91 protein-coding genes and 4 pseudogenes (1 of these 95 running past the window's edge) are annotated in these 115343 nt (G+C 70.1%); 44 read left to right on the forward strand and 51 right to left on the reverse strand.

The window, feature by feature from the left end:
* Positions 1–164: 164 nt before the first annotated feature.
* On the reverse strand, positions 165–707 hold the full coding sequence (locus Q664_RS52920) for an OsmC family protein (RefSeq protein WP_052518916.1): 543 nt from the start codon (positions 705–707) through the stop codon (positions 165–167).
* A 76-nt stretch (positions 708–783) separates the two neighbouring features.
* A complete protein-coding gene (locus tag Q664_RS59445; protein ID WP_043403973.1) occupies positions 784–1179 on the reverse strand; it encodes a hypothetical protein in 396 nt (131 codons plus the stop codon).
* 230 nt (positions 1180–1409) lie between these two features.
* On the opposite strand from Q664_RS59445, the gene Q664_RS31700 reads away from it, so the two are divergent.
* On the forward strand, positions 1410–2006 hold the full coding sequence (locus tag Q664_RS31700) for an adenylate/guanylate cyclase domain-containing protein (RefSeq protein WP_152622455.1): 597 nt from the start codon (positions 1410–1412) through the stop codon (positions 2004–2006).
* A gap of 38 nt (positions 2007–2044) precedes the next feature.
* The gene (locus Q664_RS31705; protein ID WP_043403975.1) at positions 2045–2725 is read left to right on the forward strand and encodes a glutathione S-transferase family protein; all 681 of its coding nucleotides are present in this window, start codon (positions 2045–2047) and stop codon (positions 2723–2725) included.
* Here Q664_RS31705 and Q664_RS31710 read toward each other — a convergent pair.
* The 3 genes from Q664_RS31710 to Q664_RS31720 form a co-directional block, all read right to left on the reverse strand.
* A complete protein-coding gene (locus tag Q664_RS31710; RefSeq protein WP_043403977.1) occupies positions 2706–3308 on the reverse strand; it encodes an HAD family hydrolase in 603 nt (200 codons plus the stop codon). The genes Q664_RS31705 and Q664_RS31710 overlap by 20 nt on opposite strands.
* 10 nt (positions 3309–3318) lie before the next feature.
* Complete coding sequence (locus tag Q664_RS31715; protein ID WP_043403979.1) at positions 3319–5214, reverse strand: methyl-accepting chemotaxis protein; 1896 nt, start codon at positions 5212–5214, stop codon at positions 3319–3321.
* A 195-nt stretch (positions 5215–5409) separates the two neighbouring features.
* Complete coding sequence (locus tag Q664_RS31720; RefSeq protein ID WP_043403981.1) at positions 5410–5844, reverse strand: host attachment protein; 435 nt, start codon at positions 5842–5844, stop codon at positions 5410–5412.
* Positions 5845–6041: 197 nt separating this feature from the next.
* Here Q664_RS31720 and Q664_RS31725 point away from each other — a divergent pair, with 197 nt between their 5' ends.
* Positions 6042–7205: a M20 family metallopeptidase gene (locus tag Q664_RS31725; RefSeq protein ID WP_043403984.1), complete on the forward strand. Its 1164-nt coding sequence runs from the start codon at positions 6042–6044 to the stop codon at positions 7203–7205.
* A gap of 55 nt (positions 7206–7260) precedes the next feature.
* Here the strand turns inward: Q664_RS31725 and Q664_RS31730 are convergent, their stop codons facing one another.
* The 3 genes from Q664_RS31730 to Q664_RS31740 form a co-directional block, all read right to left on the reverse strand.
* Entirely contained in the window at positions 7261–7731 is a 471-nt protein-coding gene (locus Q664_RS31730; protein WP_043403986.1) for a hypothetical protein, read from the reverse strand.
* The gene (locus Q664_RS31735) at positions 7728–8795 is read right to left on the reverse strand and encodes a DUF2380 domain-containing protein (protein WP_043403988.1); all 1068 of its coding nucleotides are present in this window, start codon (positions 8793–8795) and stop codon (positions 7728–7730) included. Before Q664_RS31735 ends, Q664_RS31730 begins: the two co-directional genes overlap by 4 nt.
* A 149-nt stretch (positions 8796–8944) precedes the next feature.
* The gene (locus Q664_RS31740; protein WP_052518917.1) at positions 8945–9463 is read right to left on the reverse strand and encodes a hypothetical protein; all 519 of its coding nucleotides are present in this window, start codon (positions 9461–9463) and stop codon (positions 8945–8947) included.
* Between the two features lie 261 nt (positions 9464–9724).
* Here Q664_RS31740 and Q664_RS31745 point away from each other — a divergent pair, with 261 nt between their 5' ends.
* The 4 genes from Q664_RS31745 to Q664_RS31760 all read left to right on the forward strand — a co-directional run bounded on the left by Q664_RS31745 (position 9725) and on the right by Q664_RS31760 (position 14581).
* Positions 9725–10990, forward strand: a complete 1266-nt coding sequence (locus Q664_RS31745) for a PEGA domain-containing protein (protein WP_043403990.1) — start codon at positions 9725–9727, stop codon at positions 10988–10990.
* Between the two features lie 2 nt (positions 10991–10992).
* Positions 10993–12417, forward strand: coding sequence for a hypothetical protein (locus tag Q664_RS60195; protein WP_052518918.1), 1425 nt, complete (start codon positions 10993–10995; stop codon positions 12415–12417).
* A gap of 177 nt (positions 12418–12594) precedes the next feature.
* Positions 12595–13920: a serine/threonine-protein kinase gene (locus Q664_RS31755; protein WP_084610492.1), complete on the forward strand. Its 1326-nt coding sequence runs from the start codon at positions 12595–12597 to the stop codon at positions 13918–13920.
* The gene (locus tag Q664_RS31760) at positions 13892–14581 is read left to right on the forward strand and encodes a tetratricopeptide repeat protein (protein ID WP_052518919.1); all 690 of its coding nucleotides are present in this window, start codon (positions 13892–13894) and stop codon (positions 14579–14581) included. The genes Q664_RS31755 and Q664_RS31760 overlap by 29 nt, the downstream gene beginning before the upstream one ends.
* Before the next feature lie 24 nt (positions 14582–14605).
* Here the strand turns inward: Q664_RS31760 and Q664_RS31765 are convergent, their stop codons facing one another.
* On the reverse strand, positions 14606–15157 hold the full coding sequence (locus Q664_RS31765; protein WP_043403991.1) for an FHA domain-containing protein: 552 nt from the start codon (positions 15155–15157) through the stop codon (positions 14606–14608).
* Between the two features lie 283 nt (positions 15158–15440).
* On the opposite strand from Q664_RS31765, the gene Q664_RS31770 reads away from it, so the two are divergent.
* Entirely contained in the window at positions 15441–20051 is a 4611-nt protein-coding gene (locus Q664_RS31770) for an amidohydrolase family protein (RefSeq protein ID WP_160174542.1), read from the forward strand.
* A gap of 117 nt (positions 20052–20168) precedes the next feature.
* On the opposite strand, the gene Q664_RS31775 is transcribed toward Q664_RS31770, so the two are convergent.
* From Q664_RS31775 to Q664_RS31790, 4 genes are all read right to left on the reverse strand, one after another.
* Positions 20169–20804 carry a TetR/AcrR family transcriptional regulator gene (locus tag Q664_RS31775; RefSeq protein ID WP_043403995.1) on the reverse strand — a complete coding sequence of 212 codons (636 nt, stop codon included), beginning with the start codon at positions 20802–20804 and terminating at the stop codon, positions 20169–20171.
* Between the two features lie 46 nt (positions 20805–20850).
* Positions 20851–22059: a metallophosphoesterase gene (locus tag Q664_RS31780; protein ID WP_084610494.1), complete on the reverse strand. Its 1209-nt coding sequence runs from the start codon at positions 22057–22059 to the stop codon at positions 20851–20853.
* A 73-nt stretch (positions 22060–22132) separates the two neighbouring features.
* Positions 22133–23035, reverse strand: coding sequence for a TIGR01777 family oxidoreductase (locus Q664_RS31785; RefSeq protein ID WP_043403996.1), 903 nt, complete (start codon positions 23033–23035; stop codon positions 22133–22135).
* Complete coding sequence (locus Q664_RS31790; protein WP_235216954.1) at positions 23032–23502, reverse strand: peroxiredoxin family protein; 471 nt, start codon at positions 23500–23502, stop codon at positions 23032–23034. The genes Q664_RS31785 and Q664_RS31790 overlap by 4 nt, the downstream gene beginning before the upstream one ends.
* A gap of 230 nt (positions 23503–23732) precedes the next feature.
* On the opposite strand from Q664_RS31790, the gene Q664_RS31795 reads away from it, so the two are divergent.
* From Q664_RS31795 to Q664_RS31855, 13 genes and pseudogenes are all read left to right on the forward strand, one after another.
* Complete coding sequence (locus tag Q664_RS31795; protein WP_043404374.1) at positions 23733–24785, forward strand: polyprenyl synthetase family protein; 1053 nt, start codon at positions 23733–23735, stop codon at positions 24783–24785.
* Positions 24786–24798: 13 nt separating this feature from the next.
* A complete protein-coding gene (locus tag Q664_RS31800) occupies positions 24799–26343 on the forward strand; it encodes a phytoene desaturase family protein (RefSeq protein WP_043404001.1) in 1545 nt (514 codons plus the stop codon).
* Positions 26340–27365, forward strand: a complete 1026-nt coding sequence (locus Q664_RS31805) for a phytoene/squalene synthase family protein (RefSeq protein WP_043404003.1) — start codon at positions 26340–26342, stop codon at positions 27363–27365. The genes Q664_RS31800 and Q664_RS31805 overlap by 4 nt, the downstream gene beginning before the upstream one ends.
* Positions 27362–28684: a hydroxymethylglutaryl-CoA reductase, degradative gene (locus tag Q664_RS31810; protein WP_052518922.1), complete on the forward strand. Its 1323-nt coding sequence runs from the start codon at positions 27362–27364 to the stop codon at positions 28682–28684. Before Q664_RS31805 ends, Q664_RS31810 begins: the two co-directional genes overlap by 4 nt.
* Positions 28681–30138 carry a phytoene desaturase family protein gene (locus Q664_RS31815; protein WP_043404007.1) on the forward strand — a complete coding sequence of 486 codons (1458 nt, stop codon included), beginning with the start codon at positions 28681–28683 and terminating at the stop codon, positions 30136–30138. The genes Q664_RS31810 and Q664_RS31815 overlap by 4 nt, the downstream gene beginning before the upstream one ends.
* Positions 30139–30143: 5 nt before the next feature.
* Positions 30144–31110, forward strand: a pseudogene (locus Q664_RS31820) (carotenoid 1,2-hydratase).
* Positions 31107–32252, forward strand: a complete 1146-nt coding sequence (locus Q664_RS31825) for a glycosyltransferase family 2 protein (protein WP_043404009.1) — start codon at positions 31107–31109, stop codon at positions 32250–32252. The pseudogene Q664_RS31820 and the gene Q664_RS31825 overlap by 4 nt, the downstream one beginning before the upstream one ends.
* Entirely contained in the window at positions 32249–32632 is a 384-nt protein-coding gene (locus tag Q664_RS31830; RefSeq protein ID WP_043404010.1) for a lycopene cyclase domain-containing protein, read from the forward strand. The genes Q664_RS31825 and Q664_RS31830 overlap by 4 nt, the downstream gene beginning before the upstream one ends.
* Entirely contained in the window at positions 32629–32976 is a 348-nt protein-coding gene (locus tag Q664_RS31835) for a lycopene cyclase domain-containing protein (RefSeq protein ID WP_043404012.1), read from the forward strand. The genes Q664_RS31830 and Q664_RS31835 overlap by 4 nt, the downstream gene beginning before the upstream one ends.
* A complete protein-coding gene (locus Q664_RS31840) occupies positions 32973–33656 on the forward strand; it encodes a lysophospholipid acyltransferase family protein (protein ID WP_043404014.1) in 684 nt (227 codons plus the stop codon). Before Q664_RS31835 ends, Q664_RS31840 begins: the two co-directional genes overlap by 4 nt.
* Positions 33653–34513, forward strand: coding sequence for a MerR family transcriptional regulator (locus tag Q664_RS31845; RefSeq protein ID WP_043404016.1), 861 nt, complete (start codon positions 33653–33655; stop codon positions 34511–34513). Before Q664_RS31840 ends, Q664_RS31845 begins: the two co-directional genes overlap by 4 nt.
* 27 nt (positions 34514–34540) lie before the next feature.
* Entirely contained in the window at positions 34541–35443 is a 903-nt protein-coding gene (locus tag Q664_RS31850) for a MerR family transcriptional regulator (protein ID WP_043404018.1), read from the forward strand.
* Positions 35444–35716: 273 nt separating this feature from the next.
* Positions 35717–36319, forward strand: coding sequence for a hypothetical protein (locus Q664_RS31855; protein ID WP_160174543.1), 603 nt, complete (start codon positions 35717–35719; stop codon positions 36317–36319).
* A gap of 13 nt (positions 36320–36332) precedes the next feature.
* Here Q664_RS31855 and Q664_RS31860 read toward each other — a convergent pair whose 3' ends face one another.
* Both Q664_RS31860 and Q664_RS31865 read right to left on the reverse strand, forming a co-directional pair.
* Complete coding sequence (locus tag Q664_RS31860; RefSeq protein WP_043404022.1) at positions 36333–37883, reverse strand: peptide MFS transporter; 1551 nt, start codon at positions 37881–37883, stop codon at positions 36333–36335.
* Between the two features lie 46 nt (positions 37884–37929).
* On the reverse strand, positions 37930–39873 hold the full coding sequence (locus Q664_RS31865; RefSeq protein WP_043404024.1) for a thiamine pyrophosphate-binding protein: 1944 nt from the start codon (positions 39871–39873) through the stop codon (positions 37930–37932).
* A 343-nt stretch (positions 39874–40216) separates the two neighbouring features.
* Here Q664_RS31865 and Q664_RS31870 point away from each other — a divergent pair, with 343 nt between their 5' ends.
* The 4 genes from Q664_RS31870 to Q664_RS31885 are packed head-to-tail and all read left to right on the forward strand — an operon-like array spanning position 40217 to position 43782.
* On the forward strand, positions 40217–40645 hold the full coding sequence (locus tag Q664_RS31870) for a hypothetical protein (protein ID WP_043404026.1): 429 nt from the start codon (positions 40217–40219) through the stop codon (positions 40643–40645).
* A gap of 18 nt (positions 40646–40663) precedes the next feature.
* Complete coding sequence (locus Q664_RS31875) at positions 40664–41803, forward strand: DegT/DnrJ/EryC1/StrS family aminotransferase (protein WP_043404034.1); 1140 nt, start codon at positions 40664–40666, stop codon at positions 41801–41803.
* Complete coding sequence (locus Q664_RS52930; RefSeq protein WP_052518923.1) at positions 41800–43152, forward strand: coproporphyrinogen-III oxidase family protein; 1353 nt, start codon at positions 41800–41802, stop codon at positions 43150–43152. Before Q664_RS31875 ends, Q664_RS52930 begins: the two co-directional genes overlap by 4 nt.
* 21 nt (positions 43153–43173) lie before the next feature.
* Complete coding sequence (locus Q664_RS31885) at positions 43174–43782, forward strand: MBL fold metallo-hydrolase (RefSeq protein WP_043404036.1); 609 nt, start codon at positions 43174–43176, stop codon at positions 43780–43782.
* Here the strand turns inward: Q664_RS31885 and Q664_RS31890 are convergent.
* The 3 genes from Q664_RS31890 to Q664_RS52935 form a co-directional block, all read right to left on the reverse strand.
* The gene (locus Q664_RS31890; RefSeq protein ID WP_043404038.1) at positions 43771–43998 is read right to left on the reverse strand and encodes a hypothetical protein; all 228 of its coding nucleotides are present in this window, start codon (positions 43996–43998) and stop codon (positions 43771–43773) included. The genes Q664_RS31885 and Q664_RS31890 overlap by 12 nt on opposite strands.
* Before the next feature lie 107 nt (positions 43999–44105).
* Entirely contained in the window at positions 44106–45419 is a 1314-nt protein-coding gene (locus Q664_RS31895; protein WP_043404040.1) for an MFS transporter, read from the reverse strand.
* Positions 45420–45585: 166 nt separating this feature from the next.
* On the reverse strand, positions 45586–46275 hold the full coding sequence (locus tag Q664_RS52935; RefSeq protein ID WP_052518924.1) for a CBS domain-containing protein: 690 nt from the start codon (positions 46273–46275) through the stop codon (positions 45586–45588).
* A gap of 129 nt (positions 46276–46404) precedes the next feature.
* On the opposite strand from Q664_RS52935, the gene Q664_RS31905 reads away from it, so the two are divergent.
* Entirely contained in the window at positions 46405–47748 is a 1344-nt protein-coding gene (locus Q664_RS31905; RefSeq protein WP_043404042.1) for a M24 family metallopeptidase, read from the forward strand.
* Positions 47749–47769: 21 nt separating this feature from the next.
* Here the strand turns inward: Q664_RS31905 and Q664_RS31910 are convergent, their stop codons facing one another.
* Positions 47770–48960, reverse strand: a complete 1191-nt coding sequence (locus Q664_RS31910; RefSeq protein WP_043404044.1) for a hydroxymethylglutaryl-CoA synthase — start codon at positions 48958–48960, stop codon at positions 47770–47772.
* Between the two features lie 211 nt (positions 48961–49171).
* Here Q664_RS31910 and Q664_RS31915 point away from each other — a divergent pair, with 211 nt between their 5' ends.
* Both Q664_RS31915 and Q664_RS31920 read left to right on the forward strand, forming a co-directional pair.
* Positions 49172–50782: a Na+/H+ antiporter gene (locus Q664_RS31915; protein ID WP_043404046.1), complete on the forward strand. Its 1611-nt coding sequence runs from the start codon at positions 49172–49174 to the stop codon at positions 50780–50782.
* A 42-nt stretch (positions 50783–50824) separates the two neighbouring features.
* A complete protein-coding gene (locus Q664_RS31920; protein WP_235216955.1) occupies positions 50825–51568 on the forward strand; it encodes a YqjF family protein in 744 nt (247 codons plus the stop codon).
* A gap of 69 nt (positions 51569–51637) precedes the next feature.
* Here the strand turns inward: Q664_RS31920 and Q664_RS31925 are convergent, their stop codons facing one another.
* The 5 genes from Q664_RS31925 to Q664_RS31940 all read right to left on the reverse strand — a co-directional run bounded on the left by Q664_RS31925 (position 51638) and on the right by Q664_RS31940 (position 56280).
* Entirely contained in the window at positions 51638–52108 is a 471-nt protein-coding gene (locus Q664_RS31925) for a hypothetical protein (protein ID WP_043404050.1), read from the reverse strand.
* Between the two features lie 3 nt (positions 52109–52111).
* Positions 52112–53290 carry a hypothetical protein gene (locus Q664_RS31930; protein WP_052518925.1) on the reverse strand — a complete coding sequence of 393 codons (1179 nt, stop codon included), beginning with the start codon at positions 53288–53290 and terminating at the stop codon, positions 52112–52114.
* Positions 53280–53504 (reverse strand): hypothetical protein, encoded by a 225-nt coding sequence (locus tag Q664_RS58175; protein ID WP_152622456.1) that lies wholly within the window; start codon positions 53502–53504, stop codon positions 53280–53282. The genes Q664_RS31930 and Q664_RS58175 overlap by 11 nt, the downstream gene beginning before the upstream one ends.
* A gap of 114 nt (positions 53505–53618) precedes the next feature.
* Positions 53619–54551, reverse strand: coding sequence for a hypothetical protein (locus Q664_RS31935; protein ID WP_043404054.1), 933 nt, complete (start codon positions 54549–54551; stop codon positions 53619–53621).
* 337 nt (positions 54552–54888) lie between these two features.
* Positions 54889–56280 carry a serine/threonine-protein kinase gene (locus tag Q664_RS31940; protein WP_043404056.1) on the reverse strand — a complete coding sequence of 464 codons (1392 nt, stop codon included), beginning with the start codon at positions 56278–56280 and terminating at the stop codon, positions 54889–54891.
* A gap of 207 nt (positions 56281–56487) precedes the next feature.
* Between Q664_RS31940 and Q664_RS31945 the strand changes: the two genes are divergently transcribed.
* Both Q664_RS31945 and Q664_RS31950 read left to right on the forward strand, forming a co-directional pair.
* Positions 56488–58797 carry a serine histidine kinase EspA gene (locus tag Q664_RS31945; RefSeq protein ID WP_043404058.1) on the forward strand — a complete coding sequence of 770 codons (2310 nt, stop codon included), beginning with the start codon at positions 56488–56490 and terminating at the stop codon, positions 58795–58797.
* Positions 58794–60608 (forward strand): OPT/YSL family transporter, encoded by a 1815-nt coding sequence (locus tag Q664_RS31950; protein ID WP_052518926.1) that lies wholly within the window; start codon positions 58794–58796, stop codon positions 60606–60608. The genes Q664_RS31945 and Q664_RS31950 overlap by 4 nt, the downstream gene beginning before the upstream one ends.
* Before the next feature lie 7 nt (positions 60609–60615).
* Here the strand turns inward: Q664_RS31950 and Q664_RS31955 are convergent, their stop codons facing one another.
* The 3 genes from Q664_RS31955 to Q664_RS59450 form a co-directional block, all read right to left on the reverse strand.
* A complete protein-coding gene (locus Q664_RS31955) occupies positions 60616–62253 on the reverse strand; it encodes a hypothetical protein (protein ID WP_152622457.1) in 1638 nt (545 codons plus the stop codon).
* A gap of 87 nt (positions 62254–62340) precedes the next feature.
* Entirely contained in the window at positions 62341–66363 is a 4023-nt protein-coding gene (locus tag Q664_RS31960; RefSeq protein ID WP_043404063.1) for a serine/threonine-protein kinase, read from the reverse strand.
* Between the two features lie 213 nt (positions 66364–66576).
* Positions 66577–66753 carry a hypothetical protein gene (locus Q664_RS59450; RefSeq protein WP_160174544.1) on the reverse strand — a complete coding sequence of 59 codons (177 nt, stop codon included), beginning with the start codon at positions 66751–66753 and terminating at the stop codon, positions 66577–66579.
* 562 nt (positions 66754–67315) lie between these two features.
* Between Q664_RS59450 and Q664_RS31970 the strand changes: the two genes are divergently transcribed.
* The 6 genes and pseudogenes from Q664_RS31970 to Q664_RS32000 all read left to right on the forward strand — a co-directional run bounded on the left by Q664_RS31970 (position 67316) and on the right by Q664_RS32000 (position 72379).
* Positions 67316–67669: a hypothetical protein gene (locus Q664_RS31970; protein WP_043404067.1), complete on the forward strand. Its 354-nt coding sequence runs from the start codon at positions 67316–67318 to the stop codon at positions 67667–67669.
* 319 nt (positions 67670–67988) lie between these two features.
* Positions 67989–68321 (forward strand): hypothetical protein, encoded by a 333-nt coding sequence (locus Q664_RS60200; protein ID WP_043404072.1) that lies wholly within the window; start codon positions 67989–67991, stop codon positions 68319–68321.
* Between the two features lie 8 nt (positions 68322–68329).
* Positions 68330–69151, forward strand: coding sequence for a helix-turn-helix transcriptional regulator (locus Q664_RS62730; protein ID WP_326938758.1), 822 nt, complete (start codon positions 68330–68332; stop codon positions 69149–69151).
* Positions 69152–69159: 8 nt separating this feature from the next.
* Positions 69160–69357, forward strand: a pseudogene (locus tag Q664_RS61370) (helix-turn-helix domain-containing protein); the annotation flags it as partial.
* A gap of 181 nt (positions 69358–69538) precedes the next feature.
* Positions 69539–71326 carry a protein kinase domain-containing protein gene (locus tag Q664_RS61375; RefSeq protein WP_235216957.1) on the forward strand — a complete coding sequence of 596 codons (1788 nt, stop codon included), beginning with the start codon at positions 69539–69541 and terminating at the stop codon, positions 71324–71326.
* A 111-nt stretch (positions 71327–71437) separates the two neighbouring features.
* On the forward strand, positions 71438–72379 hold the full coding sequence (locus tag Q664_RS32000; RefSeq protein WP_052518927.1) for a DUF2381 family protein: 942 nt from the start codon (positions 71438–71440) through the stop codon (positions 72377–72379).
* A gap of 59 nt (positions 72380–72438) precedes the next feature.
* Here the strand turns inward: Q664_RS32000 and Q664_RS32005 are convergent, their stop codons facing one another.
* The 8 genes and pseudogenes from Q664_RS32005 to Q664_RS63210 all read right to left on the reverse strand — a co-directional run.
* Positions 72439–72909 carry a hypothetical protein gene (locus tag Q664_RS32005; protein ID WP_043404076.1) on the reverse strand — a complete coding sequence of 157 codons (471 nt, stop codon included), beginning with the start codon at positions 72907–72909 and terminating at the stop codon, positions 72439–72441.
* Positions 72910–72931: 22 nt separating this feature from the next.
* The gene (locus tag Q664_RS32010) at positions 72932–73402 is read right to left on the reverse strand and encodes a hypothetical protein (protein WP_043404078.1); all 471 of its coding nucleotides are present in this window, start codon (positions 73400–73402) and stop codon (positions 72932–72934) included.
* A 22-nt stretch (positions 73403–73424) separates the two neighbouring features.
* Positions 73425–73895 carry a hypothetical protein gene (locus tag Q664_RS32015; RefSeq protein WP_043404080.1) on the reverse strand — a complete coding sequence of 157 codons (471 nt, stop codon included), beginning with the start codon at positions 73893–73895 and terminating at the stop codon, positions 73425–73427.
* Positions 73892–75394 (reverse strand): DUF2380 domain-containing protein, encoded by a 1503-nt coding sequence (locus Q664_RS32020; RefSeq protein WP_043404082.1) that lies wholly within the window; start codon positions 75392–75394, stop codon positions 73892–73894. Before Q664_RS32020 ends, Q664_RS32015 begins: the two co-directional genes overlap by 4 nt.
* Positions 75384–75575 (reverse strand): hypothetical protein, encoded by a 192-nt coding sequence (locus tag Q664_RS32025; protein WP_043404085.1) that lies wholly within the window; start codon positions 75573–75575, stop codon positions 75384–75386. Before Q664_RS32025 ends, Q664_RS32020 begins: the two co-directional genes overlap by 11 nt.
* 262 nt (positions 75576–75837) lie before the next feature.
* A complete protein-coding gene (locus Q664_RS32030; RefSeq protein WP_043404087.1) occupies positions 75838–76239 on the reverse strand; it encodes a hypothetical protein in 402 nt (133 codons plus the stop codon).
* Between the two features lie 119 nt (positions 76240–76358).
* Positions 76359–77054 carry a hypothetical protein gene (locus tag Q664_RS60205; RefSeq protein WP_043404089.1) on the reverse strand — a complete coding sequence of 232 codons (696 nt, stop codon included), beginning with the start codon at positions 77052–77054 and terminating at the stop codon, positions 76359–76361.
* Positions 77044–77325: pseudogene (locus tag Q664_RS63210) on the reverse strand (AHH domain-containing protein); the annotation flags it as partial. The gene Q664_RS60205 and the pseudogene Q664_RS63210, both read right to left, overlap by 11 nt.
* 476 nt (positions 77326–77801) lie before the next feature.
* Here Q664_RS63210 and Q664_RS32045 point away from each other — a divergent pair.
* Entirely contained in the window at positions 77802–78101 is a 300-nt protein-coding gene (locus Q664_RS32045; protein WP_052518928.1) for a hypothetical protein, read from the forward strand.
* Here the strand turns inward: Q664_RS32045 and Q664_RS60210 are convergent.
* The 5 genes from Q664_RS60210 to Q664_RS32075 all read right to left on the reverse strand — a co-directional run bounded on the left by Q664_RS60210 (position 78038) and on the right by Q664_RS32075 (position 87626).
* Entirely contained in the window at positions 78038–82510 is a 4473-nt protein-coding gene (locus Q664_RS60210; RefSeq protein WP_200883792.1) for an AMP-binding protein, read from the reverse strand. The genes Q664_RS32045 and Q664_RS60210 overlap by 64 nt on opposite strands.
* Positions 82511–82683: 173 nt before the next feature.
* Positions 82684–83727 carry a polysaccharide lyase family 20 protein gene (locus tag Q664_RS32055; RefSeq protein ID WP_043404094.1) on the reverse strand — a complete coding sequence of 348 codons (1044 nt, stop codon included), beginning with the start codon at positions 83725–83727 and terminating at the stop codon, positions 82684–82686.
* Between the two features lie 193 nt (positions 83728–83920).
* On the reverse strand, positions 83921–84772 hold the full coding sequence (gene fghA, locus Q664_RS32060) for an S-formylglutathione hydrolase (RefSeq protein WP_043404096.1): 852 nt from the start codon (positions 84770–84772) through the stop codon (positions 83921–83923).
* A complete protein-coding gene (locus tag Q664_RS32065; RefSeq protein WP_043404098.1) occupies positions 84772–85881 on the reverse strand; it encodes an S-(hydroxymethyl)glutathione dehydrogenase/class III alcohol dehydrogenase in 1110 nt (369 codons plus the stop codon). The genes fghA and Q664_RS32065 overlap by 1 nt, the downstream gene beginning before the upstream one ends.
* A gap of 1109 nt (positions 85882–86990) precedes the next feature.
* Positions 86991–87626: a CHRD domain-containing protein gene (locus Q664_RS32075; RefSeq protein ID WP_043404102.1), complete on the reverse strand. Its 636-nt coding sequence runs from the start codon at positions 87624–87626 to the stop codon at positions 86991–86993.
* Between the two features lie 133 nt (positions 87627–87759).
* On the opposite strand from Q664_RS32075, the gene Q664_RS32080 reads away from it, so the two are divergent.
* Positions 87760–88644 carry a LysR family transcriptional regulator gene (locus Q664_RS32080; RefSeq protein ID WP_043404104.1) on the forward strand — a complete coding sequence of 295 codons (885 nt, stop codon included), beginning with the start codon at positions 87760–87762 and terminating at the stop codon, positions 88642–88644.
* A 109-nt stretch (positions 88645–88753) separates the two neighbouring features.
* Entirely contained in the window at positions 88754–94060 is a 5307-nt protein-coding gene (locus tag Q664_RS32085) for a trifunctional serine/threonine-protein kinase/ATP-binding protein/sensor histidine kinase (RefSeq protein ID WP_043404107.1), read from the forward strand.
* Here Q664_RS32085 and Q664_RS32090 read toward each other — a convergent pair.
* Positions 94050–94601, reverse strand: coding sequence for a metal-dependent hydrolase (locus tag Q664_RS32090; protein WP_043404109.1), 552 nt, complete (start codon positions 94599–94601; stop codon positions 94050–94052). The two genes, Q664_RS32085 and Q664_RS32090, sit on opposite strands and share 11 nt — an antisense overlap.
* 84 nt (positions 94602–94685) lie before the next feature.
* Between Q664_RS32090 and Q664_RS32095 the strand changes: the two genes are divergently transcribed.
* Complete coding sequence (locus Q664_RS32095) at positions 94686–96338, forward strand: acetate--CoA ligase (protein WP_200883793.1); 1653 nt, start codon at positions 94686–94688, stop codon at positions 96336–96338.
* Positions 96339–96508: 170 nt separating this feature from the next.
* On the opposite strand, the gene Q664_RS32100 is transcribed toward Q664_RS32095, so the two are convergent.
* The 6 genes from Q664_RS32100 to Q664_RS32125 form a co-directional block, all read right to left on the reverse strand.
* On the reverse strand, positions 96509–97249 hold the full coding sequence (locus tag Q664_RS32100) for a YoaK family protein (RefSeq protein WP_160174545.1): 741 nt from the start codon (positions 97247–97249) through the stop codon (positions 96509–96511).
* A 156-nt stretch (positions 97250–97405) separates the two neighbouring features.
* Positions 97406–98296 carry a hypothetical protein gene (locus tag Q664_RS32105; protein ID WP_043404110.1) on the reverse strand — a complete coding sequence of 297 codons (891 nt, stop codon included), beginning with the start codon at positions 98294–98296 and terminating at the stop codon, positions 97406–97408.
* A gap of 256 nt (positions 98297–98552) precedes the next feature.
* Positions 98553–100082, reverse strand: a complete 1530-nt coding sequence (locus Q664_RS32110) for a complex I subunit 4 family protein (RefSeq protein WP_075207565.1) — start codon at positions 100080–100082, stop codon at positions 98553–98555.
* A gap of 1 nt (position 100083) precedes the next feature.
* Positions 100084–101502 carry a proton-conducting transporter transmembrane domain-containing protein gene (locus Q664_RS32115; protein ID WP_052518932.1) on the reverse strand — a complete coding sequence of 473 codons (1419 nt, stop codon included), beginning with the start codon at positions 101500–101502 and terminating at the stop codon, positions 100084–100086.
* The gene (locus Q664_RS32120) at positions 101489–104698 is read right to left on the reverse strand and encodes a YbcC family protein (protein WP_063934789.1); all 3210 of its coding nucleotides are present in this window, start codon (positions 104696–104698) and stop codon (positions 101489–101491) included. The genes Q664_RS32115 and Q664_RS32120 overlap by 14 nt, the downstream gene beginning before the upstream one ends.
* Positions 104699–104735: 37 nt before the next feature.
* Positions 104736–106385 carry a SulP family inorganic anion transporter gene (locus Q664_RS32125; protein WP_043404112.1) on the reverse strand — a complete coding sequence of 550 codons (1650 nt, stop codon included), beginning with the start codon at positions 106383–106385 and terminating at the stop codon, positions 104736–104738.
* A gap of 230 nt (positions 106386–106615) precedes the next feature.
* Here Q664_RS32125 and Q664_RS32130 point away from each other — a divergent pair, with 230 nt between their 5' ends.
* The 4 genes from Q664_RS32130 to Q664_RS32145 all read left to right on the forward strand — a co-directional run bounded on the left by Q664_RS32130 (position 106616) and on the right by Q664_RS32145 (position 110855).
* Entirely contained in the window at positions 106616–107251 is a 636-nt protein-coding gene (locus tag Q664_RS32130) for an RNA polymerase sigma factor (protein WP_084610501.1), read from the forward strand.
* The gene (locus tag Q664_RS32135; protein ID WP_043404114.1) at positions 107248–107889 is read left to right on the forward strand and encodes a hypothetical protein; all 642 of its coding nucleotides are present in this window, start codon (positions 107248–107250) and stop codon (positions 107887–107889) included. The genes Q664_RS32130 and Q664_RS32135 overlap by 4 nt, the downstream gene beginning before the upstream one ends.
* A gap of 117 nt (positions 107890–108006) precedes the next feature.
* Entirely contained in the window at positions 108007–109470 is a 1464-nt protein-coding gene (locus Q664_RS32140) for a sensor histidine kinase (protein ID WP_043404116.1), read from the forward strand.
* Positions 109467–110855, forward strand: a complete 1389-nt coding sequence (locus tag Q664_RS32145; RefSeq protein ID WP_043404118.1) for a sigma-54-dependent transcriptional regulator — start codon at positions 109467–109469, stop codon at positions 110853–110855. Before Q664_RS32140 ends, Q664_RS32145 begins: the two co-directional genes overlap by 4 nt.
* Positions 110856–110871: 16 nt before the next feature.
* Here the strand turns inward: Q664_RS32145 and Q664_RS32150 are convergent, their stop codons facing one another.
* From Q664_RS32150 to Q664_RS32165, 4 genes and pseudogenes are all read right to left on the reverse strand, one after another.
* A complete protein-coding gene (locus Q664_RS32150) occupies positions 110872–111582 on the reverse strand; it encodes a DUF4276 family protein (protein WP_052518933.1) in 711 nt (236 codons plus the stop codon).
* Positions 111579–112682: an AAA family ATPase gene (locus Q664_RS32155; RefSeq protein ID WP_200883794.1), complete on the reverse strand. Its 1104-nt coding sequence runs from the start codon at positions 112680–112682 to the stop codon at positions 111579–111581. Before Q664_RS32155 ends, Q664_RS32150 begins: the two co-directional genes overlap by 4 nt.
* Positions 112683–112736: 54 nt before the next feature.
* Positions 112737–113216, reverse strand: a pseudogene (locus Q664_RS32160) (solute carrier family 23 protein); the annotation flags it as partial.
* 85 nt (positions 113217–113301) lie between these two features.
* On the reverse strand, positions 113302–115343 hold the 3' portion of the coding sequence (locus Q664_RS32165) for a xanthine dehydrogenase family protein molybdopterin-binding subunit (protein WP_043404122.1). 121 nt of this gene lie beyond the right edge of the window; 2042 of the gene's 2163 nt are visible here — the last part of the coding sequence; its start codon lies off the right edge, out of view; the stop codon is at positions 113302–113304.

Here is a 115343-nt window from a genome sequence, read left to right on the forward strand (position 1 = left end):
CCCACGGGTTGAACCCGTGTGGATGCGAACCCGGGTCCACGAGATACCCTCACCCCGTCCCTCTCCCGGAGGGAGAGGGGAAATGTCCTCCGCTTGGGGAAGAGTCCTCCGCTTGGGGAAGAGTCCTCCGCTTGGGGAAGAGTCCTCCGCTTGGGGACGTATGCTCAGGCCGCCACGGTGCCGCTGGTCTTCGTCACCCGGCCCGAGATGGCCGTCGGGTTGAGGATGTTGTCGAACATCGGGCTCGTCTTCTCCGCCGCCTTGCGGATCTCCTCCAGCGTGGCCGCGTCCGCGTCCGTGTCCACCTCGACCGTGTACTGCAACTCGGAGAAGCCCGCGCGCACCTTCGGGTCCAGGTTCAGGTAGCCCCTCAGGTCGAACGGCGCGCTCACCTTGATGCGCAGGTCGCGGTAGTCCAGCCCCCTCATCCTCGCCTGCGTCACCCAGCCGATCGTCAGGCACGTGCCCAGCGAGGCCAACAGCAACTCCATCGGATCGATGTGCTGATCCTTGCCGCCCAGCGCCGTGGGCTCATCCGTCTCCAGCGTGAAGGAGCGCGCCTTCGTCACCGCCTGCGCCCCATCGCGCCACTCCGTCACCGTCTCGAATCGGCCCTTGCCCGCCTCGGGGTTGGCCGATACGTGCGCCTTCGTCTTCTGGAACGTGTCGAGATCGAGCGTGCAGCAGCTGCCGGTGATGTTCTCCATGGCTGTCTCCAGATGTTCGAGGGGCATCGACGGTAGGTCGGTGCCATTCGGGGCCGCAAGCCGCCCGCACCCGGCGTCACAGTGCGCGGCGACCCCCACTCGGCGTGGCCCACGCCCAGTAGAGAAGGGTGCCCAGCACTCCCGCCCAGGGCACGTACGGGACTCCCGCGAGCACTCCATCCATGCACAGGCGGATGCGGCACTCGGGCCGTTCCAACGTGGAGCAGGCCCCGAGCAGCAGCGGCGCATGGCAGGCGAGGTAACCCATGGCCAACCCTCGCAGCACGTCCCCTCGCACCCACCGGCGTGTCACCACCCGCCACAGCGTGGGCAGCGCCACCAGTGTGGCCAGCGCGCTGAGCACCAGCTTCTGCTCCCGCACCTGCGTGGCCACCCACAGCACCCCCAGCGTCGCCAGCAGCGGCGGCCAGAGTGGGGCGTGTGGGTCTTGTTCATCCTCGGGTGCGGACATGGGGAGAGGCTCACCCACGACAGTAACAGGGCGACACTCCCCTGACGCCCTGTGTCGTCTCGTGGACCCTCGTGCTCCCCGTGCATTGCGCATTGCGTCAGCAATGAATTACTTTCATCCGGGCCAGCAGGTGGGATTAGGCGCGGCTGCCGGGCGGCCCCCGTGCAGACCAGGCGAGTGTCCCTCAGGTAACATTCGCTGCCGTGGGTGGGGGGGAAGGAGACGCGTTGATGATGGCGGAAGTGCCGCAACCGGAACCCAGGAAGGTAGCGGCCATCATGTTCACGGACATGGTGGAGCTCAGCCCCGAGGCTCGGCGGGACGAGGCGCTCAACCACGAGCTGCGCCAGGAGCATGGCCGGCTGGTACGCGGTCTGCTCTCCGGTCACGGAGGCCGGGAGATCAAACAGCTGGAGGATGGATTCCTCGTCGAGTTCGACGAGGCCCTGCCCGCGGTGGCCTGCGCGCTGGAGCTGCAGTCGGCGCTGTGCGCGCGCAACGAATGTGTCCCGCAGACGCGCCGGGTGGAGCTGCGCATCGGCATCCACCTGGGCTCGGTGGTGCACCGGGACGGTGACATCTTCGGCGAGGGCGTCAACGTGGCCGCCCGCCTGGAGTCGCTCGCCCGGCCCGGGAGCCTCTACGTGAGCGAGCCGGTGGTGCGGCAGGTGCAGAGCCAGGTCCAGGCTCCCGTGGTGCGCCTGAGCCGGGGAGACCTGAAGAACATCCGCCTGCCGGTGCCCGTCTACCGCATCGATCCGCCCGTGCGCCGCCGCCGCGGCACGTGGATGTCGCGCCTGCGCGGCCTGCTGCGTCCCGGCAGCTGAGCACTCGCGTGGACCGGGGCGCTATATGGTGCGCCCCCATGAAAGAGCTCACCCTCGTCGTCGCCTCGAAGAACTACTCCTCCTGGTCGCTGCGGCCCTACCTCGCGCTCGCCCACACCGGACAGCCCTTCCGCGAGGTGGTGGTGCCGCTGGGCCAGGCGGACACCGCCGCGAGCATCGCGAAGTACTCGCCCAGTGGCCGGGTGCCGGCGCTGCTGTACGGGGACCTCGCCATCTGGGACTCGCTGGCCATCTGCGAGTACCTGGCCGAGCAGTTCCCCCAGGCGAAGCTGTGGCCCCAGGACAGCGCCGCCCGCGCCATGGCCCGCTCCGTCACCGCGGAGATGCACTCGGGCTTCTCCCACCTGCGCAACCACATGCCCATGAACCTCCACGCCCGCAGGCCCGGCGAGGGCCGCGCCCCTGGCGTCGCCGAGGACATCTCCCGCATCACCTCGCTGTGGACGGAGTGCCGGCGGCGTTTCGGGCAGGGCGGGCCGTTCCTCTTCGGCGCCTTCTCCATCGCGGATGCCTTCTACGCGCCCGTCGTCACGCGCTTCGTCACCTATGACGTGGAGCTGGACGCGGAGGGCGCCGCCTGGCGGGACGCGGTGCTCGCCCTGCCGGCGATGAAGGCCTGGACCGAGGCCGCCCGCCACGAGCCGCCCGTGGCGCGTTACGAGAAGAACCAGGCGCCTGCTACAGCCCCAGCGCCTTGAGGTGTGTGTCGAAGGCCTGGGCGGTGGTGAAGAGGTGGCCGCGGATGCCCAGCGCGCTCGCGGCCTGGACGAACTCGGGGATGTCGTCGAAGAAGGCGGCCTCGTGCGGCTCGCAGCCCGCGTGCTTCAGGGCCTCCTGGTAGATGGCGGGCTCGGGCTTCACCAGGCCCACCTCGCAGCTGAGCACCAGGTGATCGAAGCGCTTCAGCACCGGCAGCCTCGGCCGCAGCCATTCCATGTGCAGCACGTTGGTGTTGGACAGCAGCACCAGCTTCACCCGCCCCACCAGCCCCTCCACCCGCGGCAGCACCGCCTCGTGCACGGTGAAGTGGCTGCTCCACAGGGCGTTGAACTCCTCGGCCGGCAGGTCCACCCCCAGCGCGCCACACACGTCGCGCCGGATGCCCTCGGCGCCGACGAGGCCCCGGTTGGCCGCCGTCCAGCCCGCGCCCGCCAACCGGCGCTCGGCCTCCGCGGGCGCTAGCCCCGCCCTCGTCCCCAGCCTGCGGAACAGCAGGGCATTGTCGTGGAAGACGAGGACGTTGCCGAGGTCCAGGATGAGGGCGCGAAGAGGGGGGCTCATGGACCGGGTTTTATACCCGGTAGCTGCGCGCCACGTGCTGCATCTGCTCGGCCACCTCGCGCAACGCCTGCGTGACGCGCTGGGTGGCCTGCAGCCCCACCATGGTGTCGTGCATCAGGCTGGAGAGGTCCGTCAGGGCGCTGAAGATTTCGTTGATGCCCGCGTTCTGCTGGCTCACCGCGCCGGAGATCTGCCGCACCGCGTTCATGTTGTCCTGCACGATTTCAGTGAGGGCGTGGATGCTCTCGCCGCTGGTGCGCACCTGGTCCATGCCCGCCTCCATGCGCGCATGGCCCTGCTCGTTGAGCTCCACCGTCTTGATGATGGCCTGGGTGATGTCCTCGAGCAGCCCGCCCACCTGGGCGGTGGACTGGATGGACTGGTTGGCCAGGGTGCGGATCTCCTTGGCCACGATGCCAAAGCCCTTGCCATGCTCGCCGGAGCGCACCGCCTCGATGGCCGCGTTGAGCGCCAGCATGTTGGAGCGGTCCGCCAGCCCCTTCACCGTCTGGGTGATGCCGCCGATGCGCTGGGCGCGCTCGTTGAGCCCGCTGATCTGCTCGGACATCTCGTTCACCTGGTCGCGCAGCGCCTGGAAGCCGCCCATGCTCTCGGCGAGGGCGCGGGCGCTCCCGTGGCCGAGCTCCTCGGCGCGCGTGGCCACCGTCAGCACCGCGGCGGCCCGCTCGGCCGCCACCTCCGACGTCTGTTTGATTTCCTGCGCTGTCACTTGCGTCTGTTGGAGCGCCGCGGCCTGGCGGGTGAGGTTGCTCTCCTCCTGCTCGGCGGCGCGCGTCAGCTCGGCCACGGTGTCGGTGAGCACCTGCGTGCCGCGCTGCAGGCTCTCGGTCGTCTCGCGCAGGTGGTCCACCAGCTGCACGAAGGAGCGGGCCAGCTCGCCCACCTCGTCGTCGGAGCGCACGTCGGGCTTCTGGGTGAGGTCTCCCTCCTGGACGATGCGGTGCACGACCTGGCTCAGCCGGGTGATGGGCGCGGTGATGCCGCGCGACAGCAGCAGGGCGGCCAGGGCGGCCAGCACCACCACGGCCATCACCGCCACCGCGGTGCCGACGCGCAGCTGGTTCATCGTGGCGTAGACCTCCTCGGGGTCCGAGAGGGCCACGAAGCGCCAGCCATCGCCCACGTCCGGAATCTCCGGCCCGTTGATGGCCTGCTCGGCCACGGCGTCGGGAATGTTCCAGGCGTCCTTGCCCCGCGAGTCGAAGAGCACCGTGCCCGAGGCGGTGCGCACCTCCAGGGCGAAGCTCTCGTTCTTGCGCGAGCGGGCGCGGGCCAGCGCGGCCTTCACCACCTCGCCCACCTGGCCCCAGTCATACGCCGCCAGCAGCACGCCCATCCGCCGCCCGCCCCGTGACTCCATCACCGGCGCCGCCAGGTGCAGCACCTGCATGCCGAAGACGGGGTCCTCGTGCGTGAGCGTCGCGCTGGTGAAGCGCCCCTCCTGGGCCGCCTTGAACCAGGCCGAGTCGCGCACCACCGCCTCCTGCCCCGCGAAGGAGTCGCGCAGCGCCGGCGTACTGGCGGACACGGCCCGGCCGTCGTCGGTGAAGAGCACCAGTCCGGTGAAGGTGGTGTAGCGCAACTGCAGCCGCGACAGCACCCCGTCGCTCAGCGCATGGCTGTCGCGCTGCAGGGACTCGCGCAGCAGCGTGTCCTCGGCCCAGCTGCGCACGCTCGTCTCGCGCTCCGCCAGCGAGGCCTCCACCAGATCCTTCAGGCCCTCCGCCTCGATGCGGAGCATCTCGTGCACCTGCGCCTGCATCATCTGTTGGGTGGTGGTGACCCCCGCCAGGGTGGAGAGCAGCAGCGGCGTGACGGCCAGCAGGGTGACGTACAGCGTCAGGCGGCCGCGCAGCTTGAGGGTGCCGATCAGGGGAAGTTTCATGAATCTCGTGACGTCCGCTGGGAGGCGCCGAGAGGGACTCCAATGTCCTCACGGCCGACGCCCCCCTCCTGTACCACGGAGCGCGTCCTGGCGGAGGGGGCACGTTCCAGGTTGTGGGTCCAGGTGGGAGGCCCAGACGGACGAGGCCCGGAGCACGCAGGGAGCTCCGGGCCGCCTGTCTGTCCACTTGCCTACCTAGGAGAGCGGGATGCGCTCGGGCAGCTCGCGGTCCGGCACGTTCACGTAGTCCGCCCGGAAGTCGAGCATCAGCCGCTGGTGCACGCGGGGGCTGATGAGCTTGCGCAGCATGCCGAGCAGCCCGGGTGGGGCGGCGATCACCAGCCGGTCATAGGCGTGGTCGTTGAAGCCGCGCTCCAGGCGGGCGGCGAGCTCGCGGGCGAAGCGGTCGACTTCCAGCTGCTGACGAGCATCGGGCTGGTTCTCGGGTTGGGGTTTGTTCAGGGAGCCGGCGTTGGGGTTGTCCGGCTGGTTGAGCAGCCGTCCGGACAAGGACCGGCTCTCCTCGTGGTGGAACTCCTCCTTGAGGTTCCAGACCTCCGCGCGCTCGTCCGTCGCGAAGAGCTTGGCCCGGCTCCCATTGGCCACCAATATCCACAGCGCGTCCGCCATCGTTCATCCTCCTGCTCCTTGAGGTGCGGACCCCCACCGTCCCCGGCAAGCTTCCTCCCTCCGGGGGACGCGTGCCGGGGCGCCGGGCGGGCGGGCGCCGGGGCACCTTCCCTGGAGCCGGGGGCCTGGCATATGCCCGGGGGACGACCGGGGATGCACCCCGGGGAGTGACGCTTTTCGGCGGGAGGCCGAGGACGATGCGCGAGATGGGTGAAGCGGCGGCCAGCTGGCTGGTGGGCAGGCTGGGGGAGATGGAGGAAGCGCTCGCCGCGCTGGTGGAGGTGAACTCGTGGACGGAGAACGCGGAGGGTGGCCGCGAGGTGGGCGCCCTGCTGCGTGAGCAGTTCACGATGCCGGGGCTGGTGGGCGAGGTGGTCCCCAGCACGCGGTACGCGGACCACCTGGTGTTCCGCTCGGAGGGCCGGGCGGGGCTCCAGCCGGTGGCGCTGGTGGGCCACCTGGACACGGTGTTCCCCCCGGGCAGGTTCGAGGGCTACCGGAAGGACGGGGCGCTGCGGCGCGGGCCGGGCGTGCTGGACATGAAGGGTGGGCTCGTCGTCATCGCCTGGGCCCTCAAGGCGCTCGCGGCGTCGGGGGGCCTGGACAAGCTGCCGCCGCTGCGGCTGGTGGTGGTGTCGGACGAGGAGGTGGGCTCGCCCGAGGGCACTGGCGTCATCCGCGAGGCCATCGCCGGGGCGGGGGCGTGTCTCGTCTTCGAGTCGGGCCGGGCGGCGGACGCCATCATCACCCGGCGCAAGGGCACCGGCATGGCCACGGCGGTGGCGCACGGCAAGGCGGCCCACGCGGGCAACGCGCACCAGGAGGGGGCCAATGCGTTGTGGGCGCTCGCCCGTTTCGTGGACCGGGTGCAGCAGCTCACCGACTACCCGCGTGGCATCACCGTCAACGTGGGCAAGGTGACGGGCGGCCAGGGGAAGAACACGGTGCCGGACCACGCGGTGGCGGAGGTGGACCTGCGCTTCTGCACGCGCGCGGATGGAGAGGACCTGGTGCTGCGCTTCCAGCGGGCGGCCGAGGAGTCCGCGGCCAGTGTTCCCGGCACGCGCATCGAGGTGAAGGGTGGGGTGGCTCGCGAGCCGCTGGAGCGCACCGAGGCCTCCGCGGCGCTGATGGCGGCGTATGGCGCGTGTGCCCACGCCTCCGGGTTGGGCCATGGCGAGGCGCCGCTGGTGGGTGGTGGCTCGGACGCGAGCACCTCGTCCTCCATGGGAATTCCGTCCATCGACGGGCTGGGCCCCCGGGGCAAGGGCTTCCACACGGTGGATGAGTTCATCGAGGTGGATACCCTGATTCCCAAGGCCCAGGCGCTGGTGCGCTACCTCGCGTCGCGCGCGGGGTAGGACTCTGGTTGGAGGTGGGCGGGGCCGGTGATGGCTCCGCTCCCAGGAGGAGACGTCAGACTTCCTCGTCGGGCAGCAGGGTGACGAGCAGTTCGTCGTCAGGGCCGAGAGGGCGCCAGCCGGGCGGCGGTGGCGTGGCGCGGAGCGCTGCCCGGGCCTGCTTGACACGTACCTTGTGCGTTTCCGGGGTGTATGCGGTCCACGTGCCGAGCGCCAGGGCTATCTCTCCACGGGTTGCGTCGTCCATGACGGACGGCCAGCCTTCAGGGATGCTCTCGAACAACATGCGTACGAGCATACTGCGCACCAGACGAGTGACCTGCTTGTGCTGCTCCGCCTCGCCGAGCAACCCGCTGAATACCTGCACCCCGGCGATATCGTCTGGACCAAGCTCCTCGGCCAGCTTCACCAACGAGGCCGTAGGGCGAGCCTCGGCGAAGGCGGTGAGTGAATCGTAACCACGCTCGCGGACACGCTCGTACAGGCGCGCCTTCACGTTGCCCCGCCACGCACGTCCGTCGCTCATCGCCCTCTCCTGCGGATGAATTTCATCGGGATTCCGTACTCCTTCATGCGCTCCGCGACGTTCTTGAGGATTTCATTTCGTGTCAGCATCCGACCAGCATCAGCTTCGGCTTCGAGCAGCGTCTCCATGATCATGCGGTTCCACTCACCGGGCCATGTGCGCCCCAGCTTCCAGTTCCCCCCACCGTGGATGGCCTGATGGTGTGCTTGCTCCAGCCTGACGCAGAACCGGTCGATGTCCATCTCGCCGGTGAAGCCGCGCTTGTTGAACCACTCGCGGAACTCCTGTGGCATGACGTGGTGCCCCGGTGGCTCGGCCATGCCAGCTCCCGCTCTGTCCGTCACGCGCATGCCCCGCACCTCGGGCCCCTCGCCCAGCGCCTCACGCACGCCGCGCGGCAGCTCGCCGTGCGCCATCATCACCTGACCGGCCTGAATCCGCACCGCCGCGCTCACGGCGGGCAATGAGAGGACGCCCGCCCGCACCAGCCGCCGCATCATCTCCACCCACTCGGCGGAGACGACCATGCGCGTGCCCATCATCACTCCGCCAGAGCCCACCATGAACCCCATGCCCAGCGTGGCGGGAGCCGCCGCACGCAGCGCGGGCAGGGTGAACTTCAGTGCCGACAACAGAGTGAGCGCCTCCACGGACTCCTTGTATTCGAGGTGGCGGACGAAGAGGCCGTTGCCCGCGCCAGCGATGCCCTGGTGGCTGGCCCTGAGTGTGGACATCTCACGGGAGATGCGGTGGGCAGAGGCGGACACCTCGTCCACGGCCCCGAGAAACGCCAGATGTGCCGCCAGGGCGCTCCCAGTGTCTTCCACGCCGCCCGGGTCCACCACCGGCCCTGTCTCTCGCGGGCCCTGGCGGAGGTGCAACCGCTGCGGCCTCTCGGACTCGGGTGCGGACGGCTCATCCGGGCCTCCAACCCAGCCATGCGTGGCCCCCTCGCGCGGCGCGTAGCGCAGGTGCGTCCCCTGTCCAGGCGGTGGAGTCAGCGGCGCACAGCCATTGGACAGCAGGGCCAGGGCGAGCAGCACGGCCAGCGAGCTGGAAGTCATCAGCGCCTCCGTGGAGGACTTCCAGTCTACTCGTGAATGACCCAACAGTGGCGAAGCCGTGGCAGGCGGCGGGAGCAGCCAGGTGCTGGTGGCTGCGTCAGCTGTCGCCATCCCGATGGGCATGGCTGCCGTGCCCGATGCCGCGATGCTTATCGGAGTGACGAGGAGGAGCTCGAGCCGCGAAGTGGCTCGGCCTGCCCACCCGGCTCCGGCGGCGCCGCGGCGGGCCGGCCCAGCCTGGCGATGTCCACCGTCAGCAGCTCGTACAGCAGCACGTCCCACCACCAGAAGAAGAGCGCGCTGAACTTGATGTAGACCAGCGGCGCGTTCGTCCAGATCTGCAGCGGATGGCCCAGCACCCGGTCTGCCACGAAGCCCGCGAGCCACTCGCCCGCGAAGCAGATGGTCCCGGCGATGACCATCCGCTTCACCAGCCCCACGTTCCGGCGCAGGAACCAGAAGAAGTTCAGACACCAGATGATGGTCACCGAGCCCGCCCACAGCCCCACGCTCTCGAAGGAGAACCAGTGGTAGGGCGAGAGCGGATACGTCCACCCGGGCTCCCCGGTGAGCTTCCAGTAGAGCTGGTTCTGCAGCAGCTCCACGAACCAGAAGATGGGCGTCACGTAGCTGACGTGGAACACCAGCGAGCCCAGATACCCGGCCACCCTCCGTTGCCTGCCGTCTCCAGACGGCCCCGTCTCATCCCTTGACACAGCAACCTCCTCCACGGCCCGGCCTGCCCGTGCGCGGCACCTCGTTCCTCTCGCGAGTCTGCCACGGGTGGGTCTCCGAGAGAGTTGGAGGTGTGTCTGGAGGCTACACGGCGGACCCGGGCGTGGCAGTCACCTGCCTGCTCCCAAGGCAGGTGCATGGAGTGACGTGGGCGGTGCTCCGCAGCGGGCGCTGTTCGCGGTACAACAGTACGTATGCGTACCCCCGTCGTGTATGTGGCCGGCCTGCTGGCACTCGCGCTGGCCGCCGGCCCGGCCCGAGCCCAGGGCCTCGGGCTGGACCTGTCCGGTGATTCGAGCACCCAGGGCAACGAGCAGCAGCAGGATTCCGGAGAGGACTCTGGAGAGGGCACTCCACCGGACGGAGATCAGGGCGGGATGGGTCTGGGCCTGGACCTGAGCAGCGGCACGCCGGGAGCGGACCTCCAGCCGCGCTTCGCGCTGGTGGGCCTGGACACGCCCGAGCGCGCTGGCGCCGCGGCGGCGAAGCGGTGGATGGGTTGGTTGCAGGCGGTGGCGTTGCGCACCGGCCGGGTGGCCAGGGCCGCCGAGCCCTCCGAGGTGCGCGAGCAGCTCGCGTCGGACTACGAGGCCGCCCTGCGCTGCCAGGAGGCCTCGTGCTTGAGCGGGCCGGCGGACACGATCGACGCGGACCTGCTCACCACGGCGCGCCTGGCGCTCGAGGACGAGGGCTGGACGCTGCGGCTGTGGACGTATGACCGGGACCGGGGCGTGGTGGAGACGGACGTGGTGACGGGCCGCAAGCCCACCGACAGCAACTTCATCCGCGAGGCGGGTGAGGTGCTGTCCAGGCGCGTGACGGAGCTGGCCCGGCCGCGTTCGATGTTGAAGGTGTCCAGCAACGTGTCGCAGGCGGTGGTGCGCGTGGGCGAGCGCATGCTGGGCGTGGGCACCGTCGAGGCGAAGCTGCCGCCCGGCGAGGTGCAGCTCATCGTGGAGGCCGACGAATACTCCACCTATACGAAGACGCTGACGCTCGTGTCGGGTGAGACGCAGGAGGTGGCGGTGCGGCTGGAGCTCAATGGCCCCGCGCCGGAGGGCCCCCCGTCGGACGCCGTGGCGGGCGTAAAGAAGAAGAAGTCGAGCGGCTCCTCCGGCCCCACCGTCTTCAGCCGTCCCGCCCTCTACACCACGGTGCTGGGCCTGGCGGCGGTGGGCGCGGGCGTGGCCATGGGCATGGGCCTCCAGGGCAAGGTGCAGGACGCCAACGGCGATGGGATCATGGACGTGTCCCGTGCCGAGTACCTGGCCGCCCGGCAGCAGTCGATGATCGCCACGGCGCTCATGGCGGGCGGTGGAGCGGTGGCGGGTGGCAGCCTGCTGTGGCTCTTCATCGTCCCGGCGCGTTCCGAGCCGGTGTCCTCCTCGGTGGCCCCCGTTTCCAACGGGAAGGGCACCAGCGGCACGGCCCTCCACTTCGTGATTGGCGGGAGCTTCTGAGCATGAAGTCCTTTTCTTCCCTCTTCTGTTGTCTGGTGCTCGCGCTGTCCGCCGCGGGCTGTTTCGTGCCGGAGCTTCCGGACGACACCCTCTTCAGCTGCGACAAGCCCGAGGACTGCGCCGCCGAGGGCGTGGTGTGCGCTCCCCGCGGCGCGGGCCTGCGTGGCTACTGCTGCACGCCCACCGACGAGGTGTGCAACGGCCAGGACGACAACTGCAACGGCCAGCTGGACGACCTGGCCGCCGCCAGTTGCTACACCGGCCCCGAGGGGACGAAGGACGTGGGCGGCTGCAAGTCCGGCCAGGCCGCCTGCGGTACCGACGGCTCCATCATCTGCGCCGGCGAGGTCCTGCCCGCCGCCACCGAGTCGTGCAACGGCACCGATGACGACTGCGACGGCGAGCTGGACGAGGGCTTCAACACCCAGACGGACAACGCCAACTGCGGCCGGTGCGGCAACCGCTGCAATGCCCTGACCGAGCTGTGCGTGGACGGGGCCTGCAAGACGCGCGGTGAGGCGCTCTGCGACGACGACACCGACGACGACGGGGACGGCTCCAAGGACTGCGCGGACGACGACTGCGACAACCAGGAGCGCCTGTGCAAGGCCGGCGACACGGCCAAGAACTGCATCTGCGTCGGCCGGACGATTGGCGAGGCCAACTGCGGCGACGGCATCGACAACGAGCCCACTCCGGACGGGTTCATCGACTGCGTCGAGGAGGAGTGCACCAACAAGTCGTGTGGCACCGGCTGCGTCTGCACCAACTACGTGAAGAAGGAGATCGCCTGCGGCGACGGCATCAACAATGACGGCACCGAGGGCATCGACTGCGCGGATCCCGACTGCGCCAACCAGTCGTGCGGCACCGGCTGCACCTGCACGGGCGGCAAGGCCGTGGAGACCGTGTGCTCCGATGGCATCAACAATGACGGCACCGAGGGCATCGACTGCGCGGACTCCGACTGCAACGGCAAGGATTGCAGCGTTGCCGGGGGCTGTGTGTGCACCGGTGGTACCGCCAAGGAGACCGTGTGCAACGATGGCCTGGACAACGACGGCAAGGGCGACGTGGACTGCGCGGACCCTGACTGCAACTGGACGAACTTCGGTGACGGCACCATCTGCGCGGGAGGCAAGCGCGTGGAGGTCGCCTGCACGGACGGCACGGACAACGATGGGAACGGCGGCAAGCTCGACTGCGCCTCCGGCAACGCCGACCCCAACTGCGTCAGCGGCCTGTGCGGCGTGGGCTGCACCCTGACGAACTGTGCCAGGAAGGAGACCACCTGCAACGACCGCATCGACAACGATGGCGACGGTCAGATCGATTGCGCGGACAGGACGGATTGCCCCTCCGGCACCGCTTGCACCCGCAACAACGGCTCGGCGGGAACGTGCCAGAGCAACGGCTCGTGCAACTGAGCCTGTGCGCTTGATTCACACCTGAGCGCGGGCCCGCCCTCCGGGGCGGGCCTCTTCCAACTGATGGCTCCCAGAAGGATTCCACCGCCCTGGGGGGGACAGAAAAGTCGTCACCCTGACGACAACGTTGGCCGTGTGGGTTGCCGGGGGATGAGAGGATGAAAAGGTTTGCCGCCCATGCGCGGCGACGACCTCATCTCGGGCACGGTGCTCTCAGGCAGCTTCCAAGCCGCAGGCGGCTCGACGGTCGTGGACCGCGAGCTTCAAGAAGGAGACATTCTCGGCAGCTACCAACTGGAGCGCCTGCTGGGCGAGGGCTCCATGGGCCAGGTGTTCCAGGCCCGCCACACGCGGCTGGGGCGCCAGGTGGCCCTCAAGGTGCTGCGCTCGGCCTTCTCCCATGATCGCGGTTTCGTGCAGCGCTTCTTCCAGGAGGCGCGCGCCGTCAATCAGATCAACCACGAGCACATCGTGGAGATCTTCGACTTCATCGAGGACGCGGAGCACGGACGTGTCTACTGCGTGATGGAGTTGCTGCGCGGGCAGAGCCTCTCCGCCCTCCTGAACGAGGAGAAGCTGTCCCTGCTGCGCATCCGCCGCATGCTGGTGCAGGTGTGCGCGGCGCTGGGGGCGGCGCACCAGCTCGGGGTGGTGCACCGGGACATCAAGCCGGACAACCTCTTCGTCACCCACAAGGGCGGGCAGCAGGACTTCGTGAAGGTGCTCGACTTCGGGGTGGCCAAGCTGCTCACCGCCGAGAGCACCAGCGGCACGCTGGACGGCACCATCATCGGCACGCCCACGTACATGTCTCCGGAGCAGGCCGCGGGCCTGCCGGTGGACCATCGCGCGGACATCTACGCGGTGGGGACCGTCCTCTACGAGCTGCTCGGCGGACAGCCGCCCTTCCAGGCGTCCAACTTCGGCCAGCTCATGGTGAAGATCCTCACCGAGCCGCCCCCCGCGCTGCCCTCGCACACGCCAGCGGGAGAGCCGGTGCCGCAGGTGCTGGCCCAGCTCGCCCTGCGCTGTCTGGCCAAGGAGCCCGGGGACCGGCCGCAGCAGCTCTCCGAGGTCATCACCGCGCTGCTGTCGGACACGGGGACGGAACCGCGGGCGGTCTCCCCCGTCCTCTCCGAGGCCGAGCGGCCCACCCAGCCCATGGCGGTGCCCGCGGCGCTGTCCGGTGCGCGGCGCCCCTGGCCGCTGATCGCCTCGGGCGTGGTGGCCCTGGCGCTCGCGGGGCTCGTGCTCTCGTGGGGCGTGCGGCGTGGCGCCGCCTCCGCGGCCGAGGCGCACGAGGTCGCCGCTCAGGCCCCTGTCCCCCTCACCACCGGGCAGGAAGCGCGGCCCGGCTCGCCCGCCATCCTCGAGGCGCCGCTCGTGCCCGAGGCGGAGCCGCGCGCGGGCCGCAAGCAGACTCGGGAGGCGGTCCGCCCCGCTTCCCACCGCAAGCAGAACCCCGGAGTGCGCGATGACATCATCGATCCGTTCGCTCGCTGAGCGCTCCCTGCTGCCGGTGCTGGTGGCGGTGGTGCTCGCCCTGTCGCCCCTGTCCACGCGCGCCGCGAACGGGGAGGCGGGCTCCCGCGTGGAGTCTCAGGCCCGCGCGAAATTCTCCGAGGGCAACATCGCCTATGACCTGGGCGAGTTCCAGAAGGCCCTGGACGCCTACAGCGAGGCGTACCGGTTGATGCCGCTGCCGGGCTTCCTCTTCAACATCGCCCAGTGCCACCGGCAGATGGGCCGTCCCGAGCGCGCCGGCTTCTTCTACCGGCGCTACCTGACGCTCTCCAAGGAGGAGCCCTCCAACGCCGCGCTGGTGCGGGAGCTCCTCGCGGAGATGGACGAGGCGGTGCTCCGGGAGCAGCAGCGGCGCCAGACGCGCGAGGAGACGGCGAGGGAGCAGGCGAAGGCCGCGGCGCTGCGGGCCCAGACGGAGGCGATCGCCGCGCGCCGTGTCCAGCAGGGGGAGGGCAAGCGTGCCCTGGTGCCCCGCGCCAAGGCCTCCGCGCGGAGCGAGGCCCAGGTGAAGGGCGACAACCCGCTGACGAAGTGGTGGGTGTGGGCGGGGGCGGGCGCCGTGGCGGTGCTCGCCGGCGGCATCGTCTACGCGGCCACCGCGCCCCAGCCGCGCCCCACCACCCTGGGCACCGTGCGTTAGCCGGGGCCGAGGGCCCGGGCCCTCTCAGGCCGGGGTCTCCTGGGAGCCGCCCCGCTGCTGGGCCAGCATCAGCGCGGCCGTGTGGCCCATGCGGGTGTGGAAGCTCTCGGCGTCGTGGAAGGTGAGCCGCACGTCGCCCAGCTGCAGCTGCATGCCGGACTCCAGCGGGAGGATCTGCCCGGGCCGCATCCGCTTTCCGCTCAGCATCGCCGGCCCGCCCTGGACCAGCGCCTCCACCGTCCATTGTCCGTCCGGCTGGGCATGGAGCGCCAGGTGCTCGCGGGACACCGTGGCGTCGTTGATGACGAAGACGTTGTGCGAGGCCCGCCCCAGCGTGAGCGTGTCCCGCCCCGGCGCCGCCGCCAGTTCGAAGCACATGGCATCCCCCGACGGCAGACAGTCGCGGAGATCCGAGGTGGGCAGCCGGGTGGTGCCGTGGTTCTGCTCGCTATTCTCCGGAACGTTCCAGACCCCGGCCTCCCACACCAGCCAGCAGTGCGGGTAGCGGGCCCGGAACTTCTCCTTGAGTGCGAGGTGCTGCCGCACGAGCAGCGAGAGCAGCAGGGAGCGCGCCATGAGGGGAGAGAAACACCTCCGGGGCGTGATCGCCACCCCTTCTGGTGTCCGGAGTCGCCGGGTTGTCCAAGAGTGCGCGTTTGAGAGGGGCGATTTCGGGCCGGAGCAGGCGTCCAAACGGGGGGTACGGATTTTCACCCGGTCCACCTCCGGCGTAAGGTGTCGCTTGAATGTTTCAGTGGGCTTCACTCCGTTGTCACGAAGCGGGAGCCCACTGCGCAGGTCCAACCCCAAACCCCCCAGGGACTGCATGCGCAATCACCCCCGCCAACTCCTGGCACTGTTGAGTGCAGGACTTCTCTTGCTCACCGCGTGCCCTTCGCCCGAGGAGTGCGGCAATGGCCGCGTCGAAGGCAAGGAGCAATGTGACGACGGCAACACCGCCAACGGTGACGGCTGTTCCAATACCTGTACCACCGAGAGCGCACAGGCCGTCTGCGGCAACGGCGAGCAGGAAGTTGGCGAGGCGTGCGACGACGGCAACCAGGTAGACGGTGACGGTTGCCAGAACGACTGCAGCATCACCCGGCCGGATCAGGAAGTGCTGGCCGTGTGCGGCAACGGCACCCGGGAAATCTCCGAGGCGTGCGACGACGGCAACAAGACGGACGGGGACGGGTGCGAGAGCACCTGCGTGGCCACCCGGCCGGCGCCGGAGCTGTGCCCCGGAGCGGAGAGCCTGCCGCAGCCCGCGGACGGTGAGACCTGCACGGTGATTACCGGTACCGGCACCGCGCGCCTCTACATGGGCGTGGTGCTGATGGACGGCAAGACGCTCACCGGCGGCCAGGTGCTGGTGGACGACAAGGGCATCATCCAGTGCTCGGCGTGCGACTGCTCAAGCGCGGCGGAGGCGGCCACGGCCACGAAGATCTCCTGCCCGCAGGGTGTCATCTCCCCGGGCCTCATCAACGCGCACGACCACATCTCCTACCAGAAGGCTCCCGAGGCCGGGAAGGCGGAGCGCTACGAGCACCGCCACGACTGGCGCAAGGGCAACAACGGCCACACGTCCCTCAACCAGGGCAGCAGCAGCTCCGCCGATGACCTGCTGCGCTGGGCCGAGCTGCGCCATGTGATCGCCGGCACCACGTCCATGGTGGGCTCGGGCGGCATCTCGGGCCTGCTGCGCGACCTGACCGCCGAGAGCTACAGCACCCGGACCAGCCAGGAAGGCCTGCGCGAGATGCCCGCCTTCTTCCAGACCTTCCCGCTGGATGACTCGAGCGGCAAGGAGCTGGAGAGCGGGTGCTCGTACGGCTCCATCGACAGGCCGGACGCGATTCCGCCCCTCTCGGCCTACATGCCGCACGTGTCCGAGGGCATCGAGTCCTCCGCGCACAACGAGTTCCGCTGTCTGTCCGGCGAGGGCTCCGGCAGCCAGGATCTGATGAAGGCGAATACGGCCCTCATCCACGGCATCGGCCTCACGGCGGCGGAGATCGGCAAGATGGCCGAGCGTGGCACGGGGCTCGTCTGGTCGCCCCGCTCCAACATCTCCCTGTATGGCGAGACGGCCATGGTCACCGCCTACAAGCAGCTGGGCGTGAGCATCGCGCTGGGCACGGACTGGCTGCAGTCGGGCTCCATGAACGTCCTGCGCGAGCTGCAGTGCGCCGACTACCTCAACCAGGTGCACTACTCGAAGAGCTTCACCGACGAGGAGCTGTGGCGGATGGTCACCGCGAACGCGGCGGACGTGACGGAGACCGCGGAGAAGCTGGGCCGCATCGCTCCGGGCAAGGTGGCGGACCTGGCCATCTTCAAGCTGCGCTCCTTCGCCTACTCGCCGCACCGCGCCGTCCTCGAGGCCGGCACGGAGGACGTGGTCCTCACCGTGCGTGGCGGCAAGCCGCTCTACGGCGACAAGAACGTGGTGGACGGGCTCAAGGGCGCGGATGCGTGTGACGAGCTGCCCATGTGCGGCACCACCAAGGCCGTGTGCGTGAAGTCCGAGACTGCAACGGACACGACGCCGGGCAAGGACTTCGCGGCGCTGAAGGAGTTCAACAAGAACGCCTACGAGCTCTTCTTCTGCCGCAGCACGGCGCCGACGAACGAGCCCACCTGCACCCCGCAGCGCACGGCCACCGCGCCCGTGGCGGCCTCGGTGAATGGCTCCACCGTCTACTCCGGCACGCGCCGGCTCGCCGACTCCGACGGTGACGGCATCGCCAACGCCGAGGACAACTGCCCCATCATCTTCAACCCCATCCGCCCGATGGACCACGGCAAGCAGGCGGACTCCGACAACGACGGCATCGGTGATGCGTGCGACCCGTGCCCGCTCGGGACCGTCTGCACGGCGGGCAATCCCGCGGACGAGGATCTCGATGGCAAGCCCAACGCCATCGACAACTGCCCCGGCGTGGCCAACCCGGACCAGGCGGACACGGACGGCGATGGCCGCGGTGACGCGTGCGACGCCTGCCGCACGGAGGATAGGAACGACGATTTCTGCCAGGTCTCCATCTACGACCTCAAGAAGCCGGCCGTCGCTCCCTCCCCGTCGTTGGTGGGCTACACCGTCACCATTCCCAAGGCGCTGGTGACGGCGGTGTCGGGCAACCACTTCTTCCTGCAGGTGCCCGACGAGGATCGGACCGAGGGAGCGGACTGGTCCGGCATCTACGTCTATCCCAGGTCCGCCACGGCTCCCGCGCCGGCCGTCGGCGACGTCATCAAGATCAGCAACGCCGTGCTGAAGAACTTCAACGGGCAGCTCCAGCTCAACAACGCGTTCTTCGAGGCCACGCCCGTGGAGAGCGGCAAGGCGCTGCCGGCGCCCGTGCTCGTCACCCCGGACGAGATCCGCACGGGCGGCTCGCGCGCCGCGGCGCTCGAGGGGGTGCGGGTGCAGCTCACCGACGTCTTCGTGACGAAGGTGGACTCCGGCTTTGGCGAGTTCGTCGTCGATAGCGCGAAGGACTCGGACCCCGCGGCCAGGGGCGTCATCGTGGATGACTTCGTCTACAAGCCCTCGCCCCTGCCGACGGTGGGGACGGAGTACCACGTGGTCCGCGGCATCCTGAACTGGCGCAACAACGCCTCCAAGCTGGAGCCGCTCGGTGCCAATGATCTGCTCGGGCCGCAGCCGGCGCTCGTCTCCTTCGGCATGGGCTCCGGGCAGTTCATCCGCCTGGGTTCCGACTGCACTGCTGGCTGCTCCATCATCGGCTCCACGAAGCTGCGGGTGACCATCGCCAGCACGTATGCCGAGGACGTGGTGGTCCAGGTCACCTCTTCCGACGAGGGCGCGCTGGCGGTGGCGGGTGCCGGCAGGGTGGTCATCCCCGCCGGACAGAGCAGTGCCGAGGTGAAGCTCATTCCGAAGGCCCAGGCCACGGAGGTGACGCTGACCGCTTCGCTGAGCACCGTGAATCTGGAGACCAGGGTGCGCGTGCTGGCCAGTGACGAGGCGGCCAGCCTCGTGGCGCTCTCGCCGGATCCGGTCATCACCCCGCCGGGCTACGACACGACGCTCACCGCCACCCTGGACATCCCCGCGCCCGCGGGCACCACCGTCGACGTCATCGTGACGCCGGCGGAGATCGGCACGGTGACGCCCTCCACGGTGAACGTCACGCAGGACGCTTCCTCGGTCAGCTTCACCTTCGTCGCCAGCGAAACGGCGGCCTTCACGGACACGGGAACCATCACGGTCAAGCTGGGGGCCAGCGAGGTGTCGGTCCCGGTCAACTTCACCGACGACTTCCCGACCGTTACCACCCTCACCCCGTCTCCGGTCACCGTCTTCTACGGCACGACCCAGACGTTCACGGTGACGTTGAACAAGGTGACGGAGGGTGATGTGGCGGTGAAGCTCGCGGTGGAGCCTCCCGCGGAGAGCACGACCTTTGGTACGGCCCCCGCCACGGTGGTGGTGCCCAAGGGCAGCGACTCGGCCACCTTCACCTTCACCGCGAACGCGACGGGTACGGCCATTGGCACGGGTAAGGTGAGGGCCTCGATCGGGACCTCGAGGGCCGAGGCCACGGTGACGGTGCGCCCGACGTTCCCGAAGCTCGCCACTATCACCCCGGCCAACCCGCGGCTGAAGCCGTCGGAGACCCAGGTCTTCACCGTGGCGTTGGACAAGCCGGCGGAGGCCTCGGTCACGATCGACGTCTCGCTGGAGCCTGCCTCCGGGCTGGGCGGTCTCAACGCCTCGACGGTTGTCATCGCCAAGGACGGGATTGATGGCACGGTGACGTTCACCGCCACCGACAACCTCGAAGGGGCGAGCGGTTCCTTCCGCGCCTCCTACGACGGCGTGACGCTCACCACCCCGGTGACGGTGGTGGGCTACCGCAAGGGACTCGTCATCAACGAGGTGGACTACGACCAGTCCGTCAACCCCGACGCGAAGGAGTTCGTGGAAATCTACAACTCCTCGAGCGAGCCCATCTCGCTGGCCGACCTGGCCATCGTCCTCGTCAACGGCAGCAACAACACCGAGTATCTCAAGGCCGATCTCGCCTCGGTCGGGGAGCTGGGGCCGGGTGAGTATCTCGTCATCGGTTCGGCAGCCTTCCTCGAAACGGTGACGGCCTCTGGCGTGAAGAAGCTCGCGATCGTGTCCCAGTCGGGCGCCGCCACGGACATCATCCAGAACGGCTCGCCGGACGCCGTGGCTATCTACGACAAGGCGGCGGACGCGATCGTCGACTCGTTGGCGTACGAGGGGGACATGAAGCAGTGCACGATCAACGGGTCGGCGAAGAAGTTCGACCTGATGGAGGGCACCAAGGTCACCACCAGCCTCATCGACCCTGGTAACAAGGAGGGCTCGCTGTCGCGCATCCCCAACGCCCAGGACTCCGACTCGAACATGGACGACTTCACGTTCACGTCCAAGCCGACGCCGGGCGCCGCGAACGAACTCGTGCCCTGAGTGGTTTCTGGGCTCCTGCCCGCCTCCACCGTGGGGCGGGCGGGGCCGCTGAAGTCCCCTGAAGTCCCTACGCCCTCCGTGTCACGCAGTCCGGGTGACGCGGGGGGCGTTGCCGTTTCAGCGCGCGACGATGCCTTCCACCAGCAGCCGCTCCAGCGTGTTGAGCGTGGCGTCGTACGTCACCGACTCGCGGAACAGGTTCTGGTGCACCACCGCGCCAATGTAGCCGCCGATGATGTTGTGCGCGGCCTGCTTCGTGTCCACGTCCAGCCGGAACTCCTTCGTCTTGTCCTGGCCGTAGCGGATGATGTTCTCCACCGCCGCGACGTAGATGCCCAGCTTCTCCCGGATGGCATCCGCCACCCGGTCGTTGTTCTCCGCCGACTCCGCCGACACCATCCCGAAGAAGATGCCGTACTCGCGGTGGTAGCGCAGGAACTGCTGCGTGCGCTCCATGAAGGTCTTCAGCTGGACGCTCGCCGAATGCTGGCGGTGCTCGTCCAACACCACCTCGAACTCGGCGAGGTAGCGCGCGTGCAGCTCGTCGATGGCCGCCAGCAGCAGGTCCTCCTTCGTGGGGAAGTGCCAGTAGAGCGCCCCCGGTGTCATCCGGATCGCCTTGGCCAGCTGCGCCATCGTCGTCGCGAGGATTCCTCGTCTCGCGAACAGCGTGATGGCCGCCTCCAGGATCTCCACTCGCGTCCGAGCCGCGCGCTCCTGCTTGATCTCCCGCTTCGCCGCTGCCTTACGCATCTACGTCGTTATCCTACGCACGCACGGCGAGTTGCGTCACGTCGAGTCATGCCAGGAGGGTCACCTTGACGATCTCCGGCGGGGCGGCTACGCGCAGGGGGGGTCCCCAGAAGCCCGTGCCGCGGCTCACGTAGATGTGGCTGTCTCCCTCGCGGAACAAGCCGGCGTCATGTTCCCAGATGGCGGAGACCACCAGGTTGAAAGGGAAGAACTGCCCCCCATGGGTGTGCCCGGACAGCTGCAGCCCCATGCCCGCCTTCAGCGCGTGCTCGCGCCAGCCCGCGGGTTGATGCGCCAACAGCACCGAGGCACGTGACGGGTCCCTCCCCGCCGTGGCCGCCGCCAGGTCATAGCTGCGCTCGCGCGGGTAGCCCGAGCGGTGGGCGCCCCAGTCGTCCACGCCCACCAGGTCGAACGAGGCTCCCGGCTCGCCAATGCGCACATGGCGGTTGCGCAGCACCGTCACGCCCATGCGCGTGAGCGCCTCGGCCCACTCCTCGTCACCCGAATAGTACTCGTGGTTGCCGGTGACGAAGTACGTGCCGTGCCGTGAGCGCAGGTTGCTCAGCGCGCCCACCCCGTGCCCCAGCTGCGCCACCCGGCCATCCACCAGGTCTCCCGTGATGCAGACCAGGTCTCCCTTCAGGTCGTTGCACTGCGCCACCACCGCGTCCATGAAGCGGCGCTGGATGAGCGGGCCCACGTGCACGTCGCTGAGCTGGATGATGCGGAAGCCGTCCAGCGCCTTGGGCAGGCCGGGCAGCTTCACCGCCACCTCGTTCACCACCGGCGGGTGGTAGGCGCGCCACACGCCGTAGCCGGCCATGCCTCCCGTGGCCGCCAGCGCCACCCCCGCCGTCGTCCGGGCGAGGAACTGCCGCCGCGCTTCATCCACCACCGGGTCCACCACCGGGTCCACGGGTGCCTCCGCGGCACGGCCGCGCTTCAACCAGCCGGTGAGTCCGCGCAGACCCCCCAGCGACAGCACCGCCAGCAGCAGGTAGGTGGCCACCCCCATCCAGAACCAGTTGAGCCGTGAGAGGACGGACGCCGCCTCCCCGGGCAGCAGGCGCGGCACGAACCACCAGCTCGTCATGAGCGTGGCCAGCAGTCCCATCAGCACCACGCCGGCCCGCCGCCAGTGGGGGTGCTTCGCCGTGTCCCGGAAGAGCCGACGGTACAGGTAGACATGCCCCAGCACCACCACCAGGGACATGGTGCCGAAGAAGATGAGGGATTGAAGCGTGAAGCGCATGTGGGTCCGAATACTCATCGGCGCCCCGTGCGCCGCAACCCAATCGTACGTGAAGAAACGTGAAGCCGCGCCCTCACCCCAGCATCGCGCGGAGGGCGCCGGTCAGCTCGGGGTGCTGGAAGCGGTAGCCGGCCTCGAGCGCGCGCCGGGGCAGTACCCGCTGGCCCCCCAGCACCGCCTCGGACATCTCCCCCATCGCCAGCTTCAGCGCGAAGCCGGGCACCGGCAGCACCGCCGGCCGGTGGAGCACCGCCCCCAGGGCCCGCGCGAAGTCCGCGTTCGTCACCGGCTCCGGCGCCGTCACGTTCAGCGGGCCCTTCAGCTCCGGGTTCTCCAGCGCGAAGAGCAGCAGGCCCAGCGTGTCCTCGCGGTCCACCCAGCTCATGTACTGCCGCCCCGAGCCCATCCTCCCGCCCACGCCCAGGCGGAAGAGGGGCAGCATCTGCTGGAGCGCGCCGCCCTCCGGGTGCACCACCACGCCGATGCGCGCCATCACCGTGCGGATGCCCGCCGTGGCCGCCTGCTGGGCCTCGGCCTCCCAGTCCCGGCACACCCGCGCGAGGAAGTCCTCCCCGGGGGCGCTGCTCTCCGTGACTGGCTCCGCGCCCCTGTCTCCGTAGTAGCCGATGGCCGAGGCCGACACGAAGTGCCGCACCGTGCCCGCCGCCCGCATGGCCTCCACCAGCAACCGCGTCCCCACCACCCGGCTGTCATGGATGCGCTGGCGCGCGCTCTCCGTCCACCGCTGTGCCACCGGCTCGCCCGCCAGGTTCACCACCGCCTCGGCTCCCCCCAGGGCCTCCGGGGACAGGGGCGTGGCCGCGTCGAAGAAGGCGCCGCCCACCCCCTGGGGCAGCTTGCCCAGCGTGCGCTCCACGTTCCTCGCCAGCACGTGAACGGTGTGGCCCCTCTCCATCAACCGCTGGACGAAGAGCGGACCGAGGAAACCACTGGCTCCGGTGACGGCGACCTTCATGGGTGGCTCTCCTCGGGAATCTCCCGGCCGAGCAGGGCGCCGAGTGTCTGGAAGAAGGCCTTCTGGTCCTCCTCCTGCATGCGGCCGGAGTAGCGGTAGACGAGCGCCCCCTGACTGTCCAGCAGCAGCACCGAGGACGTCTTGGTGGGCAGATTCCACGGCGCCGCCCCCAGGGTGCCCTTCAAGTCCACCAGGATGGGGATGCCCCACTTCTTCTCCTCGTCACGCACGTGGGACAACGCGATGCCCCGAGCAGGGAAGAAGTTGAACGACTCCAGGTTGGCCACCGCCACCACGAACGCCGCGTCCAACAGTCCCAGTTCCCGACCCTTCGAGAAGAGGGCCTCCTTCAAGGACGAGTTGAGTGTCGTGGAGTGGCGATCCTCATAAAAAAGAATGACGGGTTTTCCCCGCCAGCGGGAGAGCGCCACTTCCTTTCCATTGGAGCCCCGCAAGGTTGCATCCATTGGTCCAACCTGTGGCTCGGCGGCGAGCGATGGACCCGCGGCCAATAGTGCCGCCGTCAGCATGCCAGCAATCCGTGCAGACATCGGGGCCTCCTGTGAACGAAGCTTGTACGAACCTTGAACATAGCCTTGACAGAGTGTGGACGCAAAGGTTACCTCCCACACAGAGGACACCTTTCCGGAGGGAGGTAGGTTGCATGGGGCCCACGCCCTTCATCTCTGCAGTGCCCATGCCGGCTCCCTCGGTGGAGCAGGCGTGGCTGCAGTTGGTGCGGGCCCGGGTGGATGCGTCGCTGGCGGAGCTGCTGGAGTTGCCGGACGAGGCCAGGTTGGACATTCGCTGGACGGAAGCCCTGGGCCACGTCCGCGAGTACGTGGCACGCCCCACCTGGAGGATGCGCCCGGCGCTGCTGCTGGCGGGCTACTGCCTGGCGCGCGGCTCGGCGTCCGTGCCGGCGGGCTTGTGGCGCTTCGCCGCGGGGCTGGAGCTGCTGCATGCCTTCGCGGCCATCCATGACGACGCGGCGGAGCAATCAGTGGTGCGGCGCGGAGGGTTGACGCTGCACCACCTGCTGGCGCCGGGCGCCACCGGCCAGCACCTGTCCGTGGTGATAGGGGACCACCTCTTCGCTCTCGCCATGGAGACGCTGCTGGGCTCGGAGCTGCCGGGTGCCACGCAGGCCAGCCAGTACTTCCTGAAGCTGGGCCGCTACTCGGCGGTGGGGCGCTACGCGGAGCTGGCGCGAGGCGGCGCGTTGCTGGGCCCTGGCGGCGTGCTCCGGGCCTGGCGCCAGGCGCGCCTGAGGATGGTGCGCGAGGGGCTGGCGTCGGCCCTGGTGTGCGGGGCGATGCTGGCCGGGGCGGACGCGGAGTTGCGCATGCGGCTGGCGCGCGTGGGCTGCCACGTGGGGTTGGCCCACGAGCTGCGCGAGGAGTTGAGGGGCCTCTTCGGAGAGACGCGGGGGGCCGGCCAGGCTCCGCGGTGCGACTTCCTCCAGGGCCGGCGGACCTTCCCGGTGGCGGCGGCCTGGTCCCGGGCGCTGCCCGAGGCGCGCCGGGAGCTGGAGGCGTTGTGGAGCCTGCCCGCCGAGCGGAGGGATGAGCTGGCGCTCGGGCGGGTGCGCCGACTGGTGGAGGAGAGCGGGGGGCGGAGCGCCACCGAGAATCTGGTGACACGGGCCTCGCACGGCGCGGTGCTCGCGCTCGCGGAGCTGCCCAACCCCAACGGCCTGCGCGAGCTGGTGCAGTCCCTCATCGGCCAGCTGGCCCACCGCATCGTCTGAGAGGAGCCGTACCGTGAGGAGTGGCAAGCGACAGGCGGTGGTGGTGGGCGCGGGCATTGGCGGGCTCGCGGCGGCGGCGCGGCTGGCCCACCAGGGCTTCGACGTCCAGCTCTTCGAGAAGACGGACGGCCCCGGCGGGCGCTGCAACCGCCTCCAGGTGGACGGCTTCACCTGGGACATCGGCCCCACCATCGTCCTCATGCCCGAGGTGTTCCAGGAGACGTTCGCCTCGCTCGGCCGGCGCCTGGAGGACTACCTCACGCTCGTGCGGTGCGATCCCAACTACCGCATCCACTACCGCGACGGCTCGGCCATCACCTTCACCTCCGAGCTGTGCGCCATGGGGCGCGAGCTGGAGCGGATTGAACCGGGCAGCTACGCGCGCTACCTCGCCTTCCTGGCCCAGGGCCGCACCCAGTACCGCACCAGCCTGGATCATCTGGTGGGCCGCAACTACGCGGGCATCTCCGACTACTTCGCGCCCTCGGTGCTGAAGAAGATTTTTCAAGTGCGCGCCCACCGCCGCATGTACGCGGACGTCAGCCGCTTCTTCCAGGACGAGCGCCTGCGCGCGGCGATGACCTTCCAGACGATGTACCTGGGCGTGTCGCCCTTCGCCTCGCCGGCGGTGTACGGGCTGCTGCCCTTCACGGAGCTGGGCGTGGGCGTGTGGTTCCCCAAGGGGGGCCTGTATGCGATTCCCCTCGCGCTGGAGAAGGTGGCGCGCGAGGAGGGCGTGCGGCTGCACTACGGCACGCCCGTCAAGCGCATCCTCACCGGGGGCACGCGCGCGGTGGGCGTGGAGCTTGAGGACGGGCAGGTGGTGAAGGCGGACGTGGTGCTGTGTAACGCGGATCTCCCCTACGCGTACGAGAAGTTGTTGGACCCGGGCGTCACCCGGCTCAAGCGCGCGTCGAAGCTTCGCTACACGTCCAGTGGCTACATGCTCTACCTGGGACTCAAACGCCGGTACGAGGGGCTCCACCACCACAACGTGGTGTTCGGCCACGACTACAAGGGCTCGTTCGACGACATCTTCGAGCGCTTCCGCGTGCCCGAGGATCCCAGCTTCTACGTCAACGCACCGGCGCACACGGACCCGAGCCTGGCGCCGCCGGGCAAGGACGCGCTCTACGTCCTGGTGCCGGTGCCGCATCAGCACCCGGGGCTGGACTGGAAGGTGGAGGGCCCGAAGGTGAGGGCCAAGGTGTTCCGGCGCCTGGCCGAGCTGGGCTACCCGGAGCTGGAGCGGGACATCGAGGTGGAGCGCGTCTACACGCCGGATGACTGGGCGGCCACCTTCAACCTGGCCCGGGGCAGTGCCTTCGGGCTGGCGCAGAACTTCTTCCAGATTGGCCCCTTCCGCCCCGCGAACCAGGATGCACGGGTGCGGAACCTGTTCTTCGTGGGGGCCTCCACGCAGCCGGGCACCGGTCTTCCCACGGTGCTCATTTCGGCGCGGCTGGCCGTGGAACGCATCCTGGCGTGGTCGGGAGTGGCGGATGTGGTGACGGAGCCCGGAAGTGATGGACGCGCAGCAATCGAGGAGGCGGCATGAGGAAGCCCGACAACACCCTGGTGACACGTGGTTACGAGATGGCGGAGCGCGTGACGCGTCATCACGCCAAGAGCTTCTTCTTCGCTTCCTTCATGCTCTTCGGGATGCGGCGCAAGGCGGCCTTCGCCCTCTATGCCTACTGCCGGCGCCTGGACGACATGGTGGACGTGGCGGACGGCGCGGACCGGGGCGCGGTGCCCGAGGATCTGGGCGAGCGGCTGATGCGTGCGCGCCGGGCCGTGGCCGAGCTCTTCGTGGACGTGCCGGAGCTGGGAGACCCGCGCATGCCTCCGCCCGCCACGCGCGCCAGCGGGGGTGATGGCCCGTGGGATCCCTCCGAGTTCGCCGCCCTGCAGGACGTCATCCGCCGCTTCCGCGTCCCCGAGCAACCCATGCAGGACCTCATCTCCGGCATGGAGATGGACCTGACGCAGCGCCGCTACGAGAGCTGGGCCGAGCTGGACCTGTATTGCTACCGGGTGGCCGGCGTGGTGGGGCTGATGATGGCGCCCATGCTGGGGTGCTCGGCGGAGTGGGCGCTCGGACCGGCGGCGGACCTGGGCCGCGCCATGCAGCTCACCAACATCCTCCGGGACGTGAAGGAGGACCTGGACCGCGACCGCGTCTACCTGCCGCTGGAGGAGCTGGCGGCCTTCGGCCTCACGGTGGACGACCTGCGCGCGGGCGTGGTGGATGACCGGTGGCGCGGTTTCATGCGCTTCCAGATCGACCGGGCGCGCGCGTACTACTCGCGGGCGGCGGCGGGCATCCCCGCGCTCACCGGCTTCGGCTGCCAGCGCATGGTGAAGCTGATGGGCTCCATCTACGGAGACATTTTGCGCGTCATCGAGGAGAACGACTACGACGTCTTCCAGGGCCGGCTGTCGGTGCCGGGCAAGCGCAAGCTGGCGTTGGCCTCCACCATCCTGGTGCGGCCGGCGGCCGTGCTGCCCGCGCCGCAGACGCCCGAGGTGACGGTGCCCCTGCTGCCCACGGGGGTCACCACGGGAGTGCGGTTATGAGCGACGACAAGGTACAGACGTTGAAGGTGAAGCGCTCCTCGCGCCTGTCGGGTTTCTACCGGCAGACGCCGGAGAGCCGCCGGACACGGCTGGTGGAGTCGCGCTGGTTGGCGCCGGAGGAGGCCGAGGCGTGCGCGGGGCTGGGCGGTTTCGACGAGGCCTGCGCGGACGCCATGGTGGAGAACGTCATCGGCCTGCACGGCCTGCCGCTGGGCCTGGCGCTCAACTTCGTGGTGAACGGGCAGGACCGGCTGGTGCCCATGTCGGTGGAGGAGCCCTCCATCATCGCCGCGGCCAGCTACGCCGCGCGCCTGTGCGCCGAGGGCGGTGGCTTCTCCGTGTCGTGGGACGAGCCCATCACCACCGCCCAGGTGCAGCTGCTGGAGGTGCCCGTGCTGGCCAACGCCGAGGCCGTGCTGCGGGCCAACTCCGCGGAGTTGCTGGCCGAGGCCAACGCGGGCATGGGCGCCATGTGTGCCCGGGGTGGCGGGGCGCGGGAGCTGGAGGTGCGCGTGCTGGACGCCACCACGCTCGTCGTCCACGTGCATGTGGACACCCGGGACGCCATGGGGGCCAACCTCGTCAACGGTCTGGCCGAGCGGATGGCTCCCCGGCTCGCGGCCCTCACGGGCGGCCGGGTGGGACTGAAGATCCTCACCAACCTGGCGGATCGCCGGAAGGTGTACGTGCGCGCGACGGTGCCGGCGGCGGCGCTGGTCTCCGAGGGTTTCATCGATGGCGAGGCGGTGCGCGACGCCATCCTCGAGGCCCAGTCGTTCGCGGAGATGGATCCGTACCGGGCCGTCACCCACAACAAGGGTGTGATGAACGGAGTGGACGCGGTGCTGGTGGCATGCGGCAATGACTGGCGCGCGGTGGAAGCGGGGGCGCACGCGTACGCGGCGCGCTCGGGCGTGTACCGGCCGCTCACCGCGTGGAAGAAGGGCCCGGCGGGCGAGCTGGTGGGACTGCTGGAGATGCCCCTGGCCACGTCCACGGTGGGGGGCGCGGCGCGTACCCATCCGGGCGTGCAGCGGGCACTGAAGCTGGCGCGGGTGACGAGCGCGGTGGACCTGGCCGGAGTGGCCGCGGCGGCGGGACTGGCCACCAACCTGGCGGCGCTCAAGGCGCTGTCCACCGAGGGCATCCAGAAGGGCCACATGGCGCTGCACGCGCGGCGCGTGGCCGCGGAGGTGGGCGCCCAGGGTGAGTTGGTGGAGATCGTCGCCGAGCGGCTGGCGCGTGAGCGCGTCTACCGGCCAGAGCGTGCACGGGAGATCCTCGCCGAGGAGGTCCGGCGCAAGGGGGTCTCGAGATGAAGACGATGCGTGTCGCGGTGGTGGGCGGCGGAATCGGGGGGCTGACGGCCGCCGGGCTCCTGGCGAAGGAGGGCCACGACGTCACGCTCTTCGAGGGAAGCCCCACCCTCGGAGGCAAGGCGCAGTGCGTGCGGGTGGATGGGCTCCGGCTGGACACCGGACCCACGCTGCTCACGCTGCCGGACGTGGTCAAGGGGCTGTTCGAGCGGTTGGGCGGGGCGGACCTGTTGCCGCCCATCGCCGAGCTGGAGCCCCAGTGCACCTACCGCTTCGCGGACGGGTGCGGCTTCGTGGCGTACAGGGACCTCGAGCGCACGGCCCAGAGCGCGGGCGAGTTGCGGTCCAGTGAGCGGCGTGGGGTGTTCGGCTTCTACCAGGAGGCCGAGGCCATCTGGCGCGCCGCGGGCGAGCCGTACCTGGAGGCGCCCTTCGAGGGCATGGCCGGCTTCATGACGCGGGTGGCGCGGCGGGGCGTGATGGCGATGGCCAAGGGGATGAAGCTGGCCACGCTGGACGAGCTGGCGCGGGCCCACTTCAAGACGGATCACCTCCAGCAGTTCGTGGGGCGCTTCGCCACGTACGCGGGGGCCTCGCCGTACGAGGCGAGCGCGGCCTACGCCCTCATTCCCCACATCGAGCGCGCGTATGGCGTGCACCACGTGCGGGGTGGCATTGGCGCGCTGGTGGATGCGCTGGGCGAGGCGGTGCGGCGTCAGGGCGTGAAGGTGCACCTCAACGCGCGGGTGGGTTACACGCGCGACGCGCGGGGGTACCTCGTGGGGCCTCCGGGCGGAGAGGAGCGGTTCGACTCGGTGGTGGTGAACGCGGACCCGCTGGACAAACTGGGGCGGGGAAGCGAGCCGCTGTCGTTGTCGGGCTATGTGCTGCTGCTGGAGGTGGACGGCCGCCCCGCGCTGCCGCACCACACGGTGCTCTTCGGCCGGGACTACCGCCGCGAGTTCGACGAGCTCTTCGGGGGCCAGCTGGCCGATGATCCGACGGTGTACTTCTGCAACCCCTCGGCGTCGGACCCGACGGTGGCGCCGCCGGGCAAGACGGGGCTCTTCGTCATGGTGAATGCCCCGGCGTTGCCGCGCGAGCCGGCCGCGTACGAGCGGGCGGCGGCCGCGTGGGAGCTGCAGGCCGAGCGGGTGAAGACCCAGATGTTCGACAAGTTGCTGGCGTACTACCCGGAGCTGCGCGGGCGCATGCGGGTGGTGGGGCAGCGCACGCCGGTGGACCTGGCGGCCCTGGGCGCGCCGGGTGGCTCCATCTACGGCTTCCTGCCGCACGGGAAGTTCGGTCCCTTCCGCCGTCCGCGCATCCGGGGCGGGACGCCGGGGCTCTTCTTCGCGGGCGGAGGCACGCACCCGGGCGGCGGGGTTCCGCTGGTGATGCTGTCGGGCCGCTTCGCCGCGGAGATGGCGTCCGAGCACCTGCGGAGGAGCGCATGAGGCGGATGGAGCTCGCCATCCCCGTTTCGGCGGAGGGGTACGCCTGGCGGGACGCGCTGCCGGCGCCGCCGGACACCTCGGGGGCGTACCGTTGGTTCTACGCCGACGTGACGGCGGGCGAGTACAGCGCGGTGTGCATCTTCATGATGGGCTCGCTCTTCTCTCCGCGCTACTCGGCGGGGGTGAGGCGGGGCGCGCTGCCGTTGGAGCATTGCGCGGTGAACTTCGCGCTGTACCACCGGAGCACGAGCCGGCGCTGGGTGTTGAGCGAATACCCGCACGCGGCGGTGCGGGTGCAGCGGGATGGCCGGGTGCTGCGCATCGGCCGCTCGCTGCTGGAGTACGGGCTGGACGGGACGGTGCGCATGGAGGTGGACGAGCGGTGCGCGCCCTTGGTGGCCGGTGCGCGCGCGGCTGGAGCTGGAGCCCCAGGTGACGGCGGCGGAGGAGGTGCAGCTGGTGCCGGGGCTGCCTCATTACTGGAGGGCGCTGGCGCCCCGGGCGAAGGCGCGGCTGGAGGTGTCCTCCGAGGGCGTGGTGGCGGAGGGACTCGGCTACCACGACACCAACCATGGCGAGGAGTTGCTGGGCGCGCGGCTGCCGGGGTGGCACTGGGCGCGGGTGCACGGCCCGGAGGAGACGGTGGTGGACTACCACCTGCCGGGCGGAGTGGCGCCGATGCGGGTGACGGCGGGCGCGCTGGGCACGAAGTCCGAGCGCAGGCCGCTGCTGGCGGAGGCGCGGGACACACGCCTGACGGGGTGGGGCCTGCGTGTGCCATCGCGGCTGTACGCGGGCAACGAGGCCGTGGGCGAGCCGAGGCTGCTGGAGTCCTCGCCCTTCTACGCGCGGGTGGAGGCGCGGCGGGACGGGCTGGACGTGATGGGGGAGGTGGCGGACTTCCGCCGGTTCCACTCGCCCTTCATCCGCTGGATGGCGCACTTCCGCACGCGCGTGGAGCGCGGGACATGAATGCGCTGGAGGCCATGGGCCTGGGCTGGGTGGTGCTGGCGGGAGGCTTCAGCGCGGTGGCGCTGGGACGCCTGCTGAGCCAGCGCCGCCGCGCGCCGGGGTCCACGCGGGTGCCGGTGCTGCTGCTGCGGCCGGTGGACGTGCCCACGGAGCGGGAGCTGGAGAACCTGTCGAGGCCCATCGACTACGAGGGGCCGCTGACGCACGTGGTGCTCTCGCCGCAGCGGCCGCGGCTGCCCGAGGACGTGCTGTGGCTGCGGAGCGATCCGGGGGCGCCGAACCGGAAGGTGGGACACCTGCTGTACGCGCTGGAGAAGCTGCCGCGGGACGGGCGGGTGGTGCTGGTGGTGGACGCGGACGTGGCGGTGACGGGGGAGCTGGTGGAAGGCCTGGCGGCGCCGGTAGCGGCGGGGGCGGCGCTGAGCACGGCGGTGCCGACGCCGGTGGGCGAGCGGGCGTTGGCGGACCGGGCGGTGGCGGGGCTGCTGCGCCGCACGCACCACAGCTTCCGGGCGCTGCACGTGATGAGCGCGGGGGCGAGGGCGGTGTGCGGCAAGGCGCTCGGGTTGAGCGATCGGGCGGTGGAGGAGCTGCGGGCGCTGGAGGATCACATCGGCGAGGACCTGGAGCTCTCCAAGCGGTTGCACGCGAAGGGCCTCGAGGTGGAGCTGTGCGAGGTACCCGCGGTGGTGCCGATGGCATCGGGGACGTGGAGCGCGGCGCTGGCGCGCTTCACGAGGTGGATGCAGGTGCTGAGCAGCCACCGTCCAGGGCTGTACCCGACGGTGCCGTTGCTCTTCACGCCGACGTGGCCGCTGTTGGCGCTCAGCCTGTTCACGGGGTCGATGTGGCTGTCGGCGGGAGTAGCGGGTCTCCTGCTCGTGAGGACCCTCCTCTCCTGGCGCCTGAGCATCCTCACCACGCCTATTTCCCCTCTCCCCCCGGGAGAGGGACGGGGTGAGGGTGCCGGGTTCACCTCTCCGGGCCCCATGTTGTGGGACTGGCTGTTGGGCGAGGCGCTGTTGCTCGCCGCGTTCATGACTTCTCTCGTGCGGCCGTCGCGGGTGACGTGGAGGGGCCGCACCTACGCGTTGCATTCCGGTGGCCGCATGTCGCCGGAGCTCGGTGGAGGCCGGGGATGACGTACGCACGCTTCCTGGGATTGTTCGTGGTCCTGCCGATTCTCTTCATGCTGGTGCGCTACCGGCGCACGCTGACGCCGCGGGGGCTGGCGCCCATGGGGCTGCTGCTGGTGGTGGTCTACGCGGCGACGTCGCCGTGGGACAACCTGGCGGTGAAGTGGGGCCTGTGGGGCTTCAAGCCGGAGCTCATCTGGGGCATCAAGCTGGGCTACCTGCCGCTGGAGGAGTACCTCTTCTTCGGGCTGCAGACGCTGCTGGTGGGCCTGTGGGCGCGTGCGCGGCTGCTCCGGGTGCTGGAGGCGCCCGAGCCCCAGCGCCGCCCGGCCGAGGGCACCCCGGTGTCCAAGCAGCCACTGGACGCCGAGGAGGCGGCGTCATGATGGAGTCGCGCTGGGCGTACATGATCCACCTGCTGGCGTGGGCGGTGCCCTTCATCGTGTTGCAGCTGGCGCTGCTGGTGCACCACTTCCGGAGCCGCACGGGGGCGGTGCTGCGCGCGGTGTTGCCGCCGGCGCTGATAGTGGGGACGTACCTGGCGGTGGCGGACCACCTGGCCATCCGCGTGGGCATCTGGAATTTCGGTGAGGGGAAGCACCTGGGCGTGTACGTGGCCGGGGTGCCGTTGGAGGAGATCCTCTTCTTCCTGCTGACGAGCGTGATGGTGTCGCTCGGGCTGACGCTCTTCACGGTGCTTCTCTCGCGGCGGGAGGCGCGGGCGCCGTGATACGCGCGGCGAAGGGAGGGCTCTTCGGGTGGGTGCTCGACGGGTACGTGGGGTGGAAGTTCCGGTCGGCGTTCCGGGGCTTGTGGGTGCGCGGGCAGTTGCCGGGAGGCGAGGGGGCGCGGCTGGTGTACGTGAACCACTGCAACTGGTGGGACGGCTTCGTGCTGCACCAGGTGGGGCGGGCGGCGGGCTGGGACACGTACTGCGTGATGGAGGAGCGGAACCTGGAGCGCTACCGCTTCCTGTCGAGGCTGGGCGCCTTCAGCATCCGCCGGGGCGAGGCGGCCTCGTCGCTGGAGACGCTGCGCTACGCGCGTGAGCTGCTGGGAAGGCCGGGCGCCGCGGTGTGCATCTTCCCGGAGGGCGAGCTGCGCCCCTTCGGGGTGCTGCCGTTGAAGCTGGAGCGCGGGGTGGAGCTGCTGGCGCGGGTGGGGCAGGTGGAGTGCGTGCCGCTGGCCATCCGCTACGCCTTCTTCGAGCACGAGCGGCCGGACGTGTTGGTGGAGGTGGGAACGCCGCACGGGGCGGGAGGGCTGGCGCGCTTCCAGTCGGAGCTGGAGGGCACGGTGCGCCGGCTCTCCGGGGTGACGGGCCTGGAGGGCTTCACGCGGGTGGTGTCGGGAGGCATGGGGGTGGCGGAGCGCTGGGACGCGGTGCGGGGGAGGGCGCCCTCGGCATGACGTTGCGCATCCGGACCATCGCCCGGTTGACGGGCATCCGCGAGGCCACGCTGCGGGCGTGGGAGCGGCGCTATGGCTTTCCGCGCCCGAACCGCACCGAGAGCAACTACCGCGTCTACTCGCGGGAAGAGGTGGAGCACATCCACCGGGTGGCGAAGCTCATCTCCGAGGGCCTGTCGGTGAGCGAGGCCATTGCCCAGGTGCGGTCGGCCCCGGTGGCGGAGCTGCCGGTGCGCGAGCGGCTGGAGGAGCGTTTCTGGTCGGCGGTGATGGTGCTGGACGGGGAAGCGGCGGACCGGGTGCTGGGCGAGGCCCAGGCGGCCATGGCGGTGGAGCCCTACGTGGACACCGTGCTCCTTCCGCTGCTGCGGGAGATGGGTCATCGGCTGGACATCGCACGGGAGCACCTGGCCTCGGCGCTCATCCGCCAGCGGCTGCGGGCGCTGCTGCTGGCCGAGGACTCCCGGCCGGGAGGCCCCCGGGTGCTCCTGGCCTGTCCGGAACGTGACATGCACGAGGGCGGGTTGCTGGCACTGGGCCTGCACCTCAAGCGCAGGGGCTGGCAGGTGACGTTCCTGGGAGCGGACACCCCGGCCGAGGCCCTGCGGGGGGCATGTGTGCAGTTGGATCCGGACGTGGTGGCGCTCTCGTGCGTGAGGAGACGGGAGGCGGACGAGCTGCGGCAGGTGTTGCAGAGCGCGGTGGAGGCGTGTGCTCCGGCGATGGTAGTAGTAGGGGGGCAGGGCGCGCGCGAGCACCTGAAGGTCATCTTCGGCACGGGAGCGCAGTACGCGGAGTCCACGGAGGAACTGGTGGCCCTCTGGCAGCAGGCGCGCGGCGCGTCGAACCGCACCTGAGGAGGTTGGGGGCGGAGGAGGAGTGGGATGGCCGAGCGCAGCTATAGAATCCACGTCGCCGCCGAGCTGTCGGGGGTGAGGGTGGAGCTGATTCGCGCATGGGAGCGGCGCTACGGGGTGTTGGCGCCCCGGCGCACGCCATCGGGCTACCGGGTGTACACGGACCGGGACGTGGCGTTGCTGCGGCGGCTCAAGCAGCTCACCGAGGAGGGCGTATCCATCAGCGAGGCGGCGACGATGCTGCCGCAGCTGCAGGCGGAGCTGGACACGGCCCGGCCGGAGCCCGAGCCCACGCCGGAGCCTGGGGCCACGAGCCTGACGGCCTGGAGGGACGAGGTGCTGGCGGCGGCGGCGGCGCTGGATCAGCGGCGGGTGTCGCGGGTGCTGGACGAGGTGCTGGCGTCGCTGACACCGCTGAAGGCCTACGAGCAGATGCTGGTGCCCTTGCTGCACGAGGTGGGCGAGCGCTGGCATGCGGGGGCGTTCTCGGTGGGGCAGGAGCACCTGGTGACGCAGGAGGTGCGGGCGCGGGTCATCAGCCTGTTGCACGCGGCGCCGGACACGGGGCGCCGGCGCGTGGTGTTGGCGTGTTTCCCGGACGAGCAGCACGAGCTGGGCCTGTTGGGGGCGGCGTTGCGGATGAGGCACGCGGGGCTGTCGGTGACGTTGCTGGGCCAGCGGATGCCGGCGGCGGAGGTGGGCCGGATGGCGCGCGAGCTGAAGGCGGAGTTCGTGGGGTTGTCGGCGGTGACGGACCACGGGGCGCAGGACTTCGAGGAGACGTTGTCTCGCATCGTGGCGGGGGTGCCCAAGGGGACGCCCATCTGGGTGGGCGGGGCGGCGGCCCGGGTACACGAGGACGTCTGCGAGCGGCTGGGCGTGCACCTGTTCGACAGCGCGGAAGACTGGCCACGGCTGCTGGGCGGGTGAGCGTTTCCGCCGGGCTGGTACGGAGGAGTGCCAGTGCTCGGGAGGTCCGGAGGATGAGCACGGCGAGAAGCTGTCCAGGCTCAGCACGGTCCACGGGAGCCGTGTCATCCACGAGGTGGTGGACGAGCTATGAGCCAGGAACAACTCCCCGAGGCGTGGCGCGGACGACGGGTGGGGCTGCTCGATGCGCTGCTTCGGTGCCGCTGGTGGGTGAGGGAGCGGCATGCGCTGTGGTTCGTCACGGGCTTTGAAAGCGTCGATTCTCTCCTTCCCATGAGCCGTGGATGGCTCGCGCATACCCATTTCAATGGAGGGCACGATCTGGCCTGGCAGGAGTTTCTGGAGTGGTACCAGGGCACTCAGGGCGAGCCCTTGCTCCAGGACTGGTACGTCAAGCCTCTGCGCGATTGCGAGGGCGACCACGAGAGCGCCGTGTTGGTGCTCCTCGATCTCGTCGCCACATACGTGGAGCGATTCGGCCCGACTCCAAGAGGCCGCGCCAGTGCCACGGATGAGAGAGTCGCCGCGACTTATGGGCCTCTGCCCAATGCGTGGGGCGGGCGTCAGGTGGAATTGTTGGATGCGCTGCTGTGGTTGCGGCAGCGGATGCGCGAAGGACGGGAGCTGTCGTTCTTGACGGGGCAGGACACCGTGGAATCGCTTCACTCCTTCACCCTGGGTTGGATCCAGAACTCCGTCTTCAACCAGAGCAAGGACCTGACGGTAGCGCCCTTCCAGGACTGGCTCCGGGACGTCAAGAAGGAGGCCCCGGGCGAGGGCTGGCACGTCAAATACCTTCAGGACTGCCAGGGCGACCACCGGAAGGCCGCCCTGAAGTTCCTCGACTTCGCCGCCGAGTTCAGGGCGTCGCGGTGAGTCGTCCGCCGGCTCAGTGCACCCCGCCCATCATCCGCCGGATGGGGCGCACGAAGAGCGACAGCACCAGGCCCGCGGCGATGGCCACGGCGGCCACCGCGCCGAAGAGCTGGGGCAGCGGCATCGCCTCGAACTGTCCCGCCACGCGCCCGGCGATGAGGTTGCCCAGCGACATGGACATGAACCACACCCCCATCATCTGACCCACCGCCCGCTGCGGGGACAGCTTCGTCACCGTGCTCAGTCCCACCGGGCTGAGGCTCAGCTCTCCGAGCGTGTGCAGCAGATAGGTGAGCACCAGCCACAGCGGGCTCACCTGCCTGCCTCCCGCGGCCGCCAGTGACGCCATCACCATCACCCCGAAGCCCGAGCCCAGCAGCACCAGTCCCATCGAGAACTTGGCCGGGCTGGACGGCTCGAGTCCGCGCTTGTTGAGCCACACCCACAGCCAGGCGAACACCGGCGCGAAGCTGATGATGAGCAGCGCGTTCACGGCCTGCAGGTAGCTCGCCGGCATCTGCCAGCCGAAAATCGTCCGGTCCGTGAGCTCGCGGGCGAAGAGGTTGAGCGAGGAGCCCGCCTGCTCGAAGCCCGCCCAGAAGATGGCCGAGCAGATGAAGAGCACGCCGATGACGGCCAGCCGCCGCTTCTCCGTGGCGTCCAGCCCGCCCGCCGTGAACTGGAAGGCGAAGAAGGCGAGCGCCAGCGTCACGATGATGAGGCCGCCCGCGTTGGCCAGTCCCACCGCCGTCGTCAGGTCCACCACCCCGAGCCACTGCAGCACCACCAGCAGCCCCACCAGCACGCCCACCACCGCGAGCCCCATCGTGCGCGAGCCGCCGCGTTCCGCCTGTCCCGGAGCCGGGGGTTCACTCGGGAGCTTCTGCCCCACGTTGCCCAGGTGCTTGCCGCCCAGCAGGTACTGGATGACGCCGAACACCATGCCCACGCCCGCGGCGCCAAAGCCGAGGTGCCAGTTCACCTTCTCCCCCAGGTAGCCCACCAGCAGCGGCGCGATGAAGGCGCCGATGTTGATGCCCATGTAGAAGATGGAGAAGCCCGCGTCCCGCCGCGCGCCACCCTCGGGGTAGAGGCCGCCCACCATGGTGCTGATGTTGGGCTTGAGCAGCCCCGTGCCCATCACGATGAGCAGCAGTCCCAGGAAGAAGAAGAACGTCCCGGGCAGCGCCATGCTGAAGTGACCCAGGGCGATGATGATGCCGCCGTAGAGCACCGCGCGCCGCTGGCCGATGATCCGGTCCGCCAGCCACCCGCCCGGCATGGCGGCGAGGTACACGCCCGAGGTGTACAGGCCGTAGATGGCCCCCGCCTTGTTCGTGTCGAAACCCAGGCCCCCCTTCTCCACCGCCGCCGTCATGAAGAGGAAGAGCAGCGCCCGCATGCCGTAGTAGCTGAAGCGCTCCCACAGCTCGGTGAAGAAGAGCGTGGAGAGTCCGCGCGGGTGACCGAAGAAGCTCCCCTGCTCCGGCCGGGAGGACGGGCCTCCGGGGACGAGGGGGACGGCCGGGTCGTTGGCGGACTGCGGTGCGGGGGTCTGGTTCATTCCGGGCTCCTGGGCCCGGACTCTACCCGCGAAGGCGGGTCCGCGCTCAGTCCTCCTTCGGGGCCGAGGCGACGGCGGCGAAGCGGTCCCCGTACGGCGGCACCTCGCGATGGTCGATGCGGCACACCAGCACCTGCGGCCGGCGCTCCTCGTCCGCGCGCTTGAGCACCTCGGGCAGCAGCTCCGCCAACTGGCCCGGCCGCGTCACCTCGTAGGCCCGCGCGCCCAGCGACTCGGAGAACTTCACCAGGTCCGGATCTCCCAGGCTGAAGTAGGGATCGTCCAGCGCGTACTCGCCCCCGGACTGCGCGTGCTCGCCGTGGTTCACCATCCCCAGGTAGTTGTCGTTGAGGACGATGTAGACGGCCCCCACCCCGTAGCGCACCGCCGTGACGAGCTCCGTGCCATTCATCAGGAACGAGCCGTCCCCGGTGAGCGCGATGGCCGTGTTCTCCGGCCTCCCCACCTTCCCGCCGATCACCGCGCCCATGGACCAGCCCATGGAGGACAGGCCACACGGGTAGAACACACGGGCCGGCGGGGTGATGCGCAGACAGTGCGTGGCCCAGCCGGTGCAGTTGCCCATGTCCACGTACAGGTCCGTGTTCGCGTGCAGGTGCGGATTGAGCTCCTGCATCACGTGCTGCGGCTTGAGCGGACCGTCCTCGGGCAGCACGGGCGTGGCCAGGCGGTGGGCCAGGTTCAGCGTGTTGAGGTGCTGGCGGCGCTCGCGCACGTGCGCCTCGTTGCCCGGCGCGGTGCCGTGGCCGAACTCCACCAGCCCCGCCACCACCGAGCCCACGTCCGCCACGATGGGCAGGTTCACCTGGAGGAACTGGCCGATGACGGACGGCGTGGCGTCCACCTGGATGACGGTGTGCGCCGCCTCGAAGAGCGCGGAGAAGCTCTTGGTGGCCCACTCGCCCAGGCGGCTGCCCAGCACCATCAGCACGTCCACGCCCTCGGCCAGGTACTGCTCCGCGCGCTTGCTGCCGGCGATGCCCAGCACGCCCAGCGAGAGCGGATCCTCCTCGGAGAACAGCCCCTTGCCGCGCAGGCTGGTGGCCACGGGGACGCAATAGCGGCGCACGAACGCGGCGAACTCGGCGCCCCGGCTCTCCAGCGCCTCGCGCGCGCCCGAGCCCAGGTACACCAGCGGCCGCTTCGCGTGACGCAAGAGCTCGAACGCCGTGTACACCTCGGAGGCCGGCGCCGCGGGCAGGGTGCCCTTCCAGCTTCCCGGCGCCGTGGGCACGCTCACCTTCGCCAGCTTCTGCCGGGCGATGTTGGTGGGGATGCTCACGTGCACCGCGCCGTGCGGCAACGCGTGCGCCGTCTTCAGCGCCCGCTCCAGCAGCCGCGGGAAGCTCTTGGCGTCCACGATGGTGGTGCTCGAGGCCGTGCAGTGGCGGAACATCTCGTTGGTGTTGATGCCGCCCTCGTCGGTGCTCTCCTGGATGGCGCCCAGCCCGAAGCGCTCGGTGGACACCTGCCCGCTGATGGTGAGCAGCGGCACCTGATCCAGGTGAGCCGAGGCCACGCCCGTCATGGCGTTGGTGGCTCCGGGGCCGGCCGTCACCGCGCACACGCCCAGCTTGCCCGTGGCGCGCGCGTACCCGTCCGCCATGAAGGCCGAGCCTCCCTCATGGCTGCCGATGATGAAGCGGATGCGCGCCTGCCGCCGCAGCGCCTGCACCAGCGGCGCGATGTTGCCCCCGGGGATGCCGAACACCGCGTCCACCTGCTCCGCCTCCAGGTGCGCCAGCAGCGCCTCGGCCACCGTGAGGTCCTCGTACGTGTGGAAGGAGCGCAGCGCCATCCGCGCCTGCGGCTCCTCCTGCCGCGCGTTCGGCTCCGCTCCGGCCGCCTCCATCCTCCCGTCCCTCAACCCCTCCCTCACGGGGCTCATCCCCTGTGGGAACAGGGCGCTGGTGCTCTCTCCACGGAGTACGGCACTGGTGAGGGACTTGGCGAGGGCGGGCTGGGACACGGGCTCCCCTTTCTTCTTCGACGTCCGGGGTACGCGCTTCCCCAGAACAGCGGGTTTGTGGACCTCGCTTGGATCTCAGGTACTGAGAAGGCGAGGCTCGCGTGCGCGCGACGCGGTGTGTCGGAGGGTGACAGCTTCGCAAATTACCCCAGTTTCTCCAGCGATGAAAACAATTAAATTAAAAGTTTTCAGGCTCGCTGGATTTTGGATGTGGTAGGGGCGCGCGGCCTCCGTCCAACCCCTTGAATTTCCGAGCGGAAGGGAGTTCGGGCTAAGCTCCGCGGTCCCATCGGGGCTGATCGGGGCGCGAGGGGCGTCCCCAGCAGGAACACGAGGCAAAGTGATGCCTGTCCCACAAAACGTCGTCACGGACTACGGCTTCCGGGTGCATGCGCCCGGGTACATCACTCCGGCGGAGGCGCGTGCCTGGTTCGAGGATCTGCGCTCGCGGGTGGTGGCGCTCGAGGGCAAGTCCTTCGGGTTGCTGGTGGACTCGAGATCGCAGAAGGCCAACCCGCCGGACACGCAGGAGCTCATCAAGGAGTCCATGGTGTGGCTGCGCGGCCATGGCATGGAGCGCTCGGTGGTGGTGTTGGACAGCACGGTGGCGCTGATCCAAATCCTCCGGCTGGCGAAGGCCACGGGCGTCTACGCCTACGAGCGCTACCTGGACGCGCTGAAGGATGCGGAGTGGGAGGCGAAGGCGGCGGATTGGATCGTCCGCGGCATCGATCCGGATCTGCCGCAGCCGGCGCAGAAGCAGGCGCGCTGAGCGCGGAGGGCCGCTGCGATGGCGCGTTATCGGTATCCCTGCACCGGCCCGGTGGAGACGGAGGGCTTCGAGCACTTCGTGGCGGGGCAGTTGGGCCCCGCGAGGGCGAACCTGAAGGCCTTCGCGGGGGCGCTGGGCGAGCGTTTTGGTGCGAGGCACCTGGCGCTGGTGAACTCGGGCAGCTCGGCGAACCTGGCGGCGGCGCTCGCGTTGGCGGAGCGCACGGGCCCCGGGGCGCACGCGGTGACGGCGGGCTTCACCTTTCCCACGACGGTGTCGTCGCTGCGCACCGCTGGTTTCGCGGTGACGGTGGTGGACACGGAGCCGGGCGGTTTCTGCATCGATCCGGAGGCGGTGCGGCGCGCGCTGCGGCCGGAGACGCGGGTGGTGTGCGTGACGCACTTCCTGGGCTTCCCGGCGGCGCTGGAGGCGTTGCTGGAGCTGGCGCGGGAGCGCGACCTGCTGGTGCTGCAGGACGCGTGCGAGACGATGGAGCTGCGCATCGGCGGGAAGCCGGCGCACGCGTACGGAACGCTGGCGACGTGGAGCTTCTACCACCCGCATCATCTGTCCTCGTTTGGAGGGGGCGCGGTGGTGTGCCCGGACGCGAGCTGGCAGCGGGTGGTGGAGTCGGTGACGCACTGGGGCCGCGAGTGCACCTGTCACTATGACCCGGGTGCGTGCACGGCGCCGCCGGGCATCCACCACAACTTCCACTACGTGCGCCTGGGGCACAACCTGGAGCTGTCCGAGCTGAATGCCTGCTTCGGGCGCTTCCAGCTGCGCGAATGGGAGGCGCACGAGGCGAAGCGGCACGCGCACTACGCCACGCTGTACGAGGCGCTGCGGGACGAGCGGAGCCTGACGGTGTACGCGGCGCCGAGGGACAATGGCTCGCCCTTCGTGTTCCCGTTCACGGTGAAGACGGGGAGCGCGGCGGGGCTGGCCGAGCGGTTGATGGGGCGCGGGGTGGAGGTGCGCACGTTGATGGGCGGAGCCATCACCCGGCAGCCGGCGTGGAAGGATCTGCCGCACGATGGGCTGGCGAACTGCACGGCGCTGGCGGAGGCGTCGCTCTTCGTGGGCATCCACCAGACACTGATCGCGGAGGACGTGGCGGCGGTGGCGCGCATCATCGCCGAGGAGTCGCGGCGGTGAGCTGGAGGCGGGCGCTGGCGTTGGCCTCGGCGCGGCCGCTGGACTTCACCATTCAGTACCCGCCCTCGCGGGAGTACTTCCGCGAGCGCTTCACGTCACCGCCTGGAGCGGGCGTGTCGCTGGAGGCGCTGAAGCGGGTGTTGCTGTACGTGCACGTGCCCTTCTGCGAGGCGAAGTGCTTCTACTGCAACTTCGCGGTGGACCTGCGGAAGGGCGCGGGGGTGCACACGCGCTACGTGGACGCGCTGTGCGCGCAGCTCGAGCGGCTGGACGCGGCGCTGCCCGCGAGGTGCACGGTGCCGGGCATCGACATTGGCGGGGGGACGCCGACGCTGCTGGCGCCGGAGTTGCTCGGCCGGGTGCTGGAGGCGTTGCGCCCGTGGAGGCGGCGGTGCGAGGGGACGTGGCCGGTGTCCATCGAGACGACGCCGCGGGTGGCGGCGACGGACGGGGAGCGGCTGGCGGTGCTGAAGGCGGGTGGGGTGGATCGGGTGTCGATGGGGTTGCAGAGCACGAATGACGAGACGCTGGCGCAGGTGAACCGGCGTGCGCAGCGCAACCTGGGCGAGCGGGCGGTGGAGGCGCTGGCGGCGGTGGGCTTCCGGCGGGTGAACGTGGACCTGGTGTTCGGGCTGCCGGGGCAGACGCGGGAGCACTGGTGGAGGGACTTGGAGCGGGTGACGGCGTTGCCGGTGGACTCGGTGACGACGTACGACTGCCTGTACCGGGGAGCGGGACGCGCGATGCCGAGGCTGACGGCGGTGCGGCCCACGCCGGAGGACTACGGGGCGCTGTACGACCTGGCGTATGAGCACCTGACGGCGAACGGCTTCCACGCGCCCTATGGCTCGGTGAACTTCTCGCGGCACGCGGGGGAGACGGGGACGTCGCCGTACTTCGAGGGGCGGCTGCTGGACGGACTGCCATACGTGGGCGCGGGCAACTACGCGTCGAGCCTGGTGGGGCCGCGCTGGTGGTTCGCGCCGTACGAGGTGGACGCGTACGTGGAGGCGGTGGAGGGCGGGGCGGTGCTGCCGGAGGAGGACGGGTACACGCTGCCGGACGCGGAGCGGTGCGCGAAGTACGTGCTGCTCTCGTTGAACTTCGGGCGCATCGACCCGGTGCGCTTCCGGGCCTTCGCGGGCGTGGGGCTGGAGACGATGTACGGGCCCCAGTTGGAGCACGCGCGGCGGGTGGGCTGGCTGCGCGAGGAGGGCGGGGTGTACGGAGTGGAGCCAGGCCGGTTCCGCGAGCTGCCGTGGATCCGCGCCCTTTTCTACACGCCGGGAGCGGTGGAGTGGCTGTCCGGACGCACGCCACTGCCGGAAGCATTGCGGACCACGGGTTGAGCCCGCGTAGTCTCGGGCGTCATGAAAGCCCTGCACCGCAAAGACCTCTACGGCTGGTCCGTCTTCAACGAGGCGCGCAACCTGGACTTCCACAGCGTCCTGTGGGTGCGCCCCGAGGGCAACGTCGTCATCGATCCGCTCCCAATGTCCACGCACGATGCCGCGCACCTGCGCTCGCTCGGGGGCGTGGCGTGGGTGGTGGTGACCAACTCGGAGCATGTCCGCAACACCCGCGAGCTGGTCTCCGGGTTTGGCGCGAAGGTGGCCGGCCCCCGCGCCGAGGCGGACACCTTTCCGCTCCAGTGCGACCAATGGCTCGCCACGGGTGATGAGCTCGTCCCCGGGCTGAAGGCGGTGGAGCTGCACGGCTCCAAGACTCCCGGCGAGCTGGCCCTGCTCCTCGAGGACACCACGCTGGTGACGGGGGACCTGATTCGCGGCCACATGGGCGGCCGGCTCAACCTCCTGCCGGAGGCGAAGCTGAAGGACGCCAGCCGGGCCCGCGCTTCGGTGCGTGAGCTGGTTGCCTCATGGCCGCGCATCGACGCGGTGCTGGTGGGGGATGGCTGGCCGGTATTCCGTGGCGGGCGCGCGGCCCTGGAGGAACTCGCGCGGGCGTTACAGGGGTGAGGTGCGCGGAGTCCCGAGCAACTCCAGCGTGCGCACCGCGACATCGACGAGCGTCTGCGCGCACGGGTAGCAGCCTCCACCGCAGCACTGGGGCCACTCGCCCTCGGGGTCGCGCAGGAGGGGATGGACGCAGCCGCGGTAGGTGAGGGGCAGCCCGAGCTCGTCGCACGCCTGCCGCAGCGCTTCCTGGACGCGGGGGTCTCTCACATCGCTCACCCCGAGGGTGTAATCGCCCGCTATCCCACCCGCAAGGAGTCCCGGCCGCCCTCCCAGCGGGAAGGCGTGCCGTGGCCCGCTGTCACGCATCGCGGAGGGGAACGGGGTCAGACCTGCCCTTCGAGGGAGGCCGGTGGCTGCTCGGGCCGAGGCCCCTCCACTTCCCGCACCGCCGGCCACAGGTAGCCTCCCAGGCTCACCAGAGCCATGAGCAGGCCGGAGAGCACGCAGAGCAGCGCCATGCCCGCTCCCGCGCCCGTGCCCACCCAGCCGCCAAACAGCTCCGTCAGGGCTCCGCCCTCCCTCATGCCCGGCTCCAGGACGTGGTCCGCCAGCGGGCCGGCCAGCAGGGGCGCGAGCGGCACGGCCAGCCACGCCACCAGCCTCCTCGCCGCGAACACCCGGCCTTGGATGTCCGGCGCCACCTGCGCCTGCCAGAGCGTCTGGTTGCAGGTGCTGCTCACCGCGGCCACCAGCCCGAGCACGAACATCGCCGTGCCCCATGCCGGCAGGTTCCGCCCCAGCCCCAGCAGCACCTGGCCGAACAGCCCCGCGATGATCCAGCTCATCAGCACCCCGTGCACCCGGCGCCGGGGTCCTCCCCATGCGCTCATGAGCACTCCACCCACCACCCCGCCCAGTGCGCCCATGGACTGCACCGTGCCGAAGACGAGCCCGTTGTTCCCCGTGCGCAACAGCAGCAGCGGCGCCAGCACCGTGAAGCCCATGCCCACCACCATGTTGCCCGCGAACACCACCAGTTGCAGCCCCAGCAGGCCCGGCCGCGCGGCGATGTAGCGGAAGCCGTAGAGCGACTCCTCCAGCATGCTCCCACGGGCCCGCCGTCCCTCGGCGGTGGCTCGCGGTGCTGGCACGTGCACCAGCAGCAGCGTGCCCACCGCCACCAGGAAGGTGAGCACGTCCAGCACCAGCAAGCCCCGCAGGTGGATCAGCGGCAGCAGCGCCCCCGCCAGCAGCGGCGCCAGTACGCCCGGTCCCGCCTCCACCAGCGACATCATCCCGTTGGCCCGTCCGTGCTGCTCCTTCGGCACCATCGTGCTCACCGCCGCGGACCAGGCGGGCCACTGCAGGCTCTGGAAGGCCCCCATCACCGCGTTCACCACGTACAGGTGCCACGTCTCCAGCCATCCCAGGGACTGCAGCACCAGCATCGTCACCGTGCCCAACCCCGCCCCCAGGTCGCTCGCCACCATCAGCCACTTGCGGTCGTAGCGGTCCACCAGCACCCCGGCCAGCGGAGACAGCAGCAGCAGCGGCGCCATGTAGCAGGACTGCGTCAGCCCCAGCGCCGTGGCGCTCCCCGTCCGCTCGTACACCCACAGGGTGACGCCAAACGCCGTCATCTGCGTGGCGAGCACGGACACCACCTGGCCCAGCCACGCCGCCGTGAAGCCCCTCATGCCGCTCAGTCTCGGAGTCCGCTCAGACACGCTGTTGCCTCGCCGCTCGCATGCCACGAGCGCCACCGGGGGCTCACCTGGAGTGCTGGCGCGGCCGTACTCTACAAGTCCGGTGCAACACGAGCCAGCCCACCCAGGTCCCTCGAGGCGTTCGACGGGGTGGGGCTCACACCGCGTAACACGCCTTGCGCGCCACCCAGCGGACCACATCCATCGCGCTGAGCACTCCCACCACCTTGCCTTCGGCGGACACCACCAGCACGCGGTGGACTCTCGCGGCCGCCATCACCGCCGCCGCCTGGGGCACCGTCGTTCCCTCCCGCACCACCACGGGCGAGGCGTTCATCAACTCGGAGGCCGTGGCTCCGGCGCGCTCGGGGTGCAGCCTCGGCGTGTCCTCCTCTCCATCCGCGGTCCGCAGCAGGTCCGCCCGGCTCACCACGCCCACCAGGCGCTCGTCCTCGTCCAGCACCGGCACGCCGCTCACCTTGCGCGTGGCGAACAGCTCCGCCAGCTCCTCGGCGATCACCTCCTCGTCGACGCAGTAGACGTCCTGGGTCATCAGCTCGTCCACGCGGGTGTGCTCGAGCAGCGGGGACAGCAGCGGCTCGTAGGCGTCGCTCGGAGGAGGAGCAGGCGGCCGCACCTGGGGATGGCACTGGAGGCGCTCGGGCCCGGCTGCTCCCCGCTGGATGTGCTCCAGGTGTGGGCAGCCTTCGCACGTGTCCAGCTCCACCACGTGGTGGGAGTCCGGACACTTCACCGTCCAGCGGACCTCCTCCTCGTTCTCGCCGAGCCCGGTCGACACCCGGTGGATGGACAAGCAGGTTTCTTCCGTTTCACGCAGATCCTTCATGGGCAGCCTCCCCCCGGCCATGCCGGGCGCAAGACTTGCGCCTCCGGATGGGCCAGGAAGGAGTTGAGCAAGCCGCGCGCCACCGCCTCGCGGGAGTAACCTGGGGGCCCCTCGTTCCGGAGTCGCTCGATGACGTTGTTGGACCGTCGTGCAGTCCTCACCTGTCTGCTTGCCCTGAACCTGGCGTGTGCCACGGCCCGCACCGCTCCCACCGGCGCGGAGTCTCCCCGGCTGCTCTCCTGGTCCCAGCAGCTCGATGTCCGCGAGGCGTGGCTGAAGAAGCGCCATGAGTTGATCCTGCCGATGATGCGCCAGCACGGCGTGGGCATGTGGATCATCGTGAACGAGGAGTTCCACGATGATCCGCTCACCCAGTACGTGGCGCCGCCGCGGCCCTACGCGGGCATTCGCGATGTCTTCGTCTTCATCGACGCGGGTGAGCAGGGACTGAAGAAGGTCGCCCTCCCGGCCTACGAGGAGGAGAACCTCGCCCGCTTCTTCGAGGTGCCGCCGCAGACGCGGGTCTACAAACAGGTGTTGGGTGAGCTCGAGAAGCAATACCGGCCGGCCACCATCGCGCTGGGAATCGGCGGCAGGCGCGCGGTGACGCACAGCCTGACGCGGGATGCGTACACGTACCTCGTCGAGGCGCTGGGGCCCGAGGCGGAGGCGCGCTTCGTCAGCGCGGCGCCGCTCATCGAGGAGTACCTGGACACGCGCATCCCCGAGGAGCTGGAGCACTACCGCACGCTGGTGGTGCTCACGGAGCGGATGGTGAAGCGGGCCTTCTCGCCGGAGGTGGTGAAGCCGGGCGTCACGACGGTGGGAGACGTGCGCCGCTGGCTCTATGACGAGCTGGGACGGTGGGGCGTGGGCACCTGGTTCCAGCCGGACCTGCGCGTGCAGCGCAAGGGAATGGGCTACGGCTCGTCGCGGGGCTTCCTCGCGGTGGCGAAGGAGGACATGGTCATCCAGCGGGGAGACCTGCTGCACGTGGACTTCGGCATCAGCTACCTGGGCCTCCACAGCGACTGGCAGAAGATGGCCTACGTGCTGCGCGAGGGCGAGAAGGACGCCCCCGAGGGCCTCAAGCGGGCGCTGGCGAACACGAACGCGCTGCAGGACGCGATGGTGAAGGAGTCTCGTCCGGGGCGCCTGGCCGGCGAGGTGTACGAGGCGGTGATGGCCACGATGAAGGAGAAGGGAATCGTGCCCCAGGTGTACTCGCACCCGCTGGGCAACCAGGGGCATGCGCTGGGCGCTTCCATCGACTTCCGCTCGGCCAACCGCAAGGACGAGCCGAGGAAGCTGCGCGAGGGCTCGTACATCTCCATCGAGCTCAACACGCGCACCCCGGTGCCCGAGTGGGACGGCGAGGAGGTGTACGTGATGGAGGAGGACCCCGCGCACCTCACCGCCGAGGGCTGGCGCTTCTTCGTGCCCCGGCAGGAGGCGTACTACCTCATTCCGTAGCCGCCTCGCGCTCGAGCCCCCTCAGCGCGCGTAGATGCGCTTGTGGTCGCGCGTGCCCTGGTAGCGGAAGCCCTCGCCCGGCGTCTCCTCGGCGGGCTTGTCGTCCAGCTTCTCGCGCGCGGCCATGATGGCCTCGTACTCGGGGATGCTCAGCGCGCGCCGCTTCTCCAGCAGATTCTCGAGGCCCAGCGCCTTCACCCGCGCCTGCGCCTCGGGCTGTACCACCGCGCTGAAGAACTCCGCGCACGAGCCGCTGCCGTACGAGAACAGGCCCACCCGCTTGCCCGTCAGCTCCTCGCGCGAGCACGACAGGAGGCTCGCCAGCGCCAGGTACATGGAGCCCGTGTAGATGTTGCCCACCTGCGAGGGCAGCACGAGGCTCGGGCCCACCAGCCGATCGAAGCTCGCGTCCGGCTCCTTGTCCCCATCCAGCGTGCGCACGTGCCGGTGCGCCTTGCGCGACATCTTCCCGTACGGCACGTGGTACACGAGCGCCGCGAAACGGTCGCTGTACGCGCCCTCGCCGCCCGCGTCCTCCGCCGCCTCCTGGTAGGCCCTGTACGCCCCCTCCAGCGCGTCCAGGTAGCACTGCACCGAGTAGTGCCCGTCCACCACCGCGTCCTTCGAGTAGAGCGGCCGCCAGAAGTCCATCACGTCCTTGGCGTACGCCCCCGTCTTCCCGGCCTCGAAGGCCAGCAGCTTCGGCTTGTCGGACACCAGCAGGGCCACCGCGCCCGCGCCCTGCGTGGGCTCACCCGGCGTGCCCACGCCATAGCGCGCGATGTCCGAGCAGATGATGAGCGCCTTCTTCCCCTTGGCGCTTCCCGAGCGCACCCAGTCCATGGCCAGCAGCAGCGCCGCCGTGCCGCCGTAGCAGGCGTGCTTCGTCTCGAAGACGCGGCAGCGCGTGGACAGCCCCAGCAGGCCCTGCACGTACGAGGACACCGGCTTGGAGTGGTCCACCGCCGTCTCGGTGCCCACCACCAGCATGCCCACGTCCTCCGCGGTGCACCCGGCCGCCTCCATCGCCATGCGCGCCGCGCGCGCCGCCAGCGTCACCGTGTCCTCCTCCACCAACGGCACCGCCATCCGCGTCACGCCCAGCCCATCCACGTACTTGCCCGGCGCCACACCGCGCGCCCTGGCCAGCTCCGCCAACTCCACGTACGTGGGCGGTACCGCGATACCAAGGCTCTCCAGTCCTGCCTGCATCCAGCACTCCTTCAATTCTTCAGTGGGGGAACACCGAAGGTTGGGGGGAGAACAGTCTGACCCATCGGCCGGGTGCGTTTCCACCCCCCGCCGGCCCCTTTGTCCTGGTGACAAGGTGGGTGCATGTGGCCTGGATTCGTGGCCCGGGCTGGGAGCCGGGGCCGAGCCTGTGATAAAGTCAACTCTTTTGAGCTCAAACGGAGTCGAGGGAATGCATTTCGAGCTGGCCTTCGTGCTGCTCTTCTCCATCGCGACGGCGGTGGCGATCGCGGCGCGCTACTTCAAGTTCCCGTACACGGTGGCGTTGGTGGTGGCGGGGCTGGTGCTGGGGACGGCGCATGCGTTCGAGCCGCCGCACCTCACCAAGGAGCTGCTCTTCGCCATCATCCTGCCGGGGCTGCTCTTCGAGGCGGCCTTCCACCTGGAGGCGCAGAAGTTCTGGAAGAACAAGCTGGCGGTGCACGCGCTGGCGGTGCCGGGCGTGGTGGCGGCCATCGCGCTGACGGCGGCCATCCTCGCGCCGGTGGTGGACGGGCTGCACTTCGTGCAGGGCTTCACCTTCGTGCACGCGCTGGTGTTCGCCTCCATCATCGTGGCGACGGATCCCATCGCGGTGGTGGGCCTCTTCAAGTCCCTGGGGGCGCCCAAGCGGCTGGCGGTGCTGGTGGAGGGGGAGAGCCTGCTCAATGACGGCACGGGCGTGGTGCTCTTCACCCTCATCCTGGGGGTGGCCATGGGCGGTCAGTTCACCGTGGGCGGCGCGGTGGTGGACTTCGTCCGGGTGGCGGGCATGGGCGCGCTCATCGGCGGCGCGGTGGGCTACGCCGTCGGCCAGGTCATCCGGCGGGTGGATGACGCGATGGTGGAGATAACGCTCACCGTCATCGCCGCGTACGGCTCGTTCGTGGCGGCCGAGCACTTCCACTACTCGGGCGTCATCGCCACGGTGGTGGCGGGCATGCTGTGCGGCAACTGGGCGGCGCACGTGGGGATGAGCCCCACCACGCGCGTGGCGGTGGAGAGCTTCTGGGAGTACCTGGCCTTCGCGCTCAACTCGGTGGTGTTCCTGCTCATCGGCCTGGAGGTGCAGGTGGGCTCGCTGCTGGCCTCGTGGAAGCCCATCCTCGTGGGGTACGTGGCGGTGATGGCCGGGCGCGCGCTGGTGGTGTACGGGGTGTCGGCGCTGCTGCGTCCCACCTCCGAGCGCATCCCCTGGAACTGGAGTGCGGTGCTCACCTGGAGCGGGCTGCGCGGGGCCGTCTCCATGGTGCTGGCGCTGGGTCTGCCGGCGGCCTTCCCGCACCGGGAGCTGCTCGTCAACATGACGTTCGGCGTGGTGGTGCTCTCCATCATCGTCCAGGGGCTCACCATGGCGCCGCTGCTGCGGCGGCTGGGCGTCACCGGGCTCAAGGACGCCTATCAGGAGAAGTACGAGCTGGCGCGGGGCCGGCTGGGCGTGCTCCAGGCCGCGCTGGCCGCGCTGGAGGCCATGCGCCGCGAGCGGGAGATTCCCGCGGACGTGCTGGAGCGGATGCAGCGGGACTACCAGGAGAAGACGGCCACCGCCGAGCAGGAGCTGGCCGCCCTCAAGCAGCAGACGACGCGCTTCCATGAGGAGGAGCACCAGGAGGCGGTGCGGCGGGTGCTCATCGTGGAGAAGGACGCGCTCCTGAAGAGCTATCAGAAGGGCGCCATCGGCAAGGACGCCTTCGAGCACCTGCTGGCGGAGCTGGACGAGCGGCTCGAGAAGGCCAAGGCCGCCGAGGGGCACGTCCCCTCCCCGGAGGAGCCTCCCGCCCGCCCGGACGCGGTGGGGACCTGAGACCGTAGGCTCGCGCCGGGCTCCGGGGTTATGAAGGAGCCCGTGCCCGAGATCGATCGCCTCAGTCCCACGCGCCGGCCGGACGAGCGGCCCGTCATGTACCAGAGCTGGCGCCACCTGCTCTTCCTGCACTGGCCGCTGCCGCCGGAGGTGATGGCGCCGCTGCTGCCGCCGGGCCTGACGCTGGACACCTTCGACGGCCAGGCGTGGGTGGGCCTGGTGCCCTTCACCATGCGCGGCGTGCGGCCCCGGGGCCTGCCCGCGGTGGGTTTCCTGTCGGACTTCCACGAGACCAACGTGCGCACGTACGTGCACTTCCAGGGGAAGGACCCCGGCGTCTGGTTCTTCAGCCTGGAGGCCGCCAATGCCATCGCGGTGCGGCTCGCGCGGGCGTGGTTCAAGCTGCCCTACCAGTACGCGCGCATGGAGCTCACCGTGGGCGGAGCAGGGGAGTCCTTCGCCTACCGCTCCGAGCGCCTCTGGCCCGGGCCCACGCCCGCCACGTGCGCCGTGCGCTGCACGCCCCGGGGTCCGGCCGCGCCTTCGACACCGGGGACGCTCCAGCACTTCCTCGTCGAGCGCTACTTCCTCTACTCCACCGCGAGGGGCTCGCTCTTTCGCGGCCAGGTGCACCACCCGCCCTACCAGGTGCGCGGCGCGGACGCGGAGGGCCTGGACGAGTCGCTCCTGGCGGCCGCTGGCATTCCCCGTCCCGACGAGCCTCCGATGGCGCTCTTCTCGGAAGGCGTCGACGTGGACGTGTTCAGCCTCCGGCGCGTCTATTAGTGCTGCTCGGCGTTTCTCATGGGTCGTTGGGGTTACGTCCGGTGCTCATGGTCCCATCCAGGGTGACGCTCAATCTTCTTCGTCGGGCAGGAGCGCGAGCAGCAACTCGTCGTCGGGCCCGCGCGGGAGCCATCCGGGAGGCGGCGGTGTGGCGAGCAGTGAATCGCCTGCCTTGTCAACGCGCTCCTTATGGGGTTCAGGAGCGCAGGCAAACCATGTGCCGAGCGCCACGGCAACCTTGAGGCGGTTTTCGTCGTCCAGCACGGCCGGCCAGCCATTGGGGAGACGCTGAGACAGTTCACGCACGAGCAGGCTGCGCACCAGACGCGTGACCTGCTTGCGCCGCTTCGCTTCGGCCAGCAGTCCGCCGAATACCTGCACGCCCGCGAGGTCGTCCGGCCCCAGCTCCTCGGCCAGCGCCACCAGCGAAGTGGTGGGGCGCGCCTCGGCGAAGGCGGTGAGCGAGTCGTAGCCCCGCTCGCGGACTCGCTCGTACAAGCGCACCTTCCAGTTACCCTCCCAGGAGCGTCCGTCGGTCATCGCTCATTTCCCACGACAGCGGACGAAGTTCATCGGGATGTCGTAGAACCTCATGCGATCCGCGACGACCTCCAGGATCGTGTTCCGCGTCAACATCCGGCCGGCCTTGGACTCAGCGAGGACGCCCGCGCGCACCAACTGGCGCATCATCTCCACCCACTCGGCGGAGACGACCATCCGCGTCCCCATCATCACCCCGTTGGGGCCCACCATGAGGCCCACGCCGAGCGTGACGGGCGCCGCCGCGCGCAGCGCGGGCAGTGTGAACTTCAGCGCCGACAGGAGGGTGAGCGCCTCCATGGATTCCTTCAACACCAGCGCCGCCTCGAGGACTTTCGCCCCCTTGTTCATGTCCTCGAGGAGCGCGGCGAGCTCGCGCGTGAGGTGGCCCACCAGGGCGGGCATGTCCCGGGCCGCCGCCTCCACCTGCTCTGGCTCCAACGAGGAGAGCGCCGTCATGGCGGGCTCCAGCATCTTCCGCCAGCCGTCCATCCTCATGAAGAGCGCCTCCACGCTATTGAGGCGCCGGGAGAGTGCCGCGTCGGTGAGGGTGAGGAAGTCAACCCATACGGCCAGCAGCATGGAGCCCATCATGGCGGCCTCCAACCGTGGGCAGGCCAGGCGCAGCAGGGCGAGCTGCATGTCCGGGTCCTCCACCTGCGACGCCTCGGCGGCAAGGTCCGTGGCGGCGGCGAGCTCGGCGTCAATCCACCGCAGTTGACGTTCGCCGTAGTCGACGTAGCGGACGAAGATGCCATTGCCCACGCCGGCGATGCCCAGGTCGCTGGCCTCGAGTCTGGAGAGCTCGCCGGAGAGGCGGCGCGAGGAGGCGGACACCTCGCGCAGGGCGCTGAGAGAGGCCAGGTGGGTCGCGAGGGCGCTCTGCCACCCAGTGGCGTCGGAGCCGTCTGGGCCCGCCGCGGCCACCGCTTCCCGGGCGCCTCGGCGGCGGTGCAGCCGCTCCGGAGACTCGGGCTCAGGAGAGGGGGGCTGGGAGTCGCGGGTGGGCGGAGGCTCCTCGCCCGGCCCTCCGGCCACCGCGGGCCCGGTGGCGCCTTGCGGGGAGTAGTGAAGGCTTCGCCCCAGCCCAGGTGGTGGCGTCAGCGACACACAGGCGTTGGACAGGAGTGCCAGGAAGAGCAGCAGCCCCGTCCCCCTCGCCCCTGACGAGTCAGCGCGCATGGTCCACCCCCAGACCCATGGATGCGAAGGCGCCCGGGCGCAGCGCGCCCATGCCTTCCGGAAACAGCAGCGCCGGTCCAGAGGCTTCAAGGTGCGTGAGGTAGCGCCACCTTCCACCCGGGGATGCGGACTGTGGTGGCTCTGTTTTCCCGGCGGGCGGATCTTGCGGCGCTTCCGCCCACGACAGCAGCAGCACCAGCCGTGTCACCGTCATCCGCGCCTCCGATGGATGACGCCCATTCTAGCGACTGCTTCGGCAAATCAGCTTGCAGCAGAGGTGAAAAGGTAGCGTGTGCTTCTGGAGGACGGCTCGCGGGTCTTCGCCCAGCTAGCAGGAGCCGCAGTCGGCCGCGCAGCTCTTGGCGGTGGTGCCGGTGCCGCAGCTCTCCGTGGCCTGGCACACGCCGTCGCCGCAGGTATAGAAGTCCGAGGGCTTCATGCGCGTGGTGATGGGCCGGTAGGTGACACCGTTGTAGGTGCACGAGGTGTAGAAGGTGTTGGTCCCGTCCCGGGTGCAGTAGTTGGAGCAGCTGCCCACGTACGTCATGGGCGTGCATTGCGAGGCATTGGGCGAGCCGGCGAGGCCACACGCGCGCGGGCTGCTCTGGCTGCTCGTCAGGCTCAGGCCGTCGTTGCCGCCGTAGACGCCGGTGCTCCCGTCGAAGAGGTTGCCGAAGAAGCACGCCTCCTTGACGTTGTAGTCCGCCAGCTCCTGCGTCGTATAGGTGATGGTGTTGCCGGCCCCGTCCAGCCCCAGCAGGGAGATGGTGACGTTGATGCCGAACTTGTTGGCGTGCGCCGCCATGCAGCCGGACACCACCTGCAACTCCGCCGTGGTGGCCGCCGAGCCGCTCGCCCAGCCCGGAGCGAGTCCCAGCAGTCCATTCCACGTATAGGTGGTGCCCCCGCCCGTGTACGAGCGCGTCTGGCCCGAGGGAACCGCGCACGCCACCACGTACTTCATCACCTCGTTGCGCACCGTCGGGTCGCCCTGGAACCAGCTGTCGAAGCTGCTCGCCGCCAGCCCGTTGAGGCTCAGCCCGTTGAGGCTCAGGCCATTCAGGCTCAGCCCGTTGAGGCTCAGGCCATTCAGGCTCAGCCCGTTGCCCACGATGATCTCCTGGGCCGTGCTCCCCCACTCCTCCTTCCCGCCCATCTCTTCTGGCAGCCCCTCCGCCGGTCCGCACCCCACGGCGCAGGTCAGCACCACTGCCAGGAACTCCCAACCGTTGCGCCGAGACTCGAAGGTCTTCAACAGCATGGTCCACCCCCCTGGGAACGGATGACGCGGGATATGTCGCTCTGCCTTTCACTCCCCCTCGTGGAGCCCTTCGGGATTCCAGCCCGACAAGCTGAACTCCACGCCATCAGTGTGACTACTGATATGGATGAAAGAAAGGTCAAACCCGTGAAAACCGTCTAGTCGGTCAAAATTGAGACACCTGAAACGTCGGTCATGGGCAACCGGCCCACCCGCGACGTCAGACAGTGAATGGCGTTTCACGTCCTGTCCGTGGACGCGCGAAGACGACGCGAGGCGCGAGGCCTCACGCCGTCTGGGATTGAGAGAGGGGAAGGGGAGTTGCTACCGGCCCGCGTCAGCCGGCCAGCGGCAGGGAGCAGGCGCGCGCGGCCGAGGGGGTGACGCCGAAACCGCTCGCGTCACGCACCACCCAGCCAGCGATGTCCGCCAGGGGACCCCCGGTGATGTCGAGGCCCTCGGGGCCGCGCCGCGCATCCACCTGGCCCACGTGGACGCAGGCGTGGACGCTCACGCGCGTGCCGGCCGCGAGCTTCCGCGCGCGCTGGTGCAGCTCGCGCGCCTTCTCCAGCAGCTCCCGGGCATCCGCGTGCGAGGCCTCGTCGAGCGGGCACACGCCCAGCAGCGCCATGCCCGTCTGCACGGCGAGCACGAAGCCCGCGGCGCGCAGCTCCTGCTCCAGGCCGTCGAGCACCTCGGAGACGGCGGCATACGCGGCGTCATCCTCGGCGCCCTCCTCGAGCACCACCTCGGCGTGCAGGGCGAAGGCGCGCACGCTGCGGCCCTGCGCCGTCACCTTGCCCGGGCTCGCGGGGGCCACCGCCTCGCGCAGCGCGGCGCGGAAGGAGGCCACGTCCGGGAAGCGCCGCTCCGCCTCCTTCTCCAGGCAGCGCAGCACCACCGCGTCCACCGCGGGCGGCACGGGCACCTCGCTGCTCGGCCGCGGCGCCGGTGCCTCCAGGTGCATCCGCTCCACCTCCAGCCGGTCCTCGGACTGGAAGGGGTAGTGGCCCGTCAGCATCTGGTACAGCAGCACGCCCAGCGCGTAGATGTCCGTGCCGGGCCCGATGTGGCCGCTGCGGAACTGCTCGGGCGACATGGCCTGCGAGGTGCCCAGCCGCTGGCCCGCCACCGTCAGCCCCTCCTGCCCCGGCTCCGGGTGGATGAACTTGGCGATGCCGAAGTCCAACAGCTTCACCACCGGTGACTCTCCCTCGGACACCACCGCCACGTTGCTCGCCTTGAGATCGCGGTGCACCACGCCCGCCTGGTGCGCCGCCTCCAGCGCCGCGCACACCGGCTCCAGGTACGCCAGCGCCCGCTCCGGCGACAGCCGCCCGCGCTCCTGCAACAACTGGCTGAGCGTGCGCCCCGGCAGCAGCTCCATCACGTAGTACGGGCTGCCGTCCTGCAGCATGCCGAAGTCGTACACGTCCACGATGTGCGGGTGGCGTATCTGGTTGACGACCCGCGCCTCGCGCACGAAGCGCTGCAGCATCTCGCCCTGATCCGTCAGGTGCGGATGCAGCACCTTCACCGCGGCGCGCCGGCCGAGGATCCGATGTTCAGCTTCGTACACCGCGCCATGACCGCCCGAGGCGAGCACCGCCTTGAGCATGTACTCACCGGCGAGGGCACCAGGAGCGAGCTGCACGCGGGCGGGCTGCTCGCGAGGCGGCGTCCGCTCGGTGCGGGGGAGGATGTGAAAAGTGCTATCCGTGTCCGCCATTGCTTCAAGTTTACCACCCCTGGAAGAGGGCCTCCGGAGGGGGGCCCCCCTCTGTCGAGCGCACGGCACTTGGGTTACCCTCGTGGCACGAGGTGTCCACTGGTGGATGGATGGGCGCGCGAGACACCGGGAGGGTGAGGTGCCCCGGGCCCCGACTCTGCGGGATACTTTCTCGGCTGACGAAAAACTCCTGCCCCCGGGAAGAGCATGGCCATGAAGATGGTGGACGATCTCACGATGTGCGGAGGGCCCGCGAAGCCGCTCCAGTCCTCGGAGAGCGCGTGCCTCATCCTCACCAGCACGACGACGCCGGCGGCGATCGGAAAGGTGTTCCGCATCGAGTCAGCGGAGCACGTGCTCGGACGGGGAGCGGACGCGGGATTCCAGATCAACGACCATGGTGTGTCGCGCCGGCACGCGCGCATCACCCGGGCGCCCGAGGGTGGCTTCCACCTGGCGGACCTGGGCTCCACCAACGGCACCTACCTCAATGGCGTCCGCATCGCGTCCGCCGAGCTGCACGAGGGGGACCGGGTCCAGATTGGCACCGTCACGGTGCTGCGCTTCTCCATGCGCGAGCTGGTGGAGCAGGGCGAGGAGCAGCTGCGCCAGGCCCTGAGCGCGGCGCGCGTGGGCATCTGGGATTGGAACGCCGTCACGGGCGCGGTGACGTGGAGCGAGCAGGTGGACCGGCTGCTGAGCCTGCCGGTGGGCTCGCTGTCGGGGCGCCCCACGGACCTGTCCGAGGTGGTGCACCCGGGAGACTTGCAGCGCGTGCGCGAGGCGCTGGCCACGGCGCTCGCCCAGCGCGTCCACCTGGACGTGGAGTGCCGCATCGAGCTGACGGGCGCGCGCGGCCGGTGGTTGTCCTGCAAGGGTGACGTGCTGTGCGACGAGACGGGCACCCCGGTGCGGATTACCGGCACGGTGATGGACATCACCGAGCGCAAGGTGGCCGAGCAGGAGCTGCGCCGCCAGGCGCTCATCTTCGAGAGCCTGTGCGAGGGCGTGGTCGTCACGGACCGGGCCGGGCGCATCATCGACTGGAACGCGAGCGCGGAGAAGATGTTCGGCCGGGGCAAGGCCGAGGCGCTCGGGCAGACGCTCTTCTCGCTGCTGCACCCGGGCGTGGAGGACAAGCGCACGGGCGAGGTGCTCGAGGCGCTGGAGCGCGACGGCCGGTGGACGGGGGAGATGGACTTCAAGCGGGCCGACGGCACGCAGAGCTACTGCGAGTCCGTGGTGGCGCCGCTGCGGGACTCGGAGGGCCGGACCATCGCCCACATCATGGTCCACCGCGACACCACCGAGCGCCGCCTGCTCCAGTCGCGGCTGCAGATGGCGGACCGGCTGGCGTCGGTGGGCACGCTGGGCGCGGGCGTGGCGCACGAAATCAACAACCCGCTGGCCTACATGCTCGTCAACCTGCACCTCATCTCCGAGGGGTTGGAGCGGCTGCGGAGCTCGCCGGTGGCGGAGACGGTGGAGCCGCTGCACCAGGTCATCCGCGAGACGGTGGAGGGCGCCGAGCGCATCGCCTCCATCGTGAGGGATTTGAAGACGTTCGCCCGGGGTCAGCAGGAGGACCGGCTGGGACCGGTGGAGGTGAGCAAGGCGGTGGAGCTGGCGTGCAAGATGGCGGACAACGTCATCAAGCACCGCGCGCGGCTGGTGACACAGTTCGAGCCGGTGCCCTCGGTGCAGGGCAACGAGTCGAGGCTGTGCCAGGTGTTTCTCAACCTGCTGCTCAACGCGGCGCACGCCATTCCCGAGGGAGATGCGAGGGACCACGAGATTCGCGTCGTCATCCGCGAGAGCGGCTCGGGCGATGTGGTGGTGGAGGTGCGCGACACGGGCGTGGGCATGTCGCCGGAGGTGCAGGCGCGCATCTTCGATCCCTTCTTCACCACCAAGCCGGTGGGCGAGGGCACGGGGCTGGGGCTGTCCATCTGCCACGGCATCGTCGACTCCATGGGTGGACGCATCAGCGTGGAGAGCCAGCCGGGCAAGGGGAGTTCGTTCCGCGTGAGCCTGGGCGTGGCGGGTACGCCGGTCGAGGTGCGGGCCGAGCCCGCGCCGGTGCCCACCGCGGGCCGCGCGCGCATCCTGGTGGTGGACGACGAGCCGTACGTGACGAGGGCGCTCCAGCGCTCGCTGTCGCCGGACCATGAGGTGGCCACCGTCAACGGTGCCCGGGCCGCGCTCAAGCTGATGGACCAGGGCAGCCGCTTCGATCTCATCCTCTGCGACGTGATGATGCCGGGGATGACGGGCATGGACCTGTACGCCGAGCTGAACCGCTCCTCGCCGGACCAGGCCCAGCGCGTGGTCTTCATGACGGGCGGGGCCTTCACGCCGAGGGCGCTGAGCTTCCTGCAGGAGGTGTCCAACCCGAAGCTCAGCAAGCCGTTGGATCTGCGCCAGTTGAGGGCGCTGGTGAGCCGCTCCGCGCAGTCTCCGGCCACGACGCCGGCACCGTCCTCGTCCGTGGCCGTGTTCCAGGGAGGCGCGAGATGAGTGAGCGGCAGTCCGGGAGCGCCGCGGCCGCCCCCGTGCTCGTCCTGGACGAGTCCTCGCCTCCCGCGCTCCACCCGGTGCCCGCCGTGGCGCCGGCTTCCAGTCCCCCCGAGTTGACGGCCCGTGCGCTGGTGGCCGGAGGGCTCATTGGCGCGGTGGTGGCCGTCACCAACGTGTACACGGGGCTGAAGACGGGCTTCTGGGAGTCGGGGTGCGTGTTGTCCTCGCTGCTCGCCTTCGGTGGCCTGTCGGCGATGGCCCGGCGTGGCCCGCCTGTCTCCCCGCTGGAGACGAACCTCTCCCAGACGGCCGCTGTCTCCGTGGGCGCGGTGCCCGCCACCGCGGGACTGCTGGGCGCGGTGCCCGCGCTCGCCATGTTGGGGACACAGCCGCCCGGCTGGGCCGTGGCACTGTGGGGCGTGGGCCTGGGGACGCTCGGGGTGTTGTTCGCCTTCGCGCTGCGCCGGCGCCTGCTCGAGGACGAGGCCCTGCCCTTTCCCACCGGCGCCGCCACCGCGCAGCTGATCTCCACGCTGCACTCCACCGGCTCGGCCTACGCGGCGCGTGTCCGGGGCCTGTGGGTGAGCGGCCTGGCCTCCATGGGGCTCACCTTCTCGCGGGATGCGTGGGGCCTCGTGCCCCAGGCCTCGCTGCTGCCCGGAACGATGACGGTGGGCGGGCTGAGCGCGAACAGCCTGATGCTGGGCATCGGCTGGAATCCGATGATGCTGGGCATCGGCGTGCTGGTGGGCCCGCAGGCGGGGCTGAGCATCCTGCTGGGCTCGGCGCTCGCGTGGGCGGGACTGGCGCCCTGGCTGGTGAGCGAGGGAGTGGTGAAGAACGCTGAGTTCCCCACGCTCTCCGGGTGGCTGTTGTGGCCCGGCGTGGGGCTGATGGTGGGCGCGGCGGCCACGTCGCTCCTGTCCCAGGTGGGGGCCCTTCCTTCGGTGATGAGGGATTTGCGCAAGCTGGGCCAGGACGGGATGGGCTGGGAGTCCACGGCCGGCCGGTGGGTGGCGAGGGCGGTGCTCCCGGCCATCGTGCTCACCGGGGTGATGGCGTGGTTCGCCTTCCAGTTGAGCCCGCTGTACTTCCTGCTGGCGTTGCTGCTGACGTTCCCCCTGTGCGCGGTGTGTGCCCGGGCGACGGGCCAGACGGACATCGCGCCCATGAGTCCCGTGGGACAGCTCGCGCAGGTGGGCTTTGGTCTGGGCGTGCCGGGCCATCCCGGCCTCAACGTCGCGGCCGGTGGCGTGGTGTCGGGCGCCGCGTCGCATACCAGCGGCAGCCTGTGGTCGCTCCAGGCCGGGCGCCTGCTGGGGGCCAGCGCCTCGCGCCAGTTGCTCGTCCAGCTCCCGGGGGTGCTGCTGGGCGCCGCCGTGGCCATCCCCACGTACGCGTTGCTGGTGTCCGCGCACGGGCTGGGCTCCGAGACGCTGCCCATGCCCACGGCGCAGCAATTCAAGGCCGTGGCGGAGCTGGCCTCGAAGGGGCTGGGAGAGCTGCCCCAGTCCTCCGCGCTGGCCACGGGCCTGGGCTTCCTCGCGGGCGTGCTGTTGTCGGTGGGCGCGCGCGGGCGGCTGGCGAAGTGGCTGCCCTCGGCGGCGGCCATGGGCATCGGCTTCGTCGTGCCGGCCTACTACGCGGTGACGCTGTGCCTCGGGGCCCTGCTGGCCGCCGGGGTGGCCCGTTTCCGTCCCTCGGCCACGCAGACGGTGCAGTCGGCGGGGGCAGGCGCCATCATCGGCGAGTCCCTCCTGAGCGTCCTCATCGCGGCGCTCATCGCCGCCGGTCTCATCCACCCAGGGTGAGCGCGGCTCAGGGCTGGGCGTCCTCCACCACGGGCCGCGCGGAGGGCGCCGCCGCGCACGCGTAGCGCCACCGGTTCGACTTGCGTGCGTACACGCCTCCCACGCCAGGGCTGCACTCCACCAACAGGCGCGTCCCCATCTCCTTCTGGTGGGAGACGGTGTACTCGGTGCTCGTCTGGAAGGTGCCGGCGATTCTCAGCCCGGACTTGTCGTCGGGTTGGATGGCGGCCCAGCCCTTGGTCCACTCGAGGAAGCGCGGCGGGTGCTGGGTGAGCCAGGCCTGCGCATCCTCCTCCAGCATCCGTGGCGTGTTGAGGCCGAGCAGGTCCACCACGAAGGCGTTGCCGAAGAAGCGCGAGGCGCCCGCGTCGAGCACCCACACCACGTCCCCGGGCGAGGCGTGCGAGAGGAAGAGGCCCTCCTGCACCTGCAGGTCGTCGATGTTGTGCGCGTCGTTCTCGAGCCGCGCCAGGCGGGGCGCCAGCCCCGTGGCCATCATGAGGGGCAGCACCGCCACGGCCAGCGCGGGGAGCCGGGGGCCGTGGCTCGCCAGCCGCCGCTCCAGCCACCCGCCCAGCAGCACGGGCAGGGCCGCCAGGAGGAAGGGCAGGGCGGGCAGCACGTAGCGCTGCGCATAGAAGCTCTCCACCTGGCCCAGTCGCCCCAGCGCCATCGAGACGGAGCAGAACGCCAGCCCCACGGCCACGAGCCCGGCCGCCAGGCGCTCCGTGCTGCTCGCGGACTGGCGGCGCCATACGGTCAGCAGCGCCAGCGCCACCAGCACCAGCAGCACGGGCCCGGGCCAGGACACCTCCGGCAGCAGCTCGGTGTAGCCCACCCGGTGCGAGTGGAACAGGGCCGGGAGCAGCGGAGCGCGGGAGGAGGTGACCTTGGCGTAGAACGTCGCCGGCAGTGGCCTGCCGGAGGCATACAGGTTCCACGCGGCCCACGCGCCGCCGCCGAGCACGAGCCCCACCGCCGCCTCGAGCCAGCGCCTCACGACGGGCCTCCACCCGGGCTGGGGGCGCACCACGAGCGGCAGGAGCACCAGGAAGACGCCCACCTCGGGGCGGGCGAGCGGACCGAGCGCGCCACACAGCGCGTACAGCCAGGGACGCTGAGCGCGCAGCACGAGCACGAAGCCCACCGCCGCGAGCGTGGCCAGCGGTACCTCCATGCCGGAAATGCTGGCCCCCACCAGGTGCGGGCTCACCAGCACCACCAGGGCCGCGCTCAGGGCCTGGAGCCGGCCCGCGCCCCGCAGCACCGCGTACAGGCCGGCCGCGGTGAGCGCATGCAGCAGGAAGCCCAGCAGCTTGGTGACGAGCACCGCCCGCCCCACGCTCGCCTCGCCGAGGTGCGCCACCGACACCACGAAGGCCCACAGGGGGGACGTCTCCCCGGTGGCCGGCACGCCGGGGTTGTAGCTGAGCCAATCCCCCCGGGCCACGCTGCGCGCGTAGACGGCGTGGATCCACGCGTCATCGAGCGGAAAGCCCCGTGCCCGCCAGTACTCGGGCGCGAGGGCGAAGGTGAGCGCCAGCACCGCCACCCCACAGCCCACGCCCACCAGCCAGCCAAGGCGCCTTTCCGGAGTCGTGGAGGCGGGGACGGAAGGACTCGGGGCGGAGGGGTCGCTGCTCATGGCAAGGGCGCGACTCTACCTCACGGGACGTGGCCGGCACGGACCTTCCACCGGGCTTCCAGGCGAGCGCCCCGCCGGTGTCCGGCCTCACGCCTCGGGGACGAGGCGCGCGCTCTCCAGGCTGCGCTTCAGCCGATCCCTCATGACGTTGGGAATCGTCTCCGCCCGGCGCAGGGCCTCCTCCAGGATGCGCACGGCCTCCTTTCGGCGACCCCGCCGGCGCAAGGCCCGCCCCCTGAGCTCCAGCACTTCCAGGGGCTCCTGCTCCACCGAGAACTCGTTGGAGCGCGCCAGCAGTGCCTCCCACTCCGCGTCGGTGGCGTCGCGCGTGGCCAGATCCACCGCGTCGAACATGACCTCTTCCGAGGGGCTGAACTCCGCGCCGCTCTGCTTCAACGTCTGGCGGATCTCCGTCAGCAGCACGCGCGTCTTCTCGTCCTGCCCGAGGTAGGCCAGGGCCCGGGCCTGCAGCAGCAGCGCCCAAGGCCTCGGGGCCATCTCCGGGTGGTGCCGCTCCAGCTCGATGGCGCGGATGATGTGCGGGGCCGCCCCCTCCGCGTTCCCCGCCTGGTGGAGCAGCTCGCCCATGTTGTGCTCGGCGAAGTACTCCCAGCCCACCATGCCCAGCTCTCGCCCCAGGTGCAGGAAGCGCTCCTGGTCCTGCATCGCCCCCTGGACGTCGTTGCGCGCCACCCACACGTTGCGCCGGTTGTTGATGGCGCTGCCCAGGTGCAGCCGGTCCCCACGCTCGCTGCACTCGGTGATGACCTCCTCGAGGATGTGCTCCGCCTCGTCGATGTGGCCGATGTTGGGGAGGATGACTCCCAGCAGCAACTGTGCCACCACCAGCGACTCGTAGCCGGCATCTCCCAGCTTCCGCGCCCGCTCGGCCGCCTCTCGCAGCGGCTCGCAGCACTCCTCCCACTGGCCGTCGCGGAACTGCGCGCGCCCCAGGCCCAGCAGCAGCCGCAGCTGCAACAGCGGCGATTGCAGCTTCCGGGAGAAGGTCAGATCCTGCGCCGCGTACACCCGCTCCTTCGAGCGCGCGTAGTCGTTGATCCAGTCGTAGGCCATGGCCTCGTCCAGCAGCAGATCCACCTCGTCGAAGACCGCCTCCAACTGCCGGGCCAGCTCGCGCGCCGCGGCGAAGTCCGCCAGCGAGTCCTCGTAACGCCCCACGCGGTAGCGCATGAGGCCCCTTCCCCGGAGCACCGTGAGGCGGCGCCGCCGGTCATCGGGCTCCAGCAACTCGAGCGCGCGTGTATAGGTGGACTCGGCCTCGATATAGGCGTGGCGGCCCCGCGCGGACTCGGCCAGATCGATGTAGAGGGCGGCGGCCTCGTCACGCAGGCCGGCGGCGGCGGCGTGCAGGGCCAGGCGGGGCAGGCGCTGGCGCTCGGCGGCTCCGGCCTTGCTCTGGTAGTAGCGGAACGCCGCACGGTGGATGCGCGCCCGGTCCGCCTCGGGCAGCGAGCGCTCCACCGTGGCGCGCAGCAGCTCGTTGCGGAAGCTGAGGCCCTCCTGGCGGTGGCTCACCAGCAGGCCGAGGTCCAACAGCCGCCGTGTGGCGTGGCGGGGATCCAACGGGAAGTCCGCCGCGCCGCCGTCCTCCTCCAGCGCGTGCACCACGCCCTCGGCCTCGGCGGCGGTGAAGTCCGGGCCCAGCAACGCGCACAGCCGCGCGTGGGCCGCGAGCTCCACCGGCAGCGTGCCCAACTCGCGGTCCGCCAGCCAGTCCACCAGCCGCAGCTCCGGCATCCGGTCCAGCTCGTCCGTGGCCAGGAACCAGCTGCCGCCACTGGCGCGCTGACGCACGAGGCCCTGGCGCTTGAGGCCCCGCACCAGCTCCACGAGGAAGAGGGGGACGCGCTGGGCGCGCTCGGAGAGGTGCTCGAGCGCGGCGGCGGGGATGTTCTCCGCGGGGCGCAGCAGGGTGCGGCACAGCTCCACGGCGCTGGGGGGCGAGAGGGGGCCGAGTGGCAGCACGTGCCGGCGGGCGGCGCGCGTACCCCAGGAGGGGCGCAGGCGCTCGAAGCCGGGGCGCGCCAGCACGCACACCCAGAGGGGCAGGCGGGACTCGGCGAGCGCGGCGTACTCCAGCGCGTCCAGGGCCGTCTCCTCGGCGTACTGGGCGTCGTCGAGCAGCAGGCACAGGGGCCGGCGGCGGGCACGCGCGGCCAGCAATTCACCGGCGGCGCGCATGGCCAGGGAGCGAAGTGCGCCAGGTGCCGCGGCCCAGTTCTGCAGTCCGGCGGCGCCCGGTGCCAGCCACCCCAACGTGGAGGCCACGCCGGGCCACAGCTCGGTGGCCAGCTGGGGCCCCAGCAGCTCGAAGCACGTGGCGCGGCCCTCGTGGTCGGAGCCCGTCAGCTCGGCGTCGCCGCGGAAGTCGTAGAGGGCGCCGCGCAGCAGCATGCGCAGGGTGCCCTCGGGATCGCCCTGCACCGGCTCGCGGGCGCGCCACGTGGCCACCCGCGCGTTGGGCAGGGCCACCTGCAGTTGCTGGGCGAGCGCGGCGCTCAGGTGCGTCTTGCCGTGGCCCCGGTCTCCCAACACGGTGACGAGCGTGGGCGCGCCCTCCACCAGCGCCAGGCCCGCGCTCTCCATCAGCTCGGCCAGCTCGCTGCCGCGGCCCACCAGCACGCCACTGCCGTGCTGGAGGATGGTGACGTCCTCGCGTCCCAGGCTCGCCGACGCGCGGCGGAAGACGCCCTCGCGGCCCGTCACCGGCTCGCACGGCAGGTCCGGCAGGGCCTCGGCCGCGGCGGTGGTGAGCAGCAGGGTGGAGGGATCGTCGTCGGTGGGGTAGCGGTCCTTGCGCGCGAAGATGGGGCCGAGGTAGCGCGCGGGCCCACCGGGACGGCGCTGCACCGTCACCGTGGCCACGTCGATCAGCGCGGCGGGCGCGAGGTTCTGCGCGGCGAGGCCCTCGGCGGCCTGCCGGGCGCGCCGCACGGGATTCTCTCCCGCGTCCGGATCGAAGACGCCAGCGAAGCGGGTGCCCTCGTGGGAAGCCATCTGCCCGCCGAAGCCGGCGAGCGCCTTCTGCACGGTGACGGGGTTGGCACCCGAGCGGAAGAAGAGCACCGCCACCGAGCGCCGCACGGGCGCGGGCGGAGTCGGGGCGGCCTTCTCGCGCGCGTGTGGCAGCGGGGTGGAGGGCTTCTCGGTGCTGGCCAGTGCCTCCAGGAGCGCGAGCCGCAGGGCGGCCACGGACTCATAGCGGCGCTCGCGCTCCTTGGTGAGGCAGCGCAGTACCACCTGCTCGAGCGCCGCGGGTACGGGCACCAGCTCCGAGGGACGCAGGGGCCGGCGCGCCAGGTGGGCGTGGATGACGTCGGCCGGGGTGCCGAAGAAGGGCGGGCGGCCGGTGAGCATCTCGTAGAGGAGGACGCCCAGGGAGTAGATGTCCGAGCGGATGTCCAGGCCGGACTGGCTCGAGCACTGCTCCGGGGACATGTACTCGACGGTGCCCGCGAAGGAGTCGCCGATGGGGGGCGTGGGCTCGTCGGCGGAGGAGTGGATTGCCGTGCTCACGGAGCGCGCGAGGCCGAAGTCGAAGAATCCGGCGGAGCGCGTGGCGTCATCGAGGAAGACGTTCTCCGGCTTGAGGTCGCCGTGGAGGTAGCCGTGGCCGTGCACCACCGCGAGCGCATCCAGCAGGGCCTGCGTGCGCGAGGTGAATTCGGCGAGCGGCATGGGGCCGGACACCTGCGCCATGCGCTGCGCGAGGGTAGGCGAGGCGATGAACTGCATGACGAGGTACGGGGCGCCGTTGGGGAGGGTGCCCGTGTCATGCACGGAGGGGACGGTGGGAGGGCCGATGACGCGCAGGACCTCGGTCTCGCGGGCGAGCTGCGCGCGGGCGAGGGGCACCTCGGCGTGGGCCACCTTGATGGCCACGCGCGCGCCGTCGTGCTCACGCCGGGCGGAGTAGAGGGTGCCGAAGCCGCCACGGGCCACCTCCTCCTCGAGCCGGTAGCCGGCGAGCTCGAGGGACGGCGACGGCCGGCCACGTCCCGTGGAGGGGGCGTTGGTCGGGGTGGCTCCTCGAGGACAGTGCGCGTGGGTCCCCTCCCAACGCTGCCCGCATGTCACACAACGCGGCACGTCCCCAATCTACCGCAACCCGGCCGGCTTTCGCCGCTTCCGGGCCAAAATCGGGAGTCCCCCCAGGGGGTTGGAATGAACCCACCCGGTGGGGAGGATTCACTCCCAGGAAATCTCGTACGCGCTATCGAGGGGCCCCGTCGCCCACCACCTGGAGACTCGCGCACAGGCTGTTGAGCAGGCGCCGCGGGTTCTGCTGAACCCGCGTCATCATCAACTTGCCGAACACGGAGGTGAGGAAGTTCGTCTGCGCACGACCTCCCGGATGGCGTTGAAGAGGAGCCCTCGCGAGGTGTCAGACTCCTTGATGAAGGAGAGCCAGTGCTTCAACTCCTCCGGCGAGCCGAGTCGTAGCGTGTCCGGCGTGACGGCCCGGGTCTGCGTGCTCATGAGGTGCTCCCCCTTCAGGGTGCTGAAGCAGCTCCGTGGCGTCATCATGTGCCATCCCTCGGACATCCCTTCACGCAACGCACTCCCTCGTGTGCGAGCTCTCGAAAGTGTCTCGCACTCGTTGACGTCAACGAGTGGTGTGAGTGGATGTGTGATGATCGTTGATGTCAACGAGTGAGGCGAGGGATGCACTCCGTATCGATGAGGGCCACGTCCTGCTGAAGCGTTGGCGCCCTCCCTGTCGGCTCGTTGCCCTCCCCTTCCTGTGTCGTGGCGCTCATGCGACGCCCTTCTCTTCGGCCCTGTTTGTGTCTGGCTTTGCTCGTTGGGAGCCCGCGCTTCAGCATGACGTCACAGGTTGGGGGTGCTCGGACTTACTTACCGGTTCCAAACCGCCGGGGAGGGCCTTGCTGTCTCACAAACAGGCTTCTGCCGCTCTGAATGGTTGGCCCGTTCGCATGACCCGCGCGGTTGTGAAGGGCTTTCATGCTCATCTCTTTCGTGTCGGAAGTGGAGTCGTGTTTCCGTAGGAGTCGCCCGTCTCCCGCCGGGCTTGTTTGCCGTGCTCTCCAGGCAGCTCCGGCTTCACTTCCACCTCTTTCCGCCCAAGGCCTCGGAATACGCCCCGTGGCTGGTGGCGGACGTGCTGCTGCTCGACGTGGTGCTCAAGAATGAGGCCGTCTCCCGGGCGGAGCTGGGCCGCCGTGTCCAGGAGTTCCAGCCGCTCGTGGTGCTGCGGCCCGACGGCTACCTGGCCTTGGCGCTCAGTGGCAGGGAACTGCAGTGCGTGGGCCCCGTGGGCGTCCAGGACGGGGCGTATCGGGCGGGTTCCTTCGAGGTGGGTACCTTCTACAGGAAGGACGAGACGGACAACTGGCAGCCCGTGTCCGTCCCTGGTTCCGTCGTCGCGCGCTAGGCCCTCCTCTCCTGCTTCCTCTCTCTCCCATGTCCGAATCGAAGAAGCCCGGTGGTCCCGGGCCCGGCAAGTCCTTCGCGGTGGGCGACTTCCGCTACGCGATTGTCCGCTGCCTCGTCGAGCACCCCGACTACGACACCCTGCTGCTCGCCACGCGAGAGCCTCTGCAGGATGGCCCGGTGAAACTCGTTGTTCTCAAGCCCATCGTCATGGAGCCCGGGCGCGAGGCCCGGCACCGGGCGCTGGAGGGGAGGACCTCGACGAGCGATTCCCTCCCGAGGTACGCGCCGAGCGCTCCTCGCTGCTCCCCCTGGAGACGTTGGCCAACCGCGTGCTGCACTTCGGTCCGGAAGAAGTGGAGCACGCGGCGAAGGACCTGCCCGCCGCCTTGCAGAAGATCGTGGCCCGGGCGTTGCGGCAGAACCCCGCCGACCGCTACCCATCGGCGGACGACATGCGTTACGACCTGCGGGACTTCCTGCATGCCCGCCAGGGTCGACCCTATGGAGCGAAGGATGCGGAAGCGGAGCTGAGCGACATCCTCAAGGAGGCCTCGGACCTGCGCAAGCTGACGGCTCACCCGGACGTGGAGAAGGGCGTGTTTCCCCTGCCACCGGACTTGAAGGGCGACGAGCCCGGCGGCGTTCACTGAGGTGCACCGTGGGCAGCTTCAACAAGAGGAACGTCTCACTCGCGAGGCACGTGGGGGCAGTGGCCCGTGAGGCACGTGCCCGCGCGGGGCTGACGCAGGCGGACGTCGCCGAGCGCGTCGAGCTGGCGACGGAGGTGTACGCGCGCCTCGAGCGCGGCAAGATGCTCCCGAGCGTGCCCTCCCTGCTGCGGCTGTGCCGCGCTCTGGGCGTGGATGCCAACTCACTGTTGGGGCTCGTCGCCGGCACGCCGCCGCAGTGGCTCGCGCCGGCCGCGCCTCCGTCCGACGAGCCACCCGCCCTCCGCCGTCTGCTGCGCTCCGTACGCCGGTTGGGGGGGCTCAAGTCAATGCGCTCACCCTCGTGGCCCGCTTCATGGGCCCGGCCCGCACGACACGGGGCTCCCGCGAACCGGACCAGGCCGCACGTTGAAGGAGCGATGATGCCCACGGCATTGCAACGCCACCTCGGAAAGGTGGCCAGGGACACCCGGCTGCGCCTGGGCCTCACCCAGGCCCAGATGGCCAGACGCGCCAGCCTCGCTCCCGTCGTCTACGGTCGCATCGAGCGCGCTCGGATGATGCCCAGCGTGTCCACGCTGCTGCGGCTGTGTGGCGCGCTGGAGCTGGATGCGAACACGCTTTGGGGCTTCTCCTCACGGGCGCCGCCCTCCTGGCTCGTTCCTCCGGAAGCTGCCGCCGAAGGCACACCGGAGGTGCGCCAGTTGCGCCGCGCGATTCGCACGTTGACGGAGCGGCAGCTCGCCGCGCTCGCCACCCTGGCGCGCTCCATGGTGGCTCCTCCACGCAAACGGGCGCCGCGCGGCAGGTGAGACAACCCATGCAACTCGAACACCTGCAGAAGTCTCTCGGTGATGTATGCCGCATGGCCCGCGAGCGGCTGGGGCTGACCCAGGCCCAGGTGGCGAAGCAGGTCTGCCTCGCCACCGAGGTCTACGGACGCATCGAGCGCGGCGGCCTGTTGCCGTCCGTACCCACGCTGCGCAAGCTGGCCCTCGCCCTCGGAATCTCCGCCGATGTGTTGCTGGAGCTGAGCCGCACGGAGGTGGCTCCTTCCCTGGCGACGCCTCCTCCCGAGGGCAGCCTTTCGCCCGAGCTGCGGCAGCTCGTCCGCATGCTGCGCGGGTGGAGCCCCGGGGAGGTGAAGCGGCTGATTCGCGTGGCGAAGGTGCTGGAAGCAGGGGATGCTTCACCGGGACTTGAAGCGGGAGAACATCCTCATCCGCGACTCGGACGGGCGGCCCGTCCTCGTGGATTTCGGAATCGGCTACCTGGCGGGAGAGCCCACCATCACCGGCGAGCGCTCCCTGCCTGGGACGGACGAGTACCGCACGCCCGAGTTCATCCGCCATGAGCAGGACAACGCCCCGGGCAACGCAGGCTACTGGCCCGGCGTGGGCGACGAGCTGTGGGCGCTGGGCATCACCCTCTACTGGCTCCTCACCGACGTGCTGCCCTTCGGTCACCGCGCGGAAGGCGGGTTGTACGGGAGGATCCTCCACCATACGCCCGCCGCGCCGCATGAGCGCAACCCGCGCGTGCCCCTGGCTCTGAGTGCCGTGTGCATGCGTATGTTGGAGAAGCGCAGGGAGGCGCGCTTTTCCGGCTACGTGGAGCTGTGCGGTGCGCTGGACGCCGCGCTCGCCTCGGCGGACGAGCGCTGGGACGTGCCGCTGATGGACCCGGACGCGCCGGACGCGACGCCCACGGTGAAGGTGCCCGGCATGGGGCCCCCGGCGGGTGAGGAGCAGGCGGGCCTCGCGTGGAAGGCGGACCGTCCCCGGCGTGGACGCAAGGCCGCCCAGAAGCCGCGGCCGGTGCCGGAGCGCGGCGGCGCCCCCGCCGTTCCCGAGCCCCCGTCGGCGAAGCTGGCCGAGCCGCCTGCCCCCGCGAAGGTGGCGCGGGTTGCGGCCTCGCCAGCCGAGGCCCTCGTGGCGGTGTTGGCGGAAGTGGCGCCGCGACACGCTTGGGAGGGCCTGCCACCCCCGGTGCCCGAGTCTGCTCTGCCGGCGCCTGGAGTCCCTTATGCCGCGCGGGCGGAACCCGCTCCACGGCGGGCCCCGGGCCTCGCACAGCCAGCGTCTCCGCCGAGGGCGCGTGGCGCGCTCCGGCGGGCACTCTCGCGCGTCTTTCCCTCAGGCCGCGGCATGCTTCCGGTGCGCGCCGCGGCGGTGGCATCCCTCCGCCCCGCGGCGCTTTTCGTGGTGGCGGTGGGGGCGCTGGCCCTGGCGAGCGTCGGCGCATGGGTCGTGCATACGCGCCCGGCGCCCGGCTCTCCTTCCACGGTGCAGCCGGTGGCCTTGGCTTCACCTCGTGTCGAGTCCCTGCGCGAGGGCCCTCCTGAGCGGGCTTGTGCCGTCCGTGAAGTGGCGGGTTTCCAGGAGTGGCCTGAAGCTGGGGTGGGCGCGGCCTTCCACCTGCCCCCCACCCCCGCGTCCGTACTCGCCACCATGCTTCGCAAGGAAGACTCCCGCTCGAGGCCCGAAGAGACGCCCGCTCCTCTGCTGCAGCGCAAGGGCATGCGCGCCCGTTTCATGGAGAAGTGCGTCGGCGTGGCCTGCTGCGCCGTCCTTGGCGCCTGTACCGGCGCCCCGGTGCGCCCCACGCCCGAGCCCGAGGCGTGCTCCTCCAAGGCCCTGGCCACCATGAAGGAGTTGGAGATCGACATTGGCGACGAAGCGGGCGGCACCTTCCCCGTCGTTGGAAGCGCCAAGCCCGTCCCCGTGCAGGAGTCCACGACGTTCGCCTTGCTGGACGACATGGGGAAGCTGAAGGCGGGCACCGTCCTTTCCGGACGACTCATCTTTGGGCAGGACCGCGTCTACGGGCGCTTCACGCAGGCCCGGTATCGTGGGGATGCTTGGCCCGTCTGCTTGGAACTTCAGTACCGAGGGATACGGGGCACCGGGTATATGCGTGACAGCGGGCCTGACTCCCCTGTGGTTGGGTCCGTGGCATGGGTCCAGGCCGTGGACCGCTTCGAGTAGAGACGTACGTGAGTCCTGCAGACAGCAGGCCGGGCACTTCGAGCACGGAGGTGTGGTAGAGGCGCATCCTCCCCGGGCGACTCCCCGCGCCTTCCTGGAGGTTGACAGTCCGTGCTCCCCGCATCTCCTGCCGGCCTCCTGGTGCTGGCGCTCGCGTCCACTCCCGTCGGCGTGTCCGCGGCTACGGCCGTGGATGAGTGCGAGTCGCAGAGCCCGCGTATCGAGCTGTCCGCCTTCCCCCCGGGCAAGTCACCCGTGGTGTGTATCGGCTCGGGCTTGACCATCACCTTCCGCTTCGACTCGCTGCTCCAGCGGGAGTCCCTGAAGCTCGAGGACCGGGACTGGTTCGTGGACTGGGCCGTGGGGCAGCAGACCGTCACGCTGGTTCCACGCGACAACCTGGTTTCTGGCAGACGGATCGACGTGACGGTGTGCTTCGCGGACGATGCCGCACCGCCATGCACCACCCTCACGCTCCTCGTGCATCCCGGTCTCGGCATGCAGGAGGTGAAGGTGCTGCGTCAGGCACGCTCGGTGGTTGACTTACAGCAGGTGGCGGAGGAGGCCGAGGCCGACACTCAACAATGCCGGATGGAGGTGCGGCAACTCCGCGCTGAGCGTGTCGTGCCAGACGGGCTACGGGGCGCCATCGCCTCCGGCCTCGTGGACGGCAAGCGGGGTATTGCCCTCAAGGAGCTGACATGGGACGTGAAGGAGAAAGAGGGCAATGCTCTCATCCATCACGCCGTGACGAGCTACCGCGCCAAGGATCGGGTGGCGGTGGAGGTGTACCTCACGAATCCGGGCTCGGTGCCGTGGACGGCGGCGGGCGCGGTCCTGCGCGGCTCCAAAGGCGAGATGCTCAAGCCGCTGCCACTCTGGCAGGTCGAGCCCATCCTCTCCGCCGCGCCAGGAAATGAGGGCAAGCAGGGCCGCGTCGTGGTGGAACTGCTGGCCACGGAGGGGGAGGCGCGGGGCACGTACACGCTCGTCCTCTGGGACGCGGATCGTCAGCGCACCGTTACCCTCGCCAACGTGACGTTTCCTCAATAGCGGTTGCCTGCCGGCATTGCTGGGCTCACCCGTGCCTCCGTGTCGTTCTCCGGGGAGGATCAGACTTCCTCGTCGGGTAGAAGTGAGCGAAGCAACTCGTCGCCGGGACCGAGAGGCCGCCATCCGGGGCGAGGAGGGGTTGCAAGGAGAGCTGTCCGGACCTGTCTGGCGCGCTCTTTATGAGTTTCGGGGGTGTAGGCAATCCACGAGCCAATCGCCTCGGCAACCTTGAAGCGGTTTGCATCGTCCAGCACGGACGGCCAACCCTCGGGAACGCTCTGGGACCAGAGGCGCGCGAATGCATCGCGCACAAACCGTGTGACCTGCTTGCGCCGCTCCGCCTCGGCAAGAAGCCCGCTCAATACCTGCACTCCGGCGACATCGTCCTTGCCTGATTCCTCGGCCAGCAAGTGCAATGGGACGGCGGGGCGCGCCTCGGCGAAGGCGGTGAGCGAGTCGTAACCTCGCTCGCGGACCCGCTCGTAGAGGCGCGCCTTCACGTTGCCCTGCCAAGCACGTCCGCCGCTCATGGTCCTCTCCGGGAGGTGACGTTCAGACTTCTTCATCCGGCAGGAGCGTGAGCAGTCGTTCGTCGTCGGGCCCTCGCGGGCGCCAGCCGGGCGGCGGTGGCTTGGCGAGGAGCGCCGCGCTGATCTGCCTTGCTCTGTCCTGATGAGTATCTGGTGTGTAGGAAATCCACGCGCTGAGCGCCTTGGCGACTTGGAAACGGTTGGCGTCATTCAACACGGCTGGCCAGCCGTTGGGGAGACCTTCGGACAGCTCGCGCACAAGCTGCGCGCGCACCAGACGTGTGACTCGACGACTCCGCTCCGCCTCGGCGACCAACCCGCTAAATACCTGTACTGCGGCGATGTCATCCTTGCCAAGCTCCTCGGCCAGCGCTAGCAGCGAGGCAGTGGGGCGCGCCTCGGCGAAAGCGGTGAGCGAAGTGTAACCGCGCTCGCGCACCCGCTCATACAGACGCACCTTGATGTTGCCCTGCCACGCACGTCCGTCGCGCATCGTCCTCTCCAACGGATGAAGTTCAGACTTCCTCGTCGGGCAGGAGCGTGAGCAGTAGCTCGTCGTCGGGGCCGAGCGGGCGCCACCCGGGCGGGGGCGGCGTGGCGCGGAGCGCTGCTCTGGCCTGCGTGACGCGCTCTTCATGGGTTTCCGGGGTGAAGGAGGACCAGAAACCGAGGGCTTTGGCAACCTTGAAGCGGTTGGCGTCGTCCATCACGGTCGGCCAGCCGTCGGGGAGACATTGGTACAGTTCACGCACGAATTGACTGCGCACCAAACGCGTGACTCGGCGGCTTCGCTCTGCTTCGGCCACCAGCCCTTTGAACACCTGCACTCCAGCGACGTCGTCCGGACCCAGTTCCTCGGCCAGGGCCACCAGCGAGGCGGTGGGGCGCGCCTCGGCGAAGGCCGTGAGTGAATCGTAACCCCGTTCGCGGACCCGCTCATACAGGCGCGCCACCCAGTTACCTTGAAAAGGATGTCTGTCGCTCATGACCCTCTCCACGGGACGAATTTCATCGGAACGCCGTAGCGCTTCATTGCTTCGCCGACGATGTCCAGGACCTCGTTCCGCGTCAACATCCGGCCTGCTTCAATTTCGGCATCGCGCAGGGTCTTCATGATCATCCGGTTCCATTCACCGGGCCATAGGCGCCCCAGCTTCCAGTTCCCCCCGCCGTGGATGGCCTGGTGGTGTGCCTGCTCCAGCCTGACGCAGAACTTGTTGATGTCCATGTCGCCGGTGAAGCCGCGCTTCTCGAACCACTCGCGGAACTCTTGCGGCATGACGTGGTGCCGGGGGCGCTCGGCCATGCCAGCCCCCGCTCTGTCCGTCACGCGCATGCCCCGCACCTCGGGCCCGTCTCCCAGCGCCTCGCGCACGCCGCGCGGCAGCTCGCCGTGCGCCATCATCATCTGGCCGGCCTGAATCCGCACCGCGGCGCTGATGGCGGGCAGCGAGAGGACGCCTTCGCGCACCAGCCGCTGCATCATCTCCACCCACTCGGCGGAAACGACAATGCGCGTGCCCATCATCACGCCGCTGGTGCCCATCACCATGCCCACTCCGAGGGTCACGGGGGCTGGGGGCCGCAACGTGGGCAGCGAGAACTTCAGCGCCGACCTCATCGTCACCAGCTCCATGAGCTGCGCCAGCACCTTCACCTTCTCGACGTTCCTCAGCCCCGATTCAAGGCGCTGGGCCGTCCTGTTGAGCTCGCCGGACAGGTAGCCCATCAACGCGGGCATGTTCTCCGCCGCGGCCTCCACCTGCCCTGGCTCCCGCGAGGCCAGTGCCGTCATGGCCGGCTCCACCATCTGCCGCCAGCGGTCCATGTCCACGAACAGCGTCTCCAGGGAGTTGTAGCCCTGCTTGAAGGCCACATCGAGGAGGTGGAGGACGTCCACCCAGGCAGCCAGCAGCAACGAGCCCAGCAGGGCCGCCTCGAGTCGGGGGCCCGCCAGACGCAGCAGGGCCCGCTGCATGTCCGGGTCCTCCACCTCCGTGGCGGCGTGGGCCAGGCGGGTAGCGGCGGCGAACTCGGCGTCCAACCACCGCAACTGGTCCTGGCCATACTCGATATGGGGCACGAAGAGGCCGGCCTTGCCTGCGATGCCCCAGTGGCTCTTGCGCAGCCTGGAGAGCTCACCGGAGAGGCCGCGGGTGGAGCCTGACACGTCTAGCAAGGCGGCGCGGAACGCCAGGTGTGCCGCCAGGGCGCTCCCCCAGGGCGTCTCCTCGCCGCGAGGGCCCACCGCCGTCACCGCCTCGCGCGTGCCCTGGCGGCGGTGCAGCCGCTGGGGCCCCTCGGGCTCTGGCGTGGAAGCCTCACCCGGGCCCTGTGCCCATGCAGGCGTGGCGGCCTCGTGCGGCGTGTAGCGCAGGTGTGTCCCCCGGCCGGGCGGTGGCATCAGCGGCGCACAGGCGTTGGACAGCAGGGCCAGGGCGAGCAGTAGCCCCGTCCACCTGACTCCTGGCGACTCAGCGCGCATGGTCCACCCCCAGGCCCCCGGAAGCGAAGGCCCCCGGGCTCGGCATGTCCTGGCCTCGCGCGAACAGCAGTGTGCTCGCGGGCAGGGAAGCCGGGCGTGGGGGCTCCACGGCACCCACGGGTGGAGGGGTGGGCCCATCCGCCTGGGATGGCAGCAGCACCACCAGCAGCGTGGACGTCATCAGCGCCTCCGAATGGGGACTCCCATTCTAGCGGCCACCTCCGACGACTCCGGACAGACGGGAAAAGACGGGGGGATGTGACCTGGTTCCCAAGCCTGGTGATTCCAACCACCCCGGTCACCCGGTCGCATCCGTGGTGCCGCGGAGCCCGCGTTTCCGCCGCGTCCCCGGTGGTCACGAAAAGAACCAGGGAGGGAACACCGGCCATGTCCGCCGGCATCCCTCCCTGCCCGGGTGCTTCAGTTCATGCGGACGGGTGCGGCTACTTCGCGGCCAGCGTGGGCTCCGCGCTCATGCCCTCCTGGAGCGCCTTGAGGAGCCGCGCGACCTCCGACACCGGCACGTCCTGCACGCTCAGCAGCGTCTTGCCGTCCTGGGTGCGCGAGCTGAGACGGACCGGGGCCACCCCGTTGAAGTTGCGCAAGAGGCTGTCCTCGAAGAACAGCAGACGCGCCCGATCCGGCACGGGGACACGCACCGGGAGCGGAGCCTTCTTGGCCTTCGTGGCCCGCTCCACCTCGTCCACGCCGCACTCCGCGAAGGACTTGCTCACCACCGTGCCGTCATCCCTCGGCACGTCGATGGGCAGGGTGCCAGGGTTCCCCCTGTCCAGCACGAGGCCGGTCGCCTCCACGTAGCGGAGCAGGGCCCGCAGGGGGTACACGCCGAAGTGCGTGGTTCTGGGGGCGTCCGCGTTCTGGGCTGAACGTCCAAAACATGGGACGGTCACTCGTTGACGTCAACGAGTGGACGCCCCTCCTGCCAATGAGGAGACGGGGCTCATCAAGCGGTGCCCGGCTTCGTGCGCGGTGGCCCGCGCCGCAGGGGATCCCACACGAGCTGCTCGGTGGGGGTGAGCTTCATGTTGGTGAACCCGTGGCGCTCGACGAAACGCGCGAAGCGCTCGGAGACGGTCAGGCATCCAGACAGTCCTCGCGGGCGGAAGATGTCCTCTCCTCCCCAGGTGCCAGGCTCCAGGGTGTAGCCGTGGATGGCGTTCTTGGTCGCCTCACGGCATTCCTCGCACGTGGGAGGGTCGCCGGCGTAGACGATGCGGCTGCGCGCCATGTCCACGGCCGCGCGACTGATGGGGCGGGTCCTGACGACGAGGTACGCGGGAACGTGGAGGGCCTTGGGGCTCCGCCGCTTGCGGCGCACCCGGACCACCTCCACCGGGTGGAAGCCCTCCAGTCCCGTCAGCCCTTCTTCCTGGAAGGCCCGGGCGAACCGCTCGGACATGAGCAGATCATCCCCCGGGGGCTTGAGAAAGTCCCCGAGTTCCTCACCGTGCAGCACCAACTCGACGCGGTAGGGGGGCAACCACGGCAGCATCCCGATCGCGTCACCGCACCGCTGGCAGAGGGCAGCCTCTCCGAGATTGACGGGCTCGAGCTCGTCGACGTCGACATCGTAACGGGACCAGAGCTTGTCCTTCTCCAGGATGAAGAATCGTGGGGAAGCCGTTGGCTCAGAAACCATGGGGGAACCTCGCCAGCATGTCGGGCCGGTTGTAGATCTCCCGGAGGAAGGCTTCGAACTCTTTCGCGGTCGTCGTGCCGTTGCGTTCGAGCCATTCGACGACCTCCTTGTCCACATCCCGGTGCCACTGCTGGTAGCCGCAGTGGGCTTTCTCATCCACGGCTCGGCTGACGAAGCGCTTGTCGCGTGCCTTGTACTGGCCCTTGAGCGTCCTGTGCTTCGCCAACGCCTTGGCGATGGGCCGGGAGATGATGTGGTGCAACTGCCCGGTGCACTGGATGGGCTCGGAGCAGTCCGCGGCCACATCCTGCAAGATGTCATCCCCCTTACGGATGACCTTCTCCACCTCACTGTTCCGCGAGGAGAGCTTCTCCACGAGCTTCACGGCCTCCATGGCCGCTTCAACCACCCTCGCCTCGGGGTCGCACAGGCACTCCACCGGCGTTGGGTCGGGTGTGGAGGGAAGCTGCGTGAGTAGCAGCACCAGCAGGCTCGCGAACATGGGATTCCTCTGTCTCCGTGATGGGGCCCGGAAGCTACCGCGTGAGCGTGTGGGGTTGTTGATGAGGATGCGAGCCCCTACGCACGGGCTCTCCCGGGTGCAAGGGGACGAGAGAGGGGCGCTCCGTTCGCCGCTCCGCGAGGGCGGGGAGCGTGACACCTTGCACCGGCGGGCGAGCGGCTCCACCTAGAAGGGGTCAGGGTCACGGGTGGAGGCTGGGGGAGCCACTCTGGGAGGTATCTCCAGTGAAGCTCGATTTTTCCTCGTTCCTGCTGGGGTGCGGGGTGGGTGCCGGTTCGATTCTCCTGGGCAAGCGGCTCCACCCGCTGGTGCTGGATGTGGCCACGCTGCTCTTCCGCCTCCAGGAGCGGGTGATGGCCGCGACGCCCATGGGGCAGCAGGTCCTCTCGGAGCTGCTGGCCGAGGCCCGGGCCCGCGCGAGCCTCCCCGCTGGATTCGCCAGGGGCCTCCACTCCAGGTCCTACCGTGAGCCCGAGCCGAAGCGTGCGCGGAACATGGCCACCAGGTCTTCATCGAGCACGTAATCCTCGATGTAGAGCCGCGCGGCCTCGAAGCGCAGCTCGCGCAGCTTGCGGTAGTGCAGGTCCAGGTCTCTCGGAGTCGGCGTGCCCACGAGGCACGGAGCGTCCTCGAAGCGGGAGCTGAGGATGCTGGAGAAGACGCACCCCATGAGCGTGTCGTCGAGCGGGTGCAGCAGCTTGAGCGCGGCGCGAATCTTGTGGTCCCAGCCGGTGGCGAAGGTGATCTCCCGGATCTCCCCCACGGGCCTGTGGCTGCGGATGGCGCCGGCCTCGGTGAAGAGGACATCGCGGCGCTCCTGGAAGCGGCGGATGGCGCGGCGCGGATCGAAACAGTGGGGCGCCGAGTCATCCACCACGAGCGTGCCGGGGCGCAGCTTGTCCACGTCGAGCAGATTCGCGGCGCTGGTGGCGCTGAGCAGGACGGAGGCCTCGTACACCTCGTCGGGCGCGGTGTTGCCGGAGATGCACGTCACCTCCACCTTCCCCTGGAAGCGCAGCTCCGTCACCAGCTCCTCGGTGAGTCGCAGCAGGTACTCGCGCCGTGCGGGGACGTCACACAGCCGGAGGGAGCGCGGGTGCGGCAGCGTGCGCAGCAGCAGGCGCAGGATGGCGGTGCCGATGGAGCCAGCACCCAGGAGCGCCACGTGCTCGTCCTCCAGCCGCCGTCCTCCGGCGCGCAGCACCTGCTCCACCATCATCACGAAGCAGGCGGCGGTGGTGGCATGGCCGGTGGTGAGCCGGGGCAGTCCGGAGCGGCCGGCGGTGGCCTCCACGAGGGCGCGTCCGTAGTCCGTGGCCGAGGGCACCAGGCCCGTGAGCGACACGGTGTCGGCGCCCAGGCGGGCGGCCTCCTCGAGTCCCCGGACGACGGCGTCCACGGTGCGCTGCTTGTCCACGTAGAGTCCCGCGTCCTCCAGCGGCAGCACGATGAGCCCGATGCGGCCGAGGAACGTCTCGTACACGCTGACGAGCGAGGCCTCGCCGTGGAGACAGTCGCGGATGAACTCGCGGGGCGTGAGCCGCAACTGCTCCAGGAAGGCCCGGGGCAGGGTGGCGAGCGCGGCGGCGTCCACGGAGAGCTTCGCGCTGTACTCCACCTGGCGCGCGGGCTTGCGCTCCCCGGCGCCGCCCACGTCATTGTAGACATCGGCGACGGAGAGCAGGTGCACGGCGCTCTCGGGCAGGGTGGGCCCGGCGTAGTAGAGCGAGAACAGCACCTTCTCGAAGAGCACCGGGAAGGACAGGCGGGACGAGACGAGCTCCTCCAGCCTCGGGTCCAACGTGCCGCGCAGGCCCTGGCGCTGCTCGCGCAGGTGCACCTTGAGACGCTCCCAGATGTGGATGACGGAGAGCATCTCCAGGAAGTCGGGGCGCTGGAACTGCTGGGGGAAGGGACCAGGCAGCGTGGTGGTGCCGTTGCTCTCGGCCGTGAGGAAGACGCGGACGGTGTGCGCCAGCAGGTTCAGCATGGCGAGGAAGCTGGCGTAGAACTCACGGTCGCTCCCGAGCTGGCGCATGGGGATGACGGAGTCCAGGTCCGCGAAGGTGCCGTTGAGGAGCACGTTCTGCGGCTCGATGCACTGCCCGTTCTTGAAGTGCTGGATGTCGCTGGGGAAGTAGCCGAGCAGCAGCATGCGCGCGGTGAGCCGCACCCACGAGTCGACGACGGCCTCGGGATCCAGGTTGTGCTTGAGGGTGGCGTAGACGAGGCGCGTGTTGGAGAAGCCGCCCGAGCCGGTGCGCTGGCTCTCCTGGGCCAGGGTGCCGGCGAAGTGGCTCACGCGCGGGAAGGGCGCCTTGGGGAACCAGTAGACGTAGCAGGCCAACCCGTCACGCAGCTCGTTCTGGGCGATGGTGAGCGTGAAGCCCGACAGCAGCGGCAGCAGCCGTGAACGGAAGCGCGCCACCACCTCCTCGGACCAGCGCACCACCAGCAGCGGCAGCGGCAGCCCGCCGGGCTCGTGGAACTCCTCCAGGAAACGGCCCTGCAGCTCGGCCGCGCGCTGCGCCTCGGTGAGCGCCTCGGGCAGCGTGACGGCGCCGGGCACCTTGCGCTCCTGGATGAGGAAGTACTCCAGCGTGTTCGTCACCGAGTGTTTCGCGAAGCGCTCGAAGAGCCGCTGCTGGAGCAGGTGGAAGAAGCCGCTCTGATCCTCGCACCGCACCTCGGCGCCCTTGATGGCCAGCACGCTCTCGCCCGGGCCGCGCCGGTAGAAGGAGCGGAAGTGGCCCTGGGGGCGGAAGAAGCCCTCGGTGTCGAACGTGCCGTTGGTGGGCGGCACGGGGATGTCCCGCTTCATCCGCTCCAGCTCCTCGGCCACCCAGGGCTCGGCCTCGCGCAGGTGGCGCCAGAGCGCGGGCGCGTCGCGGGCCACGTCCCAGGCGATGGAGAACGGGCCCGACTCCGCGCGCGGCTTGCGCGTGCCCAGCTCCTCCAGCAACTGCCCGAGCGGATGGCTCAGCAGCTCCTCCACCCGGAGCGTGAGCCCGTACCGGTCCTCCAGCAACTGTTGCAGCTCGAGCTGGCGCATCGAGTCCAGCCCGAGCTCCGCCAGGGTGCGCCTCGGGTCCAACGCCTCGGGGGCGATGCCGATGAGGCGGGCGAGCTGCTCGCGCAGGAAGGCGGAGGGGCTCGCGTCGGTGGGCTCGGCGCGGGGCGGCGCGAGCCGGGCCGTGTGCAGGATTTCCAGCGAGCCCGCGAGGTAGTCCTGCTTGCAGGCGCTCCGCTGAATCTTGCCGCTGGACGTCTTGGGCATGGTGCCGTGGCGCACCAGCACCAGCGTGTCCAGGTGGATGCCGTGCGCCGCGGCCACGGACTGGCGCGCGGCGTGGGTGATGTCCTCGGGGCTGTCTCCCTCGTGGTCGCGGTGGACCTCCTGCACGACCACCAGCCGCTCCTCCTGCCCGGAGTCGACGGAGAAGGCGGCGCCACAGCCGGGACGCAGCGCGGGGTGGCTCTCCTCGACGGTGCGCTCCAGGTCCTGCGGGTAGTGGTTCCGGCCCCGGATGATGATGAGGTCCTTGATGCGGCCCGCGAAGAACAGCTCGCCTTCCTGCAGGAAGCCCAGGTCTCCGGTGCGCAGCCAGGGGCCGTCACCGGTGTCCGCGCGCATCGCGCCGAAGGTGTGCTCGCTCTCATCGGTGCGGTTCCAGTAGCCCTGGGCGACGCTCGGGCCCGACACCCAGATCTCCCCCACGCGGTCCGAGGAGCAGCGCGTGCGCGTGACGGGGTCCACGATGAGGACCTGCTCGTCCAGCCACGGGCGGCCCAGGCCCACCAGGCGCCGTGAGCCCGGCGTGCCCTCGGGCAGCTCGACGACCCACCAGGACTCCAGCGCCGCGCCATCCACCGTGCGCACCGTGCGGCGTGTGCCCTGGAAGCCGCCCGTCACCATGAGCGTGGCCTCGGCCAGGCCGTACAGGGGGCGCAGCGCGTCCGAGCGCAGGCCGGTGGGCGCGAACGTCCGGGTGAAGCGCTCCAGCGTGTCGGCGCGCACGGGCTCGGCGGCGTTGAAGGCGTAGCTCCAACTGCTCAGGTCCAGCCCCACGCGCTGCTCCGGCGTCACCTTGCGCGCGCACAGGTCGAACGCGAAGTTGGGCCCGCCGCTGAGCGTGCCGCCGTAGCGCGAGATGGCGCGCAACCAGCGCACCGGTTTCTGCAGGAAGGACTCGGGCGGCAGCAGGACGATGGGAAAGCCGGCGTACACCGGTTGCAGCACGCAGCCGATGAGTCCCATGTCGTGGTACATCGGCAGCCAGCTCACGCCGACGGAGTCCTCCGTGGAACCGAAGGCCCGCTGGATGATGGCGGAGTTGTGCAGCAGGTTGCCGTGGGTGAGCCGCACGCCCTTGGGCACGGCGGTGGAGCCCGAGGTGTACTGGATGAAGGCGAGCGTACTGGCCGTCACCTCCGGAGGCCGCCACGTCCGCTCGCTGTCCGGCTCCAGCGCGTCGGTGGCCACCCAGCGCAGCGAGGCGAGCTCCGGTGCGTGGCTGGTGAGCCCGTCCACCAGCTCGCGGATGGCGTGGGTGGTGAGCACCAGGGTGGCCTGGGCATCCTGGACGATGGCGCGCAGCCGCGGCAGCGTGCGGTGCAGGCGCGAGGGGTCCGGCGGGTACACCGGCACGGCCACGACACCGGCGTACAGCGCCCCGAAGAAGGCGGCGGCGTAGTCCAGCCCGAAGGGGTAGAGGAGCAGGGCGCGCTCGCCGGCCGCGGCCGAGCGCTGGAGCGTGGCGGCGATGGCCCGGGCCCGTTGATCCAGGCCCGCGAAGTCCAGGTGCCGGGTCTCCGTCTCTCCGTCTTCCAGGAGCGTGAAGACGCGGCGCGAGGGCTGCTCCAGAGCCCTCCTGCGCAGGATGTCCACAAAGGTCGAGCCGGGCTCGCGCCGCACCACTGCCTGGGGCTTCATGTCTCTCGGCACCACGGATGGGGGGAGCCGCCGCGTGGGGGACGCGGCGGTGCCGGGGGACATGAGGGGGTTCCCCCCAGCGGACGGATCTTCATCCGCCCGCCTCCGGGCTTCAATGCCGGTGGGGAGAGCCCGGATGCACCGGGTGGGGCAGGGTCACCCCACCCGGGTACTCAGCGACGCTGGGAGTGCGTGCGCCGTGCGTGGGCGGGCGCGGTGGCCGCCTTGCGCCGGCCCAGCAGTGCGGCCAGGGCCATCCCGGCGGCGACGAGCAGGGGCGTTCCCCCGGTCGACGACGCGCCGCAGCTCGCGGGAGGCACTCCCGTGCCGGCCAGCGTCGCGTCCCCGGGGACGAGGCCGCCCGTTCCCGGGACGGGGTCCGAGGGCTGCTGGGCGATGGGGTCCGACTCCTCGGGCGGAGGATCTCCCTCATCGGAGGAACCATCCACCGGCGGGCTCTCCGGGGCCGGCTGGGGCTGGGGCTGGGGCTCCGGGGTGGCGACGACGGGCGCGGGCATCACGTCCTCCAGGCGCGTGGCCTGGACGAAGCCGTCATGGAAGACCACACCCTCGGGGGCGATGGACGCGTCGCGGTACAGGCCGAGCTTCAGGTAGTTGAGCTGGCCCGAGTACTGCGTGGCGATCTTCGTCAGCGGCACGACCACCTTGCCGTTGTGGTACAGCTCGACGAAGCCCGCCTTGGGATCCGGCGACCACTTCACGTGCAACACGAAGTCGTTCCACTGCTCGCGCTGGAGCGGAGCCCGCCAGATGATCTTCCCGTTGGCGCCGCCCACGCGCAGGCGCAGTTGATCATCCACCACGTAGAACTCGAGCGGCGGCGAGCCACCGTTCCCATCGTGGTGCCACTGGGTGAAGATCTGCCACTTGGGCGAGCGCGGGAAGCTCTTCGGGAAGAGGGTGCTCCACTTGTAGAAGAACTCGGAGCCGGCCTTCTCCCGGTCCAGGTAGAGCAGCTCGTTGCGGTTGCCGCTCGCGTTGATGGGATTGTCGCCCTGACGGACGGTGGTCTTCAGCGCGTAGCGGCCCTCTCGCGCGGGCGAGCTGACCACCAGCAAGCGGCTCGAGGAGACGGTCTGCTCGCGGTCCCACTGCGAGGTATTGCCAGTCTCGAAGTCTCCCCGCCACACGGTGGAGGCGGTCGCCAGGGTAGGCAGCAGTAGCGCGAAGGGGGCAAGTTTCAGCAAACGCTTCAAGCTTTGTCCTTTCGTTCCGTTTGGGTCCCCACGGACAAACGGAACGCCTTCCCACTTCCCGGCGTGCTTCCCTGTCAGCCCTCCTTGGAGCCTCCTTGGAGCAGGAGCCGCCCGGCCCCCTCGTACTGCTTCGGGACACACGAGCCCCTCGCCGGTTGCCCGTCCGGCGAGGAGGCTCATGCGCTCCACGATTTCAGGCGGTTAGCGCCGCGGCGTGGTACCGCAGGTGGTCCTCCATGAAGGTCGAGACGAAGTAGTAGCCGTGGTCGTATCCGTCCTGGGACCGGAGCGTCAGGGGCTGCCCCGCCTGCTCGCAGGCTTCGCGGAGGAACTCGGGTTTGAGCTGGTCCCCGAGGAACTTGTCGCGCGTGCCCTGGTCCACCAGCAGTGGGGGGAGACGCGTACCCGCCGCGCGGATGAGCTCGGTGGTGTCCCACTGCTTCCAGGCCTCGGAGTCGGCCCCGAAGTAGGTACGGAAGGCCTTCTGTCCCCAGGGCACGCGCATGGGCGCGCAGATGGGGGCGAAGGCGGATACGGAGCGGTAGCGGCCGGGCTGGCGCAGGGCGCACACGAGGGCGCCATGTCCTCCCATGGAGTGGCCGAAGATGCCCTCGCGGTCCATGCGGGCGGGGAAGTGCTTCCCGATGAGCCCGGGCAGCTCCTGGGTGACGTAGCTGAACATGCGGAAGCGCGAGGCCCAGGGCGCCTGGGTCGCATCCACATAGAAGCCGGCGGCGGTGCCCACCTCCCAGTCGGCGCTCTCGTTCGCAATGCCGGTGTCGCGCGGGCTGGTGTCGGGGACCACGAGCATCACTCCCAGCTCGGCGGCGAGCCGTTGCGCGCCTCCTTTGATCTGGAAGGTCTCCTCGGTGCAGGTGAGGCCCGAGAGGAAGTAGAGCACGGGCACCTTGCCCGTCTGGGCCTGGGGGGGCACGTAGACGGAGAAGCGCATCTCGCCGCCGCACACCGCCGAGTCGTGGCGGTAGAAGGCGACGGTGCCTCCGAAGCAGCGGTGCTCGGAGGCCGGCCGGAGGGTCGTGTCCATCAGTACTTCACCACGGCGCGGATGGACTCGCCCTTGTGCATCAGGTCGAAGCCCTCGTTGATGCGCTCCAGCGGCAGCGTGTGGGTGATGAGCGGGTCGATTTGAATCTTCCCGTCCATGTACCAATCGACGATGCGGGGCACGTCGGTGCGGCCGCGGGCGCCACCGAAGGCACTGCCCTTCCACACGCGCCCGGTGACGAGCTGGAAGGGCCGGGTGCTGATCTCCTGCCCGGCCGCCGCCACGCCGATGATGATGCTCTCGCCCCAGCCGCGGTGGCAGCACTCGAGCGCCTGCCGCATGGTCGTCACGTTGCCGATGCACTCGAAGCTGTAGTCCGCGCCGCCCCCGGTGAGGTTGACGAGGTAGGGCACCAGGTCCGCGCCCACCTCCTTCGGGTTGACGAAGTGGGTCATGCCGAACTTCTCGGCCATCTCGCGCCGGGCGGGGTTGAGGTCCACGCCGACGATCTGATCCGCGCCCACCATGCGGCAGGCCTGCACCACGTTGAGGCCAATGCCGCCCAGGCCGAAGACGACCACGCGCGCGCCCGCCTCCACCTTCGCGGTGTAGATGACGGCGCCGATGCCCGTGGTCACCCCGCAGCCGATGTAGCAGACCTTCTCGAAGGGCGCGTCCTCGCGAATCTTCGCCACGGCGATCTCCGGGAGCACCGTGTGGGTCGCGAAGGTGGACGTGCCCATGTAGTGGTGGACGGGGTCCTTGCCGATCCGGAAGCGGCTGGTGCCATCCGGCATGAGGCCCTTGCCCTGCGTGGCGCGGATGGCCGTACAGAGGTTCGTCTTCTGCGACAGGCACGACTTACACTGGCGGCACTCGGGCGTGTAGAGCGGGATGACGTGGTCACCCTTCTTCAACGAGGTGACGCCGGGGCCCACGTCCACCACCACGCCCGCGCCCTCGTGGCCGAGGATGCTGGGGAAGAGGCCCTCGGGGTCCTTGCCGGAGAGCGTGTACGCGTCCGTGTGGCAGATGCCGGTGGCCTTCAGCTCGATGAGGACCTCGCCGGCCTTGGGGCCTTCGAGGTGCACCGTCTCGATGCGCAGGGGCTTACCGGGTTCGAATGCCACCGCTGCCTTGATGTCCATGCTCGTGTCCTCCAGGGATGTAGCGGGTTGAGTCGGACGGTAGCTAGCACGCGAGAGGCCTCGTGGCTTCACCGGCCGAAGAATTGCGCTTCCCGACAGTCGCGGTAACACATGGTGGGATTGGCTGGTCATCGAAGTCGCACTGGACGAGGCGCATGAGCGGCGTGGCCGACAGAACGAGGGCAGTGGAGCGGCCCGGCGGGACGAGTGTCCTGCTGGTGGCGCTGCTGCTCGCCGTGTCGGCCTCCGGGTGCGGCCAGCTGGACGATTCCATTGATTCCCTCACCCTCCGGTTGGAGGAGTGGGACCGGCACCGGCACGACACCGCCGGGAAGTCCGGACAGGGCACGGCTCTCCCGCACCAGGCCTCGGTGCGTGAGTGGGAGCCGGAGCCCACGCAGCGCTCCGCCCGGGTCCGGGGAGCGCTCATCGCGGGCCTCGCGGTCAGCCGCGCGGACATTCCGCCCACAGGGGGCACCGGGCTTCACCGGTCCCCGCCGGGCCAGGAGGCACCGCCTCCGAGGCAGGTCCGGAGACTCGAGTCCCCGCGGGTGAAGACGGGACTCACACCCGGTGTCGGGTCCGCCCTGGCGCGGACACGGGTCGCCGCGCCCAGGGACCTGGCGCGGTCGCAGGCCTCCTCCGGTTCGCGGCCGGTGAAGGCCCTCCGTCTGGCAGTCAGCGTGAGCGCGCCGCGGCTGCGAGGCGTCATCCGAGGCAGGTGGGTGCACTCCACCGAGCCGTCGGACACCGTGGAGCGCCCGCTGATGGGCACTCCCACCCCTCCGCCACTCCTCGCGCACCGTGGAACCCCCAGGACACCGGGTGGAACAGCGGGCGTGGAGGGGCCGTGGAGACGCCCGCCTGAAGCGGTGGGACGTCCCCCGGGCCCAGAGGAGACCCCGCCACATGCCGTGGCCTGGGGAACCGTGGGAGGGCTCGTGCTCGCGCACGGACCCGAGGGCCCACCGTCTCGCGCATACCGTGAATGGGACTCCGGACCGCCTCCGCGTGGGCGCGTTCAGGGGGGCCTGGAGCGACGCGCTGAATTCAGCGCCACACGAGTCATCGCGGGCTCGTGCGGTGCCGTACCTGGCTGTCCTGGAGGCTCAGTCCTTCGCGGGGTAGAGCTGGCCGCGCATCTCCCCGTAATAGGTGTGCGCCTTCGTATGGAGGTTGAAATAGAGCACTCCCTTTCTCGCCAGGTATTCGAGCCCGGAGAGCGTCTTGACCTGTCCCGGGAGTCCCAGTTCGGATGGGCAGCCCTCGGGTAGCGAGGGTTTCAGGCCCGGCATATCCTTGACGAAGACGACGTTCTTGTTGGTGAGCTCCACGGAGAACCTGCCATCGGTGAACTTCTTCGCCGGACTGCCAGCTTCGCCGAAGTCCACGATGATGGGGCCCAGCACTCCCGGCGGGCCGCAGTGGATGTGGAACATGACGATGTCGGCGGGGTTCACGCCTTGGATCTCGACTTCGACATAGGCCTTGCTCAGGTCGCGGGCGAACCGCAGCTGCCCATGCCCCCGGGACTTCCGGTTCTCGCGGAGCGTCGAGGGCGCCGTGGCGCCGAGGCTCTTCTCCAGCGGTTTGGGGACCTCCGACTCCTCACCGGGCTCCTGGGCGGGGCTCAGGAAGGCCTCGTAGACGGTGAACGTCGTGGCGCCGAGGGCCGGATCCTTGGCGTGGGCGGGCAGGGTGGACAGCGCGAGGGCGAAGGCAAGGGCCGTGGTGGGCGTACGCATGGGGTGTTCCTCCTGGAAGGGACGCCTCTCTTCGTAGCTCCCTCCAGGCGCGGCCGATGGCCACAGACGGACAGGGGGTGGCCACTCCCTGGACAGCGTCGGGCGCCGGAGTCCCAGGCAGCGAGGCAAGAGCATGGATCTGGAAGAGTTGCGTGCTTTTCTCGACGTCGTGCAGACGGGCTCGTTCCTGGCAGCGGCGGAGTCCCTGGGCGTGTCGCGCACCACCTTGCGGCGCCGCGTCGAGGCGCTCGAGGCACGGGCCGGCGTGCCGCTCCTGAAGAGCACGGCCCAGGGCATCATCCTGACGGAAGCCGGTGAGGTGCTCGCCCGGCGCGGACGCGTCATGATGCAGGAGACGAGCGCGCTGCTGTCGTCCATCCGCGAGGTGGGCCAGGCGCCCTCGGGGGTGCTCCGGGTGGTGATGCCCGTGGGGCTGCCACCGCATCTGCTCACGCCGCTCTTCGGGTTGTTGCGGAGCACCTGGCCCCTGCTGCGCGTCCATGCCCGCTTCAGCGGAAACCCCCTGGGCGAGCCGCTGGACGGCGTGGACATGGCCATCCACTTCGGGGAGGACATGCCCCGGGGACCCTGGCTCTCCCACGTGGTGATGCGCGTGCGGGAGGGGCTCTTCGCCAGCGGGGAGTACCTGCGGCGGCGGGGAACCCCGGGCTCGCTCCAGGACCTGCTGGGCCACGAGCTCTTCTCCTGGGAGGCCCCGGGGGACGATGCGCACGCCTGGCCCACGCTCCGGGGCGCCACCTTCGCGGTCGCCCCGGCGCTCGTCACACCGGACATCCATTTGATCCGCTCCTGCTGCCTGGCGGGGCTGGGAATCGGCCTGGTGCCCAGCGTCGAGCTGGAGGACCCGGGCGGCTCCGCGGAGCCGTTGGTGCCCGTACTGCCGGAGTTGGTGGGGCGGGAGCGCCCGGTGCGCATCAGCGTCCCCGAGGCGCTCGCCGAGATTCCAAAAATCAAACTGGTGCTCTCGCACATCCGCCAGTTCCTGGAGCCGCTGTGACCGGGGGCCGGGCGGACCCGGGGCTCGGGGGGAGCCGCGAGAGCAGCACGCCGGAGGTGATATGGTGTCCCATGGCTCTACGCCTCAGAGAAGTGCAGGGCCCGACCTCATGAGCATCACGTCCCTCCTCCTCCCCGGGTACAGGCTCCTGGGCCGCTTCCAAGAGACGGCGACGAGCCTTCTCTTCCGCGCGGTCCGTGAGGCGGATGGGCTACCCGTCATCATCAAGGCGCCCCGCTCCTGGCCCGTCGGCGCGCGCGAGCGTGCCCGCTACCGGCGCGAGTACGAGCTGTTGCGCCACCTCAAGGGCATACCCGGAGTGCTCACCGCCCACGCACTCGAGGTGTTCCAGGAGCGGCCCATCCTCGTGCTGGAGGACGTGGGGGGCAAGGCCCTCTCGGAGCAGGGGGGCAAGGCCCTGGAGCCGTCCCGCTTCCTCTCCTGGGCCCCCTCCCTGGTGGCCACCCTGGCGGAGGTCCATCGGCGCGGCGTCATCCACAAGGACATCAAGCCCGGCAACATCCTCGTCTCGCCCTCGGGGAAGGCCTGGCTCATCGACTTCGGCATCGCCACCCTGCAGCGGGTGGAGCACGTGGAGGTCGTCCTCCAGCAGCCGCTCGCCGAGGGAACTCCGGCCTATATGTCCCCGGAGCAGTCGGGGCGGATGAACCGGGCGGTGGACTACCGGACGGACTTCTACTCCCTGGGAGTGTCCTTCTACGAGGTGCTGACGGGGCGGCTGCCCTTCCGCGGGCAGGACATGCTGGAGTGGTTCCACGCGCACCTGGCCCAGGCCCCGGTGCCTCCGCACCAGGTGGTGCCGTCCATTCCCCCCGCGCTCTCGGCGGTGGTGATGAAGCTGCTGGCCAAGGTGGCCGAGGAGCGCTACCAGAGCGCCGAGGGGTTGCGGGCGGACCTGGAGCAGTGCCAGGAGGCGCTGCGGCTCGGCTCGCTGGAGACCTTTCCCCTGGGCAGCCGGGACGTCCCCGCCCGCTTCCAGCTCCCCCAGCGGCTGTACGGCCGCGAGGCGGAGGTGGAAGCCCTGCTGAAGGCCTTCGAGCGGGTGGCGCTCTCGGGGCGCACCGAGTGGGTGCTCGTGCGGGGCTACTCCGGCATCGGCAAGTCCGCCGCCGTCCGTGAGCTGCACCGCCCCGTGCTGCGGCGGCGCGGCTTCTTCCTCAGCGGCAAGTTCGATCAGCTCCAGCACGACGTCCCGTATTCCACGCTGGCGCGGGCCTTCCAGGAGCTGGTGCAGCAACTGCTGGCCGGCAGCGACGAGGAGGTGGCGGTCTGGCGCCAGCGGCTGCTGGAGGCGTGGGAGGGCAACGGCCAGTTGCTGGTGGACCTGGTGCCCCAGCTCGAGCGGGTCGCCGGCAAGCAGCCCGTCCTCCCCGAGCTGCCCCCCTTCGAGGCGCGCGACCGCTTCAACCGCGTCTTCCAGCGCTTCCTCGGCGTCTTCGCCAGCCTCGAGCGTCCCCTCGTCCTCTTCCTGGATGACCTGCAGTGGGCGGACCCGGCCAGCCTCGAGCTGCTGCGGTACATCGCCACGGACCCGGAGACGCCGCCCGTGCTGTTGATTGGCGCCTTCCGGGACAACGAGGTGACCCCCTCGCACCCGTTGGCGCGGACCCTGGTGGAGGTCCGCGCGAGCGGGACGCGGGTGCGGGACATCTACCTGGGCCCGCTGACGCTGGAGCACACGCGGCGGCTGGTGGCCGATGCCTTTCCCGGGGCCGGGCAGGAGCTGGTGGTGCCCCTGGCGTCGCTCGTCCAGGAGAAGACGGGCGGCAACCCCTTCTTCCTCCTGCAGTGGGTGCAGGCGCTCCACCAGGACGGCCTGGTGGTGCGGGCCCCGGAGGGCGGCTGGCGCTGGGACGCCGCTGGCGTGCGGGCCCGGGGCTACTCGGACAACGTCATCGACTTCATGGTGGGCCGCCTGCTGCAGTTGCCGGAGCAGACCCGGCAGATGCTCAGCCTGGCGGCGTGCATGGGCAACTCCTTCGCCCTGCTCAAGCTGGCCTTCCTCTCCCACCAGGACAGCTCCCAGGTGGAGCAGGACCTGGAGCCCGCGCTCCAGGAGGAGCTGCTGGTGCGGGCGGATGCCGAGCGGTACCGCTTCGCGCACGACCGCATCCAGCAGGCGGCCTATGCCCTCATCCCCGAGCAGGAGCGCAAGGCCGTCCACCTGCGCGTGGGCCGGCTGTTGTTGGAGCGGCTGTCTCCCGAGGAGCTGCGCGAGCGCCTCTTCGAGGTGGTGAGCCACCTCAACATGGGCGTGGAGCTGATGCGGGACGACTCGGAGCGCTCCCACCTGGCGTACCTGAACGCCGAAGCGGGCTGGAAGGCCAAGGCCTCCAGCGCCCACCGCTCGGCGGTGACGTGCTTCGACACGGCCTTCTCCCTGCTGCCCGGCAACCCCTGGGAGACGGACAGGGCCATGGCCTTCAAGCTGCGCCTGACCCAGGCGAGCAGCGAGGTGATGAGCGGCAACGCCTCCGAGGCGCGCCGCCTGGTGGACGGCGCGCTGCCCTGGGCCCGCACGCGCTCGGAGATGGCGAAGGCCTACCGCTTCAAGAGCGATCTGCTCCTCTCCTCCAGTGACGCGGAGGGCGCCGTCGCCTGTCTGCTGGAGTGCCTGGAGAAGTTCGGCATGCCCCTGCCGCTCGAGCCCTCCTGGGAGGAGGTGGTGGCGGCCCACGAGGAGGCGTGGTCCCTGCTCCACGCGCGTCCCCTGGAGAGCTTCCTCTCGCTGCCGGCCCTGACGGATCCGGACATGAGGGCGGTCCTGGGCGTCCTCGCGGCCCTGTACGCGCCGGCCTTCTTCAGCCGGAGGAACCTGCACGTCCTCCACATCTGCCGCATGGTGACGCTCTCCATCCGGCATGGGCATGTGGATGCCTCCGCGCACGCCTACGCGTGGTTCGGCTTCCTGAGCAGCAACGTCTTCAAGCGCTACCGCGAGGGGCTGGCCATCAGCGACTTCGCGTGCAGGCTCGCCGAGCGCCAGGGCAGCTCCACCTTCCAGGGCGAGGCACTCCACGCCCGGTCGATGAACGGCGTCTGGGTGGGCCCGCTGTCCTCCTCGAGGGATCTCATCCACAAGGCCATCCAGCAGTCGTCCCAGGCGGGGGCCTTCCGCAATGCCAGCCTCTGCTTCAACCACAGCACGCTGATTCCCCTCGTCATGGGGCGCGAGCTGGAGGAGGTCCGCCGGGAAGCCCTGGTGGGCTTCGACTTCGCCTCCAAGGTGTTGTTCTGGGACGTCATCCAGATGATGCGCGTCTTCCTGCGGCTGGTGGCGCAGCTGCAGGGACGCTCCGAGTCCTTCTCCTCGTTGAATGGAGAGGGTTTCGACGAGGCGGCCTTCGAGGCGAGGCTGGCCGCGGGGAGCCTGATTCCCCTGCGCTCCAGCTACGCCATCGTGAAGATGATGTCGCGCTTCATGTGCGGCGCGTACGAGCAGGCGCGGCAGGCGGCCGAGAGCGTCAAGGGGCTGCTCTGGTCCACCATCGGCCAGCTCTACTACTACCTGTACGTGCTGTACGAGGCGCTGACCCTGGCGGCGTGTTGCCGGGATGCTCCGCCGGCGCGGCGGCTCGAGTACCTGGAAACCATTGGGCAGCACCACCGGCAACTGGCGGAGTGGGCGGGGAACTGTCCGGAGAACTTCCGCGCGGCCGAGCGGCTGGTGGCCGCGGAGCTGGCGCGCCTGACGGGAGAACCGGAGAAGGCCCACCGCGCCTACGAGGAGGCGCTCCAGTCCGCCCGCGAGCAGGGCTCCCTGCAGAACGCGGCCCTGGTCTGTGAGCTGGCCGCGGGCTTCTGGAAGGAGCGGGGCATGTCCACCACCGCGCTCCTCTTCGCCCGGGAGGCCCGCGAGGCCTGGGCGCAATGGGGGGCCGCGGCCAAGGTGCGGCACCTGGACGAGCAGTGGCCCTCCCTGGCCTCGCCCAAGGTGGGGCTCCAGGAATCCGATACCAGCTACGACACGAATTCCAACCACCTGGATGCGCTCACGGTGGTGAAGGCCCAGCAGGCCATCTCCAGTGAGATCGTCCTGGAGCGGCTGGTGGACACGCTCATCCGCGTGGCGCTGGAGACGGCCGGTGCCCAGCGCGGCGCGCTCCTGTTGCTGCGGCAGGACACGTTGGAGGTGGCGGCCCTCGTGGACTCCACCCCGGGGCGGACTCCCCTCCCCGAGGATCCCGCCCGGCGGCTGCCCTGGACGCTGCTGACGTACGTGCGGCGCTCGGGCTCGCATGTGCTCCTCAACGACGTCTCCCTGCCCCACGCCTTCTCCAACGACCCCTACTTCTCCCACGGGGCGGCCCGCTGCCTGCTGTGCCTGCCCCTGGGCCGTGGGGAGGCGCTCGGCGGAGTGCTGTACCTGGAGAACGACCTGACCACCGAGGCCTTCTCCCCGAGCCGCATCTCGTTGCTCAAACACATCGCCTCGCAGGCGTCCATCTCCGTGGAGAACGCGCGCCTGTACGAGGAGGTGCGGCGGGCCGAGACGGCGCTGCGTCAGTCCAATGACGAGCTGGAGCGGCGCGTGGAGGCGCGCACGCGCGAGCTGAAGCAGGCGCAGGCCCACCTGATGGAGACGGCGCGCGTGGTGGGCATGGAGGAGATCGCCTCCAACATCCTCCACGACGCGGGCAATGCCCTCACGAGCGTGGTGGTGGACTCGGACCTGCTGCGCAGGACGGTGGAGGAGTCGCGGGTGGGCCGGGTGAAGCAGGTGGTGGAGATGATGGACGCGCGGCGCGAGGACCTGGGGGACTACCTCTCCAGGGATCCGCGCGGCAGCCTCCTGCCGTCCTACCTCTCCGGGCTCGCGGACGAGCTGCTGGGAGAGCAGGCGGTGCTGCGGCAGGGCCTGGAGGACCTGGATGGGCACGTGGAGCGGGTGCGGACCATCATCCAGATGCAGCGCACCTACGCGAAGTCCACGCTGCTGGCGGACGAGTGCGACCTGGGCGGGCTGGTGGAGGAAGCCCTGCGCATCCACCAGGTGGCCTCGCGTCAGTCCCCGGTCCAGGTCACGAAGGAGCTGGCCCCGCTGCCCCCGGTGCGGGTGGACCGGCACCGGATGTTGCAGATCCTCCTCAACCTGCTCAGCAACGCGCGCAGTGCGCTGGATCCCGTGCCGGAAGCGCAGCGCTACCTGGGGGTGCGGATGGTGGTGGAGGGGGGCTGGGTCCGCATCCAGGTGGTGGACAACGGCGAGGGCCTGGCACCGGAAGTCCGTGAGCGGCTCTTCACGCAGGGCTTCAGCACGCGCAAGGACGGTTACGGCTACGGCCTGCACGCCAGCGCGCTGGCGGCCCGCCTCATGGGGGGACGGCTGACCCTGGAGAGCGAGGGGCCTGGAAAGGGCGCCACCGCCACCTTCGAGCTTCCCTTCACGCGTTAGGGCGAGGGGGGCTCTCGGGTCCGCCCTCGCCGAGGAAGCGGGCCCGGAGGGTGCGCACCACCTCGGCGTCCCAGCGCGTGGAGAGCAGCTCCACGGCGGTGCGGCGGTAGCGCAGCGAACACGCGAGGCACACCAGCGTGGCCGCCAACCCGATGACGCTGTTCTGCCAGGAGGCCAGGTCCCACTGGCCGTCCCAGAACCACTCCCTCAGGCTGGTGGGCCAGAAGTACCAGATGGGCCAGCCCGGGCCGCTGCCCGCGAGGTCACACAGCAGGTGGAGGTGGAAGGTCAGCAGTGCCAGCAACCCCACCTGGAGCCGCTGCCGCGCCAGCGCCACGCACACCCCCGCGGTCACCAGCGCCCCCACGTACCCGTGGAAGATGAGGTGGTGGTAGCGCGCGTACAGCTCGCCCCCGCCGAGAATCGTCAGCCCATCCAGGTCCGGCGCCAGCCCCGCGCACACCACGAGCACCCGGTCCCTCCGCGCCTCCAGGCGTTGTGTCACCAACCAGGACAGCTCGGCGTGCACGATGGGATTCATGTGGACATTCTGGCGCCCGGAGCCCGTGCTTTGCCAGCCCGTGCCGTGGCAGGCTCGCAGCGTCCTTCACTCCAGGAGCGCGTCATGTCCACCCCCTCTCCGCGCAACATGACCGACTACGAGGCCACCCACCGGGCCTTCCAGTGGGAGCGTCCCGAGTACTTCAACTTCGCCGCCGACTTCGTCGACCGCTGGGCCTCCGAGCGTCCCGATGCCCCCGCCCTTCAGTGGAGTGACGAGGCGGGACACTCGCGGCTCTTCACGTGGAAGGACGTGAAACAGCACTCGCTGCACGCCGCTCAGTTCCTCACCCGCCAGGGCCTGCACAAGGGAGACCGCGTCTTCGTGATGATGCCGCGCATTCCGGAGTGGTGGTTCCTCGTGCTGGGCTGCATCCGCGCGGGCATCGTCTTCATGCCCGGTACGCCCATGCTCACCGTCAAGGACATCCGCTACCGGTTGGTGGCCGCGGATGCCAACGGCGTCATCGCCGACGCGAGCTGTCTGGACAGGTTCGAGGGACTGGTGGGCACGGGCCGCGTGGAGACGTGGGTGGCCGTGGGCAACGCGCCCTCGCCCTGGGTGACCTACGCGACGGGCTCCGCGGGCACGGGTCAGCACGGCGCGAGCTTCGAGCGCACCCGGGCGGATGACCCGATGCTCATCTATTTCACCTCGGGCACCACGGGCATGCCGAAGATGGTGCAGCACACGCAGGCCAGCTACGGCCTGGGGCATCAAATCACCGGCCGCTACTGGTTGGACCTGACCCCCGAGGACCGGCACCTGACGCTGTCGGACACCGGCTGGGCCAAGTGCGCGTGGGGCAAGCTGTTCGGCCCGTGGAGCCAGGGCGCGTGCAACGTGGTGTACGACTACCGGGGCCGCTTCGACGCCGCGCGCATCCTCCGGATGCTCGAGCAGCAACGGGTGACGACGTTCTGCGCGCCGCCCACCGCATGGCGGGCCCTCGTGTTGCAAGACTTGTCGCGGTACGACCTGTCCTCCATCCGGCACGCACTGAGCGCGGGCGAGCCGCTCAACCCCGAGGTCATCGACACCTGGAAGCAGGCCACCGGGCTGCACATCCGCGAGGGCTACGGACAGACGGAGTCCGTGGTGCTGGTGGGCATGTTCCCCGCGCTGGCGCCGAAGCCAGGCTCCATGGGCAAGCCGTCCCCCGGCTTCGACGTGTCCGTCATCGACGGCGAGGGGAAGGAAGTCCCCACCGGCCAGGAGGGAGACATCGCCGTGAGGGTGAAGCCGGTGCCGCCGGTGGGCCTCTTCACGGGCTACCTCAACGACGACCCGGCGAACCTGGCCGCCTTCCGGGGCGACTGGTACGTGACGGGAGACCGGGCGGTGAAGGACGCGGACGGCTACCTCTGGTTCGTGGGGCGCAGTGATGACGTCATCAAGACGTCCGGCTACCGCGTGGGCCCCTTCGAGGTGGAATCGGCGCTGCTGGAGCACGCGGCGGTGGCGGAGTCCGCGGTGGTGGGTGTCCCGGACGAGCGCATCGGCCAGCGCATCAAGGCCTACGTGGTGCTGGCGCCGGGGTTCACCGGCTCGGAGAAGCTCGCCGAGGAGCTCCAGGAGCACGTGAAGAAGACGACGGCCCCGTACAAGTACCCTCGGGACATCGAGTTCGTCACGGAGCTGCCCAAGACGGTCAGCGGGAAGATCCGCCGCACGGAGCTGCGGGCCATGGCGCAGCAGCCCGCGAAGAAGGACTGAGCCTCCTGAGGCGTTGAGCCGCGAAATCAACCACACCGGCGTGTCGGCGCTGTTGACCGAAGCGGGAGGCAACACGAACTGCGCCGCCAACGACCGGTGGCTCCCGTCCGCGAAGAGCCAGCATCCCTGGCCTGACGAGCCATTCTACGCCAAGACCCGAGGTGGGAGCCTCATTGGGAGGCTGTGCGCTTCCGGCCCGTCAGGAGCGCGAAGACGCTGGCCACGAGTACGGCCACCCCGGGCAGTAGCATTGCGCGAGCGCCGATCAGGGTGACCATCTCGGCGCCACTCACTGCGCCCACGAGGAAGGCGCCCACGATGGTCAGCAGTATGATGAGGGTGGAACCGTCGGGTCGCTCCATCCGCCGGCGGGTCCCCACCACCAGGGGGAGCCCAGTCGCGCGCGCGAGCTGCTCGCGGTGCCAACGCCACCAGCGCGCCGTTTCGATGCCCAGGTCCGTCACCACGCCGGTGATGTGGGTGGTGCGAATGCGCGCCCCGGTGATGTAGGTCACCAGGCTGTTCTGCATGCCCATGGCGAAGCACAGGAGCCCCGCGTAGGCATCCGCGCGCCGTGGACTGACCGGCAGGAGGTTCTCGCTGAGTGCGACGAAGCCGAACAGCAGGGCCGCCTCGGAAAAGAGGGCGGCGGCGTAGGCGAGGGGGGCTCGGGGGAAGATGCCTGTGTGCAGCATGCAGCTGGCGGTGAAGGCCCCCAGGTAGAAGGTGACGACCAGCAGGATGGCGCTGATGGCGGCGGGGAAATCGCGGGCCACCACGTCGTTGGCCAACCGCCCAGCGCTGCCGGTCACGTGCGAGGTGAAGGAGCCCAGCAGGATGAAGCTGGCGGAATTGACGAATCCGGCCACCAGCGCCAGGTAGCCGGCGAGCTGGCGGTTCTTGTGGGGCAAACGGGCAGGGCCCTCATGGACGAACACGCTCAAGCTCATAGCACCTCGCGGCCTGGGGGCGGGGACCGCATCGCTCCAGGCATGAGCGATGTGTACGGCCCGTCACCTTCTCCCCGTGAACCCGAGAGCCACTGCCGATGGACGTACCCGAGGCGGCTACGGCAGCGTGCCGACGTGGGCGGCGATCGTCTTGGTTTGCTCGACGGCCGAGGAGAAGCCCACGCCCACGAGGACGTTGTTGTCGTTGTTGTTGAGGTACGTGGTGTTGATGGAGCCGTAGGGGCTGACGCCGACGTTGAGCTGATAGACCGGGCCCGTCATGCGCACGCCCGAGGCCGTCAGCTCGATACGGCGGTAGTAGACGATGAGGGTGCGCAGGTCATGCGTGCCCTGCTGGCCGGCGGCCACGCCCACCACGGCGTACCCATCCGGCACGGACGCCCACGCCTCGAGCGTCCCATAGGGGTTCTTTCCCGAGCGGGCGATCCAGCGCGCGCCCAGCGTGCCGTCGGCGTACGGCTGGCGGTACTCGACATGCAGCGTCTCGTAGTTGCTGTCCGAGACGATGCGCGCGCCGATGCCCGTCACCACCTGGCGGTTGCAGCTGGTGCCCGCCAGCGAGTTCACCTCGAGCGACGCGGACGGCTCACGGCCCACGCGTGCGGTGAAGGAAGAGCCGATCAGCCCGGGCGCGCAGTAGCACCACGCCGCGGGGTTGGTCCGGTCGCACGGCTCGCAGCCGTAGTCGTAGACGGGATCACAGACCGGCGGCTCCTCGCAGTCCGGCCAGCGCGGGTCGGTGATGGGGCAGTTGTCGATGGGAATGCAGTACGGGTCATCGACCGGGCATACCTTGACCGCGGCGCTCTGGAGCGAGCCCGCTGGCTCGGCCATGTCCACGAACTTCGCGTCCTTGGGGTAGTTGATCGCCACGGGCTCGCCGGTAGTGGGGTCGATGACGGACGTGGCCTCATCCGTCGCGCCACAGGCGGCGAGCAGGGGGACCACGGCGGTGGCAACCACGAGCAGCAGCTTCTTGAGCTTCATCGCTATCTCCAGGCAAGAGGGCGCCATGCGTCCGCCGGAGGGCGGAGCGCTGGGGTGTTTCCGTCGGTGTGTGTGATTCAGCTGAGAGCCGTTGCCGCGTCGCTACCGCTGGCCGGCCTCATCCTGGGAACGAAAAAGGCGGGAAAATGTCGCAAGGACGGGTGACGGAAAATGGAAACGGGCTGGAGACCCCGGAGGTCCCCAGCCCGTCATGTCCGCTTCCGTACTCCCGGGCTCTCGGGCTCCGGGCTTTCGCTCAATGGGCGGCGATGGCCGGACCGTGAGCCCCGGCATCGGCGTGTGCCGCGCCGGCCGCCGGGACCGACAGGGACGACACCTCGTGCTCCCGCAGGCGCATCAGCGGTCCGGGGAACAGCCCGCCCAGGAAGGCCAGCACGCAGCAGGCCAGCGCGGCGAGCCGCTCGCGGGGGAGCAGATCCTCCACCGTGGCGAGCACGGACGCATGGCCGTGCGCCGGCACCCCGAGGAAGGTGCGCTGGAAGGCTCGCAGGAAGGTGATGCCGTTGATGGCGGTGGTGAGCAGCAGCGGCAGCGCCACCAGGGGATGCGTGCCGAGGATTCCGTGGAGCAGCAGATCCTCGCCCACGAAGCTCAGCGTGCCGGGGAAGCCCAGGCTGGCGATGCCCAGCAGGAAGAAGAGGGCCGCCATCCTCGGGCCGCGGCGCACCAGGCCACCCAGCCGCGTCATGTCCGCCGTGCCCGTGCGCACCTCGATGGCCCGCACCACCAGCATCAACCCCGTCAGCGGCACCGCCGCGGCCACGCTCTGCAGCAGCGCTCCGGCGAGGCTCTCGGGGTTGCGCTCCGCGAGCCCCGCCAGCATCAGCCCCGACTGGCTCACCAGGAGGAAGCCCACCGTGCGGCGCAGGTCCACCTGGGCCAACGCCAGCACCGCGCCATAGAAGGCGCAGAAGAGGCCCACGCCTTCAATGAGCGGGCTGAAGGCCGTCCACGCCTCGGGCAGCAGGGGCATCGCCACCCGCACCAGCAGGTACAGCCCCGTGTGGGCGTTCACCATCAGCAGCCCCACGCCGAAGGGCCCCCGCGCCAGCAGCACGGGCAGCCACGAGTGGAAGGGCACCACCGCCATGCGGAAGGCCACCGCCAGCATCATCAGCGCCAGGATGGCCGTCTGCCGCGGGGCGGGAATGCCGCGCGCGAGCAGCTCGGACAGGCCGAGCGGGGCCTCCGCGCCGGAGCGCCAGCCCGGCAGCCCCAGCAGCACCACCGCCGCCAGCAGCGGCAGCGAGCCCGCCAGCAGGTAGATGCGGAAGGTCCGCAGCGCCCGCGCCTCCGGCCAGGCCCTGGCGCGGCGGGAGATGAGCACCTCCGCCGGCAGCAGCATGGCCACCCAGAAGACGAGCATCAGCCCCAGGTCCTGCACGAAGAAGAAGCCGAGCGCGGCGCTCTCGGTGAGCAGCAGCGCCCGGAGCGTCGCCAGGTCCAGCATCTGGCGGGGACCGGCCGCCACCAGTCCCAGGGTGAGCAGCGCGGTGAGCAGCATCGCCACCACGCTCATGCCATTGACGCCCAGCCGCAGGCTCAGCCCGAGCCCCGGCACCTGGCCCCAGGACGCCGTCGCCTGTGCTCCCGCGCCGGCCTGGAAGAGCGCCAGCACGCCCACCGCCAGCACCAGCGCGAGCGACGCCACCGTCACCGCCACCCGGCGGGCGCGCTCCGGCGACACCACCCGCCCGAGCACCGCCGCGCCCAGCGCCGGCAGCACCACCATCATCGAGAGAAGAGGAAGGACACTCGCTCGCATCTCACACCGCTCCTGTCGACTTGCCGTCCGACGGCTCCGTGGCCGCCCGGTGCTCGGATTCCAATCGCCGGGTCTCCGCCGCACGCGGAATCCAGCCGCTCACGACTCCCACCCACACCCGCTCCGCCTTGTCGACCCACGCGCCGAGCCGCAGCAGCGGACGCAGCGCCCACTGCTCGTGCAGCACGTCCAGCGCGAAGCGCTCGAGCGCCAGCCGGTAGAAACGCCGCCGCAGGCCCTCGGGCATCACGTGGTGGGCCACCGCCACCGACGGCGGCTTCACGCCCTGCGTGGCCGCGTGCCGCATCTGCACCTCGCGCAACGCGGACGGGGCGCGCAGCAGTTGCAGGCAGCGCAGGCAGGCGTGGGCCACCAGGTGCACCAGCGCCAGCCGGTACCACCCCATGCCCACCTCGGCGAACATCAGGCCCACCTGGGTGAGCACCGCGTAGGCCAGCGCGCTCTTCACGTCCGTCTGCACGCGCCACACCAGCGTGGCATGCAGCGCCGTCAGCAGCCCCACCCCCACCAGCACCGCGGACGCCAGGGGCGCGCGCTGCAACAGGGGCTCGGCGCGCAGCAGCAGGTACAGGCCCGCGTGCACCGAGAGCGCTCCATAGAAGAGCGCGCTCGACGGCGTCGGGCCTTCCATGGCGCGCGGCAGCCAGCTGCTGAAGGGAAGCTGCGCCGACTTGCCCATGGCCGCCAGCACCAGGCACAGCCCCAGCACCGTCGCCGGCCCCACGCCCATCACCACCGCCGGGCCCGGCCACGCCCACTCGCCCAGCGCCTCCACCCACTCCGCGCTCCCGGCGTAGTGGTGCAGCAGCACCACCGCCAGCAGCAGGCCAATGTCACACAGCCGGTAGATGGTGAAGGCCTTCAGCCCCGCCCGCACCGGCGTCGTCCGCTCGTGGAAGAAGCCAATCAGCAGCGCCGACGTGAGCCCCACCAGCTCCCAGCCCACGAAGAGCAGGTCGATGCTGCCCGCCTCCACCAGCAGCATCATCCCCGTGGCGAACAGCGCCAGCAGCAGGAAGAAGCGCGTGAAGCCCGGCTCGCGGTGCAGGTAGTTCACCGAGAAGCGGCCGATGAGCAGGCTGATGGCGCTCGAAAGCACCATCATCGTCACCGACAGCCGGTCCACCAGGAAGGAGATCTCGAAGGTGTACGTCCCCGTGGAGAACCAGGGGCCCACGTCCACCATCAACACGTCCTGGTGGTGCGACAGCATGAAGGCCGCCGTCGCCAGCGAGCCGATGAGCGACAGCGACAGCGACCACAGCACGCACCCCGCCACCGTCCGCTCGCTCGGCGCGCGATGCGCCAGCGTCACGAGCCCCAGCCCCACGAAGGCCAGCAGGGGCCAGAACGGAACGGTGGTGGCGATTCCTCCCACCACGACGTCACTGAGCTGCATGGATGGAATCTCCCTGAAGAGAGGACACGGCGCCGCGGCCCACCCGGGGGACCGTCGGGCCCGAGGGCCCCGCCAGCTGAATCAACGCCGGAGGCAGGAAGTCCCGATGCCCCCGGTACCAATCGGTCGAGTGCTCCACCACCGGCAGCTTCGTCGAGGGCAGGGCCACCGGACGGAAGCCCCCCTTGGGCGTGAAGCGCGTCATCACGCCCGTCTCCGGGTCCACGCTCACCAGCTGCACCCACTCGTTGCCCACCAGCTCGCGGATGGGCGCCTGGCGCTCGTAGATGGCCGCGAGCTTCGCCACGCTCGCCTCCACGACGAGCAGCAGGCGCATGGGCTCGTGAATCTCAATCATCTGCCGGGGCAGGCCGGTGCGCAGATCGCTCTCCACGCCGTCCATCACCCCGAGCAGGCCGGTGAGGTTGTGGGGCAGCTTGGTGCCACACCCGTACCGGTCATTGTCCACGCACGAGAAGTAGTACTCGAGGTTGATGCCAGCGCCCACCGGCCCCACCGCCAGCAGGACGCGCTCGAGGATGGAGCCGGTGGGATCGTGGCCGGGGTCGTACGAGACGAGGAAGGCGCGCCGGTCCAGGAAGAGGCCGCGGGACAGGGAGCGGCGGCCCACGATGCAGGAGGCGTTGGTGACGTGGCCCAGCTCGGGGCGGGCCTGGCTGAGGTCCACCGCGCGCTCCTCCACGTGGCGCAGCGCGGCCTGGGGAGACAGCCGGGCCGGAGCGGACTCGAAGCGCCGGCAGCGCTCGTGCGCGGAGAGGGCCCGCGCCTTGTCCATCTCGCGCCGGAGCTCCTCCAGCTCGCCGTGCAGGGCCCGGGGCACTTCCTCGGTGTCGTGGAGCACCACCTCGTCGGTGGTGGTGTTGTGCAGCCCACCGATGAACCAGGTGCCGGCGGGAAGGTGGATGCCGCGCTCGCGCAGGTGGGCTCTCACCTCGGGCCGGTTGGCCATCTCCGCGAAGAGGCGCGCGTTGGCGCCGCCGTGGCGACCGCCGCAGGCGCCGCAGTCATAGGCGGACATGTGCGGGTTGTTGACGCTCACCGCCCCGTGCCCCAGCAGGACCACCAGCGGGGCGAAGTCCTTCACCAGCCCCACGTTGTCCAGCAGGGCCGCCACCCGGTCCGCCTTCTCGGCCACGGTGAAGCCCCGCGACTTGCCCACCTGGGGCGCGGGGAGCGACTCGTCCCGCAGGCTCGCCAGCTTCGTGCGCGGCGTGGGCACCATCTTCCTGGTGAGCGCCTGGCGCATCCGGTCCACCTGATGCGGGAAGAAGACATGCAGTGGCAGCAGCAGCGCGGAGAGCAACCCCACCAGCGGCGTCAGCAGCCAGCCGAGCTCCAGCGAGTGCGCTCCCCCATGCAGCCAGTGGTCGAAACGGGCCCACAGGGCGCGCGTCCGGGCACGGGCCCGCGCCAGGTGCTCGTGCCCCGGGTGCGCCTGCTCCACCACCTCGTGCCCGGGCGTCACCACCACCGGGCACAGCGAGGCATGGCTCGCGTCGTCCAGACCCCGGTAGTCCATGGCCACGCCGAAGAAGCCCGCCGCGCCGAACGTCTCGTGCGCGGGGCTCAGCTCCTCGAAGTGCCGGCGGATGGCCTCCTCCCGGTCGTCGATGCAGAAGAACACCTGGAAGCGGGCGCCGTGCACCGTCCGCAGCGGCTCCGGACGCTGCTGGTTCTGCTCCAGGCCGTGCAGCACCTCCGTGCGGTAGCGGTGCTCGTAGGCCTCCTGCCACACCCGGCGGCGCGCCAGCTCGTCGAAGGACTCCAGCCACGTGAGCAGCGTGTGGCGGTGGGCCAACGGAAGCCCGGCCACCTCCGGCGCGGAGAGGCCGGCCACCTGCGCGAGCTGGAAGAAACGCCAGCTGCCCTCCTCCTCCGGGCGCTCGTGGAAGGCGCGCGGGGGATGCAACCCGGAGAGCGGGCCCGTGTACTCCAGGCGGCGCTTCGCCACGTCCCGCAGCGCGTACAGCTCCAGCGTGAGGCGCACGGCGAGGAAGTCCACCAGCGCGGCCGGAGGCGCCCCCGGAGCGCGGTCCGCGGGGTTCTGTTCCAGGCGGCTCACCATGCCGGCCCAACCGGGCAGCGCCAGCAGCACCCGGACGACGTACTCCTCCCACCGCGACTCCGGCACGCCGAGCGTATCGAGCGCGGCCAGCACCGTGTCCCGGGCGGACAGGCCCCGGCGCTCGGACTCCGCGAGCTCCTCGTGCAGCCCCGCCAGCCAGTGGGGCAACACACCGCTGCCCCGCAGCTTCAAGGCGCGCCACGCGGCGAACAGCCCGCGCTCCCGCTCCGGCATGGGCCAGTGCGACACCCCCTCGTCGAGGAAGGCCGCGCAGGCGCGGATGAGGTGCGGGTTCACCAGGTCGGACGCATCCTCCCCGGTGATGTCCCGCAGCACCTCGCGGTGGCTGCGCACCGCTTCCGGAGCCGGCGCCTCCGGGGTCTCCGGCGTGAGCAGCGGGGTCCGGCAGGCGGCCCACAGCGCACTCACCGCGAACACCTCCGGCTCCTTCGCCAGGCGCTCGCGCAGGGAGGGCAGGCCGCCATTGCCGCCGAAGACGGCCGCCAGCTCCCGCGTCACCGCCTTCACGTCCGCCGACTTCCACGACGGCCCGAGCAGCGCCGCCGCCAGGTCGTTCAGGGTCCAGTCCTCGCCCACCTTATCCATCCAGCCGCGCAAGCCCTCGGTGGAGCGTTGCAGCAGCCGGGCCCGCGCCGCCTCCGGCACGTCCGGACGCAGCCGCCGCGAGGAGGACAGCTCCTCCAGCTTCCAGCGCAGCGAGGCCGCCGTCTCCACCGGGATGGCGTGGCGCAGCGCCAGCCGCTCCACCTCCAGCGGGGTGAGGGCGCCCGGAGCGAGCTCCACCACCGGCCTGCCCTCGTGACGCTCGGCCAGGGCCGCCTCGAGGTCCCCGTCGGTGATGCGTCCACGCTGGTACAGCTCGCGGAAGCGCGACTCCGGGTAGTAGCCCTCCGTGCCGAAGACGGTACTGGCGGCCGCCACCGCCTCGTGGAAGGGCTGGTGCTGGAAGGCATGCAGCGTGTTGTGGTGCACGAACACGCCGATGGGGCCCTGGGCCGGCAGCAGGTGGGCCGCGTGCTTCAGCACCTCGTGCAGGTGCTGGCCGCGGTCCTCTGGAGTGCCGTGCGGAGAGGCGTGGGAGTGGCTCATCTGAGACGTCCTGGTTCAGGTATACCGGAAGGAAGGGCTACTGGGCGCCGACGGGGCTGTTGCCCGGCAGCTTCTTGCGCGCGGCGAGCGGGTGCGTCGACAGGCCGCGGTGCTGGTCCAGCCCACGGATGTGCAGGTGCCGGCCCGCGCGGGAGAACTCATCCTCCAGCTCGTGCAGCCGCTCCATCACCGTGTGGTCCACCAGTCGCGCGTCCTCGAGGTCCAGCTCCACGTGCTTCGCCTGGGCGTGCTTGGAGATCTGCTTCTTGAGCTTGAGGTAGTTGCTGAAGACGGCCGCGTGCCGCACGCGCAGCACCACCTTGTCTCCGTGCTGCTGCTCCTCGATGGCGGGCCGGAACAGGCCGCCGATCGGCGCGCCATTGAGCACGTGCACCACCAGCTTCAGCACGATGCCCGCCGCCACGCCCACCAGCAGGTCCGTGGCCAGCGTCACCACCAGCGTGAAGCTGAAGATGGTGAGCTGCTCGGCGCCGATGCGGAACGTCTTCACGAACTCGCTCGGCGACGCCAGGCGCACGCCGGTGAAGATGAGCATCGCGGCCAGCGCGGCCAGCGGAATGCGGTGGATGAGCATGGGCGCGAAGGTCACGAAGAGCAGCAGGAAGAGGCCGTGGAAGAAGTTGGACAGCCGGCTCTTCGCCCCGTAGCCGATGTTGGCCGAGCTGCGGACGATCTCCGAAATCATCGGCAGGCCGCCGAGCAGGCCGGCGATGAGGTTGCCCACGCCCGTGGCCAGCAGGTCCTTGTCCAGGTCCGAGCGGCGCTTCTGCGGATCCAACATGTCCACCGCCTTGGCGCTCAGCAGCGACTCGATGCTGCCCACCAACGAGAACATGACGATGTACTTGATGGAAGTGCTCGAGGCGACCGCGGAGAAGTCCGGGAAGGTGATGGCCGACAGCAGATTGCCCGGCAGGTTCACGAGGAAGTTGGGGCCCACGGAATACAGGTGGTCGGAGAAGGTGAAGGTGTGCTCGTGGTCCAGATCGAAGTACAGACCCATGGGCACCGCGACGAGCAGCACCAGCAACGGGGCCGGCACGCGCTTGAGGAAGGCCACTTTCTTGGACAGCGCCATGTGCCCGAAGAGCAGTACCAGGCTGATGACACCGATGAGGGCGATCTCCGGGTTCAGCCGCCCCAGGCTCTGGGGAATCTCACCCAGCAGCGCCAGCGGCTCCTTGGCCTTGGGCGCCACACCCAGCAGCGTATGGACCTGCTTCGAACAGATGATGACGCCGATGGCCGCCAGCATTCCGTGCACCACCGACGAGGGGAAGAAGTCCCCGAGCGTCCCGGCGCGCAGCAGCGCGAAGGCGATCTGCACCGCCGCCGCCACCGCGATGGTGGCCAGCGCCCGGCGGTAACCCAGGGCCATGTCACCCTGGCCCAACTCCTGCACAGCGCCGAGCGCGATGACGATGAGACCCGCAGCGGGCCCCTTGATGGTCAACCGGGCGCTTCCCAGCCAGGAGGACAGGATGCCGCCCACCACCGCGGTGAGGATGCCGGACACCGGAGGAAAGCCGCTCGCCATGGCGATGCCCAGGCACAGCGGCAGCGCGATGAGGAAGACCAGGAAGCCAGAGACGAGATCACTCTTCCAGGTCGACGCGTCCGCCTGCTCGGGGCGGGGCGTGGTGGAAGGTGTGGAAGGGGATTGCATGGGGTTCGTGACTCCTCTTCTGCATCGGACTCACTGGGGATGGGATGAGCCGCGCTCCGGTTCCCGTGAGGGGTTTTTTTCCCTGTTTCCCGCTTGTTCCCCCTCTGGGCACCCAGGCGGGCCGGACGCACGGCCGCCGGGTTCCTGGCACCCCCCGAGAAACTTCGCGGAAAACAAAATGAGTGGGAACCGGCCGACGGTTCGTTCCGTCTGGAGGGTGGATGTGATGCATGGGACAACAGGGCGCCAGGTGGTGGGAGGTGGAGGACGGGAGAGGCAGGCTCTCCGTGTCCGGTAACGAGCGGGCCCGGTTCGAGGCCGAAGTCGAAGCGCTCATGCCCCGGCTCCACCGGTTCTGTCTGACGCTGTGCAAGGATCGGGAGGAGGCGGAGGATCTGCTCCAGGACTCCCTGGTGCGGGCGTACCTCCACCGCGACAGCTACCAGGGGCACGGCTCCTTCTTTGGATGGTTGTGCGGAATCATCCGCAACCAGTTCATCGAGGGTCGGCGGTCCGCGGCCCGGCGCCGCTCGCTCCTGGACAGCGTGCTGGAAGGGGCGTCGTCGGTGCTCGGCACCCTCTTCACGGGGGGGGTGGAGCAGCCGGATCCGGAGGCGAGGGCGTGCCAGTCCGAGCAGTCGGCCATGCTGCTGCGCGCCCTGCATGCCTTGCCGGAGAAGTACCGGTTGGTGGTGTTGCTGTGTGACGTGGAAGAGCTGGGCTACGAGGAGGTAGCCTCCATCCTGGGGGTGCCCGTGGGGACGGTGAAGAGCCGTCACTTCCGCGGCCGGGCCCAGTTGGGAACAGCCTTCCAGGCGGAGCTGGACCAGCAGGCGTGCGCGGTGCGCACAGGAGGAGGCTCGTGAGCAAGGACGACGAGACGAAGCTGCCGCCGCTGCCCGAGGAGGCACGGTTCGCCATCCAGGCCTTCCGCACCGAGCGTCCCTCGACACAGGCCCGCTTCCGCATCCAGGCGGCGCTCGAGGCGGCCGAGGCCGGCCAGTCCGCGCCCCCGCGGCCCGCGCCTCCGCCGAAGTACGCCGGTTGGCGCGCCTCCGCCGGGCTCCGCGTGGCCATGGGCGCGGTGCTCACGGGCGCGCTCATGCTGGGGGTGACGGTCAACCTCGACGGCGACGACTCCCAGCTCATCTCCCACGAGTCCCTGCCCGCCCGGCACCTGTCCGTCCAGATTCCCGAGGAGGGCTTCGGCTGGGTGGAGCTCCCCTGGAACATCGGCGACCACCCCGAGGGCACGGCCGTGGTGCACATGGAGACCCCGGCCGAGATGAACTTCCACGAGCACCACGCCGAGCACCTGCCCGCCCTCCAACTGGTGAGCTGCGAGGCGGACCGCTGCCTGCACCAGTTCGAGGCCCCCAGCGGGTCCGCCGCCCAGCCGCTGCGGGTGCGCATCCACAAGGCGGGCCGCTACGAGTTCCGCGTCTCGCACGCCTCGGATGAGCGGCAGATCAACGAGCGCTTCGTCGTGGACGCGGGGCACTGAAGCGCCTGTTTCCCGGCCGTGATGGAAGGAAATGGGGCAGTTCGCCCCCTGGGGCATTCTGCCCCGCACCAGTAGACAGTTGGACATCGCGGGGTGGGCCGTGGTGTGGAGGGCGCCATGACGCTCGCGAGGAAGCTCGTTTTCGCCCTGGTGCTGCTCGCCTTCGCGGTCATCGCGGGGCTGGAGACGGTGGAGGTGCGGCGGGAGCTGGACCGTTCGGCCCTGGACATGCAGCAGGATCACCGCCTGCTCGGCCACGCGCTGGGCGGCTCGCTCGTCCGGGCCTGGGAGGTGGAGGGCGGGGAGCAGGCGCTGATGTTGCTGTCGCAGGCCAACCGCTTCCAGGAGCAGGTGAAGCTGAGCTGGCTCTGGCTGGACTCGCCGGAGGCGACGGACCTGTCGTCCGAGCAACGGGCGGAGCTGCTCGCGGGGCGGGACGTTTCCTTCGTGGACGAGCGGCGGGCTCCGGGCGTGCTGCGCTCCTTCACGCCGGTGGGCATCGGCCCCCGGCAGGGCGTCATCGAAATCACGGAGCCCCTGACGGAGCAGCGCCTGCACGTGAGCCGGACGGTGCTGGGCATGGCGGTGGCCACCGGCGTCATCTTCCTGGCCTTCCTGGGCGTGGCCATGGCCATGGGCCACCAACTGGTGGGCCGCCCGGTGGAGCAGTTGGTGGAGTTCACGCGGCGCATCGGCCAGGGAGACCTGGAGGCGCGCGTCCACCTGCGTCAGAAGGACGAGCTGTCCACCCTGGCGGAGGCGATGAACCAGATGGCCAGTGGGCTGGCGGCCGCTCGCGCCCAGGTGGCGGCCGAGACGGCGGCGCGCCTGGCCACGCTCGAGCACCTGCGGCACGCGGATCGGCTGGGCACGGTGGGCAAGCTCGCCTCCGGCGTGGCCCATGAGCTGGGCACTCCGCTCAACGTGGTGCTCGGCCGGGCGAAGATGATCGCCTCCGGGGAGGCCGAGGGCGACGAGACGCGCGAGTGCGCGCAGATCATCACCCAGCAGGTGCAGCACATGACGGGCATCATCCGCCAGTTGCTGGACTTCGCCCGGCGGCGCACGCCCCAGCGGGCCCCGGAGGACCTGGCGGAGCTGGTGGCGCACACGCTGCGGATGTTGCACCCCATGGCGACACGGCGCGGCATCCACCTCGCCAGCGAGGCCGAGGGGCCGCTGCGGCTGGAGGTGGATGGTGGGCAGCTCCAGCAGGCGCTCACCAACCTGGTCGTCAATGGCATCCACGCGATGAATCGCCCGGGCACCCTGCGGGTGCGGCTGGGCCACGCGCGCGCCCTGCCTCCGGTGGAGCTGGGGGGCCCCGAGGCCGAGTGGGTGCGAATGGACGTGATGGACGAGGGGGAGGGCATCTCCCCGGAGACGCTCCCGCGCGTCTTCGAGCCCTTCTTCACCACCAAGGACGTGGGGGAGGGGACGGGCCTGGGGCTGTCCGTCTCCTATGGACTCATCCGGGACCATGGGGGATGGATATCCGTGAGCAGCGAGCCCGGGCGCGGGAGTTGTTTTTCCATCTTCCTTCCACCCGGGGCCGGCGAGTCCGAGGAGGCCGAGGCATGAGCGCGACGAAGGGCCGCATCCTGATCGTCGAGGACGAGCGCGAGATGCGCGCGCTGTTGGAGAAGGGGTTGGCTCGCCGGGGATTCATCCCCACGGTGCGAGGCCGTGCGGACGAGGCCTTCCCGTTGCTGGAGACGGAGGACTTCGACACCGTCCTCACGGACCTGCGGATGCCGGGCATGGACGGGCTGGAGCTGTGTGAGCGCATCGTCCTCAACCGGCCGGACATTCCGGTGGTGGTGCTGACGGCGTTCGGCACGTTGGAGACGGCGGTGGCGGCCATCCGGGCGGGGGCGTACGACTTCGTCACCAAGCCGGTGGACGTGGACGCGCTGGTGCTGGTGCTGGAGCGGGCGGTGCAGCACCGGGCGCTGCGCGAGGAGGTGCGCCGGCTGCGCCAGGCCCTGGGGGATGCGTCCGCGGACGGGGGCTGGGTGGGGGAGAGCCCGGCGCTGCGCCGGGTGTACGAGCTCATCGAGCGGGTGGCGGACTCGGACACCTCGGTGCTGATTACCGGGGAGAGCGGTACGGGCAAGGAGGTGGCCGCCCGGGCCCTGCACGCCCGCGGCCGGCGCCACGCGGGGCCCTTCGTGGCCATCAACTGCGCGGCCATGCCCGAGCAACTCCTGGAGAGCGAGCTGTTCGGCCACGCCAAGGGGGCCTTCACGGACGCCAAGGCCGCGCGCACCGGCCTCTTCATCAAGGCCAATGGCGGCACCCTCTTCCTGGACGAGGTGGGGGAGATGCCCCTGGCGCTGCAGCCCAAGCTGCTCCGGGCCCTGCAGGAGCGCACGGTGCGTCCGGTGGGAGGGGACTCGGAGCTGCCCTTCGACGCGCGCATCGTCGCCGCCACCAACCGGGACTTGGAGCTGGCCGTGGAGGAGGGGCGCTTCCGCGAGGACCTGTACTACCGGCTCAACGTCATCGGCCTGGAGCTGCCCCCGCTGCGCGCCCGCGGCAATGACGTGCTGCTGCTGGCCCAGCGCTTCGTGGAGCACTTCGCCGGCCGCGGCGGCAAGCGCGTCCTGGGGCTCAGCCCCGCCGCGGCCCAGCGGCTGCTGGCCTACACCTGGCCCGGCAACGTGCGCGAGCTGCAGAATTGCATCGAGCGCGCCGTGGCCCTCACCTCCTACGAGCAGCTCACCGTGGAGGACCTGCCCGAGCGCATCCGCGACTACCGCGGCTCCAACCGCGCCCAGGCGGAGGACGTGTCCGAGCTGGTGTCACTGGAGGAGATGGAGCGCCGCTACATCCAGCGGGTGCTGGAGACGGTGGGGGGGAGCCGGACGCTGGCCTCGCGCATCCTCGGCGTGGACCGGAAGACCCTCTACCGCAAGCTGGGCCGGCGCCACGCCGGTGCCGAGGACAAGGACGACAAGGCCTGAGCGGAACTCCCGTTGACTACTCCCGCGGAGCAGAATCGAGCGCGGTTGGATGGCCTGGCGCTGAGGCACTGAGGCTTTCGAGCTTCTGCAACCAGCTCGCGAAATGCGGGCATTCCCGCCGGATGAGTGCGAGCCCGATGCGGCTTACCGCAAGCGAGCCGAAAACCGGCTTGTCGTATTTAGGGAACAGCTTCAACAGCCGCTTCGAGGGCGCGGTTTCCGGAGAGTCGTTGATGTGCTCTGGGGTCTGGAATGCCGCCCGGATGTCCTGAAGTTGTTTCAGTTGGAGCGTGTCCGCACCCAAGACATCGCCGGCCTTCTGCACATCGCTGAAGAGCAGTGCCTCGAACTCATGGACTTGAATGTAGGGAATGAAGCGGGGGTCATTGATCTCGGCCGCGAGCGCGTGTTCGAGCTGCAGCGCCCAGTCAAGGGGGAGGTCTTCTTTCCGGGTGCCCGCTGGCGCTGGAAAGTCGCCGGGTAGTGCGTAGTAATCAAACATGGTGGAAACAAGTGCCTGCTTGTCCTGTTTCAGCCAGGTTTGGATGTCTTTGCGCGCCTTGGCGTAGTTGACCAGACCGCCCCGGTAGATCTGTTGCTTGCGGCGTCCGGTCTCGACGCAGCGAGCCGTGGCGAATACCTGGAATTGGCCGAGATGGGGGGCGAGCAGATCCCGGACGAAGGTCTCCTCGGTCTGTCCCTCCACGACGATATTCAGCCGGATCATCGAGAGGGTCTCCCTCCCAGGACGTTCTTCATCCACAGCTCGCCCAGGCTGTACTCCTCCAGCCAGTGCTCGAATTCCGTCCGTTGGAGCCGCCTGAAGACGGATTGCCCGCCGGAACGCTCGACGACGATCAGGTCCTCGAGCTCCAGCAAATCAATGAGGGGGACTGATTGTGTGGCGATGATGAGTTGAGTCCGGGTGGAGGTGCTCCGAAGGAGTGAAGCAAGGACATTGATGGCGTAGGGATGGAGTCCCAGCTCTGGTTCGTCAATCAGGATGGTGGACGGAAGCTCCGGCTGCAGAAGGAGTGTGGCCAGACAGATGAAACGCAAGGTTCCATCCGAGAGTTGATGCGCCAGGAATGGGAAGTCGGAGCCCTGTTCCCTCCATTCCAGGGCGATCGTATTGGGGTCGAATGGCCATGGACGAAGAGAAAAATTGTCGAAGCTGGGCATGACCAGCCGTACCGTGTCCCGAATCTGCTCGTACTCGCGAGGATGTTGTAGCTGTAGCCGATACAGGACCGCAGCGAGGTTCCCGGCGTCTGCTCTGAGCGTCTGGTTGTCGTTGATGGCGCCCGCTCGTTTGACGTTCGCGGCATCGCTCGTGTCGTGAAAGTGGTACACCTTCCAGTTGCGTATCGCTGGAACCACGTAGGCTGCTACCTTCGAGAAGGCTTCGGACTTCGACGACATCCTTTCTGGCGCCAGGCTCTCCGCGTGACCCGAACCGAGGTTCCAACGCGGATGGCTATGACGGCCATCGAACCACAGGGTCTCATTGGAGAAGATGAGGCGATTGTCGACTGTGGGTACCAGGTCGATGAAGTACCCATTGTGGCCAAAATAGAACCTGGCCTGGAGTTCAGGTGTCGTCCGGCGGCCATAATGCAGCAAGGCGTCGGGGCCGCCTCGCTGTGCGACATGGAATTGGAGACGGCCCTCGATCAGTTCGTTCAGCAACTTGAAGAAGGAGATGAAGTTGCTCTTCCCCGCCCCATTCGCGCCGATCAGGACGTTGAGTTGACGCAGCTCCAGATCCTCCAGGGAGCGGATGGACTTGAAGCCCTTGATGGTCAATTTCTTGAGCTGCTGGGACATGGTACGGAGTTCCAACCGACGAGGCCGAGCGAATCCTACAGGCTACCACCTGCCTCAAGGTCTCACATCTTCAGCGGGATGTGCATCCAGCTCCTCGCGGTCGAGCGAGGCGGGCAACAGCACATTGGCGAGGATGCCCACGAGCGCGGCCAGGGCCATGCCGTGCAGCTCCAGGCGCACGTCGCCGAAGGCCACGGGAATCTTGGCGCCGCCCAGGCCGAGCACGAGGATGAGGCTGACGACGATGAGGTTGCGGCTGTGGGCGAAGTCGATGCGCGCCTCGGAGAGGGTGCGGATGCCCACGGAGGCGATCATCCCGAAGATCAGGATGCTGACGCCGCCGAGCACGCCCGCGGGGAGGCTCTGGAAGACGGCGGCCAGCTTGGGCGAGAGGCCAAACAGCATGGCGAAGCCGGCGGCGATGCGCAGCACCGCCGGGTCGTAGACGCGGGTGACGGCGAGCACCCCCGTGTTCTCCGCGTAGGTGGTGGCGGCGGGGCCTCCGAGCACCGCCGAGGCCATGTTGGCGAGGCCATCGGCGAATGGCGCCGAACATGGCGATGGTGTGCTGGAGGCCCAGCACGACCTTCTTCTGGAGCGGGAGGGGCATGGGCCCGCCTTAGAGCTTCAGGGGCAGGCTCCGCAAGCGCTTCCCGGTGAGCGTGAAGAGGGCATTGGCCACGGCGGCGGCTACTGGACCCATGGGCGGCTCGCCCATGCCCAGCGGCTTGTCGCCCTCGCCCACCAGCAGCGTGTCGATCTCCGGCGCCTCCCGCATCGTCAGCAGCGGGTAGTCGTAGAAGTTCTCCGCCTCCACCTGCCCGTTCTTGATTGTAATCCGCTCGGACAGGGCGGAGCTCAGGGCCATCATGATGCCGCCCTCCACCTGGGCGGTGGCACCGTCCGGGTTGATGACGAGCCCACAGTCCACGGCGCAGGTGAAGCGGTGCACGCGCGGCCGCCCGCTCTCCACGGAGACCTCGGCCACCTGGGCCACCACGGTGTTCATGTCCACGGAGCACGCGATGCCCCGCGCCCGGCCCTCGGGAGCGGCCGAGCCCCAGCCGGCCTGCTTCGCCGCGGCCTCCAGCACCCGGCGGAAGCGGCGCCCCAGCTCGTCGTCGCCGAGGTGCTTCAACCGGAAGGCCAGCGGGTCCTCTCCGGCGGCGTGGGCGAGCTCGTCCATGAAGCCCTCCACCGCGAACGTATTGGCCAGCAGGCCCAGGCCCCGCCAGGTGGCGGTGGGCACGGGCAGCTCCACACGCTGGGCCAGCGTCCGGCGGTGCGGCATGGCGTAGCGGATGGTGGCCCCTCGCCAGGCGCCGAAGTCCGCTCCCATCACCGCGCCCACGGCCCCGGGCATCAGCGAGAAGATGACGTCACCGCTGGCCTGCTGGTGCTCGATGGCCAGCACCTTGCCGGACTCCTCCAGCGAGGCCTTCAGCACGTGGTGCGTGGGCGGGCGGAAGAAGCCATGGCGGAACTCCTCGGCGCGCGTCCACCCCACGTGCACCGGCCGGCCCGTGGCCCGGGAGAGCCGCGCGGCCTCGATGGCGGCCTTCGCGTCCAGGCGCCGGCCGAAGCCACCTCCCAGGTGCGTGGGGACGAGCTCCACGCTCTCCTCGTCCCGCTCCAGCGCCTTCGCCACCTGCTTGCGGATGCTTCCGGGCATCTGCGTGGACGCCCACACCCGCACCCGCTCCGGCTTCACCTCCACCAGCGCGGACTGCGGCTCCAGGTGCGCGTGCGCCGCCAGCGGCGTGCGGTACTCGGCGCTCAACTGCTTGCCTCGCCCCAGGTGCTCCGGCACGTCGCCCTCTTCCTGGACGAGCACGCCCTCTCCGTCCTTCACCGTCGTCCGCGCCTCGACGTCCGCCTGCTGGAGCGACTCACCCTCGGTCCACTCCAGCTCCAGGTGCGCCAGGGCCGCGTGGGCCTGCTCTCGGGACTCGGCGGCCACCGAGGCGAAGTCGCTTCCCATCAGCACCTCCACCACCCCGGGCTGCTGGCGCGCCTTGCCCTCCCGCGCGGCGCGCAGCGTGCTCCCCAGCCGTGGCGGCCGGGCCGTGGCCCCGTACAGCATGCCGGGCAGCCGCTGGTCATAGCCATACACGCCCTGCCCGGTGAGCTTGGCCTCCAGGTCCACGCGCGGCATCGACTTGCCGATGAACTGGAAGTCCTTCGCCGGCTTGAGCGCCGGGGGGTGCTCGGGCACTTCCCACGTGCCCGTGTGCTTCGCCACCACCTCGCCGTAGCGCAGCTTCTTCTCGGGCTGGTCCCGCACGCTCAGCGTCCCCCCGGCGGCCACGAGCGCGCTGGCCTGCACGCCCAGCTGACGGGCCGCCTCGGTGCGCAGCATCTCCCGCAGCGTGGCGGCCGATTCGCGCAGGGGCTGGTACAGGCCCACCACCGTCATGCTTCCCGAGGTGCCTTGTTTGTCCACCGGTCCATGCGCGGTGGTGGCGTGCACCACCTCCAGCCGCTCCCAGGGGACTTCCAGCTCCTCGGCGGCGATCTGCGCCAGCGCGGTGTGGATGCCCTGGCCCATCTCCACCTTGGGCAGGTGCAGGCGCACCCGGTCGTCCCGCAGGACCTCGAACCAGAGGGTGGGGTCCAGCGGATCCGACGAGGGGACGAGGCCCTCGTCCACGGCGCGCGACA

Source organism: Archangium violaceum Cb vi76, assembly GCF_000733295.1.
Classification (GTDB): Bacteria; Myxococcota; Myxococcia; order Myxococcales; family Myxococcaceae; genus Archangium; species Archangium violaceum.

What these genes read in the sequence shown, in the direction of transcription:
- Q664_RS52920 (WP_052518916.1), bottom strand. Translation starts at nt 707, where the DNA reads ATGGAGAACATCACCGGCAGCTGCTGCACGCTCGATCTCGACACGTTC.
- Q664_RS32010 (WP_043404078.1), bottom strand. Translation starts at nt 73,402, where the DNA reads ATGCGCGACGGACGTGCGTGGCAGGGCAACATCAAGGTGCGTCTGTAT.
- Q664_RS32125 (WP_043404112.1), bottom strand. Translation starts at nt 106,385, where the DNA reads ATGCAATCCCCTTCCACACCTTCCACCACGCCCCGCCCCGAGCAGGCG.
- Q664_RS31845 (WP_043404016.1), top strand. Translation starts at nt 33,653, where the DNA reads ATGACGTTGCGCATCCGGACCATCGCCCGGTTGACGGGCATCCGCGAG.
- Q664_RS59450 (WP_160174544.1), bottom strand. Translation starts at nt 66,753, where the DNA reads ATGAGCACGCAGACCCGGGCCGTCACGCCGGACACGCTACGACTCGGC.
- Q664_RS31760 (WP_052518919.1), top strand. Translation starts at nt 13,892, where the DNA reads ATGACATCATCGATCCGTTCGCTCGCTGAGCGCTCCCTGCTGCCGGTG.
- Q664_RS31905 (WP_043404042.1), top strand. Translation starts at nt 46,405, where the DNA reads ATGACGTTGTTGGACCGTCGTGCAGTCCTCACCTGTCTGCTTGCCCTG.
- Q664_RS32150 (WP_052518933.1), bottom strand. Translation starts at nt 111,582, where the DNA reads ATGATCCGGCTGAATATCGTCGTGGAGGGACAGACCGAGGAGACCTTC.
- Q664_RS31805 (WP_043404003.1), top strand. Translation starts at nt 26,340, where the DNA reads ATGAGGAAGCCCGACAACACCCTGGTGACACGTGGTTACGAGATGGCG.
- Q664_RS31950 (WP_052518926.1), top strand. Translation starts at nt 58,794, where the DNA reads ATGAGTGAGCGGCAGTCCGGGAGCGCCGCGGCCGCCCCCGTGCTCGTC.
- Q664_RS31790 (WP_235216954.1), bottom strand. Translation starts at nt 23,502, where the DNA reads ATGGATGCAACCTTGCGGGGCTCCAATGGAAAGGAAGTGGCGCTCTCC.
- Q664_RS60195 (WP_052518918.1), top strand. Translation starts at nt 10,993, where the DNA reads ATGAAGTCCTTTTCTTCCCTCTTCTGTTGTCTGGTGCTCGCGCTGTCC.
- Q664_RS31710 (WP_043403977.1), bottom strand. Translation starts at nt 3,308, where the DNA reads ATGAGCCCCCCTCTTCGCGCCCTCATCCTGGACCTCGGCAACGTCCTC.
- Q664_RS32015 (WP_043404080.1), bottom strand. Translation starts at nt 73,895, where the DNA reads ATGAGCGACAGACATCCTTTTCAAGGTAACTGGGTGGCGCGCCTGTAT.
- Q664_RS31925 (WP_043404050.1), bottom strand. Translation starts at nt 52,108, where the DNA reads ATGACCGACGGACGCTCCTGGGAGGGTAACTGGAAGGTGCGCTTGTAC.
- Q664_RS32075 (WP_043404102.1), bottom strand. Translation starts at nt 87,626, where the DNA reads ATGCGTACGCCCACCACGGCCCTTGCCTTCGCCCTCGCGCTGTCCACC.
- Q664_RS31705 (WP_043403975.1), top strand. Translation starts at nt 2,045, where the DNA reads ATGAAAGAGCTCACCCTCGTCGTCGCCTCGAAGAACTACTCCTCCTGG.
- Q664_RS31825 (WP_043404009.1), top strand. Translation starts at nt 31,107, where the DNA reads ATGAATGCGCTGGAGGCCATGGGCCTGGGCTGGGTGGTGCTGGCGGGA.
- Q664_RS31915 (WP_043404046.1), top strand. Translation starts at nt 49,172, where the DNA reads ATGCATTTCGAGCTGGCCTTCGTGCTGCTCTTCTCCATCGCGACGGCG.
- Q664_RS31765 (WP_043403991.1), bottom strand. Translation starts at nt 15,157, where the DNA reads ATGGCGCGCTCCCTGCTGCTCTCGCTGCTCGTGCGGCAGCACCTCGCA.
- Q664_RS31930 (WP_052518925.1), bottom strand. Translation starts at nt 53,290, where the DNA reads ATGCGCGCTGACTCGTCAGGGGCGAGGGGGACGGGGCTGCTGCTCTTC.
- Q664_RS31855 (WP_160174543.1), top strand. Translation starts at nt 35,717, where the DNA reads ATGAGCCGTGGATGGCTCGCGCATACCCATTTCAATGGAGGGCACGAT.
- fghA (WP_043404096.1), bottom strand. Translation starts at nt 84,772, where the DNA reads ATGGACACGACCCTCCGGCCGGCCTCCGAGCACCGCTGCTTCGGAGGC.
- Q664_RS31895 (WP_043404040.1), bottom strand. Translation starts at nt 45,419, where the DNA reads ATGAGGGGCTTCACGGCGGCGTGGCTGGGCCAGGTGGTGTCCGTGCTC.
- Q664_RS32120 (WP_063934789.1), bottom strand. Translation starts at nt 104,698, where the DNA reads ATGAGCCACTCCCACGCCTCTCCGCACGGCACTCCAGAGGACCGCGGC.
- Q664_RS31735 (WP_043403988.1), bottom strand. Translation starts at nt 8,795, where the DNA reads ATGACTTCCAGCTCGCTGGCCGTGCTGCTCGCCCTGGCCCTGCTGTCC.
- Q664_RS52935 (WP_052518924.1), bottom strand. Translation starts at nt 46,275, where the DNA reads ATGAAGGATCTGCGTGAAACGGAAGAAACCTGCTTGTCCATCCACCGG.
- Q664_RS32115 (WP_052518932.1), bottom strand. Translation starts at nt 101,502, where the DNA reads ATGCAGCTCAGTGACGTCGTGGTGGGAGGAATCGCCACCACCGTTCCG.
- Q664_RS31815 (WP_043404007.1), top strand. Translation starts at nt 28,681, where the DNA reads ATGAAGACGATGCGTGTCGCGGTGGTGGGCGGCGGAATCGGGGGGCTG.
- Q664_RS31715 (WP_043403979.1), bottom strand. Translation starts at nt 5,214, where the DNA reads ATGAAACTTCCCCTGATCGGCACCCTCAAGCTGCGCGGCCGCCTGACG.
- Q664_RS32020 (WP_043404082.1), bottom strand. Translation starts at nt 75,394, where the DNA reads ATGCGCGCTGAGTCGCCAGGAGTCAGGTGGACGGGGCTACTGCTCGCC.
- Q664_RS31870 (WP_043404026.1), top strand. Translation starts at nt 40,217, where the DNA reads ATGCCTGTCCCACAAAACGTCGTCACGGACTACGGCTTCCGGGTGCAT.
- Q664_RS31850 (WP_043404018.1), top strand. Translation starts at nt 34,541, where the DNA reads ATGGCCGAGCGCAGCTATAGAATCCACGTCGCCGCCGAGCTGTCGGGG.
- Q664_RS32080 (WP_043404104.1), top strand. Translation starts at nt 87,760, where the DNA reads ATGGATCTGGAAGAGTTGCGTGCTTTTCTCGACGTCGTGCAGACGGGC.
- Q664_RS32005 (WP_043404076.1), bottom strand. Translation starts at nt 72,909, where the DNA reads ATGAGCGGCGGACGTGCTTGGCAGGGCAACGTGAAGGCGCGCCTCTAC.
- Q664_RS32025 (WP_043404085.1), bottom strand. Translation starts at nt 75,575, where the DNA reads ATGACGTCCACGCTGCTGGTGGTGCTGCTGCCATCCCAGGCGGATGGG.
- Q664_RS31885 (WP_043404036.1), top strand. Translation starts at nt 43,174, where the DNA reads ATGAAAGCCCTGCACCGCAAAGACCTCTACGGCTGGTCCGTCTTCAAC.
- Q664_RS31725 (WP_043403984.1), top strand. Translation starts at nt 6,042, where the DNA reads ATGCGCGAGATGGGTGAAGCGGCGGCCAGCTGGCTGGTGGGCAGGCTG.
- Q664_RS31795 (WP_043404374.1), top strand. Translation starts at nt 23,733, where the DNA reads ATGCCGGCTCCCTCGGTGGAGCAGGCGTGGCTGCAGTTGGTGCGGGCC.
- Q664_RS31785 (WP_043403996.1), bottom strand. Translation starts at nt 23,035, where the DNA reads ATGAAGGTCGCCGTCACCGGAGCCAGTGGTTTCCTCGGTCCGCTCTTC.
- Q664_RS31700 (WP_152622455.1), top strand. Translation starts at nt 1,410, where the DNA reads ATGATGGCGGAAGTGCCGCAACCGGAACCCAGGAAGGTAGCGGCCATC.
- Q664_RS31745 (WP_043403990.1), top strand. Translation starts at nt 9,725, where the DNA reads ATGCGTACCCCCGTCGTGTATGTGGCCGGCCTGCTGGCACTCGCGCTG.
- Q664_RS31755 (WP_084610492.1), top strand. Translation starts at nt 12,595, where the DNA reads ATGCGCGGCGACGACCTCATCTCGGGCACGGTGCTCTCAGGCAGCTTC.
- Q664_RS58175 (WP_152622456.1), bottom strand. Translation starts at nt 53,504, where the DNA reads ATGACGGTGACACGGCTGGTGCTGCTGCTGTCGTGGGCGGAAGCGCCG.
- Q664_RS31945 (WP_043404058.1), top strand. Translation starts at nt 56,488, where the DNA reads ATGGCCATGAAGATGGTGGACGATCTCACGATGTGCGGAGGGCCCGCG.
- Q664_RS31860 (WP_043404022.1), bottom strand. Translation starts at nt 37,883, where the DNA reads ATGAACCAGACCCCCGCACCGCAGTCCGCCAACGACCCGGCCGTCCCC.
- Q664_RS32145 (WP_043404118.1), top strand. Translation starts at nt 109,467, where the DNA reads ATGAGCGCGACGAAGGGCCGCATCCTGATCGTCGAGGACGAGCGCGAG.
- Q664_RS31835 (WP_043404012.1), top strand. Translation starts at nt 32,629, where the DNA reads ATGATGGAGTCGCGCTGGGCGTACATGATCCACCTGCTGGCGTGGGCG.
- Q664_RS31720 (WP_043403981.1), bottom strand. Translation starts at nt 5,844, where the DNA reads ATGGCGGACGCGCTGTGGATATTGGTGGCCAATGGGAGCCGGGCCAAG.
- Q664_RS31810 (WP_052518922.1), top strand. Translation starts at nt 27,362, where the DNA reads ATGAGCGACGACAAGGTACAGACGTTGAAGGTGAAGCGCTCCTCGCGC.
- Q664_RS31775 (WP_043403995.1), bottom strand. Translation starts at nt 20,804, where the DNA reads ATGCGTAAGGCAGCGGCGAAGCGGGAGATCAAGCAGGAGCGCGCGGCT.
- Q664_RS60205 (WP_043404089.1), bottom strand. Translation starts at nt 77,054, where the DNA reads ATGGTTTCTGAGCCAACGGCTTCCCCACGATTCTTCATCCTGGAGAAG.
- Q664_RS31935 (WP_043404054.1), bottom strand. Translation starts at nt 54,551, where the DNA reads ATGCTGTTGAAGACCTTCGAGTCTCGGCGCAACGGTTGGGAGTTCCTG.
- Q664_RS32110 (WP_075207565.1), bottom strand. Translation starts at nt 100,082, where the DNA reads ATGCGAGCGAGTGTCCTTCCTCTTCTCTCGATGATGGTGGTGCTGCCG.
- Q664_RS32140 (WP_043404116.1), top strand. Translation starts at nt 108,007, where the DNA reads ATGACGCTCGCGAGGAAGCTCGTTTTCGCCCTGGTGCTGCTCGCCTTC.
- Q664_RS31940 (WP_043404056.1), bottom strand. Translation starts at nt 56,280, where the DNA reads ATGGCGGACACGGATAGCACTTTTCACATCCTCCCCCGCACCGAGCGG.
- Q664_RS32090 (WP_043404109.1), bottom strand. Translation starts at nt 94,601, where the DNA reads ATGAATCCCATCGTGCACGCCGAGCTGTCCTGGTTGGTGACACAACGC.
- Q664_RS31780 (WP_084610494.1), bottom strand. Translation starts at nt 22,059, where the DNA reads ATGCGCTTCACGCTTCAATCCCTCATCTTCTTCGGCACCATGTCCCTG.
- Q664_RS31955 (WP_152622457.1), bottom strand. Translation starts at nt 62,253, where the DNA reads ATGAGCAGCGACCCCTCCGCCCCGAGTCCTTCCGTCCCCGCCTCCACG.
- Q664_RS32065 (WP_043404098.1), bottom strand. Translation starts at nt 85,881, where the DNA reads ATGGACATCAAGGCAGCGGTGGCATTCGAACCCGGTAAGCCCCTGCGC.
- Q664_RS60210 (WP_200883792.1), bottom strand. Translation starts at nt 82,510, where the DNA reads ATGAAGCCCCAGGCAGTGGTGCGGCGCGAGCCCGGCTCGACCTTTGTG.
- Q664_RS32105 (WP_043404110.1), bottom strand. Translation starts at nt 98,296, where the DNA reads ATGAAGCTCAAGAAGCTGCTGCTCGTGGTTGCCACCGCCGTGGTCCCC.
- Q664_RS32095 (WP_200883793.1), top strand. Translation starts at nt 94,686, where the DNA reads ATGTCCACCCCCTCTCCGCGCAACATGACCGACTACGAGGCCACCCAC.
- Q664_RS31730 (WP_043403986.1), bottom strand. Translation starts at nt 7,731, where the DNA reads ATGAGCGACGGACGTGCGTGGCGGGGCAACGTGAAGGCGCGCCTGTAC.
- Q664_RS32155 (WP_200883794.1), bottom strand. Translation starts at nt 112,682, where the DNA reads ATGTCCCAGCAGCTCAAGAAATTGACCATCAAGGGCTTCAAGTCCATC.
- Q664_RS31875 (WP_043404034.1), top strand. Translation starts at nt 40,664, where the DNA reads ATGGCGCGTTATCGGTATCCCTGCACCGGCCCGGTGGAGACGGAGGGC.
- Q664_RS32085 (WP_043404107.1), top strand. Translation starts at nt 88,754, where the DNA reads ATGAGCATCACGTCCCTCCTCCTCCCCGGGTACAGGCTCCTGGGCCGC.
- Q664_RS32130 (WP_084610501.1), top strand. Translation starts at nt 106,616, where the DNA reads ATGGGACAACAGGGCGCCAGGTGGTGGGAGGTGGAGGACGGGAGAGGC.
- Q664_RS59445 (WP_043403973.1), bottom strand. Translation starts at nt 1,179, where the DNA reads ATGTCCGCACCCGAGGATGAACAAGACCCACACGCCCCACTCTGGCCG.
- Q664_RS31830 (WP_043404010.1), top strand. Translation starts at nt 32,249, where the DNA reads ATGACGTACGCACGCTTCCTGGGATTGTTCGTGGTCCTGCCGATTCTC.
- Q664_RS31910 (WP_043404044.1), bottom strand. Translation starts at nt 48,960, where the DNA reads ATGCAGGCAGGACTGGAGAGCCTTGGTATCGCGGTACCGCCCACGTAC.